This window comes from Streptomyces alboniger (assembly GCF_008704395.1).
Lineage (GTDB): Bacteria > Actinomycetota > Actinomycetes > Streptomycetales > Streptomycetaceae > Streptomyces > Streptomyces alboniger.
In genome coordinates, this window is sequence record NZ_CP023695.1 from 3,358,080 (window position 1) to 3,473,422 (window position 115,343).

Below are 115,343 nucleotides of genomic sequence, written 5' to 3' on the forward strand. Positions count from 1 at the left end.
CAGCTGCGCCGGCATGATCAGCCCGGCGTACGAGGAGCCGACCTCCAGCTGCGTCAGGAGCAGCATGCCGACGGCGGCGAGCAGGAAGCCCGGGCCCATCAGCAGACGCGGCGGGACGCGCGTCATGAGGCGGGCGCCGATCTGCGTGGAGCCCACGATCATGCCCGCGATCATCGGCAGGAAGGCGAAGCCGGTCTTGACCGGGGAGTAGCCCTCGACGATCTGGAGGTAGTAGGTGAGGAAGAGGAACAGGCCGAACATCGCGATGACGGCGAGGCCGAGCGAGAGGTAGACGCCACCGCGGTTGCGCTCGGTCAGGACGCGCAGCGGGAGCAGCGGCGACTTGACCTTGGCCTCGGTGAGGACGAACGCGGCGAGCAGCACGGCCGACGCGACGAACATGCCGATGGTCACGGAGTCCGACCAGCCGTCGGACTCGGCGCGGGTGAAGCCGTAGACGAGCGCGACCAGGCCGAGGGTGGACAGGACCACGCCGGGGATGTCGAGCGGCGAGCGGTTGCGGGTGCCGGCCGGCTCACGGATGACGAAGTAGGCGCCCAGGGCCGCGACCACCGCGAAGGGGATGTTGACGAAGAACGTCCAGCGCCAGTTCAGGTACTCGGTGAGGAAGCCGCCGAGGATCAGGCCGACGGCGCCGCCGCCACCGGCGATCGCGCCGTAGATGCCGAAGGCCTTGGCGCGCTCCTTGGCGTCGGTGAACATCACCGCGAGCAGGGAGAGCGCGGCGGGCGCGAGCAGCGCGCCGAAGACGCCCTGGAGGGCGCGGGCGCCGAGCATCATGGCCTCGCCGGTCGCGGCACCGCCGAGCGCGGAGGCCGCGGCGAAACCGATCAGGCCGGTCACGAAGGTGCGCTTACGGCCCCACAGGTCGGCGATGCGGCCGCCGAAGAGCAGCAGACCGCCGAAGGCGAGCGCGTAGGCCGTGATGACCCACTGGCGGTTGCCGTCGGATATGCCGAGGTCCTCCTGGGCGGAGGGCAGCGCGATGTTCACGATAGTCGCGTCGAGGACGACCATCAGCTGGGCGAGGGCGATGAAGACGAGGGCTTTCCAGCGCCTCGGATCCGTTTCTGACATGGAGAGAGCCACCTAGCGGTACGAAATGGTCAAATACAGCGAAAGAACAGGGATACAAACAGGGATAACGAAGCGAGGTCAGCGCTGCCGGAGGTCCTCCAGAGTCGCCGCCTCCCCCGGAAGTTCGGAGCGGGCGGGCGCCATCAGGCCGTCGAGGAACAGCTGGAGATGGCGGTGGACGAAGCGGTCCATGTTCGGGCAGGGGGTGCCGGGCAGGGGCCGCCCGAGCTGGGAGAGGGCGACCAGCAGGTCGCCGACGGCGATGTCGGTGCGCAGCTGCCCGGCCGCGCGGGCCCGCTCCACGAGGTCCTCGATGGAGCGCTCCAGACGCTCACGGGCGTCCAGCAGGTCGGGGTGGTCGGGGTCGAAGCCGGTCTGGAGCATCGGGCACAGGGCGCCGATGCGCTCGTCGGCCGCGGCGTGCACGAAGGTGCGCAGCGCCGCGAAGGAGGCGTCCTGGTCGGCGTCCGCCGTGGCCACGCCCTGTTCGGCGAGGGCCGCGACGCGGTCCGTCACGGAGAGGACGACCTGACGCACCAGCTCGCCGCGGTCGGCGAAGTGGCGGTAGACCGTGGCGTTGCCGACGCCCGCCCGGCGCGCGACCTCGTCGAGGGGCACGTCGGGCCCGTGCTCCACGAACATCTCGCGCGCGGCGGCGACGATCCGCTCCCGGTTGCGCAGGGCGTCGGCCCGCGGGCGGGGGGCCCGGCGCTGCGGGGCGGTGGCGGTGTCCACGGCTTCTCCTCTGGTCCTCTGCCGGTCTGCTGGGTGCTGGTCTGCCGACCGGGTCTGCTGGTTCGGTCCGCTGCCGGCTCGTCCCCGGTGATGCGGGGAGTCAGTCCCCGTTTCGCGCGAACACAGGTCTAAACGGGGAAGGACTCCCCGGATATTTCCGGTCCGCGCCCGCATTCCGTGTGACCTGCCTCACACCCGAATCGGCGAGAAACCCACGATCGGTCGCACCCAGCGAGCGTCCGCGCACCCCCCGGCACAGGGTGATCGGACAGGGTGCAGCCAGGTCCGGCGGCTGCCGCGGAGCGGAAGGGCCACGTATGCAGCAGCCGATCCGGCGGCGGATACGCCCCGCCCGCCGCGGTGTCGCCCTCGCCTCGGTCACGGTCCTCGCCCTCGCGGTCACCACCTCGGCGAGCACCGGACGCCTGATGGAGGACTCCCCCAGCGCGGCGGGCCCCGTGTCGATGGCGCGCGGCAGCGCGCTCGGGCCGTGCATGATCGGCGGCACGATGGGCGTGCAGATGTCGGAGGGCATGCCCACCCCGCCCGGCTACTCGCGCTCGACCGGCACCGTCCGTGCCCTGAACCTCATGGTCGACTTCTCGGACGCGCCCGGTCAGGGCAGCGCGATGGACCGGCTCGCGGAGTTCTTCCCGCAGACTTCGAAGTGGTTCCGCACCAGCTCCTACGGGCGCCTGGACTACCGGCCGGAATCCCCCGTGCCGGACTGGCTGCGGATGCCGAAGTCCTTCGCGGAGTACGGGATAGAGCGCGGCGCCCCCTTCGATCCGGGCTACCGCGAGCTGGTCGAGGACATCGTGGCCGCGGCCGATCCGGACGTGGACTTCCGCAGTTACGACCTCGTGAACGTCCTGGTGACCCCGAACGCAGGGCCCTCCGCGCTCGACACGGTCCTGTCGGTGACCTTCGCGGGCAACCACGAGGCGCCGGTCGCGGACGGCGTGCCCGTCTCCAACGCGTCCTTCGTCTACAGCCGTCAGGACGACGGCTCGGGCAGCTACCACGAGACGGGCTACCGCGTCCTGCCGCACGAGAACGGCCACGTCTTCGGCCTGCCCGACCTGTACACGCAGGAGGGCGGCGGCGCGGTCGGCCACTGGGACATCATGAGCGAGGACTGGGGCGCCAACAACGACCTGCTCGCCTGGCACAAGTGGAAGCTGGGCTGGCTCGACGACGACCAGATCGGCTGTGCGGCGAAGCCCGGCAGCAGCGAGCACGTCCTGTCGCCGCTGGCCCGCACCGGCGGTACGAAGCTCGCCTTCGTGCCGCTGAACGCGAAGACGGGGTACGCGATCGAGGTCCGCACCCCCGGCGGCAACGACGAGGCGGTCTGCAAACCGGGCGTCCTGGTCTACCGCGTGGACGCGGACGTCGACACGGGACACGGCCCTGTCACGGTCTCCGACTCGGCCGCCGACAGCGGCGGTTGCACCCGCCGGCCGAACGTCCACGCCGAACTCTCCGACGCGCCCTACGGCCCCGGCGAGACCTTCACCGACCGCGTGACGGGCGTACGGATGACGGTGGCGGAAGTGACGGACGACGGCGACTACCGCGTGCACGTCACGCGGCCGTAGAGCCGTCCGCCGCCGAGGACCCCGACCCGGCCCCGGGGACCGTCTGCTGCACCTGCCGCAGGAACGCGGCGTTCGTCGGGGTCTTCTTGATGCGGTCGAGCAACGTCTCCAGGGAGCCGGCGCCGTCCCTGCCCTGGAGGGCCCGACGCAGTCCGCGTACGGCGGTCAACTCGTCGCCTGTGATGAGCAGTTCCTCCCTGCGCGTGCCGGAGGGCGTGACGTCCACGGCCGGGAAGAGGCGCCGGTCGGCGAGGGTGCGGTCGAGCCGCAGCTCCATGTTCCCGGTGCTCTTCAGCTCCTCGAAGTAGTAGTCGTCGGCGCGTGATCCGGTCTCCACGAGGACGGTGGCGAGCATCGTGAGGGAGCCGCCCTCCTCGGCGAGGCGCGCGGCGCCGAAGAGCCGCTTCGGGCCCTGGATCGCGGCGGCGTCGACGCCGCCGCTGAGGGTCTTTCCGCCGCTGGCGGCCGCGTTGTTGTAGGCGCGGCACAGCCGGGTCAGCGAGTCGAAGAGCATGACGACGTCGCGCCCCTCCTCGACCAGGCGCTTGGCGCGCTCCACGGCGAGTTCGGCGAGCGCGATGTGCTGCTTGGCGGGCCGGTCGAAGGTCGAGGAGAGCACCTCGCCGTGGACCGAGCGCCGCATGTCGGTGACCTCCTCGGGCCGCTCGTCGAGGAGGACGACCATGAGGTGGCACTCGGGGTGGTTCGCCGCGATCGCCGCGGCGATCTGCTGGAGCAGTACGGTCTTGCCGGTCCTCGGCGGCGCGACGATCAGGCCGCGCTGCCCCTTGCCGACGGGCGCCACCAGGTCGACGAGGCGCCCCGCGACGGCGCCGCCCGCGGTCTCCAGGCGGAGCCTTTCGCGGGGGTGCAGGGGGGTCAGATCACCGAAGCGGGGCCGCGCCGCCAGCGCTTCGGGGACGCGTCCGTTGACGCGGTGCACGCCGGTGAGCGTCCGGGCCCGTCCCGCGCACTCGCCGTCGACGAAGTCGCCTGTGCGCAGGCCGAGTTGGCGGATGAGCGGCGCGGGAACCTGTACGTCGGCGGAGGCGGGCAGGCATCCCTCGCTCCGCAGGAATCCGCGCCCGTCGCGGGCGATGTCAAGAACTCCCTTGCAGCTCATGGGAGTTACCGGGCGAATGGTGTGGTCGGTACGTGTGGTCGGTTCGGTCGCGGTGGCGGTCATACGGGTGGTCCTTTCGCGGACATGCGAATGAGGGGCCCGGCGGGGCGGCGATGTTCACGCCCCGTACGACGGGCGAAAGGGAGACTGCGGTGATCGCAGTACAGGAGAAGGCCCGGTCGGCCTGACAGATCCCGGGGAACGGGTCCCGGGGAACGGATCCCGAAAAAGGGAAAAGGTTCAGTACGGGCGCCCCGAGATGAGCCGGGGCGTACACACGTACTGATGGCAAGGTAACACACGGCCTCCGCGGCGCACCGGCGCACGCGCACCGGGCAGGCGGCGGAATCAGGCCGTTTTCAGCCGCGGGCGGCGGCCCGGACCGCGGGAACCACCACCGGCGCGCCGTCGGCGGAGGCGCGCAGAATCTCCGCGTCGATCCCGTAGAGCGTCTTGACGAGCCCGGCGTCGACCACGTCCCGCGGCGCGCCCGTCGCGACGATCCGGCCGGCCAGCATGGCGACGACGACATCCGCGTACCGCGCCGCCGCGGCGAGGTCGTGGACGACCATCACGATCGTCCTGCCCTCCGCCGCGACCTCCCTGACCAGGTCGAGGACCTCCACGGCGTGGCCGATGTCGAGCGCACTCGTGGGCTCGTCGAGCAGGACGACGGGTGTCTCCTGGGCCAGCGCCATCGCGAGCCAGCACCGCTGCCGCTGCCCGCCGGAGAGCTGATCGAGGCGCCGCTCGGCCAGCTCCGCCGTACCGGTGGCCTCCAGCGCCCGCGTCACGGCGTGCTCGTCCTCGGCGGACCACTGGCGGAACAGGCCCTGGTGGGGGTGGCGCCCGTACCGCACGAGTCCCGCGACGGTCACCGCCTCGGGGGCCTGCGGGGACTGCGGGAGCAGGGCGACGCGGTGGGCCGTCTCGCGCTGCTTGAGCCGCCAGATGTCCGCGTCGCCCGCGAACACCCGCCCGGAGAGGGGCTGGTGGAGCCGCGCCATGCAGCGCAGGAGCGTGGACTTGCCGCAGCCGTTGGGGCCGACGATGGCCACGACCTGGCCGGATTCGACCGTGAGGTCGACCCCGTCGACGGCGGTGTGCGCGCCGCCGTATCCGGCGGTGAGCTGCTCGACGCGGAGTTTCACGGGATGCGCCTTTCCGGGTTCGAGGGGCTCACCCCTTGCCAGCTTGACCTAAGGTAAGGCTAACCTTAGCCAAAACCACGGTCGCTGACGACCACTTCTTCATGTCCCCTTGATCCCGGAGCTGTTGATGACCGTCCCCCGACGCCCCCTCTCCCCCGCCTCCCGACGCGCGACCCAGGCGGTCGCCGCACTCGGCGCGGCGGCGCTGCTCCTGACGGGCTGCGGCTCGGACGACGGCTCCGACAACGCCTCGTCCGACAAGGGCGGCTCGGCCTCCGCGGGCACCCGCACCATCAAGGACGCCACCGGCACGGCCGTGAAGGTCCCGGCCCACCCGAAGCGGATCGTGACGCTGACCCAGGAGGACCTGGACGCCGTCCTCGCGCTCGGCGTGAAGCCGGTCGGCATCACCAACGGCCAGGGCCTCGACAAGCCCCCGGCCTACCTCGCCGGCAAGGTAAAGGGCATCGACGTGGTCGGCAACCTCCTCCAGCCCGTCATGGACAAGGTCGTCGCGGCCAAGCCCGACCTGATCCTCGCCGGTGACATGCAGGACGAGCAGGTGCTCAAGCAGCTGCGCGAGATCACGCCCGCGACCGTCGTCACGATGGCGCCCACCGACGACTGGAAGCTGACCCTGCGGGGCATCGGCAACGCCGTGGGCGAACTCCCCAAGGCCAACAAGGTCATCAGCGACCACAAGCGCGCCGCGAAGGCCGCGGGCAAGAAGCTCGGCGCGAACAAGGGTGCCGAGGTGTCGATCGTGCGCTGGAACCCGGACGGCCCGAGCTGGATGGAGAACAAGCAGTTCGCCAGCGGTGTCGCCCTGGAGATGGGCCTGAAGCGGCCGAAGAACCAGAACAAGGACGGCAACGCGCACACCCCCTCGCTCAGCCTGGAGAAGATCAACGAGATCGACGGCGACTGGCTGTTCCTCTCCACCCTGACCTCGGACGGCGAGAAGGCCCTGAAGGACGTCCAGAAGAAGCCCGCCTACAAGGACCTCGGCGCGGTCAAGAAGAAGCACGTCGTGACCGTGAACGGCTCCGTCTGGTCGACCCGTGGCGGCCCGCTCGCCGCCGACGAGGTCATGAACGACATCAGCGAGGCACTCACGAAGAAGTAGCCGCCACGATCCGGGCGTTCGCGAAGTCGGCCGCCGTCCACGCCATGGCCAGCGCGCCGTCGAGCAGGGCGCGCTCGGCGGCCGGTGAGACGGCGGCCGCGGCGAACTCCGGTTCGTGCGGTCCGCAGGCGCCGCCGCTGATGTCCAGGACGGGGTGGATGGACGGTACGAGGTGCGAGACGTTGCCCATGTCCGTGCAGGCGAAGGGCTCGCGCTCGACGGGTTCGGGCCGGCCGAGCGCCCGGGCGTTCGCCGTCCACAGTTCGAGCAGTCCGGGGTCGCCTCGGAAGTCGAGGTAGTCGGGCTCGGGCCGCTCCAGGGTGACCTCGCAGCCCGTGGCCAGGGCCCCGGCGCGGAAGCAGTTCTCGACGCGCTCGCGCAGTTCGCGCAGGTCCTCGGCGGCCAGCGCGCGGATCTCGTACTCGGCCGTGGCGCGGTCCGGTATGGCGTTCGGGGCCGTGCCCGCGGCGGTCGTGATGCCGTGCACCCGCCACTGCGGCGGGAGTTGCTGGCGCAGCAGGCCGAGCGCGACCTGGGCGACGGTCAGGGCGTCGGCGGCGTTGCGGCCCTCGTGCGGGTTGAGGCTGGGGTGCGCGGCCTTTCCGGTGTACGTGACCGAGAGCGTGCCGAGCGCGAAGGAGCGGAAGTCGGCCATCTCGAACGGGCAGGGGTGGATCATCATCGCCGCGTCCACGCCGTCGAAGGCGCCCGCGTCGATGAGCAGCGCCTTGCCCGCGCCGCGCTCCTCGGCCGGTGTCCCGATCACCCGTACGGTCAGGCCGAGCGCATCGGCGTACGACTCCAGGGCGAGGGCCGCTCCCACACCGGCGGCGGCGATCAGGTTGTGGCCGCAGGCGTGGCCGAGGCCCGGCAGGGCGTCGTACTCGCAGACGATGGCGACCGTGACGGGGCCGCTGCCGACGGTGGCGCTCATCGCGGTGTCCAGGCCGTAGGCGGGCGCGGTCACGTCGAAGCCCTGGGCGGCGAGGAGTTCGGCGCACCAGGCGGCGGCGCGGTGTTCCTCGAACGCGGTCTCCGGGTGCGCGTGGATGCGGGCGCTGAGGGCGAGCAGGTCGTCTCGGTGTCCCTCGATCTCCTTGCGGAGGGCTGTCTTGAACACCATGGGGGTCGTCTTCTCCATAGCGGCCAAGATAGCTTAGGCTTACCTAAGTTAGTACTGGTGGGCCTGCGTGCGGGCCCCGTCCCCCAGGCCAGCAGGTCAGTTCAGGTCACGTCAGGTTCAGGTTCACGGGAGTCGTCACACACATGCATCAGCGCCCTGATCGCCTTCCCCTGCTCACCGCGCAGGCCGGCATCCTCTACGCGCAGCAGCTGGCCCCGGAGAGCACCGCGCTCAACACGGCGGACCGCGTGGAGATCCAAGGCCCCCTGGACTCCGCCCTGTTCGAGACCGCACTGACGCGCACCACGGCCGAGGCCGAGACCCTCGCGCTGCGGGCGGGGGAGGACGCGGACGGCACACCCTGGCAGGAGGTCGTCCCCGGCGGCGCACGGACGCGCCTGCACCATCTGGACCTGCGTGCCGAGGCCGATCCGGAGGAGGCCGCCGAGGCCTGGATGCGGGCCGACCTCGCGAGACCGGTGGACCTCACCCGCCCCGCCGACGACGCGGACGGCCTCGTCACCCAGGCCCTGATCCGCCTCGCCGACGACCGCCACTGGTGGTACCAGCGCGTGCACCACTTCGCCGTCGACGCGTACGCCCTCCAGCTCATCGGCAGCCGCGTCGCCGAGCTGTACACCGCCCTCGCCACCGGCCACCAAGGGCCTGCCGAGCGGCGGTTCGCCCCGCTGGCCGAACTGGCCGACGACGAGCGGCGCTACCTCGCGAGCGAGCAGTACGCCACCGACCGCGCCTTCTGGGCAGAGCGCACCGCCGGGCACACCACCCCCGCCACCCTCGCCGCCCGTGCCACTCCGTCCGATCTGCTGCACCGGCGCGCCACCGACCTGCCCGACGGCTCCTTCGAGCGGCTCAGCCGTGCCGCGCAGGCCGTGAAGGCCACCTGGGCCGAGCTGGTCATCGCCGCCACCGCCGGGCATCTGCACCGCGTCACGGGCGCCGAGGACATCGTGCTCGGCCTGCCGCTGACCAACCGGCGCGGCCCCGCCGCCCTGCGCACCCCGGCGATGACCGTCAACGTCCTGCCGCTGCGCATCGCCGTACGCCCCCGCGACACCGGCGCCGAACTCCTGCGCCGCGTCGTCCTGGAGATCCGCGCGGTCCGCCGCCACCAGCGCTACCCGCAGGCCGACCTCCGCCGCGACCTCGCGCTCGGCACGGCGGGCGAGCCGCTGACCGGGCCCATGGTCAACATCAAGCCGTTCGAGACCGACCTGGACTTCGCGGGCCTGCCCGGCACCGTCCGCAACCTCGCCGCCGGGCCCGTCGAGGACCTCGCGGTCGGCGCCGCCCCGCGCGCCGACGGCACCCTCCGCCTCACCCTGGACGCCAACGCCGGACGGTACGACGACGCCGAACTCGCCCGCCACGAACGTACGTTGGTCACCTATCTGAACGCCCTCGCCGACCTCCTCCTGTCCGACCCGCACCGCCCCATCGGCACCCTCGACCTCCTGGCCCCCGACGAGATCCGCGCGGCCACCACCGGACGCGCCGAACCGCCCGCCGAGCACACGCTGCCCGAGGTGTTCGCCGCGCAGGCCGCCCGCACCCCCGACGCCGTGGCCGTCCGCAGCGGCGGCGCCGCCCTGACCTTCGAGCATCTCGACGCGGCCGCGAACCGGCTCGCGCACCGGCTGGCCGCCGACGTGCCCCCCGGCACGGCCGTCGCCCTCGCCCTGCCCCGCAGCACCGACACGGTCGTGGCACTGCTCGCCGTACTGAAGGCGCGCGGCGTCTGCCAGCCGCTGGACCTCGGCCACCCGGCCGCGCGGACCCTGGACGTCCTGGCCGACGCACGCCCCGCCTACGTCATCGGCACCCGGGCGACCCTCGCCGCGCTCCCGGACCACGGGCTGCCCGTCCTCGCGCTCGACGACCCGGACACGGCGGCCGCGCTCGCCGCGCTCCCCGCGTCCGCCCCGGACATCGCGCCGCGGTTCGACGACCCCGCCTACGTCATTCACACCTCCGGTTCCACGGGACGCCCCAAGGGCGTCGTCGTCACCCACGCCTCGCTCGCCAACCTCCTCGCCGGGCACGGCACCGACCACATCGCGCCCGCCGTCGAGCGCGCGGGCCGGGACCGGCTGCGCGTCGCGCACAGCGCGTCGTTCGCCTTCGACGCCTCCTGGGACCCGGTGCTGTGGATGGTCCACGGCCACGAACTCCACCTGCTCGACGACGCCGCCTACCGCGACCCCGCGGCGCTCGCCGCGTACGTCGACAAGCACCGCGTCGACTACCTCGACGTCACCCCCTCCTACGCCGAGGCACTGGTCGCCGAAGGCCTGCTCGACGAGGGCAGGCACCGCCCCGCCGTCGTGGTCGTGGGCGGCGAGACCGTGCCAGGGCCGCTGTGGGACAGGCTCGCGGCGATCGAGGGTTCGCGGCCGATCAACCTGTACGGGCCGACCGAGACGACGGTCGACGCCTACTACTGGCTGCCGGGGCCCGGCGGCAGCACGACCGGCCACCCCGTGCGCGCCTCCCGCGTCTACGTCCTCGACTCCTCCCTCCGTCCGGCGCCCCCCGGCGTCACCGGTGAGCTGTACGTCGCCGGGGCCTGTCTGGCCCGCGGCTATCTCGGGCGCCCCGACCTGACCGCCGAGCGCTTCGTCGCCGACCCGTTCGGTGCCCTGCACGGCGACCCCGGCGGCCGCATGTACCGCACCGGGGACCTCGTGCGGCGCCGAGCGGACGGCACCCTTGAGTTCCTGGGGCGCGGCGACGACCAGGTGAAGATCCGGGGCTTCCGCGTCGAACTCGGCGAGATCCAGGAACGGCTGGCGGCCCACCCGGCGATCGCCCAGGCCGCGGTGATCGCCCGCGACACCGCACACGGCAAGCGGCTCCTCGCCTATGCCGTGGCCGTCTCCGAGGGAACCCTCATCCCCGACGACCTCCGCTCCCACCTCGCCGAGACCCTGCCCGAGCACATGGTCCCGGCCACGGTCACGCTCCTCGCCGAGCTGCCTCGCACCGCCAACGACAAGCTGGACCACCGGGCCCTGCCCGACCCGGAGCCGGCGCTCGCCCCCGGCGGTGCCGCCCGCGATGTGACCGACCCGCACACCAAGGCCTTCTGCGATCTCTTCGCCGACGTCCTCGGCCTGGAGTCCGGGTGGCCGTCACCCGACGCCACGTTCTTCGACCTCGGCGGTCACTCGCTGCTCGCGGGCCGCCTCGCCGCCCGTATTCGCGAGCGGTTCGCCACCGCGCTCGGGATCGCCGACATCTTCAAGGCGCCGACTCCCGCCGCGCTTGCCGCACTTGTGCCCGCCACGGCCGCCGCGGCCGCCCCCGCCGCCGAGACCGCCCCGCTCGTCCCCGTCCCCCGCACCGACACCCTCCCCCTCTCCCCCGCCCAGCAGCGCCTGTGGTTCCTGCACCGCCTCGAAGGCCCCAGCCCCACCTACAACATCCCGCTCGTCCTCACCCTGGACGGCCCCGTCGACCACGCCGCGCTCCAGCTCGCCCTGCACGATCTGGCCGCGCGCCACGAGACCCTCAGAACGCTGTATCCCACCACTGACAACGCCCCTGACGACCAGCCCCACCAGCGCGTCCTCGCCCCCGAACACCCATTGGCCCGCCCGGTCCTGCACCACGAACCGCTCGCCCCGGACGCCCCGGACGCCCCGGACCCCCTGGCCGACGCCGTCCGGCACTGCTTCGACCTCGCCGCCGAGCCCCCGCTCCGGGTCACCCTGTTCACCGACCCGCAAAGCCCCACCCGTCACACCCTCCTCCTGCTCCTCCACCACATCGCGGGCGACGGCGCCTCCACCACTCCCCTCGCCCGCGACCTCGCCTCCGCTTACGCCGCCCGCGCGGCCGGACGCGCGCCCGACTTCGCCCCGCTGCCCTTCCAGTACGCCGATCACGCCGCCCACCAGCAGAAACTCCTCGCCGACGGTCTGGCGGCCACCCATCTCGGATACTGGAAGGACGCCCTCGCGGGCCTGCCCGACCAGCTGGAGCTGCCCACCGACCGGCCGCGCCCGGCCGTCGCGTCGTCCCAGGGCGACACCGTTCCCTTCTCCCTCGGCCCCGCCGCGCACCGTGCCCTCAAACAGCTCGCCGCGGCCACCGGCACCACCGTCTTCATGACCGTCCAGGCCGGTCTCGCCGCGCTCCTCACCCGGCACGGCTGCGGCACCGACATCCCGCTCGGCACGCCCGTCGCCGGGCGCGACGACGACGCCACCGCCGACCTCGTCGGGTTCTTCACCAACACCGTCGTACTGCGCACGGACACCTCCGGTGACCCCGGCTTCCGCGCGCTCCTCGACCGAGTGCGGGGCGCGACGCTCGCCGCGTACGAGCACGACGCACTCCCCTTCGACCAGCTCGTCGAGGAGATCAACCCGCCCCGCTCGCTGGCCCGTCACCCGCTCTTCCAGGTGATGCTGGCCTGGCAGTCGATCCCCGACGGGCAGTTCGCACTCGGCCCGGACACCACGGCCCGGCTGGCCGCGGTCCCGTCCGGCACGGCCAAGTTCGACCTGACCCTCAACGCGGGCGAACTCGCCGACGAGCAGGGCATATCCGGCTTCCTCGAATTCCGCACCGACCTCTTCGACCGCGCCACCGCCAAGGCCCTGGCCGACCGCCTGGCCCGCCTCCTCACCGCGGCCGCGCACACGCCCGACCTCCCCCTCGGGCTCCTCCCCCTGCTCAGCCCCGAGGAGCACCACCACGCCCTGGTGACGGTCAATGCCCAGCCCGGCCGGACGGCTTCGGCACCCACCACCCTCGCCGACGTCTACGAGGCCGCCGCCGCCCGGCACCCGCACCGCACCGCCGTCTCCCACGACGGCCGGGCGCTCACGTACGCCGAACTGTCCGCCCGCGCCCACCGCCTGGCCCGCCTCCTCGCCGGCCGCGGCATCGGCCCCGGCTCCATCGTGGCGCTCGCCCTGCCCCGCTCCGCCGACCTCGTCACCGGCCTGCTCGCGGTCGCCCTCTCCGGTGCCGCCTACCTCCCCCTCGACCCGGACTACCCCGCCGACCGCCTCTCCTACATGCTCGGCGACGCCCGCCCGGCCGCGCTGCTCACCGACACCGCGACCGCGCCCCGGCTGCCCGCCGAGGCCCACGCGCTGCCGCTGATCGCCGTCGACGGCGACACCCCGGACGCGTACGAGGAGAGCCCCCTCACCCAGAGCGACCGCACCCGCCCGCTCACCCCCGACGACCCCGCCTACGTCATCTACACCTCGGGATCGACGGGCCGTCCCAAGGGCGTCGTCGTCACGCACCACAACGTGACGCGGCTGCTGACCGCGACCGACCACTGGTTCGGCTTCGACGAGCACGACGTGTGGACGCTCTTCCACTCGTACGCCTTCGACTTCTCCGTGTGGGAGCTGTGGGGCGCGCTGCTGTACGGCGGCAAGGTCGTCGTCGTACCGCATCTGACCAGCCGCGACCCGGGCGCCTTCCGCGCGCTGCTCGCCGACGAGCGGGTCACCGTCCTCAACCAGACCCCCTCGGCCTTCTACCAGCTCGCCGCCGCCGACCGCGAGGCCCGCGACGGCCGCGAACTCGCCCTTCGCTACGTCGTGTTCGGGGGCGAGGCCCTCGAACTGGCCCGGCTCGACGACTGGTACGAGCGGCACGCGGACGACAGCCCCACCCTCGTCAACATGTACGGCATCACCGAGACGACCGTGCACGTCTCCTACTTCGCGCTGGACCGCGCGACCGCCGCCGCCTCCACGTCGAGCACCATCGGCGTCAACATCCCCGACCTGCGCGTCTACGTCCTCGACGAGCGCCTCCAGCCGTGCCCGCCGGGCGTCACGGGCGAGATGTACGTCGCCGGTGAGGGGCTGGCCCGCGGCTATCTCGGCCGCCCGGACCTGACCGCGACCCGCTTCGTCGCCGACCCGTACGCGCACCTCTTCGGCGAGCGCGGCGCCCGCATGTACCGCTCCGGTGACCTCGCGCGCCGCCGCGCGGACGGCGCCCTGGAGTACTTCGGGCGCGCCGATCACCAGGTGAAGATCCGCGGCTTCCGCATCGAACTCGGCGAGATCGAGGCCGTCCTCGCCGCCCACCCCGCCGTGTCGGACGCGGCCGTCGTCGTCCGCGAGGACGTGCCCGGCGACAAGCGGCTCGTCGGCTACGCGGTGGCCGACGGCACGGCCACGACCGCCGCCGCTCTGCGCGAGCACGCGGCCGGTGAACTCCCCGTCCACATGGTCCCGTCCGCCGTCGTCCTCCTGGACCGGCTGCCGCTCACCAGCAACGGCAAGCTGGACCGCAAGGCCCTCCCCGCGCCGGAGCGGCCCGCCGCCTCCGCCGCGGGCCGCGCTCCGCGCACCCCCCGCGAGGAGCAGCTCTGCGCGATCTTCGCGGAGGTCCTCGCGCTGGAGGGAGCCGTGGGCATCGACGACAACTTCTTCGAGCTGGGCGGACATTCACTGCTCGCGGTGCGCCTCGCGGGCCGTGTGAAGTCCGCGTTCGGCGCGGACGTCTCCATCGGCACGGTCTTCCAGTCCCCGACACCCGCCGCTCTCGACGCGGTCCTCGACGCGGGAAGCGAGCAGGCCGACCCGCTGGACGTCCTGCTCCCGCTGCGCCCCGCCCGCGAGGGCGACCGCGCCCCCGTCCACTGCGTCCACCCGGCGGGCGGTCTGAGCTGGTGCTACGCGGGCCTGATCCGCCACCTCCCGGCCGACGTGCCGATCTACGGCCTCCAGGCCCAGGGCGTCGGGGCGGCCACCGCCGCCGACCCGCTCCCCCGAACCCTGGAGGAGCTGGCCGCCCACTACGTCTCCCGGCTGCGCGAGGTGCAGCCCACCGGCCCCTACCGCCTCCTCGGCTGGTCGACCGGCGGCATCATCGCGCACGCCATGGCCACGCACCTCCAGGAACTGGGCCACGAGGTGGAACTCCTCGCCATCCTCGACGCCTACCCCGCGGAGGGCTTCCGCGAGCTGCCCGAGTCCGACGAGGCCGAGGCCCTGGAGTCGCTGCTCACGATGGGCGGTTACGGCCCGGACAGCCTCGCGGGCGACGACCTGACCACCGAGAACGTCATCGGCGTCCTGCGCCGCGAGGGCAGCCCCCTTGCGGCCCTCCCCCCCGCCACCTTCGAGGCGCTGCGCGACATCTACCTCAACACCAACCATCTCGTGCGGGGTTACGACCACCGCCGCTTCGAGGGCGACGTGCTGTTCTTCCGGGCGACCGTCGACACCATCGACGCGACCCTCACGCCCGAGACCTGGACCCCGTACGTCGGCGGGCGCATCGCGAACACGAACGTCGCCTGCTCGCACAAGGACATGACCCTGCCCGAGCCGATCGCGCACATCGCCCGCGTGGTCGCCGACCGACTGACCGAGCTGGAGACCCCGCGATCATGAGTGACGCACCCGCCAACCCCTTCGACGCCGACGGGGAGTTCCTGGTCCTGGCCAACGACCGGGGCGAGCACTCGCTGTGGCCGCTGTTCGCCGCGATGCCCGACGGCTGGACGGCCGTGCACGGCCCGTGCCCGCGTCAGGACGCCCTGGCCTGGGTCTCCGGCCGGTGAGCGGCGGCCTGCTGGTCACGCCCCGGATACGGCCCAGGGTCGCCGTCGTCCTCGTCTACACCGCCGCGATGTGCATGAACGGCCTGGATTCGACGATCGTCAACCCGGCGCTCTTCACCATCGCGGGGGACTTCGGGCGTCCGGTGTCGGCGGCGAACACCGTCGAGACGGCGTTCCTCGTCGCCCTGGCCCTCGCCCTCCCGGTGGCGGGCTGGCTCGGTGACCGCCTCGGCACGAAGCGGGTCTTCCTCGGCTCGCTGGCCGTCTTCACGGCGGCCTCCGCCGTGTGCGGTCTCGCGCCGGACCTCACCACCCTGGTGGTGGCGAGGGCGGCCCAGGGCCTGGCGGGCGGGCTGCTCACGCCGGTCGGCATGACACTGCTCTTCCGCGCGTTCCCGCCCGAGGAGCGCGTGAAGCTGTCCAAGGTCCTGATCGTCCCGACCGCGCTGATGCCGGCGCTCGGCCCGCCGCTGGGCGGTTTCCTCACCGAACACCTCTCCTGGCGCTGGCTGTTCTTCGTGAACGTCCCCGTCGGCGCGGCGGCCGTCCTCCTCGGCGCGGTGGCGCTGCGCGAGCACGTGGAGGGGACGCGAGGGCCCTTCGACCGCGTCGGCTTCCTCCTCGCCACCCCGGCCCTCGGCCTCCTCACGTACGCGCTGGGCTTCGGCCCTTCGCAGGGCTGGTCGCGGCCGTCGGTGGCGGTCAGCGCGGTGCTGGGCGCGGCGCTGCTGGTGGCCACGGTGGTCCACCAACTCCGCGTCCAAGAACCCCTCCTGCGCCTGCGGCTGCTCGCCGACCGCGTGTACGGGGCCGCCTCGGCCCTCGCCCTGGTCAGCGCGGCGGGCCTGATGGGCGTCCTCTTCGTCTTCCCGCTGCTCTACCAGGCCGCGCTCGGGGCGTCCGCGCTGGACGCCGGGCTGAGCGTGTTCCCCGAGGCGCTGGGCCTGATGCTGGCGTCCCAGGCCGTGGACCGCCTCCTGCCCCGCCTCGGCCCGCGCCGCCTCGCGGCCCCGGCGCTGCTCCTCGCCGCGGGCGTCTTCGCCGCACTTGCCGCGCCCGGGGTCGCGGAGAACGCCTGGGCGGTGCGGGGGCTGATGTTCGCGGTCGGGCTCGTGCTCGGCACGGCGGTCCTGACGATCCAGATCGCCGGGTTCGAGGGCATCGCCCCCGCGGACATGGGGCAGGCGATGGGCCTCTTCCAGATCGTCCGGACGCTGGGCGGGGCGGTGGGTATCGCCGCCTGTGCGGCGCTGATCGGGGGGCATGGGGTGGGCTTCTCGGACGCGGGTCCGTACCGGGTTGCCGTGCTTCTCACGGCAGTGTTCGTGGGCGTGGGCGCGGGGCTGGCGGTGCGCCTGCCAAGGGTGATCGCCGGGCCGCCGGTCTGACTGCTCGGGAGCTGGGGGCGCCGTTCTGCGCAGTTCCCCGCGCCCCTTACGGGGCTCAGCCAGCTAGCAGGGACGTCAGGCCTGTTGCCAGGCCCCCCCGCCAGCATGCGTAGTCGTGGCCGCCGTTGAACTCCTCGTACGTCACCTCGTAGCCCCGTGCTCGCAGGACGTTGCGCAGGCGGCGGTTCTGGGGGAGGAGCATCCATTCCTGGGTGCCCACCTCCAGGTGGAGGCGGACCGGGCGGCGCGGGGTGCGGGCGTATTCGCGGGTGAGCCATTCCGGGCCCCGCCCGTCGGGGGCGTTCTCGTCCGGCCACCAGAACGAACCCGACTGGCTGAGCGCCGCGCCGAAGCGGTCCGGGCGCCGGTGTGCCGCGTACGCCGCCGTGAGGCCACCCGCGCTCTGACCCGCGATGACCGTGCGCTCGGCGGGGGCCGAGAGGTCGTACGCGTCCGCCGCCCACGGCAGCAGCACGTCCGCCAGCCAGTCCACGAAGGCACCGCTGCAACTCAGGTCCTCCATGCGCCGCCCCATCGTGTCGACGAGGAGCGCGGCCGTCGGCGGCACCGCTCCGTCGGCGTGCAGCGCGTCCAGCGTGGCGCCGATGCCGAGCACCGGGCCCCACATCTCGCCGTCCAGGAGGACGGCTGTCGCGCGCGGCCGCTCGGCCGCCGGCAGGTGGACGGTGACGCGTCTGCCGTCCACCTCGGCCTCGACGGACCTCCCCGGCGCCCCTGCGCGGCGGCCCACGTACGGCTGAGGCGGCGCCTCTGGCAGCGACATCACGGAGGCGGGGTTGCGGCCGTCGCGGGCGGGCAGCCGCGGATCGCCGTTGAGCGGGTCGGGGACGGCCTCGGCGAGGACGCGCAGCCACGCCTCACGGTCGGTGCGGAGGGTGTCCTGCCGGGTGCCGTGGGCGACGTAGAACTGGTACGAGGCCCGGTGGTCGGCCCGCAGGCGGTGGCTGAGCGCCCACACGTCCGTGCCGGGCAGGCGTTCCATCAGGTGCGGGGTGAGGTCGCCCGCGTGGCGGTCCTTGTCGGTGACGGTGTGCAGCAGCGCCAGGACGTCCGTGGCGGGGCGTGCGGGGTCGTCCCGCCGGAGGAACGTGACGAGTCGGTGGGCCGGGTCGCCCGAGGGGTCGGGCTCGACGAGGGGTGTGCCCGTCGTCTCGACGCGGTTCCAGAAGGCCCGTTCGGCGCCGGGCACCCGGGCTCGTACGGCGTGAAGGAGCGTCCGCAGCAGCGGGCTTCGCACAGGGGTGGCCTCTTTCGGGTTAGGTGGTGTCATACGCGTGTCGCCGCCGAGCGGCCCAGCAGCACCCACAGCAGGAACGGGCCGCCGAGGACCGTCGTGACGACGCCGACCGGCAGCTCGGACCCGTCGAAGGCGATGCGCCCGAGCGTGTCGGCCACGACCACGAGCGTCGCGCCGGTCAGCATCGAGCCGACCAGCGGCACCCGCAGCGGGCCCGCGAGGCGGGAGGCGATGACGGGCGAGGCGAGGGCGACGAAGCCGACGGGCCCGCAGATGCCGACCGCGAGACCGGCCAGCGCGACGGCGAGGAGCAGGCAGATCAGGCGGGTGCGCCCGGCGTTGGAGCCGAGCGAGGCGGCGGTGGAGTCGTCGAAGCGGAGGACGCCGAGGTGGCGGGCGACGGCGAGGGCGAGCGGCACCAGGACGGCCAGGCCGATGAGGACGGGCACGACGACGGAGTAGCCGCGGCCGTTGAGGCTCCCGGACGTCCACACGTACAGGGAGCTGGCCGAGTTGAGGGACCGGCGCGAGAGCACGACCTGGGTGGCGGCGGAGGCGAGCGCGGACATGGCGAGGCCGACGACGAGGACGCGGTAGCCGCGCTGTCCGAGCCCTCCGGAGACCAGCGTGACGACGACCACGGCGACGAGCGCGCCGATCGGCCCCGCCCACCAGGCGCCGAAGGACCCGGAGGCGCTGAAGGTGACGGAGACGAGGACCGCGGCCGTGGCTCCGTCGTTGACGCCGAGGAGTTCCGGGGTGGCGAGGCGGTTGCGGGCGAGGGTCTGGGTGAGGCACCCGGCGAGGCCGAGCGCCGCGCCCGCGGTGAGCCCGGCGACGATGCGGCCGAGGCGGAACTTCTGCACGAGGAGCACGTCGAAGTGGTCGCCGTATCCGAGGACGGCGCGGAAGGTGCGGCCGACGCTCATGTCGCTCTGTCCCGCGTACGCGGAGAGGACGACGGCGACGACGAGCAGCGCGGCGAGCAGCAGCGAGGCGAGGGTCGCGCGGCGGGCGACGAGGAAGGAGAGGGGGCCGCGGCGCAGGACGAAGGTGTCGGTGCCGACGGGGCGGACGCGCTTCGGGGTCCGCGCGCTCGCGCGCTTCGGCAGCCGCGGCCGGGGCAGGCGGCGCGGCCAGGGCACGCGGCGCGGCTTGGAGGGGGCGCTTTCCTCCGTCGCCGGCTCGGTCATGCCCATCGTGGTGAGGGACTTGGAGCGGACGATGAGGATCAGTACGGGCGCTCCGATCAGCGCCACGATGACGGACACCGGGGCCTCGTACGGGCGGGAGACCACGCGGGCCGCGACGTCCGAGACGGTCAGGACGCAGGCGCCGACGAGTCCCGCGAGGAGCAGCCTGGCCGGGAGCCGGGTGCCCGCGATGGCGCGGGCGAGGAAGCCCGCGAGGAGGCCGAGGAAGGAGATGGGGCCGGCGAGCGCGACGGCGGCGGCGGTGAGCAGGGTGACGCCGACGGCGACGACCGTACGGATCAGGGGCGGCCGGTGGCCGAGGCTGCGGGCGAGGTCGTCGCCGAGGGCGAGGGCGGACAGCGGCCGGGCGACCAGCAGCGCGACGAGGAAGCCGGCGGCGAGAACGGGTGCGAGGCGCCCCAGTTCGCCGTATCCCTCGACCCCGGCGAGCGAGCCGAGCACCCAGAAGCGGAACCTGTCGTAGGTCTCCGCGGAGTTGACGACGATGACGCTGGTGAGCCCGCCGAAGGTGGCGCCGAGCGCCGATCCGGCGAGGACGAGCCGCATGGGAGAGCCACCGCCCTTGCGCCCGGCGATGAGCAGCACAAGCCCGCTCGCGACCACGGCGCCGCCGAACGCGCAGCCCAGATAGGCGAAACCGGAATCGAACCCGAGCAGCGCGATGCCCGCGACGACCCCGAGCGAGGCACCGGCGTTGACGCCGAGCAGGCCGGTCTCGGCGAGCGGGTTGCGGGTGACCGCCTGGAGCAGGCAGCCGGCGACGCCGAGGGCGCCGCCGACGAGCAGAGCGGTGAGGGTGCGCGGGATGCGCAGGTCGCCGACGACGAGAGCGAGGCGTGAATCGTCGCGCGCCCCATGCCGGTTGAGCAGGTAGTCGAGGACCCCGCCGGGGCCGACCTCGCCCGCGCCGACGCTCAGGGAGAGGGCCACGAGCAGCAGCAGGGCGAGGGTGAATCCGGTGACGGCGAGACCGACCGTGCGGCGCGCGGCACGCTCGGGCGCCGGTCCGCGACCGTCCTTTTCAGCCAACTCCCTTGACAATTCGGGCGGTTGGGGTGCTGGGGGTGTGGTGCCCACGGTCGGCATGCGCATAAGGTGAGGCTAGCCTAACTATATCGGCAGGGTCGCGACCTCTGGGCAGAAGTTATACGTTAGGTTAGGCTTACCTAAAAAGTAGGGGGAGGTCGCTCACACATGCCTGACCACATACCGCCTGACCACCTAGCGGACGAGTCGCGCGCCGAGGGCGAGTTCGCCGGGCGTACGGCTCTGGTGACCGGCGCGGGCCAGGGCATCGGCGCCGCGGTGGCCACCGCGCTCGCGGCCCGGGGCGCGCACGTCGTCGCCACGGACCGCTCGGCGCACGGCATCGACGAACTGGCCGCCGCCGCACGGGACCTGGCCGGCACGGTCACCCCGCGCGTCATGGACGTCACGGACCCCGTCGCCGTCACCGCCGTCGTCGACGACGTCGTACGCGACCACGGCGCCCTCGACCTCCTCGTGAACGTCGCGGGCATCCTCCGTGCCGCGCCCGTCGCCGAACTGACCGACGCCGACTGGGCCGACACCTTCGCCGTGAACACCACCGGCGTCTTCCACACCTCGCGCGCCGCCGCCTCCCACATGACCGCGCGCGGCCGCGGCTGCATCGTCACCGTCGCCTCCAACGCGGCCGGGATCCCCCGCACCGGTATGGCCGCGTACGCCGCGTCGAAGGCGGCGGCCACGATGTTCACCAAGTGCCTCGGCCTTGAGGTCGCCCGCAGCGGCGTGCGCTGCAACGTCGTCGCGCCGGGTTCCACGGACACCGCGATGCAGCGGGCCCTGTGGCCCGACGGGCAGACGGAGGTGCCGCTCAGCGTCATCGACGGCGACCCGGCGACGTACCGCACCGGCATCCCCCTCGGCCGCATCGCCGCGCCCCGGGACATCGCCGACGCGGTGCTCTTCCTCGCCTCGGACCGGGCCCGGCACGTGACCTTGCAGGAGCTCTACGTCGACGGAGGCGCCACGCTGCGCTGAGCCTGGGTGGTTTCCTGGGCCGCCGCTTCGCGGCGGATGCTCTCCCACCCACCCACCCGTTTACCCCGAACCATCGCCCCCACGTAGGGGCCCCTGCCCCAAGAAACGGAGCCCCCCGTGTCGACGGCACCCGAAGTCGCCACGCACGTCACCACGGCCGAGCAGGCCCACCCCGCCGTAGGAGCGGCCACCGCCCTCCTCGACGCCTACAGACCCGGCGAACGCTTCCTCGCGACGCCGACCCGCACCCTGCTCACCGAAGGCGGCGTCCGCGCCCACGTCCCGCACGACGACAGACCCCTGCCGCTCCGCGTCGCCGCCACCCTGGCCGACGCCCGCCGTGCCGGGTCCGCCAAGCCCTACGTCGTCGGCGCCATCCCCTTCGACCACACCGCGCCCGCCGCGCTCGCCGTCCCCGAAGCGGTGCGCACCGCGCCGCCGCTGACCGCGGACCCGCTGATCGCGCTCCCCGCCGAGACACCGGACGCCACCGACTGGCGGATCCGCCCGGTACCGGCCCCCGAGGAGTACGGCGCCGGCGTGGCCGCCGCCGTGGAGCGCATGTGGCGCGGCGACTTCAGCAAGGTCGTCCTCGCCCGCACCCTCGAACTCACCGCGCCCGCCCCGCTGGACATCCCGCTGATGCTCCAGCGCCTGGCCCGCCGCGACCCCTCCGGCTACACCTTCGCGCTGCCCACGGCCCCCGGCCGCACCCTGATCGGCGCCAGCCCCGAACTGCTCGTCTCGCGCCGCGGCCACCAGGTCGTCGCCAACCCGCTCGCGGGCTCCACGCCCCGCAGCGACGACCTCGCCGAGGACGTGCGCCGCGCCGCCGCCCTCCTGGAGTCCGCCAAGGACCTGCACGAGCACGCGGTCGTGGTCGACGCCGTGCACCAGGCGCTCGCCTCCTTCTGCACGGACCTGACCGTCCCGGCCCGCCCCACCCTGATCCGCACGGCGACCATGTGGCACCTGTCCACCACGGTCACCGGCACCCTCGCCTCCCCCGACGCCTCCGCCCTCGAACTGGCCTGCGCCCTGCACCCCACCCCCGCGGTCTGCGGCACCCCCACGGCCACGGCCCGCGAGGTGATCCGCGAGACCGAGCCGTTCGACCGCGGCTTCTTCACCGGCATGATCGGCTGGGGCGACGCGAACGGCGACGGCGAGTGGGTCGTCACCATCCGCTGCGCCGAGGCCGAGGAACGCTCCCTGCGGCTGTACGCGGGCGCGGGCGTCGTCGCCGCCTCCGACCCGGCGGCGGAGACCGCGGAGACCGGCGCGAAGTTCCGTACGTTCCTGAACGCGGTGGGAGCCGAGCTGTGAGCGGCGTCGACGCACCCACGTGGCCCGAGGAGTTCGCCGCCCGCTACCGCGCCGCCGGCTACTGGCGCGGCGAGACCTTCGGCGGGCTCCTGCGCGACCGCGCCGCCGAGCACCCCGACCGGATCGCGATCGTCGACCCCGGCGGGGCGAGCGGGACGGCCGACGCCTCCGGGGTCCGCCGCTGGACGTACGGCCAGCTCGACCGCAGGGCCGACCGCCTGGCGGCGGGCTTCCTCGCCCGTGGCATCACCAAGGGCGACCGGGTCGTCGTCCAACTCCCCAACATCGCCGAGTTCTTCGAGACGATCTTCGCGCTCTTCCGTATCGGCGCGCTGCCGGTCTTCGCGCTGCCCGCGCACCGCGAGACGGAGATCCGCTACTTCTGCGAGTTCACCGAGGCCGCCGCGTACGTCATCCCCGCCGAGCACGGCGGCTTCGACTACCGCGACCTCGCGGCGAAGGTCCTCGCCGAAGTCCCCACCCTGCGCCACGTCTTCGTGGCCGACGGAGATCCCGGCGCCTTCGAGGCCCTGTCCGACGTACCCGCGGCCCCGGGGCCGATCCCGCACCCGCCCGCCCCCTCCGACCTGGCCTTCCTCCAGCTCTCCGGCGGCTCGACCGGCGTACCGAAGCTGATCCCCCGCACCCACGACGACTACATCTACTCGCTGCGCGGTTCGAACGAGCTGTGCGGGGTCGACGCGGACTCCGTCTACCTGGTCGCCCTCCCCGCGGCCCACAACTTCCCGCTGTCCTCGCCCGGTTCGCTCGGCGCGCTCCACGCGGGCGCCCGCGTCGTGCTCTGCCCGCAGCCGGGCCCCGAGGTCGCCTTCCCGCTCATCGAGTCCGAGGGCGTCACCATCACGGGCCTCGTACCGCCGCTCGCCCTGCTCTGGACGGAGGCGGCGCCTTCGTCGGCGTACGACCTGTCCAGTCTGGACGTCCTCCTGGTCGGCGGCGCGAAGTTCAGCGAGGAGGCGGCGCGCCGCGTCGGACCCGCCCTCGGCTGCACGCTCCAGCAGGTCTTCGGCATGGCGGAGGGCCTGGTCAACTACACGCGCCTGGACGACCCGGACGAGACGATCGTCACCACGCAGGGCCGCCCGATCTCCCCCGACGACGAGATCCGGATCGTCGACGACGAGGACGAGGAGCTGCCCGTGGGCGCGACCGGGCACCTCCTGACCCGCGGCCCGTACACGATCCGCGGCTACTGGCGGGCGCCCGAGCACAACGCCCGTTCCTTCACGGCGGACGGCTTCTACCGCACCGGCGACGTGGTCCGCCTCACCGAGACCGGCCATCTGGTCGTCGAGGGCCGGGCGAAGGACCAGATCAACCGGGGCGGCGAGAAGATCGCGGCCGAGGAGGTCGAGAACCACATCCTCGCCCACCCGTCAGTGCACGACGCGAACGTCGTCGCCGAGCCCGACCCCTATCTGGGCGAGCGCACGTGCGCGTACGTCATCCTGCGCGCGGGCGCCGAGCCGCTGAAGCCGGTCGCGGTCAAGAGGTTCGTACGGGAACGGGGGCTCGCGGCGTACAAGGTGCCCGACCGCGTGGAGTTCGTGGAGGCCTTCCCGCAGACGGGCGTGGGCAAGATCTCCAAGAAGGACCTGCGCGCGGCCGCGTCCGCCCGGCCGGACTCCCCGGGTCGGCCGGACTCCCCGGGTCGCCCCGTCTCCACCTCTGAGCCCGCGCAAGCGTGACCGCCGGAGTCCGCGTATGCCTGCCTGACCGCCCAGTCCGCGCATATCTGCCCGACCGCCTGCCGCCAGCCTGAAACGGAACCCTCCACCACCATGGCACTCCCCACCATCACCCCGTATCCCATGCCGTCGGCCGACGAGCTGCCCGCCAACCGCGTCGACTGGAAGGTCGACCCGTCCCGCGCGGTGCTCCTCGTCCACGACCTCCAGAACTACTTCCTGTCGGCGTACGACCGTGACGCCTCGCCCGTCCCGGAACTCCTCGCGCACGTCGCCGAGTTGAAGCAGGCGGCGGACCGGCTCGGTGTGCCGGTCCTGCACACCGCGCAGCCCGGCGGCCAGACCCTCGCGGAGCGGGGCCTCCAGCAGGACTTCTGGGGGCCGGGCCTCCCCGACGACGAGCAGGCCGCGGCGATCGCCCCGGAGATCGGCCCGGCGCCCGCCGAGACGGTCATCACGAAGTGGAAGTACAGCGGCTTCGTCCGCACCGACCTGCTCGAACGGCTCCGCGAACAGGGCCGCGACCAGCTGGTCGTCGTCGGCGTCTACGCCCACATCGGCGTCCTGATGACGGCTTGCGACGCGTGGATGCAGGACATCCAGGCGTTCGTGGTCGCCGACGCGGTGGCCGACTTCTCGGCCGACGACCACGCGATGGCGCTGCGCTGGGCGGCGGACAAGTGCGCGGTCGTCACGACGACGGAGGCAGTCTTCGGGGACGCCGGCCACGCCGAACCCACCGAAGCCGAACCCACCGAAGCCGTGCCCCTCGACCACCTGACCCGCGACGAGCTGACCCTCGACCAGCTGCGCGCGGACGTGGCGGATGTCCTCGGCGAGGACCCGGCGGACATCCCCGAGGACGAGAACCTCGTCGACTACGGCCTCGACTCCGTACGTCTCATGACCCTGCTGGGACGCTGGCGCCGCGACCACGGCGTGACAGCGTCCTTCGCGGACCTGGCGGAGGAGCCGGCGCTGGAGAAGTGGGTGCGGGTGCTGGCGCGGTAGCCCCGGCCGGCCTCAGAACGCGGAGTGGGCGAACCACCGGTCGAGCAGGCCGGTGTCCCCCGCGACCTCGAAAGCGCCGGAATCCCGACCGAGACGCCCGTAGAGGAGCAGCAGCAGATCAGCGGCGCTTCCGTGCACGGACGCGTCCACGGACTGCTGCTCGCGGTCGACGAGCCCGAAGCGGTCGGCCGACAGCCGAACCACCCAGTCCCGCCCCCGCCCCCGACCCTGCTCCTGCTGGTCGGTGGCGCGGAAGCGGATGGTCTCGCCCTGGCCGCGAAGTCGGGCGACTCCGGGCGCGAACGGCGTGGCGAAGGGCAGATTGACCAGGAACTCGTCCACGCCGTCGGCCGCGAGCGCCGGGTCGATCACGGGCCGCAGCCCGAGGGCGGCCTCCGCGTCGACGCGGTGCACGAGCGTCTCGTGGAGCATGCGCCGCACCCAGAAACGGGCGTGCGGGTCGGCGCCCCAGGTCCACATGGTCGCGTCGGGATCGACCTCGGCGAAGGTCCGGGCGGCGAGGTCGGCACCGGCGGCGAGCCAGGCGGCGTACGCGTACGAGTCCTCGCGCTCGGGCAGGTCGAGGTCGACGGCCCGCGTCGTGGGAGCCTCCTGGACGTTGGTCCGCAGCAGCACGGAGAACCACCGGTGCACGCTTCCGGTGTGCCGGACCAGATCGAGGAGCGTCCACCCCGGGCACCCGGGAACGGGAGTGGAGAGATCGGCCCCCTCCTCAAGGATCGCCACGAACCGACGGCTCTCGGCCGCGACGGCACCGGCGTGAGCCTCACCGAACGCAGTCACTGGCGCCACCCTCCACGTCGGCCCCGACTTCGGCCCCGTCGAGGGCGGCGGTCAGGGTGTTGAGCCGCGCGCGCAGCTCCCGCACCTCGTCCAGGGAGAGCCCGGTGGACGCGGCGATGGTGCGGGGCACGGCAAGAGCCTTCTCGCGCAGGGCGTTCCCCTGCCCGGTGAGCCGCACGGAGACGGACCGCTCGTCCTCGACACTGCGCCGCCGCTCCACGTGCCCGGCCGCCTCCAGCCGCTTGAGCAGCGGCGACAACGTGCCGGAGTCGAGCCGCAGCCGCTCCCCGATCTTCTTGACGGGCAGCTCGCCGTGCTCCCAGAGCACGAGCATCACCAGGTACTGCGGGTAGGTGAGCCCAAGATCCTTCAGGGCGGCCCGGTAGACGCCGTTGAAGGCACGGGCGGCGGCGTGCAACGAGAAGCAGATCTGGTGATCGAGCAGCAGAAAATCCTCGTCGCGCGAGAGTGCCGGGCCACCGGCGGGTACGCGTTTCTCCATACCCCCACCCTACAACGCACCCAACTAAGTTGCGCACAACTAAATAGGGTGCTCTACTGTCTCTCAAGGGTCCCAGGGGTGGCCGCCGAACCGCCGAGCCGCTGGGCACCCTCCCCCGCCGCGAACAGGAAGAGGAAGAGAAACTCATGGACGCGCTGTACACCGCCGTAGCCACCGCCAACGGCCGCGAGGGCCGCGCCGTCAGCTCCGACGGCCAGATCGACCTCCCCCTCGGCTTCCCCACCGCCCTTGGGGGCAACGGCAAGGGCACCAACCCGGAACAGCTCTTCGCCGCGGGCTACGCGGCCTGCTTCGCCAGTGCGATGGGCAACATCGCGCGCCAGGAGAAGATCGACGTCTCGGACGTCTCGGTGACCGCGGAGGTCAGCATCGGCAAGGACACGGACGGCGGCTTCGGCCTCTCCGTGATCATGCGAGCGGAACTCCCCGACCACCTCCAGGGCCCCGCGGGCGAGGACCTCCTGAAGAAAACCCACGCGTACTGCCCCTACTCGAAGGCGACCCGCGGCAACATCCCCGTGGAACTGGTCATCGAGTAACCCGGGAGCAACCCCCGGCCCCCGAACGACCACCCGCTACACTGAGCGGCGGTGACACGGTCCCTCCGGACCCGCGCCACCATGCCCCGCCTCCGTAGCTCAGGGGATAGAGCACAGCTCTCCTAAAGCTGGTGTCGCAGGTTCGAATCCTGCCGGGGGCACCAGGTCGGCACGGCAAAGGCCCAGGCCCCGGATGACAGATCCGGGACCTGGGCCTTCGTCTTGCGCAGGCCGGCTACGCCTCCGGACACTCTCGATACAGACTCACTACCGGATCCCGGCTCCTAAGTCGCTCCTAAACGATCTCTGCGTTTCCGCAGGTGAGCGGGTCTGCCAGGTCGAGCAGCTGCCGCAGGCATGGCCCGCACAGCACGAGAGCCGGGTCCGGTGCTGCGGGGCCGCTCATCAGCGGACCGTCCGCATGGCCATGCGCAAGGCCTTGCCGACGGAGCAGTTGAGGAAGTCGTCGGCACACTGCTCGCAACTCTGGGAGTGGTCGAGGAGCGCCGCGTGGAGGTGCTCGAAGCCGCAGGGGTTGCAGCAACGCGGGTACCAGCGGGCTCCGCAGCTGTGCGCATCCGCTTGGCGTGCGCCGAGGTCGAGCGCGGTCGTGTTGTGGAGAGCGGCCGCACACCAGACACAAGCCCTGCCGCACACCTGCTCCTCGGCCAGCTCAGCCGGATCCGGCAGCTCGGTCAGCAACGCCTGGAGGATTCCGCCACTGCTTCCCGCGACGGATGTTGGGACCGTGATCTCACCCATGTCGACTCCTCACCAGTCGGCCATACCCCGGGCCGCACGCGCGCGGTTGCCGGGGCTCTGTCCGTCTCATGGAAGCGACTCACTACAGAGCGTGACAGGGATGCAGCGTCCTACTTTTCCGATGCTATTCGCCGACCCCGAGGTATTCGGCCAACGGCCGCAGCCCCGGAGGGTGGTTGGGGAGCGCCCAAAGGTCACGCACGATGGCGACGGCCAACGTGTGGTGCTGCATCCACGTCGGTGCCACGCGACGCAGCGATTCAAGGGCTTTCACGGCCCCGACCGCGTCCCCGAGATCCGTGTGGGCGCGGGCTACGTCCAACAGCAGCCACGTCCGCCAGGAGGACGGCACGTCTTTGCTCAGCCGCATGCCCTTGGCCAGCCTCAGGGCGTCCTCGGGGTGACCGTACTGAACGGCCAGACGGACGCGTTCAATGCGTACTGACGATGGGCTGAAGACGCTCACCATGCGGCTGTCGCCGCCCTGCGGCAGCTTGTCCACCCGGGCCGCTTCCTTCTCGGCGTGCGCCATCAACGCAGCTGCCCGTTCGTACTCATTGCTGCGCGCGGCCGACGTGGCGGCGGACATGGTCAGCGCGCCCCACACCTTCAGGCCGTCAGCGGTGTCCGTGTGCCCGCTGTCCTTGGTGTCGTCTGCGGCGCGCAGGGCGATGTCGAGGGCGTCGCCGAGGCGTCCTTGCCGCTGGTAGGTCCACGCAACGGAATTGACGATCATGGGACGCAGTAGGGGGTCGGGGGACCGCCCCGCGGCGTCTATGGCGCGCTCCAAGCTGATGAGCGCGAGGTCTGTTTTCCCCATCCGGACGGCGACGTGCCCGGCGAGCTGGAGAGCCTTGCCCAACGCTGCGAAACCGGCGCCCCGGCCGTCGTCGTTGGTCGACGCCGTGGCCGTGTGCGCATCCGAGATCATGTCGGGCAGTGCCTTCATCACCGTGTCGAACTCGGCGGCGTGGTACTGCGTCCAGCCATCCGCGATCTGCTCGCGCAGGTGGTCCATGGAGAAGTCGGGGTCCGGTGACTTCGGCTCCGGTCCCCACAGCGCCGGCATGATGGCGCGACGCATGGCCACGAAGCGGGGCCCGTCGTTCTCTCCCGTGGATGAGACAGCAGGTGGGTCGCCCAGAAGCGTCGTCAGCTCCACGCCGAGACCATTGGCCAACGAGTGCAGCGTGGGTAGACGCGCCGAGTGTTTCCGCCGCTGTTCAAGCTGCCGGATCACGTCAACGGAAACCTGGGAGCGCTCAGCCAGCTCTTCTTGGGTGAGGGAAGCCAGGAGGCGCAACCGTCGAAGAGTTCGTCCCAGTTCGTCGTCTGCCACGCTGTCACGGTACGCCGACCCGACTGCGAGGGAGCATGGCAGTCGAGTTCTCGGTGTCAGGGCCTATGCGCAGTCGTCCAAGGGCAGGAAAACGCAGCGCGCCGGCGTAGACGTAGCCCCTAAGGTTCGGCCCATGGTGATCGCGACTGTCCGTGAGTGGCACGAGGAGGAGGGGTGGGGCGTGCTCGACTGCTCTGAGACTCCTGGCGGCTGCTTCGGCCACTTCTCCGACATACAGATGACCGGCTTCCGCAGCCTGACGCCAGGTCAGCACGTGGACCTCACCTGGGAAGCCCCCGGTTTCAAACAGGACGGGTACGACTATCGCGCGGTGAGCATCGTTCCTCGGTGATCGCTGCGGTACCTAGGAGGCACAGTCATGGCTACGCCGATCCCTGGGCCCCAGTGGCAGAGTGATGGTGGTGTCGGGGCCGTTGCCGCCGCCGGGGGGTTGCATCTCTATCAGTTGGCTCTGCATGAGCGGTACGGGCCCGTCGTGCGGTTTCAGTTGCCCGGGGCCGGGCGCGGGGGCGCCGTGTCCGTTGCCGATCCTGTGTTGTTGGAAGCCACCGCTCACGTCAACAAGCGGCCCGCCAAGCTCTTCGAGTTCCTGGCTCCGCTGTGCGAGGCGGGGAATTTGCAGGTGCTGGACGCCGAAGAGCACGGGCCGTGGCGGCGGTTGCTGCTCTCCGTGCTGGCGGGGCGGCCCTCGCACGAGCGGCATTTCGCGGGCTTCACGGCGCTCGTGACCGACCTCGCCGACCGCTGGGCCGAGCAGGCCGGTCGTGCGCACGTCTCGCTCCAGAAAGATCTCACCTCGCTCTCGCTGCGGATGATCTGCGAGTACGCCCTCGGGGACGCCGCCACCTCGGACATCGTGGACCCGGACCGGGTCACCGCCGCCTTCGAGAACGTCCTCGTCGAGCATCTCGGGCGGAGCGAGCCCTTGAGCGGGGGACAGGGCGGGGCCGACTCCCTCGCCTATCTGCGCGCCACCGTCGATCGCATCATCGCCGCGTACCGCCGCCCCGGCCGGCCCGTACGCGGCGACCGGAGCGATCTCATCGGGGCACTCCTCGCGGCCGGCGAGCGGCCCGCCAGAATCCGCGACACCGTCATGGTCACCATGCTGGCCGCCCACCACACCACCGGGGTCGCCGTCTCGTGGGCCCTGCATCTGCTGGGGCGCCACCCGGACGTGGCCGCACGCGTCGCCGACGAGCTGGACCGGGTGCTCGGTGAGCGTGCCGCCCCCGACTACGCCGACCTGCGGCGGCTCACGTATCTGGACATGGTCCTCAAGGAGTCGATGCGGCTCTACCCGCCCGGCCCTTACGGCGCCCGCGAGGCGACCGAGGACTTCGTCCTCGGAGGGGAGGGGGAGAGTGAGGGGGAGGGGGGTGGCAGCCAGTACGAGATTTCGGCCGGGACCACGATCTTCTATCCCTTCTGGGCCATCCACATGAACCCCGCCCACTGGCCCGACCCCGGCTCGTTCCGCCCCGAGCGGTTCACCCCGGAAGCGGTGGCCGCGCGGCCGAGGTTCGCGTACGTCCCCTTCGGGCTCGGGCCGCGCAGCTGCGAGGGGGCCGGATTGGCCATGGTGGAGGCCGAGTTGATGCTGGCCGTGCTGCTCAAGCGGTTCCGGTTCCGGCCCGTGCCGGGGCACGAGGTGACGCCCGTCGAACGTTTCGTACTCTGGGCAGCCGACGACATCCGTATGACCGTCACCCCACGCGGCCTCTCCCACGGTGCGACCTAGTCGGCCTCACCGCCCACGTGCCTGGGCAGGAAGCAGAACGCGGATGACAGCGATGACTTTTCGGCCCGCCCGTCGTCATACTCCCGACAGCGACGCACACCTGTGCGAGCAGAGGAACAGAGAGGCAGCAGTCCTATGAGCGACGCCGTGGTGAAGGGCCCCGCCAGCTACTTCCCCTCCATCGAGAAGAAGTACGGGCGGCCGGTCGAGGAGTGGAAGCAGTTGGTGCGGGACTCGCCGCTGACCCGGCACATGGAACTCGTCGCCTGGCTCAAGACCGAGCACGGGATCGGGCACGGGCACGCCAACGCGATCGTCGCCCACACGCTCGCCGAGCCCCGGGGCCGGTAACGAGGCCGGTGACGGAGCCGGCGGTGAGGCCAGTGGCGGCCCGGTGACGGGGTCCATGACGGGGGCGCCCGGATCGCACCCGTTCCGGATGGTTCGGCGGGGCGGCCCCGGGTACCCGGGGCGCCAAGCGCAGGAGGCGCCCGGGAGTTTCCTGCGTCAGGCTCTCCTCGTTGGAAACGCAGCGTGGAGAGCTGCCCCTACCCTACGACCCGCTACGCCGTCGGCCCCGAGCACTCGGAGGTCTCCTGCGCGCGGCCCAGGCTCGCGTCCAGCTCCCTGCGGACGTCCTCCGGCAGGTCGCCCGCGCAGCCCCAGGCGACTATCAGGTCGGCGACGCGGCTCAGTTTGATGTTGGTGTGCTGCGAGGTCTCCCGCAGCACGGTCCAGCCCTGGTCGGGGGTCAGCCTGCCCATCGCGACGACGATGCCGATCGCCTGGTCCACCGTGGCATGGGATTCGACAGCCCGTTCCAACTGGCTGACTTTGCGTTGCAGCTCGACGACCTTGTCACCCTGCTCGATCGAATCGGCCGGCTCGTCCGGTCGTCGTTGCGGATCCACGTCTGATGACGTCACATCGCCTCCGGGCGGGGTAGGGGCCAGCGCCAGAATGCCACGGTGCATTCGACGGGCACCACAATTCCTTCACGTCCGCTCCCCGCCGATGCCGGAGACTGGCCGTACGCGCGGGGGCATATGCCGCGTGCAAGCTACCAGGAGGACGGCGGCCTGCGGGCGGGCCGGACGGGCTTCCGGCCCGCCCCCCTCACGGGCCGCGCCACCGCCTTCCTCGCGGACCGCGCCACCGCCCTCAGCCCCCGCCCTCAACCCCGCGTACGTGACATCCATCGCATCGTGCGCCTTGAATACCCCTTGCGCGCAGGGGAGTTGATGCCACCGCGCTATCACCGAACGGCATCGGTCCAGCGCCGCCCGCACTCCCGATACTCGTCCCGACCGGAGGTCGCACCCGCAGGCCTCCATCCCGGAAGGGACACACCCCCATGAACAAGACCAGAACGGGCGTCCTCGCCGCCCTCGGCACCGCGGCGCTCGTGGCCACCCTGACCGCCCCCACGGCGTTCGCGGCCCCCGCCCCCGCGTCGGCCCCCGCCGACAAGAGCGCCGGCCAGTCCGCCCCCGCGTTCCGGACATCGGCGTACGCCTCGTCCTCGTACAACGGCGAGAGCCAGGCCGCCAACCGGCAGTTCTTCGAAGCCGTCATGAAGTCGGCGCTGAAGAAGCAGTCGGCGAAGCCCGGCATCCAGGCCGTCACCGTCACCTACAGCACGCGCAGGGCCCCGAGCTTCCGCAGTCAGATAGCCCAGAGCACCCAGATCTGGAACTCCTCGGTCAGCAACGTGAAGCTCCAGGAGGGCAGCTCCGGGACCGACTTCGAGTACCGCGAGGGCAATGACTCCAGGGGCTCCTACGCCTACACCGACGGGCGCGGGCACGGCTACATCTTCCTGGACTACCGGCAGAACCAGCAGTACAACTCCCTGCGCGTGACGTCCCACGAGACGGGCCACGTCCTCGGGCTGCCCGACCACTACTCGGGCCCGTGCAGCGAGCTGATGTCCGGCGGCGGGCCCGGCCCGTCGTGCACCAACGCGCGGCCCAACGCCCAGGAACGGCAGCGGGTCGACAGCATCTGGGCCCGCGGGGTCGCCGTCCTCAAGGACGAGGGCGAGCTGACGAAGATCCGCTGAGTCCGGTTCCGGTTCCACCGGGTCCGGCCGGGGGCCGTAGAGTCCGGCCCCCGGTCGCCCGTCTCGTACCGCGAGAAAAACGGAATCCGGACCAACCCGGCCGCGCGTGGCAGACTCTCCCACGACATGGGGACTCATGCTCAGGGGAAGCAGCCGGGCCGCCGCGGCCGGCGCCGCCGTGTGCGGACGGGCCTCCAGGGGCTCCTGAAGCGCCTGGAACTGCCGGTCTTTTCGGGGCTCCTGGAGCGGCTGCGGCACCTGAAGCGCCCCGGCGGTCAGGCCCGTCCGGTCCGCCCCGCCCGCCGGGCCCGCCGCCGCTTCCTGGACTACCCCCGCTCCGGCCGCGAGGGCATACGCCGCTGGCTGCCCTCCTGGCGGCAGCTGTTCGGCGCCACCGGCCTCCTCGTCCTCGTCACCACGGCGCTCTTCGTCACCGTGTACGTCAGCGTGGACATCCCCGACGAGAACGAGGCGGCCCGCCGCGAGGCCAACGTCTACTACTGGTCCGACGGCTCCCAGATGGTGAGCACCGGCGAGGTCAACCGGCAGATCGTGGAGCTGGACCAGATCGCCCCGTCCGCCGTGGACGCCGTGATTGCCGCCGAGAACGAGACGTTCTACGAGGACTCGGGGGTCTCCCCCACCGGCCTGCTGAGGGCGGCCGTCGCCATGGTCGGCGGGGGTGAGAAGCAGGGCGGCTCCACCATCACCCAGCAGTACGTGAAGAACACCTACCTCTCGCAGGACCAGACCGTCACGCGGAAGGTCAAGGAGTTCGTCATCGCGCTGAAGGTGGACCGCAAGAAGAGCAAGGACGAGATCCTCAAGGGGTACCTCAACACCAGCTGGTTCGGGCGCGGGGCCAACGGCATCGAGGCGGCGGCCCACGCCTACTACGGCATCCCCGCCAAGAAGCTGAACCCCAGCCAGGGAGCCATGCTCGCCGCACTGCTGAAGGGCGCCGAGCTGTACGACCCGGCGGGCGGACCGGGAAACGACCGGCGGGCGCGCGAGCGCTGGGCGTGGATCCTGGACCGGCAGGTCGAGGTGGGCCTGATGACGAAGAAGGAGCGGGCGAAGTACCGCACCTTCCCCGAGCCGCGCAGGCAGTCGCGCTCCACCAGCCTCGGCGGCCAGACCGGCTACCTCGTCGACATCGCCAACCGGTACGTCAAGCAGCACACCGGCCTCACCGACGAGGAGCTGGCCCGCGGCGGCCACAAGATCCACACCACCTTCGACCGGGGCAGGACCCGGGACCTGGAGCGCGCCGTGCGCGGCGTGCTGAAGCGCGACCTCGCGCCGACAACGCGCCCCGCCGACAAGCACGTACAGGTCGGCGCCGCGTCCGTACGCCCGTCCGACGGGGCGCTGGTGGCGCTGTACGGCGGCCCCGACGCCACCGAGCACTTCACCAACAACGCGGATACGTCCGGCGTCCCGGTCGGCTCGGCCTTCAAGCCGTTCGTGCTCGCCGCCGCGCTCCAGCACGGCGTATCCATAGGGGCAGACAGCCACTACGCCCCCGACGGCACCCTGCGCCGCTCCAAGGGAAAGCCGGACCCCGACCACCCCACGCTCGGCGCGGCCCTGCACACCGGCGGCAACGCCACCTACGTACGCCTCGGTGAGGACATCGGCCGGGAGCAGGTGCGCCGCACCGCCATCGACGCGGGGCTGCTGCCGGAGAGCATGGCCCCTCTGGAACCGACCTTCTCCGTCGGCACGTCGACGCCCAGCGCGATCCGGATGGCCACCGCCTACGGCACGTTCGCCAACGGCGGGCTGCGGCACGCCCCGTACTCGGTCACCAAGGTCGTCAAGGACGGCGCGAGCCTGCCCGGTCTTGAGCGGCCGGGGCCGGGGCGCGCGATGGACGAGGGTGTGGCCCGCGAGGTCACGGACGCCCTGCGCGCGGGCGCCGAGGACCTCGGCCCCGGGGTCGCGGCGGGCCGCACGGGCGACCAGGACCGGCTGCGGACGGCGTGGTGCGCGGGGTTCACGCGGGACCTCTCGACGGCGGTGACCGTATTCCGCGTGCGCCGGGGCCAGTCGGCGCTGCTGCCGATGTCGGGGGTCGGCGGGGACAAGTCGGGGCGCGGGAACGCGCTTCCGCCCAGGATCTGGAGCGCGTACGCGGAGGCCGGAGGCGGCCGTTGACCTTGCCCCTGGGGCAGAGCCCAGAGTCTGCGTCACCGGGCCGACCGGCCCGGTGACGGAGGATGGACCCGTGAACGCGCAACCGCATGACGAACTGCTCTCCATCGGCGTGTTCGCCGCCCGCGCCCGGCTCTCGCCGAAGGCGCTGCGGCTCTACGACCGGCTCGGGCTCCTGGAGCCCGCGTACGTCGACGAGGTCAGTGGCTACCGCTACTACCGCGTGGACCAGGTCGAGCGCGCCCGCACGGTCGCGCTGCTGCGCCGGCTCGACATGCCGCTCGCGGGCATCGCCGAGATGGTGCGGCTCGACGGGGAGCGGGCGGCGCTCTCGCTCGACGCCTACTGGGCGGGGATCGAGGAGCGCTTCGCCGAACAGCGGACGCTCGCGGCCTACCTCCGTGGACGACTTTCGGGAAGGAACGCCGAGTTGTACGCGACATTCGAAGTGAAGACCGTGGACGTGCCGGAGACGCACGTCCTCAGTGAGACCCGGCACGTGGTCGCCGGGGAGCTGGCCGCCTGGATCGGCCCCTCGGCCGAGCGTCTGGAGAAGGCCGCGAAGGAGTGCGGGGGCATCGCCGCCCCGCACTTCGTCGTCTACCACGCGGACGTGACCGAGGAGAGCGACGGGCCCGCCGAGTCGTGCGTGCCGGTCGTGGACGCCGAGGCGGCCCGGGCCTGGGCGGCCGCGCAGGGGCGCGCCTCGGACGCCAAGGTCCGCGTGGAGCCCGCACACCGCCTGGCCTACACCCGGATCACCAAGGCGCAGGTCGCCTATCCGCAGATCATCGCGGCCTACGACGCCGTGGAGGCCTGGGCCGCCGAGCGGGGGCTGACCATCACGGGACCGTGCCGCGAGGTGTACTTCGCGGACTGGGGGCGCAGCGGCCCGGAGGACGAGGTGTGTGACGTGGCGTTCCCGGTCTCGGCCGGATAGCGGCACCCGCCTCCCCACGCAACCCGGGCGTCATCGCCCTCCCCCGCGCCTATCCTGAGGAAGCATGGGGGACGGGGACGGTAAGCGCGGAGTAGCGGCCGGGGGCGTCAAGCCCTGTGCGGCTCAAGGGAGTTGGCGCGTCCGGCTGCGGCGGTGGGCCGCGTCGGGGAGCGGCGACGTGCTCGGCGCGGGGGTGCTGTTCGGCAGCGATCGCGTGCTGACCTGTGCCCATGTCGTACGCGACCCCGCGACGGGCCTGCGCCCCGATCGCGTACAGGTCGAGTTCCCGCTGCTCCAGGGCCTGACCCGCACCCCGCACCGCACCGCGACCGTGGCGGCCGGGCACTGGGTACCGCCCTTCGGCAAGGCGCAGGGCGACCTGGCGGTGCTCGTCCTGGACGAGCCCGCGCCGGTGCCGTCGCCGGTCAGGCTGCACCGCACGCTGGACTACCGGGGCGCCCCGGTGCTCATCGACGGCTTCCCCGAGTTCCAGTCGGGCGGCCAGTGGCTCACGGGCGCGTGCATGGGGCCCGGCGGCGAGGGCGACGAGCGGGTGCAGATCGACCTCACGGGGGCGGGCAGGCTGCGAGGCGGGTTCAGCGGCTCCGGGGTGCGCGAGGAGGGCGGCGACCGGCTGCTCGGCATCGTCGTGCAGGCCGACGAGAGCGGTGAGCACGGGTACATGATCCCGGCGGCCACGGTCGCCAAGTACTTCCGCCGGTTCGCCGAGCGGTACGTGACGGGGCCGCACGCCGTCCCCGGCCACCGTGTCGTCTCGGCCGAGGCGGCCCGCGCGGCCCGCCCGCACGGCCTCCAGCGCACGGTGGCCCGCTGGCTGAACGCCGACCAGGACGCCTGGGACACCGAGGTCCTCTTCATCGCCGAGGACGACGAGCGGGCCCGCCAGGCGCTGTACGTCGTCCTGAACATGGCCGACAGGGAACAGGCCCCGCAACTGGCGGCCGGTCCCCTGGACTTCGACGTGGGCGAGCCCAGTGCCACGCCGCTCCTGTCCCGCGCCGGGATCGCGCCGCGCGTCGGGAGCATCGGGCTCGTACTGGATCTGGAGGACGTCGCCCTCGACGAGCCCTCCCGGCCCGAACTGCGCGAGGCCATGGCCGTGTTGCGGCACGAGCTGCGGCACGCGGCGCGGCCGCGCACCAGTTCGCCCCGCCGCCCCGCCGTCGCCGTGCTGTACGCCGACCGGTCCCCCACCGAACCGGCGGCCGCCGTGCGGATCCTGCGCGAACTGGCCGACGGCGGAGCGCGGTTGCTGCTGGTCGTGCGCGACGCCACGCACGGCTTCCCGTACGCGGTGGCCGAGCATTTACTGCCCGCCGAGCGGGCCGCGCAGTGGTTGCAGCGGATCGGCGCCCGCGTCGACGTCCTCGCCGACGCCGAGCGGCGCGCGCGGCGCCTCTTCCACCGCGTGGAGCCGCACGTCGTGGACCCGCCGGCCGCCACCGCGTACGCGGCGCGGGCCGCGCTGTGGACGGTGCAGCTCAGCAACGAACTGCGGCCCCTCGCCGGGCGGGGCGGACCGCGCTTCCTGGAGAAGCTCTCGTACGCCGAACAGGCCGTGGACACCTACCTGTTGCGGGCCGAGGCCGCCGAGAGCGAGCTGCGGCAGGTACTGGACGAGCATCTGCGGCTGCGCGGGCTGCTCCGCGACCACCTGGCGCGCCTCGCCGGGCGCGGCCTGGCCGAGCACCCCGCCGCCGTCGGCCCCTACCGCGAGGCGCAGCAGCTCCTGATGGCCGGGCCGTGCCCGCTCGCCGACGCGGAGCGGGCGGTGGAGGCGTTCGCGCGGGTGGTGCGGCGGCTCGCCGAGGCGGAGGGCGGCGCGTGAGCCCGGTCAGGCCCTGCCCGCACCCCGGCTGCGCGGGCACCCTCACGCCCACCGGGTACTGCCTGGCCGGCGGGGAGCGCGTGGACCCTGCCACCGGGCGGCACTCCACGGAGCCGTACCCCGCGCACCCATCGAGTCCCGCGCACCCTTCGTATCCTTCCTCCTGCCAGGAGTCCTCCCAGCGCTGGATCGTCGAGCCGGGCCTCGCCGCCGCTCCCCCGCCCCGCCCCGCCCGCGTCACGCTCCCCGCGGAGAACCCCGACCCCACGGTCCTGCCCGAGATCACCCTGCGGGACCGCGCGGACAGCGAGGGCGCCGGTCTCGCGGCGCCGAGCGGGCTTCCGCTGCCGCCCGGCACGCTGCTCGGCGGCCAGTACCGCCTGGTGCGGGCCCTCGGCTACGGCGGGATGGGCGAGGTGTGCCTCGCCCGCGACACCAACGTCGATGACCGCGCCGTCGCCATCAAGATGCTCCACGCGGAGCTGGCCGAGGACTCGTACCGCCTCCTCAAGGGCGAGCGCAGAGAGCTGGTCGAGCTGAACCACGACGGTTTCATCCGGGTGTTCAACTACGGGCACCACCCGGGGGTGGGGGACTTCCTGGTCCTCCAGTACGTCGACGGGCTCAACCTCGAAGAGGTGCGGGCCCGCGCCCGCGAGCACCCGGAGGAGTTCGGCCACGAGCGGTTCCGGGAGTTCGCGCTCGCGTACGGCGTACGGATCCTGGCCGGGCTCGCGTATCTGCACGCCCCCGAGCGCGGCAAGGTCTACGGCGATCTGAAGCCCCCCAACGTCATGCACGACGGCTCCACCACCAAGCTCATCGACGTCGGAAGCGTGCGCCGCGCGGGCGCGCCCGGCCTCACCACCCCGCTCTACCGCGCCCCCAGCGTCGGTGCCCACGGCGAGTCGGAGTCGCAGGACGACCTGTTCAGCCTCGGCGAGACGCTGCGCACCCTGTGCGGCCTCGGCGCGACCCGCCACGACCTCGCGGACCTGGCCGCGCTCGGCCCGCTGGACGACGCGTCCGCCGGGCACCGCGGGCTCGGCCTGGTCTCCCTCGCCCGGGCCCTGCGCCGCGCCACCCGCACCCGGCGCGCCGACCGCTTCGCCAACGCCCGCGAGATGTCCGAGCAACTCCGCGGCGTCTTCCGGGAGTTGAGGTCGCTGCGGACGGGCGCGGAGACCTTCGAGCCGTCGCCGCTCTTCCTCCAGTCCGCGTACGCCCTCGACGGCGGGCTCGGCGCCGCCCCCGAGGTGTCCCGCTGGGCGGCCCCGCCCTCCGCGCCCCGCTACCCCCCTCCCGGCCCGCCCGAGGTCGCCCGGCGCCTGCCCGTGCCGCGCCCCGACCCGGACGACGACCACCACGGCGAACTGAGCAGGCTCAGCGACGACGACCCCGCGGCGCTGCTCCAGCACACCGGCGACTGGCGGGACTCCCCCGAGGTGCACCTGCTGCGCTGCCGTCTGCGGCTGCGGCTCGCGCCGGACACCGACCCCGACGCCCTGCCCGCCGCCGAGACCGCGCTGGCCCTGGCCGAGGACGCCATAGGCCCCGCGAAGGCCCCGTACGACTGGCGCCTCGACTGGCACCGCGGCCTGCTCGCGCTCGCCCGCTCCCGCGTCGCCGAGGCCCGCGACCGTTTCGACCGGGTGTACGGCGCGATCCCCGGGGAGTACGCGCCGAAGCTGGCCCTCGGGCACTGCGCCGAGCACCTGCGGCGGCCCCACGAGGCCCTGACCTTCTACGAAGCCGTACGGCTGCGCAATCCGTCGCTGGGCAGCGCGGCCTTCGGCGCCGCCCGCGCACGGCTCGCCCTCGGCGGCCCGGACGCCCTCGCCGACGCGATCGCCGCGCTGGACGCCGTGCCCCAGCACTCCCGGCACCGCACCGCCGCCCGTACCGCCGCCGTCCGCATCCACGCCGACCACGCCCGGGACGCCGACGGCCTCGGCACGGCGCTGCGGGGCCTCGCCGGCCTCTTCTCGGCGCACGGCCTCACCGACGAGCAGGCCCGCGTGCGGATGAAGGCGGAGGTGTGGGGCGTGGCGCACCGGCTGCTCGCCCCGCCCGACGGCGCCCCGCGGATGACCGGCGCCGAGCTGCGGGCGGTCGCCGCCAGGGCCGACCCGCTGCTCGAATTCCCGCCGGACGAGCGGCGGTTGCGCAAGGACCTGTCCCGCTTCTACCGGGGCCTGGCCCTCCAGGCCGCCCGCGACGCACCGCCGCGGGACACCGAGGTGCCGCTCGCCGAACTCCTCCTGGACCGCGCCTACGCGGTACGCCCCTTCGCCTTACGACACCACAGGGACACCCCATGGCCGGGCAAGAAGATCAGGAACTGGATCAGGAACAACGCTCCGACGCAACAAGGTGGTTGAGCCGCGAGATGAGGGGGCCGCGGGCCCGCGTCGGCCTGGAGGTGAGCCAGGTCGTCGAGCTGCCCCGCCCGCGCCCGCCGGGGACCGCGGAACCGGCGCGGATGTACGCGGTCCTCACGGTGACGGTCCGCAGACCCGGCGCCCACGCGCCGGACGGCCCGGCCCCGGACCGGCCCCGCCCCCGCCTCGCGGAGGTGCTGCTCATCGACCACTCGTCCTCGATGGTGATCCCGCCGAGCCGCCTCGCCGCCGCCCGCGCGGCCGCCGTCAGCGCGCTGGCGAAGATCCCCGACGGAGCGCTGTTCGCCCTGGTCGCCGGGGGAGACAGAACCGCCATGATCTATCCCAGGCGGCCCGGCCTCGCCGTCGCGCACGCCGAGTCGCGGGCCGCCGCCGAGGCCGCCCTGTACGACTGCACACCGGGCGGCGGCACCGCGATGGGCACCTGGCTGGAGCGGGCCAGGCTCCTCTTCCGCGATCTGCCCGCAGGCGGATCCGGCGCCTACGTACGGCACGCCCTGCTGCTCACCGACGGCAAGAACGAACCCGGCTACGAGTCTCGCGAGGACCTGAACGACCGCGTCCGGCGCTGCGCGGGGGTCTTCGACTGCGACGTGGTCGGCATCGGGGACGCCTGGGAGACGGAGGAACTGCTCTTGATCGCAGGCGCGTTGGGCGGGCGGACCCGGGCCGTGGAGGATCTGACGCGGCTGCCGGGCGAGCTGGCCGCGCTCACCGGCCGGGCCGCCGAACGCGACGTGACCGGCCTCCGGCTGCGCCTCTACCACCGGGCCGGGGCGCACCCCCACTCCCTCGAACAGGTCCACCCCACCCGGACCCCGCTCACCCCCGCCCGCACCGACCTGACCGGCGTCGAGACCGGCGCGGGCGGCCCCGTCGAGGAGTACGAGCTGGGCCCCTGCGGTGAGGAGACCCGTGCCTACCTGCTCTGCGTCGGCGCGCCCTACGACCCGGCGCAGCTCGGCAAGGAACTCCTCCTGACGGAGGTGGAGATCGACGCCGGTGAGCACGGCACGGAGCACCTCGAACTCCCCGCCCCCCAGCCCGTCCTCATGCGCTGGACCGACGACGCCGACCTCTACAGCCGCCTCGATCCGCAAGTGGCCCACTTCCAGCACGAGGAGGAGCTGCACCGCACCTTCGAGCGGGCCTGCGCGGAGCTGAAGCGCGGTGCCCGCGAGGAGGCCCGGACGCTGCTCGGCACGGCCTGGCGGCTCGCGGGAGAGACCGGCGACACGGCGATGCGGGACCATCTGCGCCGCCTCGTCCGCGTCCGCGACAGTGAGCGCGGCACGGTGGAACTCCTGGATCACATCGCCAGGTTCGACGTCGAGGCGGCCCGCATCCAGTCGAGCATGACGGTCCTGCCAGGCGGCCGCCCGCCCCGCGCCCGCACCCCCGGCGGCCCCCGGTGACGGCCTCCTGGCACACCGCCCGGCTCGTCGCCACCGACGCCCTGCGCCGGCTGCGCCGCTTCCTGTGGCCCGCCCCGCTCTCCCGGCGGCCGCGCAACCACGCCTACGTGCGGGAACGGATGATCGCCCTGCCGCTGCTCGCCGTCGTCACGTCCGTCGCGTTCGGCTGGGCGTACGCGGAGATCCGCGCGGACTCCGCGGCGCTGCGCGGCAGTTACACGCCCGCCCTCGGCGATCTGGCCGACGCGGAGATGTCCCTGCGCATCGCCGACCGCGAGGCGGAGAAGAGCCTCGCCGCCGGGGAGTCGGTGCGGCTCTCCGGCATCGGCAAGCGCTACCTCACGCGCACGACGCGGGCCACCCAGAGCCTGAACCAGGTGGCCCGCAGCGGCGCTCTGACCACCGCCGAGCGCCAGGAGCTCGACGTGGTCTCCGGGCTCGTCGCCGACTACGGCAACTGGATCGTCTTCGCGCAGAACCACGTCGGCGACCCTGCCCTGCGGGACGCCGGTCTCTCGTACGCCCGCAGCATGCTCTGCACACCACCCGTGCCCCCGCGCGAGACGGGCCCCGGCGGCTACCCGCCGTGCGAGCCGGGCACCGGTTCCGACGCGACCGCCGTGGTGGACCGCATCTCCGCGCTGGAGACAAGCCTGCGTGGCAGGCTGGCGGGCCGCGCCGCCCTCGGCGGCGGCGTGTGCGGCGCGGCCGTCGTCGCGGCGACCGCCCTCGCCCTGCTCGCCCTCGGCCTGTGGCGCACCCAGGTCTTCCTCCACCACCGCTTCCATCTGCGCGTCAGCGTCCCCCTGCTCGCGGCCGCGCTGCCGCTGCTCGCCGTGCCGTTCCTGACGGCCGACGCGGTGCTCGCCCACCGCGCGCAGCAGCGGGTCGTGGCCACGGCGGGCGCGCTGTCCCACGCGACCTCACCGGCGATCGAGTCCACCGCCGACGAGCGGCCCTTCGCCGACCCGGACCCCCGCCTCATCGCCTCGCTGGACGCCCGCGCCGACCGTGACCTCGCCGAGGGGCGCCTGTCCTCGCTCGACGGGGCCGCGCCGTGGGTGGCGCCCGTGGGACTGCTCACCGCGGGCCTGATCTACGCCACGCTGCACGCCTACCGCCGCGAGTACGTCCTCATCTCCCGCTCCGGAGCCGCCGTATGAGCCGGGCCCTCGCCGCCCTCCGCACCCTCCGTGCATTCCTCGCGGCCTGTCTGCTCGCCGTCACCGCCGGTGCGTGCGCGGGCGAGAGGGACGAGACGCTCGTCGTCCTCGGCCCCTGGACCGGCGACGAGGGCGAGGCGTTCGAGGCGATGCTGAACAGGCTCGACGACGGCACCGGACGGACGTACACCTACCAGGGGACCCGCTCCCTGCGCGAGACGCTCGTCGCACAGCTGGAGGCGGGCGACCCGCCGGACGTGGCGATCCTCAACAGCGTCGGCGAACTCACCGAGTACGCCCGCGCGGGCCGCCTGCGCCCGCTGCCCGCCGCGGCCGCCGCCCGCGCCTACCCGCCGTGGGCGCCGCCGCTCGCCGTCGACGGCACGCGCCGCACGTACTGGGTACCGCTCAAGGTCGACCTGAAGAGCCTGGTGTGGAGCAGGGAAGGACAGTCGGCCGCATCCCCCGAGTGGTGCGTGGGCCTCGCCTCGCAGGCCACGTCGGGCTGGCCGGGCACCGACTGGATCGAGGACATCCTGCTCCATCAGGCGGGCCCCGACGTCTACACCCGGTGGGCCACCGGCCGCCTCCGCTGGCGCGACCCGCGGGTCCGTGAGGCCTGGACGACCTGGGCCGACCTCCTCGGCGACCGCTCCAAGGCGTCCGTCGACCAGTCCCTCACCATGTCGTACGTGGGGACCCCCGACCCGGCGGACAAGGGCGGGGCGGACCCGCGCGGGCTGCTCGGCTCCGTGACCCCGCGCTGCACGCACGAGCACCAGAGCGCCTTCATCCGGTACGTGTACGCCGGCGACCCGGTGCGCGCCGATCCGTCGGCGGGCTTCCTGCGCGGCCGCTCCGCCCACGACGGCGCCTACGAGGTGGCGGGCGACATGGCCGCCGTGTTCAGCGACGACCCGGCGGCCCGCACCCTCGTCGAACGGCTGTCGGGCAAGACGGCCCGCACGCTGTGGCGCTCCGAGGCGAAGGAGGAGCTGCGGCCGTTCTTCCCGGACGCCACCGACCCCCAGCCCACCGATCCGACGGGCCGGCGCATCGCCGCGATCCTCACCGAGAAGGCGCGCACGCTCTGCTTCGACGCCTCGGACGCGATGCCGCCGGTCCTGCGCGACGCGTTCCACCGCGCCGTCCTCCAGTACTTCGGGAACCCGACGGGCGAGCGCCTCGACGAGCTCCTCGGACAGCTGGACGCGGTGCGCGAGGACGCGGCGCCGGACACGGGGCCCGGCCGCCTGCCCGCTTCCGGGGTCTGCGCGGCGCCCGGCGGCTGAGAGCCGGGCGGGCGCGGGCTCTCAGCGGCTCAGCTCCTCCGGGCAGGGCGTGCCGCGCGGCAGCTGGTAGGGGGAGCCGAGCCGGTAGGTGCCGGCCTTCGGGGCGAGCAGTTCGATCCACTCGTCGCCGTTGTGGTCCTCCTTGGCCTCCACCAGGCAGCCGTGGACGTTGGCGTACTCCTTGGGGCGCCGGTCGTTGAGCGCGCGGCGCTGCTTCGAGGCCTCGGTCTCCTGGGGCCGCGCCACGCCCTTGCCCTCGGCGTCGACGACGCTCAGCCACGGGGAGTACGGGATGCGGATCAGGACGCGTCCGGGCCGCTCCACCCGCAGCTTCATCTCGCCCTGCTCGGCACGCTCCACGACGGCGTGCGGCTCGGCGAGCGGCGTCGGGTCGAGGACCTCGTACAGCCGCCAGTCGGAGTCGACCCACACCTGCTTCAGATACGGCAGGCCGTCCTTGATGAGCTGCGCCTCGCGCTTGCCGCCGTCGCCGTCGGGCTCGCCCTCGGGCAGCACCACGTAGTGCACGGCCCAGCGCTGGAGCCATTCGCGGTAGTTCGCGGAGTTGAGGGTGTCGTCGTAGAAGAGCGGGTTGCGCTCCATGTCCGCCTGCCTGTTCCAGCCGCGGGCGAGCTGGACGTGCGGGGCGAACGCGGACGCCTCGCGGTGGCTGCGGGCGGGCACGATCTCGACGCGGCCCTTGGCGGCGCCCACCTCCCGCAACTCGTCGATCAGGGGCGACACCTCACGCGTCCAGGACGCGACGGGCCTCGTGTGCACGATGTCGTCGCCGGTCTTGTACCCGATCCACCCGGTGAACCCGGCGAGGGCCAGCACGATCGCGTACCACTTGCGGGACTTCTTCACGGTGTACGGCAGCGCGGCGAGCAGCACGACGCCGGTGAAGCACATCGCGAGGCGGGTGATGTTGGAGCCGATCTGGGAGTTGATCACCCAGACGCCGAGCACGAACACGGCGTACACGGCCGTCGTGATCCGCACGGTCTTCCACTGCTTCGGTACGCAGAAGTAGACGCAGACCGCGCAGATCAGCGGCGGGGACGCCGAGCCGATCGACATCGGCTGGGTGCCGGAGAACGGGAAGAGCCACGCGGACAGGCCCACGACGACGGCGGGCGCGACCCCCAGCGCGTACGCGCCCGGGTAGCGCTTGCTGAGGAAGAGCGCGACGGCGACGAGCCCGACGAAGAGGCCGGCCACCGGGCTGCCCATCGTGGCGAGGGCGGCGAACGGCGCGGCGACCAGCGCCTTGGCCCACCGCTTGTAGCGCCAGCGGTACGGCCAGCAGAAGACGGCGGCGACCGCCATGAGCGCGAACATCTGGCCGAGGCCGTAGGTCACACGGCCCGACACGGCGTTGCAGAACAGTGCGAAGACACCGGCGAGGGCGGGCCACATGGGCTGCTTCACGGCCCGGCTGCGGACCAGGATCATCGTGAGGAAGGTGGCGGAGAGCGTCCCGGCGATCATCATCGTCGTCCGCACGCCGAGGACCGACATCAGATACGGCGAGACGACGCTGTACGACACCGGGTGCATGCCGCCGTACCAGGCGAGGTTGTACGCCGAGTCGGGGTGCCGCCCGACGAACTCGGCCCAGGCGTCCTGCGCCGCGAGGTCGCCGCCGCTGTTGGCGAACGCGAAGAACCAGATGATGTGCAGCACGGCGGCGAGCGCCGTCGCGAGGGTCACCGGGTGGCGCAGGAGGCGCGGCAGCCGCTGGTCGTCGGCGGAGTCGGATTCCCGGGAGGGCGGCGTTGGTATTCGCGGGCCCGTGCCCGGGCTCTCGCCCTCGCTGCTGTCCGGCTGTGCGTCGTTTTCGGCGCGCGTCGGCTCTGTTGTGGCCACTGAAGGCTCTCCCCGTGTCGTCCTGTCCCCGGGGTCGAGGCCTGCGAGGAGTCCGTCCCGGAACACCCCGTCCTCGGCTCCGGCGTACTGCCCCCCGAGCTTGTGACGCTAGCACGCGCGCGCGGGGGGAGGCCCGGGGTGGGGCTTCCCCCCGCGGGGGTGCGGCTGGTTCCCGCCCCGGCTCAGCCGACGCGGCGCAGCTTGGCGCCGAGGCCCGGTTCCGCGAGGTCCTTCTGGAGGGCCACGGGCACCTCGACGGCGTCACCCTTGCCGTCGCCGACGCTCAGCACGCCGACCTTGGTTCCGGCCTTCGCCGTGTGCGGTACGGGCTTGCCCTTGTTCTCCTCCAGCATCAGCTTCACGGTGAGGCCGGACCAGCCCGCCGCGGAGACGTCCTTGGTGGCGACGACCGGAGTCGTGCCGCCCAGGCCGTCGTCGACCTGGCCCACCACGTCGCCCTTCTTCACGATCTTCTTGGCGGTGAGCGCGTCCTGACCGGCCTCGATGAGCTTGCGGGTCACGCCGGTGACCTCGTCGATGTTGGCGACGCCGTTCTTCCCGTACTGGCCGAGGGCGGCGCCGATGATCGTCTGGGTCTCGCCGCCGACCTTCTTCTCCGCGGCGAAGAGGATGTTGCCGCCCGCTGCCGTGGTGGTGCCGGTCTTGATGCCGATGGCGACGGTCGGGACGAGGCCGAAGTAGTTGTTCTGCTGGTCGCCGTTGAGGTCCTTGTAGCTGGGCTGGCGGGAGATCTCGTTGAAGACCGGGTTCTCCATCGCGGCGCGGCCGAGCTTCACGAGGTCCTCGGCGGTGGAGACGGTCGTCTTGTCGAGGCCGCTGGGGTCCGTGTAGTGGGTGTTCTTCATCCCCAGCTCCTTGGCGGTCTTGTTCATCTTCGCGACGAACGCGTCCTCGGAGCCGCTCTTACTGTCCCAGCGGGCGAGCAGCTTGGCGACGTTGTTGGCGGACGGCAGCATCACCGCTTGCAGCGCCTCGTACTGGGTGATCTTCTGGCCCTCGGTGACCTTGACGACGGACTCGTTCTCCGGCTTGCCGGTCTCGTAGTGCTTCTGCGCGGCGGCGTCGACGGGGATCTTCGGGCCGTCCTTGCCCTTCTCCAGCGGGTGGTCGCGCAGGATCACGTAGACCGTCATGACCTTGGCGATGCTGGCGATCGGTACGGGCTTCTGCTCACCGGACGTGCCGAACGAACCGAGGCCGTTGACGTCCATCGCGGCCTGCCCCTGGGACGGCCACGGCACGGACGGCTTGTCGCCCTCGAAGGACACGGACTTCTGCGCGGTGAGGGTCAGGGTGGGCGCGGGCAGCGGCCGTACGGCCTGTACGACCGCAAAGACGACCACCAGGAGCAGCACCAGCGGCGTCCAGATCTTGACCCGGCGCACGGCGGTGCGGACGGGGGTCTCGGGCGGCGGCGGGGTGTTGGTCAGCTCGGCGAGCAGGTCGATGGGGGGCTTGGGGGGCAGCGGCTGCTGCGTGGTCCGTTCCACTGGGGGCGGCGGCTGGGGGGCGCCGGCCTTGGGTCCGCCCGCGGCCGGGGCCGCGGGGCCGGCCTTGGGTCCGGCTTTCGGCTCGGCCTTCGCCCCGCCCTTCGGCTCGGTCTTCGGCTCCCCGGCCTTGGGCGCGGCCTTGCCGGCGGGCTCGTCGAGGGGCTTCAGAGCGACGAACTTACTGGTCCGCTCGGCGTCCCGCTCAACTTCCCGCCCAGCGTTTGCAGCGCCCTTTGCGGGACCCTTGCCTGCACCCGTGCCGGCACCCTTGGCGGGGGCCTCGCCGCCCAGCTTGAGCATGGTGGTCGGCTGATCCACCGCAGGCTTCAGGGAGGGAGCCTTGAACACGGCGGTAGCTTGATCAACCCCGGCGAACTTGTCGTCGGGGGTGGGGGGCTTGGTGCCGGTGGGGGCCTTGGGGCCCTCTTCAGCGGGGGCGTCGCTCTTGGCGGCGGGGGTTTCCGCGGCCGGGGCATCGTCCTCGGCGGCCGGGGCTCCCTTGGCCGGGGCACCGCCCTCAGCGGCCGGGGCTTCCTTGGCTGGGGCATCGATCTTGGCAGCCGGGGCTCCCTTGGCCGGGGTGCCACCCTCGGCAGCCGGGGCTCCCTTGCCCGGGTTGCCACCCTCGGCAGCGGGGGCACCCTTGGCCGGGGCATCGTCCTCGGCAGCCGGGATTCCCTCGGCCGGGGTGGCACCCTCGGCAGACGTGGCTCCCTTGCCCGGGGCGTCGCCCTCGGCAGCGGAGGTCTCCTCGCGGGAGGCAGCGGAAACCTCTGCCTCGGCAGAAGCGCCCTCCACCTGGTCGGCGCCCTCGCCGGGAAGCTCGGCCCCCTCGGCAGAAGCGTCCACCCCGGCGCCCTCGCCAGAAACCGCGCCCTCGCCAGACACAGGCTTCACCGAAGAGTCACCCTCACCGGAACCAGCACCCTCACGGGACGCACTGCCCTCGGCAGAAGCACCCCCCTCCGCACCGGCGCCCTCGCCAGAAGCCGCGCCCTCGCCAGAAGGCTCGTCCGACGTGGCGACCCACGCCGCCACCGCGTCCCGCAGCCGCGCGTCACCCTTCACCTCGCCACCGGAGGACTCCGGGGCACCCGAGTCACCCGATTCACTCGGGGCACCCGAAGTACCCGGAGTACCCGAGTCACCCCCGGCCTCCGACGCCTCGGAGGGCTCAGGAGCCTCGTCCTCCCCGCCCGCACCGGCGCCCCGCGCCGCCGGGATCTCGCGGGCCACCGCGAGGCGCGGGTCCCGTTCCCCCTGTGCCGGCGCGGAGGGATCCGCCGCAGTCGGGTTCCCCGACGACTTCCGCTGCTTCGACCTGTCGGGGGTCTCGCCCGCCACCGATGCCTCCTCGTACGCCATGCCGTATGCCGATGCTGATGCTTGCCGTGTGCTGGCCGTGCGCCAAATCCGGTCCGGACCCACTGTCCGAACCGTGTACCAGTGTCCTGTGTGAGGGCTTAACCCCCGTGGTAGACGAGAACGACATACCTACTGGTTCCCGTACATCCCGCCCACGCGCTCTCGACAGATGAATGTGAGAGGGGTCACCCTGTCATTCATCCACGCGGGGAGGCATGGATGGGCAGGAGCCGCAGAACAATTCCGGAGGAGCTTCTGCTGCTCGCTTTGGACCCGGCCACGGGTACCACAGCGCAGCCGCAGTCGCTCGACCTCGGTCTGGCCGGAGCACAGCTAGTGGAGCTGGCACTGGCCGGACGGATAGCCCCAGACGGGGATCGTATCGCCGTGGTGATGCCACGGCCGACCGGAGATCCGACTCTGGACTCCGCACTGGAACTGCTGCGCAGGCGCGGCAGCCCGGTCCGGGCGGTCCACTGGATCGGCGGGCCCCGGCTGGGGCTGCGCCAGATTTACCTCTCGCATCTGGAGCGGTGCGGCATGGTGCATGCCGTGGCGGGCCAGATGTGCGGAGTGCTGCCGACGACTCGCTATCAGGCGACGGACACGGCGATCAGCCGGGACATCAGGGCCCGGCTGGATTCGGCGATCCGCACCGGCGTACCGCCGGACCCGCGGACCGCGGCGCTCGCCGCGCTGGCCCACGCGGTCGGTCTCGGCAAGCATCTGTACCCCGGGAACGAAGGGCGTTCATCGCGCTCCCGCCTCCGGGACCTGATCAGGCACGACCCCATGGGCGGTCTCGTGGCGCACGCCGTGATGGACGTCCAGAACGGCGTGGCCGCTCAGCCGCGCCGCAGCGCCGCACCGGCAGCCCCCACGGGTGCCGGCGGCCGGCAGCCGGCCAGGGCGGCGGCGGACCCGGACCGGATCCCGATGCAGCCGCGCCGCGGATCCATGGCACGCGCCGTGGCCCACTGAGCACGGCACCACCAGCACGTTCACCGCTCGGCATCACCAGTGCATTCACCGCTCGGCACCACCGCACATTCACCGCTCGGCACCATGAGCGCGTAACCGCTCGGCACCACCCGCACGTAACCGCTCAGCACAAGGCACCTACGCACCAGCGCGCACGCACCACCACACCAGCGCCGCACCGCAGTCCCCCAGACCCGGTTCGGGAGCCGCTGGGCCGCGCGGGGAGTGGGACCGGACCGTCCGGACGACGACACCCCGGCACCACCACCCGCGCGGCCGCACACCCTCCGGCGCCGCCAGGGACGGCCCGCACCCCACACAACCGCCCGCACGTTCGCACATCCGCTGTTTCCCAGCGGTGCCCCACACGTTGGTGGCACTCTGCTGAGCAGTAGATACGCAAAATCGTGGCAGGCAAGCCGGAGGTGCACGTCCCGTGGCGTCCAATGTCAATCCCACCGTCAGGCGACGTCGCCTGGGCCAGGAGCTGCGCCGGCTCCGTGAGCTGAAGGGCATGACGGCCGAAGAGGTCGCCGAGCGTCTGCTCGTCTCGCAGTCGAAGATCAGCCGCCTCGAGAACGGCCGCCGCTCGATCAGCCAGCGCGACGTCCGCGACCTGTGCGGTGTCTACGAGGTCGAGGACCACCGCATCGTCGACTCCCTGATGCAAATGGCCAAGGATTCGCGGCAGCAAGGCTGGTGGCACTCCTTCGGCGACATCCCGTACAGCGTGTACATCGGCCTGGAGACGGACGCCGCTTCCTTGCGCGTGTACGACCCGCAGGTCGTCCCCGGCCTGCTCCAGACCCGCGCCTACGCCGAGGCGCTGATCACCGGCGCGCTCCCGGAGACCACGACGAGCGACATCGAGAAGCGTGTCCAGGTGCGCATGAGACGCCAGGACCGCATCGCGGCGCCGACGAATCCGCTGCGTCTGTGGACCGTCCTCGACGAGTCCGCGCTGCGCCGCGTCGTCGGCTCCGAGCAGCTGATGCGCGAGCAACTGGAACACCTTGTGGAGCAGTCGCAGCTGCCGCATGTGACGGTCCAGGTGATCCCCTTCGAGCTGGGCGCGCACCCGGGCCTCAACGGCCAGTACGCGATTCTGGAATTCCCCGACGCCGCCGATTCCAGCGTCGTCTACATCGAGGGCGTCACCAGCGACCTGTATCTGGAGAAGGCGAACGACGTCCAGCAGTACAGCGTGATGTACGAGCACCTGCGGGCCCAGGCGCTGAACGTGGAGCAGTCACGCAGGCTCATCACGGAAATCTCGCAGGGCTACGCCCGCTGACCGAGGGGCTGCGGCACCGCCCCCGCGCGGAAAAACCGGCACGGTACACCCTTGCCGCGTCGGGGCGGAAGACCCCCCTGGTATATGCCATCCGGTCGAGTGAATAGCCCCTTCACGCGCCGAAGTTGGCGAGTAGCGTCATTCACGCCATCGAGCAACAGCGTTGGCGCACACCGCGATGCGCGGTGAAAGCAACTCATCAACTGGTCGAACCGGAGTGAACATGGCAATCCAGCAGGGTGTTTCGCATACGTGGGTCAAGTCCTCGTACTCCACCGGGAACGGCGCGTGCGTGGAGGTCAAGTCCCCGCAGCCGACCGGCATTTCGGTGCGCGACTCCAAGGTCGCGGCGGGACCGGTCCTCGCCTTCCCCGCCGACTCGTGGAACGCGTTCGTCAGCGAGGTGAGCCGGGGGGCTGCCGATCTCGCGTGACGCCGACACACAACCGCATAAGCAGCACCGAATGAGCCCTCTCGACTGGCCCGCCGTCCCGGCCGAGGGGGCTCGGCCCTGCGCCGGGCCCCCTCGCCCTCGCCTCCCGTCAGCGCAACTGGTCGACATACAGGTCCGTGCCCGGGACGGTCGGGATGAAAGGCGCCACCAACTCCACCTGGCCGAGGCCGGATTCGGCCACCGACGTGTCCCGACCGGCGAAGTGCGCCTCCCAGCACGCGCGCGGGTCCTCCTGGAGGAACCACAGCAGCGTCAGCCGGGTGTCCACGCCCTCGACCTGCTTCACGTACGTCATCCGGTCACCCGGCAGCGGGGTCGGCCGGAAGACCGTGACCATCGCGGCCGGCGAACCGGCGAGCACACTCGGCAGGTGCCGGCTGCGCAGCCACTCCAGCAACTCGGCTCTGCGCACGGCGCTTCCGGCGTCCACGACCTCAAGGACGAGGCCCTGGTAAGGGTGGTCGAGCGCATGGAAGTCGCGCGGGCCCGCCGCGCCGTCCCGGTAGACGGTCGCCTCGTGGTCCTGGAACGCGGTGAAGACGTGGGTGCGCTCCTGATGGACGCGGCCGTCGCGGTTGAGGCGCTTGTTGATCCCCACGGTCCACTTCATGTGGTCGTCGTAGCGGCCCTCCGTGATCCAGTACGTCGAGAGGTAGCAGCCCGCGGTGACCGGCTCGGCGACCGCGGACTCGGCCGGGTAGCGCAGGAGTCGCAGCTCGCGTGTGGCGACCCAGCGGCGCCCCGCGTACATCCACGGCATGGCCATCGCCCCGGCGTAGTAGTGGTCGTCCTCGTACCAGCGGTTGTACGCGTACTCGTGCCCCGGGTGCGGCTCGACCAAGGTGATCAGAGCGTGTCCCGGGCGCACTCCGTAGGGCCCGACGGCAGCCAGTTCGGCGTATGTGTCGCTGCGGGTCTCGTGCGTCATGCCGCTGCCCTACCCTTCTCTTCCTTCGCCCGGTGGACGCCCATACTCTGACGCTCCGTCAGTAAAACTGCCAGAGCCTGGAGGCGCCCATGTCGTCGTCGCTGCTCACCGGAAAGACCGTCATCGTCTCGGGCGTCGGCGCCGGGCTCGGCCACCAGGTCGCGGCGGCCGTCGTGCGCGACGGGGGCAACGCCGTGCTCGGGGCGCGCACCGGGGCGCGTCTCGCCGCGTCGGCCGCCGGGATCGACCCCGGGGGCGCGCGTACCGCGTACCGGGCGACCGACATCACCGACGAGCGCCAGTGCGAGGCCCTCGCCGGGCTGGCGTGCGACCGGTTCGGGGGGATCGACGCCGTCGTCCATGTCGCCGCGTGGGACAGCCACTTCGGCGGCCTGGAGGACGCGGACTTCGATACGTGGAAGGGGGTTGTCGACGTCAATCTGCTCGGCACCCTGCGAATGACCCGAGCCTGTCTGCCCGCGCTCAAGGAGCGGCGGGGCGGTTCGGTGGTCTTCATCGGCACGCAGTCGGCGGTGGCGGCGCCCTCGCAGGTGCGGCAGGCCGCGTACGCGGCGTCCAAGGGGGCGCTGACCTCCGCCATGTACTCCCTGGCCCGGGAGCTGGGGCCGCACCGCATCCGGGTCAACACCGTGCTGCCGGGGTGGATGTGGGGGCCTCCGGTGGAGGCCTACGTCCAGTTCACGGCGGAGTCCGAGGGGGTTTCGGCGGCGGAGGTGCGGGAGCGCCTCGCCGCGCGGATGGCTCTTCCCGATCTGGCGACGGACGGGGATGTGGCCGACGCGGTGGTCTTCTTGGCGTCGGAGCGGGCGCGGGCGATTACGGGGCAGTCCCTGCTGGTCAACGCCGGGGAGCTGATGCGGTAGTTCGTCGTCTCAGGCGCGCGGGTAGCGGGCGAGCCAGCCCGGCGAGGAGACGGCGGGCCCGTGCAGGGCGGGGCCCTGGGTCATCTCCATGGCGAAGTCGTCCGCCAGCTCCAGCATCGTGGGGCGGCCCTCCAGCTCCGTGAGCCAGCCCGGCGGGAGCGCGGTCTCCCCGTGCAGCGCACCGAGCAGCGCCCCGCACAGCGCGCCCACGGCTGCCGACGCCCCGCCGTGGTTGACGGCGAGCCGCACGCCGTGGCGGATGTCCTCACCGACCAGGGCGCAGTACACGGCGGCGGCGAGCGCCCCCTCGGCCGTGCCCTCCGCGAGCAGCTCCTCGACGCGCGCGGGCGTGGGCATCCCCTGGCGCACGGTGCCCAGCGCGTGCCGGAGCGCGTCCGCGACGGGCGGGTGGCCGGGGTGGGCGGCGAGCAGGGCGAGGGCCCGCTGGACCGCCCCGTCCAGGGACTCGCCGCGGGCGAGGCCGTGCACGATGACGGCGTGGGCGCCGGCGGAGAGGTAGGCGGTGGGGTGGCCGTGGGTCTGGACGGCGCACTCGACGGCCAGTTGCAGGACGAGCTGCGGCTCCCAGCCGACGAGAAGGCCGAAGGGCGCCGATCTGACGGCGGCCTCGGGGCCGCGCTCGTCGGGGTTCTTGGGGGTGGCCACGGTGCCCATGACGATGTTGCCGAGCCCGAGGAGGCAGGCGCGGGGCGGGTTGCGGCGCGCGTAAAGCCACTCCTCGCGGGCCAGCCAGCCGTCCTCCTCGCGCCGCTCGTCCGGGCCCCAGTCGCTCTGGGTGGCGGCCCAGCGGCGGTAGGCGCGGTGCAGGTCGGTCGGCGGGTGCCAGGCGCCGGTGTCGCGGCGCACCTGGGCGCGTATGAGGCCGTCGACAGTGAAGAGGGTGAGCTGGGTCGCGGCCGTCACGGCGCCGCGTCTGCCGTAAGCGGAGGCGGGCTGGGTGAGGCCCGCGTCGCCGTGGGCCTTTCGTATCTCGTCGAGGGAGAGCCCGTCGACGGGCGCCCCGAAGGCGTCGCCCACGGCGGCTCCGAGGAGCGTGCCGCGCACGCGGCTGCGGAAGTCCTGCTGCTCGGCGCGGCCCCAGACACCGGTGGCTGCTGCTGTGGCCACAGGACCTCCCTCAGTGCCTCGATGTGCCTCGCCCGGTTGCGGCTGCGCAGCACTGTAATCGAACGGGAACGATCGATCCTGACGGCAAGGGGAATGCGAGGAGTCGCCCTCGGGGTCGCTTGTGAACGACGTTCACCGGACCTTCGCAGTCGCTGCGAATCCTACGGAATTTCTCGTTCCGAATCGCCCAGGATCCGCTCCCTCTGCTCCCGCGCCCATGCGTACCCGGGATCGACCCGCAGCGCCTCCTCCAGGGACGCCACCGCCTCGTCCAGGCGACCAAGCGCCTCCAGGGACAGGGCCCTGCTGCCCCCCGCCCACGCGTAGGCGGGGTCGAGGTCCAGCGCCGACTCGTACTCCGCGACAGCCTCCTCGTGACGGCCCGCCGCGCGCAGGACGTCGCCCCGCTCGCCCCGGATGCCCGGCATGTCCGGGGCGAGGCTCTGGGCGCGGTCGAGGTCGGCGAGGGCGCCCGGCCCGTCGCCGAGCTGGTGCCGGACACGGGCCCTTCGGGTCAGCGCCCAGACGTAGTCCGGCCACAGGGCGATCGCGCGGTCCAGGTCGGCGAGGGCCTCTTGGGGGCGGCCGAGGACGAACTTGGACTGGCCGAGGCTGCCCAGGGTCAGCGGGTCCTCCGGGTCGAGGCCGTGCGCCCGGTCCAGCCAGGGCAGCGCTTCCTCCGGGCGGCCCATGCGCCGGTAGGTCTCGCCGCGCTGGCGCGCCACCCACGCCGCGTCGGGCGCAAGATCGGCGGCCTCGGCGAGGTGGCGCAACGCGCTCTCGTACTCGCCGAGCGCCCGGTAGGTCACCGCGAGGTCGTGGTGGCCCCAGGGGTCGGCCGGGGCCAGCGCGATGGCGCGCTCGTGGTCGCCGAGCGCCTCCCGCAAACGGCCGAGGAGGAAGAGTCGCAGGCCGTGGGCGTTGTGCGCGGCGGCCCTGCCCGCGTCGTCGAGACCGCCGCGGGCCAGCAGCAGCTCCAGGACGCGCAGCGGCCCGGACACCTCGTCGGCGAGCGCCGCCCGGCAGTCGTCGGACCAGGACCGCAGGTGCCCCGCGTCCGTGTCGTCGGCCGCGTCCGCGACGGCCCGCGCCCACTCGCGTGCCACGGCCGTGTCCACGCGGCACGCGTCGACCCCGTCCCGCAGCACCGCCGGCAGCGCGGCACGGGGCCGGGCGCACAGCCGGTGGTACAGCTCCTCCACCCGCACGGCCCGCCACGCGGGACGCGTCCAGGGGTGCCCCGGCCCGCGCCGGTCCTCCTCCTCCAGCGCGCCGCGCCGCCGCCCGTACAGCTCCGCGAGCCCGGTGTGTCCCGCGCTCCACCGCTCGGGGGCCGAGCTGCGGCGCAGGCGCAGCATCGGGGCGCGTACGACACTGTGGTAGCGGGCCGCGCCCCCGCGGTCGGTCCCTACGAACGGCATCGCGCGCAGCCAGGCGTACAGCTCCGCCGGGCTCTCGCCGCCCTCGCCGCCCTCGCCGGTGGCGGCGCGGACGACCTCCTCGTCGAGGCGGCGGGGCAGCGCGCACGCCAGCGCGGCCGCGCGGCGCGCCGGGTCCTGCTCCCCCTTCAGGAAGCGCTCGACGGCCGTGGCGCTCGGGTCGCCCACGTCGCCCGGGTCCGCCGGGCCGCTCTCGGCGAGGGTGGAGACGAGTACGGGCAGCCGGCCCGAGAGGCGCAGCACCTCCGTGACCACCGGCTCGTCGGTGACGCCCTTGGCGGCGAGCAGGACGCGCGCCTCGGCGTCCGTGAAGGGCCGCAGCGGCAGATCGGCGGCGAAGTCCGCGGCGCCCTCCCAGCGGGTGGGGTCGAGGGGGCGCTGGCCCGCGGTCACCAGGACGACGTTGGCGGGGAGTTCGCCGTAGCGGTCGGTCGTCATCATGTCGTGCAGCCAGCGGTCGAGGAACGGTGCCGTCCGCTCGTACGTGTCGAAGAACAGGGCCAGCCAGGGCGCGGTGTCGGCGGCCTCGGCCAGTTCGTCCAGGAGCACGGGGGTGAGCACGCGCTCCGGTTCCAGGACGAGGCGGGCGTCCTCCTGGGTGCGGAAGCGGGACCGCAGCCGGTCGGCGCCCCGCGCGAGGCGGTCCGCGTCGACGACCCCGGCGAGGGCGCCCACCACCGGCACCATGCCGAGGCCGACGACCCCGGCGCGGGCCGCCACGGCGCTGCCCGTGGACGGCGCGTCCGGATCGGGCTCGCGCACGGCCGCCGCGACGGCCTCGTGGCTGCGCTGCCGGTAGGTGGCGAGGGCCCGCTCCAGCCGCTTCACGCCCCGCCCCTGCTGGGCGAATTGGGCGGACAGCTCGGCGACTGCCTCGGGGATGGAGGCCGCTCCCTCGTCGATGTGGGCGACGAGCGCGCCGCGGTCCCTCGCCAGCTGCGCCAGCTCCCGCACCAGGGAGGTCTTGCCGACGCCCGCGGGGCCGTGCACGTGGAAGAGGAACCGGTGGCGGTCGTCGTCCGGCGGCAGCTCGAAGTTCTCGCGGAACATCCGCAGTTCCTCGCGCCGCCCCACGAAGCCCGCCCGCCGTCTGCGCCGGATCAGCTCCTGCATCGACACCCTCGCCCGCGCCATCCCGCCCCTCCCGTGTCCTCCGGCGTACGGCCAGTCTCACGCACGCCTACTTGGCGCGGGGTGAACGGCGGCCGTCGGCCGTCGAACGTCCGGATCACGTAACGGAGTTCCTGCGGTGTACAACCTTCACTTTCGGCCACCTGTCTCCTGTTGTGTCACAGACGTACCTCACAGGAGGCTCAGTGCCCCGCCGCACACTCATCACCGCCATCGCCGTCGCCGCCCTCACGGCCCCGCTCGCGATCTCCGCCACCGCCGGTACCGCGACGGCCGCGCCCCAGCCGCCCCGCACCCCGGTGACCGACTTCAACCACGACGGGTACGCCGACCTCGCGGTCGCCGCGCCCTTCGGCACGGTAGACGGCGTCGAGAAAGCGGGCTACATATCCGTCGTGTACGGCACCGCGTCCGGGCCCGGCACGGCACGCCACCAGGTCATCGACCGCTCCACGCCGGGTGTCCCCGGTGCGCCCGCGGGCACGTACGCCTTCGGTTACCAGATGTCCCCCGGCGACCTGGACGGTGACTCGTACACCGACCTGCTCGTGTCCGGCGGTGACGACGACGGCAACAAGGCCACCGTGCTCTGGGGCTCCAAGGACGGCCTGACCGGCCAGGACACCGTCCTGCCGTACCGGTACGCCGATTTCGCCCTGGGCGACTTCAACGGCGACGGCAAGCGCGACCTCGTCGTGAACTCCGACCCGAGCGACGACCCGAACTACTCCGGGATGACGATCCAGTACGGGCCCTTCACCCGGGACGGCAAGACGCGCACCCGCGACAGCATCACCACGGACGACAGCGGCAACTCGGGCCTGCGCTCCTTCATCACCGGCGACATGACGGGCGACGGCGTCGACGACATCGTCACCACGCACGGCTTCGAGGAGATGCAGCACGAGGCCCGCTTCTGGAAGGGTTCGAGGACCGGCGTCAGCCACACCTCGAAGTACCTCGACACGGCGTACAGCGGCACCGTCGGCGACGTCGACGGCGACGGGTACGGCGACCTGATCACCCGCGACATCGGCGGGGTGAGCGAGGAGATCGACTCCGCCCCCGGCAGCATCACCATCCAGTACGGCACCTCCACCGGCCCCACCAACGCCCGCAAGAAGGTCATCACGCAGGCCACCGCGGGCGTCCCCGGGGCGAGCGAGCAGGGCGACGCCTTCGGCGCGTCCCTCAGCGCCGGTGACGTGAACGGCGACGGCAAGGCGGAGGTCGCCGTCGGCGTCCCCGGCGAGAGCCTCGACGCGGCCACCGGCACCGGCGGGGTGATCCTGCTGAAGGGCGCGTCCAAGGCCGCGGGCGGCATGACGGGCAAGGGCGCCGTCGCCTACAACCAGACGACCGCCGGGGTCCCCGGGGTCTCCGAGGCGGGCGACGACTTCGGCCGCCAGGTCTCCCTCACCGACCTGAACAAGGACGGCAAGGCCGACCTGACCGCCACGGCCCCCGGCGAGGACGGCACGTACGCCGACTCGGGGGCCCTGTGGAACCTCTTCGGCTCCGCGACCGGCCTGACCACGACGGGCGCCACCACGCTCAGCCCGGTGAAGCTCGGCGCGCCGGAGAAGGACGCCAAGTTCGGCCACACGCTCGTCGGCTGACCACCCCCGCCCCGAACCCCTCCCCCTCTCTCTGGAGAACCAGTTGCGACGCTCCCTCACGGCCGCCCTCGCGGTCACCACGCTCCTCACGCCGCTCGCCCTCGTCGCCACGGCGGGCTCCGCGTCGGCCGCCCCGGTGCCGCCGCGCACCCCGCTCGTCGACTTCAACCACGACGGGTACGCCGACGTCGCGATCTCCTCGGTCGGCGGCTGGCAAGGCACGACGCCCGGCACGGTCACGGTCATCTACGGCTCGGCCTCGGGCCCCGACACCGCCCATGCGACCTTCGGCCGCGCCACCCCGGGCGTCCCCGGCGACCCGCAGGACGGCGGACGCTTCGGCTCGCAGACGGCTGCCGCCGATCTCGACGACGACCAGTACACGGACCTCGTCATCAGCGGCGACGGCAACGCCGTCGTCCTGTGGGGTTCGGCGTTGGGCCTGCACGGCGAGAAGAGCACCGAGCTGCCCTGGCGCGGCAGCGACGTCACCGCCGGCGACTTCAACGGCGACGGCAAGCGCGACCTGGTCACGGGCGACATCGAGGGCGAGCCCGACCCCGGCGACGACCTCTTCGGGATGTCGGTGTCGTACGGACCGTTCACCCGCGACGGCAAGGCCGCGAGCAAGCAGCAGGTGCCCACCCAGCGGGAGTTCGGCGAATCCGCCTTCGTGGTCGGCGACGTCACGGGTGACGGCGCCGACGACATCGTCTCCAGCCACGGCTTCGAGGAGCGGGCGTACGGCAGCCAGTTCTGGAAGGGCGGCAAGAACGGTGTGAGCACCACGTCCACACCGCTCGCCGCCACCTACAGCGGGGCGATCGCCGACGTCGACAAGGACGGCTACGGCGACCTGATCGTCCGCGACATCGGCAACAACTACGAGGACATGCCCTACCAGAAGGGCACGGTCCTCGTCAGGTACGGAACGCCGGACGGGCCCTCCGCGACCCGCACCGCGAAGATCACCCAGGACACGGCGGGCGTCCCCGGCGTCGGTGAGGTGGGTGACGAGTTCGGCTCCTCGATCAGCGCGGGCGATGTCAACGGCGACGGTTACGCGGACGTGGCCGTCGGTATCCCGGGCGAGGACATCGACGCCGTCACGGACGCGGGCAGCACCGTGCTCCTGAAGGGCTCCCGCACCGGCCTGACCGGCACGGGCGCGCAGGCCTTCCAGCAGTCCACGACCGGGGTGCCCGGCGTCTCGGAGAAGAACGACAAGTTCGGCGCCCAGGTCCTGCTCTCCGACACCAACAAGGACGGCAAGGCCGACCTGACGGCGACCGCGCCCACGGAGGACGGCACCTACGCCGACTCCGGTGCCGCCTGGTACCTGCGCGGCGCCGCGCGCGGCCTCACCGTCACCGGCATCGCGTCCTACAGCCCGAGGTCGCTCGGACTTCCGGAGGACCGCGTGGAGTTCGGCGGCGCGCTGACCCGCTAGGGCCTGTCCGGTCAGCGCCCGCCCTGCTGCCGCTGAGGGACGTCAGTCCACCAGCGGCAGCAGCTCCGGCAGCTGTCCGTCCGAGGCCTTCGCCGCCCGCTGCCGCTCCTCGGGCACCTCTCCGTAGAGCGTCGTACGCGGCTTCGCGGGCCGCCCAGCAGTCTCCGCGATGGCGATCAGGTCCTCGATGGAGCGGTAGGAGCCGTAACTGGAGCCCGCCATGCGGGAGATGGTCTCCTCCATCAGCGTGCCGCCGAGGTCGTTCGCGCCGGACCTGAGCATCTCGGCGGCGCCCTCCTGGCCGAGCTTCACCCAGCTGGTCTGGATGTTGGGGATGTGCGGGTGCAGCAGGATCCGCGCCATCGCCGTCACCGCGCGGTTGTCGCGGGTGGTCGGCCCCGGCCGGGCGATGCCCGCGAGATAGACCGGCGCGTTCGTGTGGATGAAGGGCAGCGTCACGAACTCCGTGAAGCCGCCCGTCTCCTGCTGGATCGCGGCCAGCGTGCGCAGGTGGCCGAGCCAGTGGCGCGGCTGGTCCACGTGGCCGTACATCATCGTGGACGAGGAGCGGATGCCCAGCTCGTGCGCGGTCTTGATGACCTCGATCCAGGTGGCCGTCGGCAGCTTGCCCTTGGTGAGGATCCAGCGCACCTCGTCGTCGAGGATCTCGGCGGCCGTCCCCGGGATCGAGTCGAGCCCCGCCTCCTTGGCGGCGGTCAGCCACTCCCGTATCGAGAGCCCGGTCCTGGTCGCGCCGTTGACGACCTCCATCGGCGAGAAGGCGTGCACGTGCATGCCCGGCACCCGCTCCTTCACCGCCCGCGCGATGTCGAAGTAGGCGGTGCCCGGCAGGTCGGGGTGGATGCCGCCCTGCATGCACACCTCGACGGCGCCGACGTCCCAGGCCTGCGCGGCCCGGTCGGCGACCTGGTCGAGGGAGAGGGTGTACGCGTCGGCGTCCGTCCTGCGCTGCGCGAAGGCGCAGAAGCGGCAGCCGGTGTAACAGACGTTGGTGAAGTTGATGTTGCGGGTGACGATGTACGTGACGTCGTCGCCGTTGACCGTCTTGCGGATGTCGTCCGCGACGGCGCAGAGCGCGTCGAGCGCGGGCCCGTCGGCGTGCAGCAGCGCGAGCGCCTCGTCGTCGGTCAGCTTCGTCGGGTCGTCGGCGGCCGTGGCGAGGGCCGCGCGGACGTCGCCGTCGATGCGGGAGGGGACCATGCCGGGCGCGGCCTGCTCGCGCAGCGCCTCCCAGTCGCCGTACACCTCGTCGAAGTCGTCGCGCCGGTCGGCGGTGCGGCCCTCCGTGTCGATGGTGCGGTGCAGGTCGGTGCGGCCGGAGGAGGCGACGTACCCCTCGTCGGGCTCCTGCCAGGGGTGGCCCTCGACGACCGCGTCGGGGAGGGCGAGGCCGGTCTCCGGGTCGGCGAGCGCGCGCAAGTGCGGGAGCAGGCGCGGGTCGAGCCAGGGTTCGCCGCGCTGGACGAACTCCGGGTAGACGCAGAGCCGTTCGGCGAGCGTGAAGCCCGCCGCCGCCGACCGCTCGGCCAGCTCGTCCAGCCGCGGCCACGGCTTCTCGGGGTTGACGTGGTCGATCGTCACCGGGGACACGCCGCCCCAGTCGTCGATGCCGGCGCCGATGAGCCGCTCGTACTCGCCCGCGATGAGATTCGGCGGGGCCTGGAGGTTGCCCGCCGGGCCCATGATGTGCCGGGCGACGGCGATCGTGGCGACCAGGTCGTCGATCTCGGCGTCGGGCATGCCGCGCATCGCCGTGTCCGGCTTGGCGCGGAAGTTCTGGATGATCAGTTCCTGGATGCCGTGGTAGGAGCGGGCCACGCGGCGCAGCGCGAACAGTGACTCCGCGCGCTCCTCGTACGTCTCGCCGATGCCGATGAGCAGCCCGCTGGTGAACGGCACCGAGGAACGTCCGGCGTCCTCCAACACCCGAAGCCGCACCGCCGGTTCCTTGTCGGGCGAGCCGTAGTGCGGCTGGCCCGGCTCGCTCCACAGCCGCTCCGACGTCGTCTCCAGCATCATGCCCATGCTGGGCGCGACCGGCTTGAGTCGCTGGAAGTCCGTCCACGACATCACTCCGGGGTTGAGGTGCGGCAGCAGCCCCGTCTCCTCCAGGATGCGGATCGAGATGGCACGGACGTACGCGATGGTGTCGTCGTACCCCTCGGCCTCCAGCCACTCGCGGGCCTCGGGCCAGCGGTCCTCCGGCTTGTCGCCGAGCGTGATCAGGGCTTCCTTGCAGCCCATCGCGGCGCCGCGCCGCGCGATGTCCAGGACCTCGTCCGGGGACATGAACATGCCGTGCCCGTCGCGGCGCAGCTTGCCGGGGACGGTCGCGAAGGTGCAGTAGTGGCACTTGTCGCGGCAGAGCCGGGTGAGCGGAATGAACACGCTCTTCGAGTACGTGATGACGCCCGGCCGGCCCGCCGCCTCCAGGCCCGCGTCACGCACCCGGGCCGCGGACGCCGTGAGGTCGTCGAGGTCCGCGCCGCGCGCCTGGAGCAGGACGGCGGCCTCCGTCACGTCGAGCGCGACGCCGTCCCTGGCCCGCCTGAGCGCGCGTCGCATGGCGTTCGCGGTGGGTCGTCCGGCCTTGTCGGGCTGCGCGCTGTTGGTCATGTCTCCGAGCATACGAGCGACAACACCTGACCTGTACAGATACTTCCGACCACTCCGCCGGGGGCGTCCCTGGCTACGGATTCACGTGCCGCTGTGCCGCGTCGAGCGCCCCGCACACCTCCGCGTCCCCGCCCGCGGGCAGCTGCACGATGACCTCGTCGACGCCCAGCTCCGCGTAGTGCGCGAGCTTGCCCGCGTCGGGGACGACGCCGGTCAGCGCCACGTACAAGTCGTCCGGCTCGCGTCCGGCGTCCACCCACGCCGTGCGCAGCGCGGGCAGCGCCTCGCGCAGGCCGCTGCCGCCGATGGGCATCCAGCCGTCGGCGTACTCCGCGATGTGTGCGAAGAGCCCGGGGCCCGCGGCCCCGCCGATGAGCGTGCGCGGACCGTACAGCGGCCCTCTCGCGAGCCGCTTGCGGGGCGCGCGCCGCGGCTTCGGATGGGCCTCGCTCGGCCGCACCGACCCGAACTCGCCCTCGTACTCCGTGGGCTGGTCCGCCCACAGCGCCCGCATGAGCGCCATCCGGTCCCGCACGACGGCCCGCCGCCGGGGCCACGGGACGCCGTGGTCCTCGGCCTCCTCGCGGTTCCAGCCGTAGCCGATGCCGAGGGTGACGCGGCCGCCCGAGAGGTGGTCGAGGGTCGCGATCTGCTTGGCGAGATCGATGGGGTCGTGCTGGGCGACCAGGGCGATGTTGGTGCCGAGGGCGATCCGCTCCGTGACGGCGGCGGCCTGGGCGAGGGCGAGGAAGGGGCTGAGCATCCGCGTGCACTCGGGCGGCAGCTCGCCGCCGGGGTAGGGGGTTTCCGGGGGCACGGGGATGTGGGTGTGCTCCGGGACGTAGAGGCCGTCGAACCCACGCCCCTCCAGCTCCCGGGCCAGCCGCACGGGGCCGATCGTGGCGTCGGTCAGGTACAGGGTCGCGGAGATGCGCACGGGTGCCTCCGGAGGTGTCGGTGCTTCCTCGGTGCTTCCTCGGCACTTCCTATCCCCGCAAGGCCGGTTGGTCCAGGGCCGCGCGCATGTGACTAGGCTCCGGGGATGACCGACGACAGCTCGCCCGTCACGTTCATCAACGTCTTCGAGATCGCCGCGGACGAACTCGACGCGTTCGTCGAGAAGTGGGAGCAGCGGGCCCGCCTCATGCGGGACAAGCCCGGGTTCATCGACTCCCGGATGCATCGCGCCCGGTCGTCGGACTCCCGCTTCCAGCTCGTCAACGTCTCTCACTGGGAGAGCCAGGAGGCGTGGGAGGCGGCCACCGCCGATCCCGATTTCGCGTCCCGTACGCAAGCCGCGCGCGAGCAGACCCGGCAGCCGGTCACGCCCAACCCGGCGGTGTACGACGTCGTCGTGGAGCTGACCGCCCCCTAGGGCGGGATGTTTCGCGGCCACCGGGTGGAAATCCGTCAATCGTCTTCCCTTGCCGCACAGTTCACGGCTCAATACCAGGGTTGCCCGCACCACCCACGTCACCATCGACACCCTGGGGAGCCGCACATGTGCGAGGACGCCGTACGCCCGGCACGCGAGGGACTGAACCGGCGCGGACTGTTCGTGACGGGAGCCGCCGCCGCGCTTACGTTGAACAGCGTGAGCTTCGCGAGCGGCGCCGAGCGGCGCGGCCCGGCGCGGACGCCGGGGAGCAAGGAGACCAGAACGGTCCGCGGCACGCTGCCCGTCGGATCACCGGACTTCGTGTACCTGCCGGTGGAGGTCCCCGACGGGGTCGCCGAGCTGCGCGTCGCGTACACCTACCAGAAGCCGCCCGTCCCCGCCGGCACCCAGGGCAACGCCCTGGACATCGGCGTCTTCGACGAGCGCGGCACCGAGCTGGGCGGCAAGGGCTTCCGGGGCTGGTCCGGCGGCGCCCGCACCGAGTTCTTCATCCGCTCCGACGACGCGACGCCCGGCTACATCCCCGGCCGGATCCGCGCGGGCACCTGGAACATCGCGCTCGGCCCGTACACGGTGGCCCCCGACGGGCTCCCCTACGAGGTGACGATCACCCTCACCTACGGGGCGCCCGGCAGGACCCCGAGGCCCGTCTACCCTCCCGAGCGCGCGAAGGGCCGTGGACGCGCCTGGTACCGCGGCGACTGCCACCTGCACTCCGTGTACTCGGACGGCAGGCGCACCCTCGCGGAGATCGCCGCGCTCGCCCGCGCCGCCGGTCTCGACTTCATCAACAGCTCGGAGCACAACACCCACTCCGCGCATGCCCATTGGGCCGAGCACGCGGGCGACGACCTTCTGATCATGCTCGGCGAGGAGGTGACGACCCGCAACGGCCACGTACTGTCCCTCGGCGCGGACCCGGGCACGTTCATCGACTGGCGTTACCGCGCCCGTGACAACCGCTTCGGCAGGTACGCGCGGAAGATCCGTGACGCGGGCGGCCTCGTCGTGCCCGCCCACCCGCACGCCACCTGCGTCGGCTGCAACTGGAAGTTCGGCTTCGGCGAGGCGGACGTGGTGGAGGTGTGGAACGGCGCGTACACGCCGGACGACGAGGTGTCCCTGGCCGACTGGGACAGCATGCTCGTCACCTCCGTACGCGGCGGGCGGCCGTGGATCCCGGCGATGGGCAACAGCGACGCGCACCGCGACCCGGACCGCGTCGGCGGCCCGCAGACGGTGGTCCTCGCGGACGACCTGACGCGCGAGGCCATCCAGGAGGGCCTGCGGCGCGGCCGCTCCTACATCGCCGAGTCCAGCTCCGTCGAGCTGACCTTCTCCGCGGCGGGCGGCCGGGGCAGGCACGCGGGCATCGGCGAACGCCTCGCCGTGGACCGCGACACCCCGGTCACGGTCCGCCTGGACGTCGAGGGCGCTCCCGGCCGCACGGTCCGGATCGTCACGGACCAGGGCGTCCTGCACACCAGTGCCGCCCTCCCGGAATCCGGCGCGGGCACGGTGGAGTGGCGCACGACGGCGTCGTACGCGGCCTACGTCCGGGCGGAGGTCCGCCACGCCCCGACGACCCCGGGCCTGCCCGGTCCCCTGTGCGCGTTCACGAACCCGATCTTCCTGGGCCGCTGACCGACCGGCCCACCGGGACCACCGCCGAGCGGTAGTGATCTAGCGTCTTCCCATGCGTGCCGATCGGCTGGTCTCCCTGGTCCTGCTGCTGCGCCAGCGCGGCCGGCTCTCCGCGGTCGCGCTCGCCCGCGAGCTGGAGGTGTCCACCCGCACGGTGCTGCGCGACATCGAGGCGCTGTCCACGGCCGGCGTCCCGGTCTACGCCGAGCGGGGCAGGCACGGCGGCTTCGCGTTGCAGCCCGGTTTCCGGACGCGAGAGGAGATCGGTCTCCGGGTCGATGAGCAGCCGCTCCGCCACGTGGGCCGCGGTGTCCCGGTGGCTCTCGGGAAGCGCGTCGACCACCTTGAGCATGGGCGGCAGGCCCCCGAGGAGGTGCCGGACGCCATCGGGGGCGAGGTCAGGCGCGCGGTGTTCGCCGGACACAGGCTGCGGATCCGCTACGCGGCGGTGGGCCGGGCCCCGGCATGGCGCACGGTGGACCCGGTCGGCCTGGTCACCGTGCGCGACCGGGGCTACTTGATGGCCGTACGGTCCGGCGCCGACCGCACCTACCGGCTGTCCCGGATCCTGGCCGCGGAGGAACTCGCCGAGCCCGCGTGCCGGCCGGACCGGGTCGACCTGGACCGGGCCTGGCAGGAACGCGGCAGGCGGTTCCGGTCCGGCGGCGACCACGTCACCGCGCTGGTGAGCGTGGCTCCGACGCGGCGGGAGGACCTGGTGGGCACCGCCGTCGCCGTCCTCACCGAGGAGACCGAGGGGGACGGCAGACTGCGGATCGAGGTGGCCTTCCAGGACGCGCGGCACGCCGAGTGGGCGCTGTGGCAGCTCGCCACGGATGCCGAGGCCCTCGCCCCGCAGTGGCTGCGCACCGCCCTGCGCGACCGCGCCGCCGCGCTCGCCACGCGCTACGGGTAAGCCTCCGCGTGACCTCCCTCAGCCCCCGCGTGGACTTCCTCAGCCCGGCCAGACGATCGCCTGCGACTCGCTGTACGCGTGCAGGGCGTACGAGCCGACGTCGCGGCCCACTCCGCTCTTCTTGAAGCCGCCGAACGGGGCCTCCATGTTGCGGCCGACCGTGTTGACGCCGACGCCGCCCGACCGCAGGCGGCCCGCGACGCGGAAGGCACGGGCCACGTCGCCCGACCACACGTAGTCGATCAGGCCGTAGTCGCTGTCGTCCGCGAGGGCGATCGCCGTCTCCTCGGCGGCCTCCGGGGTGGAGCCGTCGAAGGGGACGACCACCACGACCGGGCCGAAGATCTCCTCCCGGACGACCCGCATGTCCGGGGCGCAGTCGGCGAGCAGGGTCGGAGTGACGTAGAAGCCCTTGGCGAACCCCGGCCCGGCGGGACGCCCGCCGCCCGTGACGATACGGGCGCCCTCCTTGCGGCCAAGTTCCACATACGACTCGACGCGGTCGCGGTGCGCGGCGGAGATGACGGGCCCGACGACCGTGTCCCGCGCACGCGGATCGCCGACCCTCAGGTGGCCGGCATAGGCGGCAAGGCCCTCCACCAGGCGTTCGTACACTCCGCGTTGGGCGATGACGCGCGTCGGTGCGGTGCAGATCTGGCCGCTGTAGAAGGAGAAGGTGGTGCCGATCCCGGCGACCGCCGCCTTCAGGTCCGCGTCGTCGAAGACGATCGCCGCGCCCTTGCCGCCCAGCTCCATCAGCTGCCGCTTCATGCCGCGCCCGCAGACCTCGCCGATGCGCTGCCCGACGGCGGTCGACCCCGTGAAACTCACCATGTCGACCTGCGGGGAGTCGACGGCGGCCTCGCCCACTCCCGCGTCCGTGCCGGAGACGACGTTCACGACACCGGGCGGCACCCCGGCCTCCTCCAGCGCGGCCGCCATCGCGTAGACGGAGAGGGGGTCCTGCGGGGCCGGTTTGACCACGACCGTGTTGCCCATGGCGAGCGCGGGCGCGACCTTGCCCGCCGCGTTCGCCCAGGGGTTGTTGTACGAGGTGATGCAGGTGACGACACCGACGGGCCTGCGCACGGCCACCGCACCCATCACCCCGGCCCGCCCCATGGGCCCCGCCTCGTTGATCTGCGGCGGCAGGGCGGTCTCCACCGGTTCGAGGGCCCCTTTCGCGTACCGCTCGAAACGGGCCACGGCCACCGCGACCTGCATGCCGCGCGCCGTGGCGGTCGTCGCGCCGGTCTCGGCGCACGCCAGTTCGGCGTACGAGGCGCTGTCGCGCCGGATGACCGAGGCCGCGCGGGAGAGGACCGCGGCCCGCTCCTCGGGGGGCGTACGTGACCAGCTCGCGAAGGCGTCCCGGGCCGCCGACGCCGCCGCGTGGACCTGCTCGCGGCTCGCCTCGGGCGCGAGGCCGACGACCTCCTCCGTCGCCGGGTCGATCACTTCGTAGTGCCCGCCGTCGGGCCCGACCCACTCACCACCGATGAACAGTCGCCGCTCGCGCGTCACTTCGTGCTCACCGTCCTGGTGTCCCGCCCGGAGCGCAGGATCTTCCCCGGCACCGCGCCCGTGATGACGTCGTCACGAATGACCTCGACGCCGTTCACCCAGACCGCGTCGACGCCGATCGCCTTGGAGTCCAGGCGCGGGCTGTCGCCGGGCAGGTCGTGGACGAGCGTGGCCTTCCCCGCGTCGATCCGTTCCGGGTCGAAGAGGACGAGGTCGGCGTGGTAGCCCTCGGTGATCCGCCCGCGCTCACGCAGCCCGAAGAGCCGCGCCGGGTCGTCGGTGAGCATCCTCACGGCCTGTTCGAGGCCGACGAGCTTGCGTCCGCGCAGGCAGTCCCCGAGGAAGCGGGTCGTGTACGGGGCTCCGCACATGCGGTCCAGGTGCGCGCCGGCGTCGGAGCCGCCCAGCAGGACGTCCTCGTGCTGCCAGGTCTCGGCGCGCAGGGCCCAGGAGTCGGGGTCGTTGTCGGCGGGCATGGGCCAAAGGACCGTACGCAGTTGGTCATGGGCACATATCTCGACGATGCACTCGAAGGGCTCCTGGCCGCGTTCGGCGGCGATGTCGGCCACGACCCGCCCGGTAAGACCTGCGTTCGCCTCGGAGTAGGTGTCGCCGATGACGTACCGGTCGAAGCGGGCCAGGCGCCGGAAGACGCCCGCTTCCTCGCTGTCCGCGTGCCGCAGCATCCCGGCGCGCACCTCGGGGTCGCGCAGCTTCGCGATCCGCTCGGGCACGGGCAGCCCGAGGACGTCGCCCCAGCCCGGGACGAGGTTGAGGGCGCAGAACGTGCCGAGCGACATGTTCATCGGGGTGAGGATCGGCATGGTGAGGGCGACGACGCGGCCCCCGGCCTTCCGGGCGCGCTCGCTGGGCACGAGCTGGCGGGGTACGCGCTCGGGGACGGCGGCGTCGATGGTGAGGACGTTCCAGTTGAGCGGACGCCCGGCGGCGGCGCTCATCTCCACGAGCATGTCGATCTCCTCGTCGCCGAACCGGTCGAGGCATCCCGCGACGATCGCTTCGAGCTGCGTGCCCTCGTGCTCGCCGACGGCGCGGGACAGGGCCAGCAGCTCCTCGGGCCTCGCGTGCCGGGAGGCCACCGGCTGCCCGTCGGCGTCGGAGTGGGTCGAGGACTGCGTGGTGGAGAGCCCCCACGCGCCGGCGTCCATCGCGTCGTGAAGCAGCCGGACCATCTCGTCCAGCTGCCCGGCCGTCGGCTGCCCCCCGACGGCGTCCGCGCCCATCACGTACCTCCGCAGGGCGCAATGCCCCACCATGAAACCGGCGTTGACCGCGACGCGCCCCTCCAGGGCGTCCAGATACTCCCCGAACGAACTCCACGTCCAGGGGGCGCCCTCCTCCAGCGCCGCCAGCGACATGCCCTCGACCTTCGCCATCATCCGCCGTGTGTAGTCGGCGTCCTCGGGCCGCCCCGGGTGCAGCGGGGCGAGCGTGAACCCGCAGTTGCCGCCCGCGACGGTCGTCACGCCGTGGTTGAGGGAGGGCGTGGCGTACGGATCCCAGAACAACTGGGCGTCGTAGTGCGTATGCGGATCGACGAACCCGGGCGCGAGCACCCGCCCCCTGGCGTCCTCGCCGGTCGTGGCGGGCTCGGTGAGGGTGCCGGGTTCGGCGATGACGGCGATGTGCCCGTCGCGTATGCCCACATCCGCGACGAAGGCGGGGGCGCCGGTCCCGTCGACGACGGTCGCGCCCTGGATGAGGTGGTCGAGCATGGCGGAGGTCCCCTTTCAAAGTCGATGATCACCGGCTCGTCCGGGACCGGCGGAAATCAGCCCGCCCGGCAACGACTCGGCCCGTCCGGCGTTTGAGGACGAGCCCGAAGGGCGATGGGGGGTCCGGGGCGCGGCCCCGCGTCGGCAACAAGAGCCCCCCGCCCAAGCCCCGCAGGGCCCCGGCCTCCGTCCGGGAGGGGAAGCCGGGGCAGCTGAAGGGCGGCCCTCAGGAAGAAGAGGCCGCCGCCCGGAACCGGGAGGTCCGATGCACGGGGTCCGTATCGATCTTCGGGATCACATGCTCACCGATCAGCTTGATCGTGTTCTTCGTGTCCTCGGGCGAGATCCCGATCGGCAGCCCGAAGCTGAGCTGGTCGGCCCCGGCCTGCTCCCACCGCTTGCACTGCCGGAAGACCTCGTCCGGGTCGCCGCAGATCATCAGCTCCTCGGCGATGAGCAGCTCGATGATCTCCTCGCTGTAGGCGGGGAGGAGTTCGGGCCACTCGGGGATGCCCTCGGGCCGGGGGAAGGTGTCGTGGTAGCGGAAGAGCAGCGACTGGAGGTAGTTGAGCCCGCCGCCGACGGCGATCTCGACGGCCTCGGCGTGCGTGGGCGCGCAGATGGCCGTGGACGTCACCATGACGTTGTCGTTGACGAAGTCCCCGATGGCCTCCGCCTCCTTGACGGCGTTCTTGTAGGACTCGACGACCCACTCCATGTCGGAGACCTTCTGCACACTGAAACCGAGGACGCCGAGGCCCTTCTTGCCGGCCATGGCGTACGAGGACGGGGACCCGGCGGCGTACCACATGGCGGGGTGCGACGCCCCGTACGGCTTGGGCAGGATCTTGCGCGGCGGCAGGGACCAGTGCTTGCCCTGGAAGCCGGTGTACTCGTCCTGGAGCCACATCTTGGGGAACTCGGAGATGGTCTCCTCCCATATCTCCTTGGTGTGGTTCATGTCGGTGATGCCCGGCATGAAGCCGAGGATCTCGTGCGAACCGGCGCCGCGTCCGGTCCCGAACTCGAAGCGGCCCTCGGAGAGGTGGTCGAGCATGGCGGCCTTCTCGGCGACCTTCACGGGGTGGTTGACGGGCGCGAGCGGGTTGAAGATGCCCGATCCCAGGTGGATGCGGTCGGTGGCGTGGGCGAGGTATCCGAGGTAGACGTCGTTGGCGGAGAGGTGCGAGTACTCCTCCAGGAAGTGGTGTTCGGACGCCCAGGCGTACTTGAAGCCGGACTTGTCCGCCTGGATGACGTACTCGGTCTCCTCGATGAGCGCCTTGTGCTCCGCTTCGGGGTCGACCTCGGCCCGCGCGGCGGGCACGTATCCCTGTACAAAGAGACCGAATTCCAAGGAGGTTCACCGTCCTCGTGAGGGTCCGACCGGCTTTCTGACGGCCCGTCAGATCTTGATGCGTCGACTGTTCCACCGGCCCACCGGACCGTCAATAGCTGATGCGCCGTCAGCTAGGTGGGGGCGCTGCCGGCTCAGATGACACTGACCCCGGCCAGCCATCCGCCGTCGATGACGAAGGGCTGACCCGTGATGTACGCCGAGTCGTCGCCGGTGAGGAAGAGGGCGAGGGCCGCGATCTCCCGGGGCGTGCCGATCCGCCCCATCGGCACCAGCTTCTTGTACAGCTCCGCGACCGCCTCCTTCGCCGCCTCGGGGTCGGCGGCCGGATCGAGCTGCGCGGGATCGGTCATGGGGGTGTCGACCGCTCCCGGGCACACGGCGTTGACGCGGATGTTCTTGGCCGCCAGCTCCAGCGCGGCGACCCGGGTCAGACCGAGGATGGCGTGCTTGGTGGCGGCGTACGCGCCGACGTACGCCATGCCCGTGAGCGCCGTGTAGGAGGCGGTGTTCACGATGGTGCCGCCGCCCGCGGCCTCGATCTCGGGGGCGACGGTGCGGATGCCCAGGAAGCAGCCGACCTGGTTGACCTGGATGACCTGCTGGAACTCTTCGAGGGGCGTGTGGACGAGTTCGTTGAAGCGGAGGATCCCCGCGTTGTTGACGAGCCCGTCGATCTTCCCGAAGGCGTCCTTGGCGGCGGCCACCGCGGCCTGCCAGTCGGCCTCCCTGCCCACGTCGAGGTGGACGTACTCGGCCGCGCCCTCCCCCAGCTCCTCGCGGATCTCCTTGGCGAGTGCCTCCCCCTGGGCGTCGAGCACGTCCGCGACGACGACCTTGGCCCCCTCGGCGGCGAACAGCCGCGCCTCCTGCTCGCCCTGGCCGCGTGCGGCGCCGGTCACGATGACGACGCGGCCGTTCAGTTTGCCGGTGCCCATGCCCATGGGGTGCTCCTAGGTCGTCAGGTGAGGTGGGGTGCCACGTCGGCGGCGAACGCCCGCATCTGATCCGTGAGTTCGGTACGTGTGCGACTGCGGAAGCGGACCTGGATCTGGTCGACGCCCATCGCCGCGTACGCGCGCAGCGACTCCGCGAGGGCGTCCGGCTTGCCGTGCAGGGTCCGGCGCCCGACGGGCCAGCTCGGCTCGCCGACGTACAGGACCTCGGTGATCGCGCCGACGGTGATCGGCTCCTCGTTCCCCGCCTCCTCCCGCAGCCGCCTGAGCCTCGCGATCCGGGCGGGCAGCTTGTCGCGGGGGTCGCCCTGCGGAAGCCAGCCGTCGGCACGGGTCGCAGCGCGGCGGACGGCGGCGGGCGAGGACCCGCCGACCCAGACGGGCACACGCGGCTGAGCGGGCCGGGGCCGCTGCCCGAGGCCACCGAAGTCGAAGAAGGCACCGTGGTGTTCGGGATACTCCTCCGCCCCGAGCGCCGCCTTCAACGCGTCGATGCTCTCGTCGAGCAGGGCCCCGCGCCGCTCGAAGTCGACACCGAGCACCTCGAACTCCTCCTGCACGTGCCCCGCCCCGACCCCGAGGATCAGCCGGCCGCCGCTGAGGTGGTCCAGGGTCGCGTACTGCTTGGCGGTGACGAGGGGGTGGCGCAGGCCGACGACGGCGACGTGGCTCATCAGCCGGACGTTCTCGGTGACGGCGGCGAGGTGGGCGAGGGTGGCGACGGGGTCGTACCAGGTGGTGCCCATGCCGTCGGCGAGGCGGCGGGGGATGGCGACGTGGTCGCAGCTCGCGAGGTAGGCGAAGCCGGTTTCGTCCGCGGTGCGGGCGATCTCTCTCAGGTCGAGGGGGGTGGCGGTGGCCTCCCAGGGTTCGGCGTAGAGACGGCTCTGGGACTGGATGGGCAACTGCATCCCGTACGGGAGGGACGAATGCCTCTGCGCCTGCGGGGCCATGGGCGACCACCTGCCTCTCTGCAGGGCTGGACTTGACGCAGCGTCATGTATGTGTCGGCGGCCAGCTTGATAGCTGACGGCACGTCAGGCAAGGGGCGGGGTGTCACAGGGGCCCCACCCCGCCTTCGCAGCGCGGGGCAAACGGGTGGGTGGGTGGGAAAGCATCCGCCGCGGAGCGGCGGGACAGGGGCGGCCACGACGGCGAGGACAGGACGAAATCCACCCCCAGCCCCGCCAGGGTCAGGCCCCCGCCCAGAGCCCCTCCCCCGTAAGACCGAGAAGGCCAATCGCGTTGCCCCGCACGATCCGCTCCACGACGTCCCCCGCCAGGTGCCCCATCTGCGCCTCCCCCACTTCCCGGGACTTCGGCCACGTCGAGTCCGAGTGCGGGTAGTCCGTCTCGTAGAGCACGTTCCCGACCCCGATCGACTCCAGGTTCCGCAGCCCGAAGGCGTCGTCGAAGAAGCACCCGTACACGTGCTCGGCGAACAGTTCGGACGGCGGGCGGCGGACCTTGTCGGCGACCCCGCCCCAGCCGCGGTTCTCCTCCCACACCACGTCCGCCCGCTCCAGGATGTACGGGATCCAGCCGATCTGACCCTCCGCGTACATGACCTTCAGACTGGGGAAGCGTTCGAACTTGCCGCTCATCAGCCAGTCCACCATCGAGAAGCAGCAGTTGGCGAAGGTGATGGTGGAGCCGACCGCGGGCGGCGCGTCCGCCGAGGTCGACGGCATCCTGCTGGACGAGCCGATGTGCATGGCCACGACCGTGCCCGTCTCGTCGCACGCGGCGAGGAAGGGGTCCCACGCGTCGGTGTGGATGGAGGGCAGGCCGAGGTGCGGCGGGATCTCGGAGAAGGCGACCGCCCGCACCCCGCGAGCCGCGTTGCGCCGCACCTCGGCGGCGGCCAGCTCGGCGTCCCAGAGCGGAATGAGGGTCAGCGGTATGAGGCGGCCCCGGGCCTCGGGGCCGCACCACTCCTCCACCATCCAGTCGTTGTACGCGCGTACGCCGAGGAGGCCCAGCTCACGGTCCCCGGCCTCCGTGAACGTCTGCCCGCAAAAGCGCGGGAAGGTGGGGAAGCAGAGGGCGGACTGGACGTGGTTGACGTCCATGTCGGCGAGGCGGTCGGGCACGCTGTAGGACCCCGGGCGCATCTGCTCGTAGGTGATGACCTCCAGTCTGATCTCGTCCCTGGCGCAGCCGACAGCCGTGTCGAGGCGGGTGAGCGGCCGGTGCAGATCCTCGTATATCCACCAGTCCCCTATGGGCCCTTCGTCGCCCTGCCGCCCTATCACCGGCGCGAACTTCCCGCCCAGGAAGGACATTTCCTTCAGCGGGGCGCGGACGATGCGGGGGCCGCGGTCCCGGTACTTCGACGGGAGCCGGTCCCGCCACACGTGCGGGGGTTCGACGGTGTGGTCGTCCACCGAGATGATCTTCGGGAAGGCCCCCACGCCACCCGCGCCCACCGCGCCACCCACACTTTCCGCACTCTTCGTGGTCTCCATACGGCCCACGGTAGCGCCGATCTGACGGGCCGTCAGCTATGCGTACGCCGCCCCATGACGCACACCGGAACACCGCGCCACGCGGGACGCCATGCGGAACGCCGTGCGGAACCCCGTGCGAGGACCCTGTGAGAGCCGTCTCCCACGGCTGACGCATCCGCCATGGACAAGGCAAACTGGCGGGGTGCACGAACCGAGGCACGGCCCGCGCCGCCCGAAGCGGCCGCGGCCCCGCCGCGGCATGACCGAATACGGCAAGACGCGGGCAGGGCAGGCCCGCGACCGGCAGGACTTGGGAACGGCAGGGCGGCAGGGGGAGCGATGGTCGATGTACCGCGAGTACCGGAGCAGTGGCGTCCGGCCTCGGGGAACACCCCCGGGGCACGGGCCGAGGGGCACCCCGAGGCCCGGACGTCACGCTTCAGCGTGCTCGGACCGGTGCGCGCGTGGCACGGCACGGAACAGCTCCCGACGGGCTCGCCACAGCAGCGGGCCCTGCTGGCGGCCCTGCTGCTGCGGGATGGCCGTACGGCCACGGCCTCGGAGCTGATCGACGCCCTCTGGGGCGAGGAACCGCCCTCGCAGGCCCTGGCGGCGGTACGTACGTACGCGTCGCGGCTGCGGAAGGTGCTGCCTCCGGGAGTTCTCGTCAGCGAATCCGGCGGGTACGCCCTCCAGGTCGCGGACGGCGCCCTCGACCTGGCCGTTGCGGAAGATCTCTGGGCGACCGCCGAGAAGGCCCGCGGCATCGGTGACCTCGGCCAGGCCCGCGCACTGGTGAACAAGTCCCTCGGCCTGTGGGACGGCGAGCCCCTGGCCGGCGTCCCCGGCCCCTACGCGGACACCCAGCGCACCCGCCTCGACGAGTGGCGACTGCAACTGATCGAGTCGCGCCTCGACATGGACCTCGAAGCCGGCTGCCACGCGGAGGCGGTGTCCGAGCTGACCGCCCTGACGGCCGCCCACCCCCTGCGCGAGCGCCTGCGCGAACTGCTGATGCTGGCCCTCTACCGCAGCGGCCGCCAGGCCGAGGCCCTCGCGGTCTACGCGGACACGCGCCGCCTGCTCGCCGACGAGCTGGGCGTGGACCCGCGCCCCGGCCTCAAGGAACTCCAGCAGCGCATCCTCCAGGCCGACCCGGCCCTCGCGGAACCCTCGGCCGCCGGCCCGGAACCGGCCACGACCGCCGTCCGGCCCGCCCAACTCCCCGCGACCGTCCCGGACTTCACCGGCCGGGCCTCCTTCGTCGGCGAGCTGAGCGACATCCTCTCCTCGGCCGAGGGGCGGGTGATGGCGGTCTCGGCCCTCGCGGGCATCGGGGGCGTCGGCAAGACGACCCTCGCCGTCCACGTCGCGCACGTGGCCCGCGCCCACTTCCCCGACGGCCAGCTCTACGTCGACCTCCAGGGCGCGGGCGCGCGGGCGGCGGAGCCGGAGACGGTCCTCGGCGCGTTCCTGCGCGCCCTCGGCACGCCCGACTCCGCGATCCCGGACTCCCTGGCGGAACGGGCGGCCCTGTACCGCTCGGTCCTCGACGGCCGCCGCGTCCTCGTCCTCCTGGACAACGCCCGCGACGCCGCGCAGGTCCGCCCCCTGCTCCCCGGCATGGAGGGCTGCGCGGCGCTCGTCACGAGCCGCGTCCGGATGGTCGACCTGGCGGGCGCGCACCTGGTCGACCTGGACGTGATGTCCCCCGAGGAGGCCCTGCTCCTGTTCACCCGCATCGTCGGCGAGGAACGGGTCACCTCGGAACGGAAAGCGGCCCTGGACGTCGTCGCGGCCTGCGGCTTCCTGCCCCTCGCCATCCGCATCGCGGCGTCCCGCCTCGCGGCCCGCCGCACCTGGACGGTCTCGACGCTCGCGGCGAAGCTGGCGGACGAGCGGCGGCGCCTCGACGAACTCCAGGCGGGCGACCTCGCGGTCAAGGCCACCTTCGAACTCGGCTACGGCCAGCTGGAGCCGAGTCAGGCCCGCGCCTTCCGCCTCCTCGGCCTCGCGGACGGCCCCGACCTCTCCCTCGCCGCGGCGGCGGCGATCCTCGACCGCCCCGTAGAGGAGACGGAGGACCTCCTGGAGGCGCTGGTCGACACCTCGCTCATCGAGTCCGCGGCACCGGGCCGCTACCGCTACCACGACCTCGTACGCCTCTACGCGCGCGCGTGCGCCGACCGCGACGAACAGCCGCCGAGCGAGCGGGACGCGGCGATGTCGCGCCTGCTGGACTTCTATCTGGCGACGGCGGCGCGGGTCTACGCCATCGAGCGGCCCGGCGACCGCACGGTGGACCACCTCGAACCCACCGGACACCTGGGCCAGGACTTCAGCGACGACGCGAAGGCCCTGGACTGGCTCCACTCGGAGGCGGCCTGCATCCTGGCCTGCGTCCAGCAGTCCCTGGGCCCGCACACCCTGCGCCGCGCCGTGGACCTCCTCCTGGCGTCCAAGGACCTGGCGGAGTCGGGCGCAAGCTCGCTGCGCTACGAACTGGCCGCGTCGGCGGCGAGGGACGCGGCATCGGCCCTCGGCGACGCGCACGCGGAGGGGCGGGCGCGGGTGACGCTGGCACAGGTCCACAACAACGCGGGCCGCTTCGAGGCCGCGCGGCTGGAGGCGGAGCACGCCACCGGCCTCGGTGAGACCACCGACGACCCGTGGACCGGCAGCAACGCACCCAATGAGCTGGGCATCGCCGCGAACTGCCTGAACCGGCCCGCGGCCAGCGAGCGCTATCTGCTCCGGGCGATCGACGCCTTCCGCGCGGACGGCAACCGCCCGGGTGAGGCCAGCGCCCTGTGCAACCTCTCCCGTGTCCTCGTCGCCCTGGGGCGCACCTCCACGGCGATCGACCTCGTGCGGCAGGGCATCGCGATCTACGACGACCTCGGTCTCACCTTCCGGCTCGCCAACGCCCGGTACGCCCTCGGCATCGTCCTCAGCCACGCGGGCCGCCACCCCGAGGCGATGGACCAGCTGACCGAGGCCTTGCAGGTCTTCGTGGAGAACCGGCAGCGGCTGTGGGAAGGCACGACGCACTACCGCATCGCGCAGGTCCACCTCAGGTCCGGCCGCACCACCCTGGCGGCGCAGCACGCCGAGCAGGCGCTCACCACGGGGTTCATCGGCGGCGACTGGATGCGGGCCAACGTACTCACGCTCCTGGGCAAGGCCCTCGACAGCCTGGGCCAGCTCGACCGCGCACGGGCGTGCTGGCGCGAGGCCCTGGCCATCCACGAGCGGACAGGGGCTCCCGAGACCGGTGAGGTGCGCGGGCTCCTCCACCCCGTCGCGGCGGCCTGACGAGGCCGTTCACCGCGTTCATCGAACGTTTATGAGCAGCTGTCACTCTCAATGCATCGACCCGTCGCGTCGGGGGGCAGACGGGTCGCACCGGGCCCCACAGATAGGGTGAGCGGCCCTGGAACGCCCGTTCGGCGACCCTCGGGGGAGTTGCCGAGCGGGTGTTCGCCCCAGCGAACCGTCAAAACCACGGGGGAGATCCATCATGAGCGACACCACGAAGAGCCCGGACATCACGACCATGGGCGACAGCCACATGCCCGCCCCGCCGAAGGACGGCAAGGCCGCCACGCAAGGTGACAGCCACATGCCGACTCCGCCGAAGGACGGCACGCTCACCACGCAGGGCGACAGCCACATGCCCGCCCCGCCGCCCAAGGGCGCCTGAGGACTTCATTCCCGACGGGGGTCGGCCGCGGCGGCGCGGAGGGGGAGCCGCCGCGGCCGACGCATGACTCACCACTGGTTCAATCGCGCACAACGCACCGCTCGCACAGATCGCACCGATTGCATAGATCGCACCAACCGCACAGAACGCACACAGGAGTTGACATGACTCGCACCAAAAAGGCTTTCGTCGCGCTGGCCCTCTCGGCGGCGGTCGCCGGCGGCGCGGCGACCCCGGCGTTCGCCGGCCACCAGGCGCCCGTCACCCCGAAGGGAGCCGGCACCGGCCCCCTCTCCCCCCTGGGTGACAGTCACATCCCGGTCACGCCGCAGGGCGACTCCCACATCCCTGTCACGCCGCAGGACTGATCGCGGCCGCCGGTTGGGCACGGAGGCCGGCCTTCACGGCCGCCACGAACGCGTCCCGCGTCTCCTCGTCCAGCAGGTCGAGGGACAGATACGGGTTCAGGTCCTCCAGCTCGACCAGGAGCAGGCCGCCGGACGGGGTGCGGCACGCGTCCACCCGCTGGATTCCGTGGTCGATCGTGTTCCAGTCGACGAAGCGTTGCGCGAAGGCCAGGTCCTCAGGGGTGGGGGCGTAACGCTCCAGGTGCCAGCGGCGCTCCGGGTCGGGGGCGTAGAGGGCGTACTGGAAAGCGCGGTCGACGAAGTAGAACGACACCTCGTACGTGAAGTCGATGCGCGGCTGGATCAGGATCCCGGAGGCCGCGGCGGGCGTCAGGGCCGCCAACGCCTCCCTCGGCAGGAACTCAAGGCCGATCGAGTCCGCGCCCTGCTTCGGCTTGACCGCGTACGTGGCCGCTTCCGGGAGCCGGTCGGCCTGCCGGGGGTCGTCGACCGTCGGGATCACGGGATACCCCGCGGCCGTCAGGTCCAGCAGGTACTGCTTGCCCAGCATGTCCGCCCTGCCGGTGAGCTGGTTGTAGACCCGCGCCCCGCACCTCGCCGCGCGCGCCCTGAAGTCGTCCCAGTCGGCCTGGTAGTTCAGGACCGGGCCGCTGTTGCGGACCATCACCGCGTCGAAGGCGGACGTCTCCATGAGGGACGCCGCGTCCAGCGGGTGGCACAGGGCCACGTCGAAGTCCTCGCGGAGGCGGGCGGTGAGGTAGATGTCCTCGTCGCAGTAGCGGCGGCCCTTGGCCTCGTAGGCGAGGTCCGTGACGAAGAGGATGCGGGAGCGGGGCGGTGCGGCGTTCATCGCGCAATCGTCGCAGAGTCGAACTCCAGAGCGGAGTGGCGAGGTCGCCTCTGCGTGGCAGAGTCATGCACATGGTCACCTCGCCTACGCATCGAAGACGCCTCCGGGCCGCCGCCCTCCTGCTGGCGGCCGCCGCGCCGCTGACCGCCTGCGGGAGCGAGACACGGGCCGGGTCCGCCTCGGACGCGCCCCGCGACGACACCTCCCCACAGGCCTCCCGCAGCCCGTCGGCCCCCAGTCCGTCGGCCCCCAGCCCGTCGGCTCCCGGCGCCTCCCCCTACGTGGAACCCGGAGTCGTCGACGGCGCTCCCCACAACGGTGAGAACAACGCCTACCGTCGCCCCGGTGAGATGTCCTCCGCCGACAAGAAGGCGGCGCTGGCGGAAGCCGCCCGTATCAAGCCCGTGCTGAAGCGGCTCTGGCAGCAGAAGGAGTGGGACCCGGACCAGGTGCGCGCCGCGCTCACCGGCGAGCTGGGGTACGAGGTCCGCGAGACGACCAGCGGGGGCGAGCTGCTCGGCGGGGAGCTGGACGTGCGGGAGATGTACGAGCGTTACGAGGAAGGTGGCAACGTCACGCCCGAGGGCGCGATGATCGGTCTCTACGTAGGGGACGACGCCTGCGTGACCGCCTTCGTCCAGAAGACCAACTACGAGGTCAGGGCCACCGGACGCTTCATGGAGACCGGTTGCATAGAGCCGCCGACCGGCCACTGAACAGCCCCCGGCCGCTCGGGCCGCCCGGCCCCGCCCCACGCCCCCGGGGACGGCCCGCCCCGAAATCCCGTGGACAGCCCGGCCCCCGGCCCGGATAGTGCCGCCCATGACCTCCCTTGTGCGCCACCTCACATTCGACTGCCACGACGCCCACCGCCAGGCCACCTTCTGGGCCGGGGTCCTCGGCGGATCGCTCGCCGACGACGACTTCCCCGGAGATCCCGAAGCCCTCGTCACGGCGGAGGGCATCACCCTCCTCTTCGTCACCGTGCCCGAAGCCAAGACCGTCAAGAACCGGCTGCACGTCGACCTCCAGCCGCAGGACCGCACCCGCGACGAGGAGGTCGAGCGGCTCGTCGCGCTCGGCGCGAAGCTGGTCGACGACCACCGCAAGCCCACCGGCCGCGGCTGGGCCCTCCTCGCCGACCCCGAGGGGAACGAATTCTGCGTGGAGTGCGGCGAGGCGGAGCGCGCGGCCCTCATCGCGGCCGAAGCCGCAGAGGCCCCCGCACGCACCCCGCGGCCCTGACCACCGCCGGGCCGGCTACCTCACCCCCCTCCGCAACTCCCCCTTCACCACCTTCCCACTCGCGTTCCTCGGCAGCTCCGCCACGAACTCCACCCCCCGCGGCACCTTGTAGTTCGCCATCTCCCGCCGCGACCACGCGATCAGGTCGTCCGCCGTCACCACGGAACCCGGCCGCCGCACCACGTACGCCCTGCCGACCTCGCCCAGCCTCGGGTCGGGCACCCCGATCACCGCGACGTCCGCCACATCCGGGTGGGCGCCGAGGAGTTGCTCTATCTCGGCGGGATAGGCGTTGAAGCCGCCGACGATGAACATGTCCTTGATGCGGTCCGTGATGCGGAGGTACCCCTCCGCATCCAGGACGCCGACGTCGCCGGTCCGCAGCCAGCCGTCCGCCGAGATCGCGCGGGCCGTCTCCGCGGGGTCCTCGAAGTAGCCCCGCATGACGTGGTGGCCGCGGACCAGGACCTCGCCGGGGTGGCCCGGTGACAGCGTCTCCCCGTTGGGGGACACCACCCGGATCTCCGTGTCGGGGATCGCCCGCCCCGACGTCGACGCGATCAGCTCGGCCGGGTCGCCGCGCCGGCACATGGTGACGATGCCGCTCGCCTCCGAGAGGCCGTACGCGGTGAGGACCGTGCCCACGCGCAGTTCGCCGCGCAGCCGCTCCACCAGTCGGAGCGGCACGACCGCCGCGCCCGTCACCACGAGCCGCAGCGCCGACAGGTCGTACTGGCGGCGGGAGGGGTGGTCGAGGAGGGACTGGTGCAGGGTGGGCGGGCCGGGCAGGACGGAGACGCGTTCCGCGGCGATGTTCGCGAGGACCGTGTCGACGTCGAAGACCGGCTGCGGGATCATCGTGGCGCCCCGCATCAGGCAGGCGATGATCCCGGCCTTGTAGCCGAAGGTGTGGAAGAAGGGGTTCACGATCAGATAGCGGTCGCCCTCGCGCAGCCCCGCGAGATCGCTCCACACGTCGTAGCAGCGCAGTGTCTGGGCGTGGGTGATCACGGCGCCCTTGGGCCGGCCCGTCGTACCGGACGTGAAGATGATGTCCGAGGGCGCCGAGCCGTCCACCGACGCCGCCCGCGCGCGCACGGCGGCCGCGTCCACGGCCTCGCCGCCCGCCAGGAAGTCCTTCCAGGTACGGAAGTCCTCCGGTGCGTCGTCGGAGAGGACGACCACCTGCTCCAGGTGCGGGATGCCGGGCAGCGGCCCGTCCCCCGGGCCGTCGGCCGCCGCGCGGCGCAGGGAGGCCACGTACGACGTGCCGAGGAAGGTGCCGGTGACGAAGAGGAGCCTCGCCCAGGTGCGGGCCAGGACGTAGGCGGCCTCCGCGCCCTTGAAGCGGGTGTTCAGGGGGACGAGGACGGCGCCCGCCGAGACCGCGCCCAGTGCGGAGACGATCCAGTCGAGCGTGTTGGGGGCCCAGACGGCGACACGGTCGCCCGGCTCGACACCGCTCGCCATGCAGGCGGCCGCGGCACGCTCCACGCGCCCGCCCAGTTCCTCGTACGAGATACGGGTGCGGCCCTCGACGACCGCCTCCCGCTCGCCGTACCGCTCGGCGGCCGCCCCGACCAGCCCCGGGATGGACCCCCACCGCAGGTCGCCGCGCATCGCAAGCCCCTCCCACCGCAGTAGCTGACTGCCCGTCAGATTAGCGGTAGCCTGACGCCCTGTCAGCAGTCGAGACGGCGACCGAGTCGCCTCTCCCGCGGAGGTGCCGCCGCCCATGCCCGCACTCAAGGACGCTACAGCGATAGCCGGGATAGGCCAGACCCCCTTTGCCAGACAACTCCCCCAGAGTGAGAAGGAGTTGGCGTGCCGGGCCATCGTCGCGGCGCTCGACGACGCGGGCATCGCGCCCTCGGAGGTGGACGCCTTCGCCTCGTACACGATGGAGGAGACCGACGAGGTGGAGGTGGCCAAGGCCATCGGCGCGGGTGACGTCACCTTCTTCAGCAAGGTCGGCTACGGCGGCGGCGGTTCCTGCGCCACCGTCGCGCACCTCGCCTCCGCGATCGCCACCGGCCAGGCGGGCGTCGGCGTCGCGTGGCGCTCCCGCAAGCGCGGCAGCGGCCCCCGCCCCTGGCGGAACACCGCCGTCCAACTCCCCACGCCCGCCCAGTGGACCCGCCCCTTCGGCCTCCTCCGCCCGGCCGACGAGATCGCGATGCTCGCACGCCGCCACATGCACGAGTACGGCACCACCCGCGACCACCTCTTCAACGTCGCCCTCGCCTGCCGCAACCGCGCCAACCAGAATCCGGCCGCGATGATGTACGAACGTCCGCTGACCCGCGACATGTATATGACCTCGCGCTGGATCAGCGAGCCGCTCTGCCTCTTCGACAACTGCCTGGAGACGGACGGGGCGTTGGCGTGCGTCGTGGTGTCGGCCGAGCGGGCCCGGGACTGTCGTACCACACCCGTGTACGTCCACTCCGTCGCCCAGGGGCTCCCCTCCCAGCACCACGGCATGGTCAACTACTGGAACGACGCCCCGCTCTCCGGGCCCGCCTGGACGGCGGCCCGGCACCTGTGGAAGCAGGCCGACTTCGGACCGCAGGACGTGGACGTCGCCCAGATCTACGACGCGTTCACCCCGCTCATCCCGCTCTCCCTGGAGGGCTACGGCTTCTGCGGACGCGGTGAGGGTGGCGCGTTCACCGAGGGCGGCGCCCTGGAGAGCGGCGGCAGGCTCCCCATCAACACCGGCGGCGGCGGCCTCAGCGAGGCCTACGTCCACGGCTTCAACCTCATCAACGAAGGCGTGAAGCAACTGCGGGGAACCTCCACCGCACAGGTCCCGGACGCGTCGACGTGCCTGGTGACGGCGGGCGAGGGAGTCCCGACCTCGGCCCTGCTCCTGCGAGCTTGACGGGGACGGCGCGAAGGGCGCCCCGTCAGGGGCGCGGGGAACTGCGCGAGCAACCACAACAAACCCGCACCCGCAAAGGAACCCCACATGGCAGACGCGGAAACGACCGGACTCGAGCCCCTGCTCACGCCCGCCATGGACGATGACGGCACCCCCTTCTGGACCTACGCCGCCCGAGGCGAACTCCGCGTACAGACCTGCGCCGAACCCGCCTGCGGCGCGCCCCGCTTCCCGCCCCGCCCCTGCTGCCCCCACTGCCAGTCCTTCGACAGCACGTGGCGCAGGATGAGCGGCCGGGGCCGCATCTGGTCCTACGTCGTCCCCCACCCGCCCCTCCTCCCGGCCTACGCCGCCCGGATGCCGTACAACGCGATCGTCGTCGAACTGGCCGACGCCCCCCGCATCCGCCTGGTCGGCAACCTCGTCGCGGCCCCCGACGCCCCCCTGAACTCCGTCGACCCGGAGCGCCTGCGCATCGGCGCGAGGGTGCACGTGGTCTTCGCGGATCTGGACGGCATCACGGTCCCGCGCTGGGTCCTGGAGCGCCCGTGACCGCGCGGGAGGCGGCGGCGGGCGCCCTGCGCACGACCGCCGACAAGGACACCGGCGTGGCGGTCCTCACCCTGGACCGCCCGGCGCGGCACAACGCCATCGACCTGGAGACGGCAGCCGCACTCGGCGCGGCCTGGCGGGAGTTCCGGTACGACGACTCCGTACGCGCGATCGTCGTGACCGGCGCGGGCGAGAAGGCCTTCTGCACGGGCATCGACCGCTCCGTGAAGGTGCCGCAGCCGGACTCCCCCTACACGATCGACGACCCGCTCCTCACGATCGGCCCGAAGGCCAACGACCTCTGGAAGCCGGTGATCGCCGCCGTCAACGGCATGGCGTGCGGAGGCGCCTTCTATCTGCTGGGCGAGGCGGAGTTCCTCGTCGCGGACGAGAACGCCACGTTCTTCGACCCGCATACGACGTACGGCATGGTCAGCGCGTACGAGTCGGTCCACATGGCGCAGCGCATGCCGTTCGGCGAAGTCGCGAGGATGTCCCTGATGGGCACGGCCGAACGCGTATCCGCGCGACGGGCGTACGAGACGGGCCTGGTCTCCGAGCTGACCCCGCCGGGTGGGGCGCTGCCGGCGGCCGTGCGGGCCGCCGCGACCATCGCCTCCTACCCCACGGAGGCGGTCCAGGGCACGGTCCGTTCGCTCTGGTCGGCGAGGGAGGCGTCCCGTGCCCACGCGATGGCCCACGCGCCGCACCTGATCGCGCTGGGCAACCTGCCGCCGGAACGCCAGGCGGAGCTGTTCGAGAGCAGGCGGGGCGGCGGCTTCCGGATCCGGTGACCGTCCGCGTGGCAGGCGGCACGCACCCGGCGTAGCGTCCATCTTGAGAGACGCGTACGGGTGCGCGCGGCGCTTCACGTGGTCACGCGGGGCGCGGCGCGTGGTGACGTACGAGGAGGCCCGTCATGGTCCGCAACGTCCTCGGGACGGTCCTCGCTCTCATCGGAGCGACGGCCGCCGTATGGAGCCCCTTCCGAGCCTGGTACGACGGCCGTCACGGGCGCCACTTCCGCCTCGACGAACTCTTCTCCGGGACCGGGGTCACCGGCGCCGACGCGGAACTCTTCGGCTCGCTCTTCCTCCCCTTCGCCTTCGCGGCGCTGCTGACACTGGCCGGGCTGCTGCTGCGGTCCCGGCTGCTCGTGACGGCGGCGGGCGTGGTCGTGCTCGGCTTCGCGGTGCTGTGGATGGTGCGGCAGGGGCAGGCGGCGGGCAGCCTCTCGGTGTCCGGCGACGGCTCGGGTCTCGGCCTGGGCGTGCTCGGCGCACTCGGCGGCGGAGTCCTCCTGCTGTTGTCGGCAGCGCTGCTGTCCGGCCGCCACCGGACCGCTCCACGACGATTCGCCCACCGCCGGCCCGGCCGGGAGCGCGAGAACGGGCCCTACGCCCCCGAGCACGGGAACGGACCCCGCGACCCCGCGTACGGGTACGGGTACGGGTCCCGCACCCCCGAGTACGGGAACGGACCCCGCACTCCGGAGTACGAGGACGACCCCCACGCCCGCGACACGGCCGCCATCCCCCACACCTGGCAGAACGGCACCTACGCCCGAGGCACCGACCCCGTCGCCGCCCATGAGCCGCCACCGCCACCGCCACCGCACCCGCAGGCCCCGCCCGCCGACCCGGACGACCCGGCCGGGTGGCGGCAGCCGCCGGAGCGGTGAGCCGGCGGACCGGCGGCTACGGCCGGGGTGACGTCCCCGTCCCCCGCTCCGCGTCCAGCGCGTACACGCACCGGTCCTTGCTGCACGCGTACACCACGCCGTCCCGCACCACGGGCGCCCCCGTGATCTCGCCGCCGGTGGCCAGCTTCCAGCGGAGGCGGCCGTCGTCGGCCTTCAGCGTGTACAGCAGGTGGTCCGTCGAGCCGAAGTGGATGCGGCGGTCCGCGACGACGGGCGCGCCGACGACCTCGCCGCCCGCCTGGAAGCGCCACTTGGGGGTGCCGGTGACGGCGTCGAGGGTGTAGAGGCCCTTGCCGCTGCCCACGTGGACGTGGCCGTCCGCGACGAGGACGGGCTCGATGGAGGAGCGGGACTCCGTGGCGATGCGCCAGCGGTCGCGGCCGTCCGTGGCGTCGAGGGCGTACACCGTGCCGAGGTAGTCGGCGAGGTACACGCCGCCGCCCGTCACGGCGGGCCCGGACGCGAAGGCCGGCGGGCAGAGGAAGGCGGCGGGCGCCTCGAAGTGCCAGCGGACGTGCCCGGCGGCGACGTCGATGGCGAGGACGCGGCTGCCGGCCGAGACGTACACGTAGCCGTCCTGCGCCTGGGTGAGCCGGACCGGCACGCCTCCGCAGGAGGCCGCGTCGCCGACGGGGTAGGACCAGCGCTCCTCACCCGTACGGGCCTCCAGGGCCCGCAGCCTCGCGTCCTTCCAGACGTACACCGTCCCGTCGAAGACGGCGGGCCCCGCCTCCGGCGTCTCGAAGTCGGTCTGGGCGCCGGTGATCTCCCAGAGCTTCTCGCCGTTGGCGGCCTCCCAGGCCTGGACGCCGCCGCCGCGTGTGCCGGTCACGACCGTGCCGCGGGCGGCCTGGAGGGAGTACACCCAGGCGTCGGTCGGCAGCCGCCACAGGTCGGAGCCGTCCGCGCCGTCGAGGGCGTAGAGCGTGGGGCCGTCTGAGGCGTGGACGCGTCCGTCGGCCACCGCCATGGACCAGGCGACGTCCCGCGTCTTGAAGCTGCGGCGGCCCGTGCCGACGTCCAGGGCGTGGACCTCGAAGGAGGTGACGTAGACCAGGTCACCGGCCACGACAGGGGTGCCCCACACGTCGTTGGACATCCGGAACCGCCACGGCCGCCAGGCCTTGGCCGCCTCGGGACCCGGGTCCGGCGCCGCCGAGGGCGCGGGCACGGCGGGCGCCGCCGGGGCGACGCCGTTGGCCGCGGCCTTGGGCGAGGCGGACCGCGACCAGGACGCGGCGAGCCCGGAGTCGCCGGGCACGGAGCAGGCGCGGGAGTCGGCCACCCGCGGCCCGGGTCCGATCGGCACCTTGGCCCCGGCGAGCCGCACGGGCCCGGAGTCGGGCGTGGCCGCGAACGGCGGCCGGGACGGCGGCGCGGGCGGCGGCTGCTGCGGGGGCGGCGGGGCGGTGGCGGGCACCGCCGCGGGGACGGCGGCACCCCGGCCGCCGCTGCGACCCGCCGTGGCCGGTACCCGGGCCGGGGGACGGCCGCCCCTGCGGGCCTCGATGAGCGCGACGGCCCGCTCGGGCAGCCACGCGGAGGCCGTGCCGCTGTCGTCGTTGTCGGCGCTCTCGGAGGCGAAGAGGTGCGGGGCGAGCTGCGCCTGGAGGTCGGCGGGGCTGGGCCGCAGCGCCGCCTCCATCTGCATGCAGGACTCGATGAGGGGGCGCAGCTCGTCGGGCAGCCCTTCGAGGTCGGGGCCCTCCCTGAGCAGCATGAAGACGGTCTCGACGGGGTTGGCGCCGTGGAAGGGGGCGTGGCCGGTGGCGGCGAAGACGAGCGTGGAGCCGAGCGAGAAGACGTCGCTCGCGCCGGTCACGCTGCGGGAGTCCTTGGCCTGCTCGGGTGACATGTACGCGGGCGTGCCGACGGCGACGTTCGTCATGGTCAGCCGCGTGTTGGAGACGCCGGACGCGATGCCGAAGTCGATGACGCGCGGCCCGTCCTCGACGACGAGGACGTTCGACGGCTTGAGGTCGCGGTGGACCAGGCCCGCGCCGTGGATGGACTCCAGGGCCTCGGCCACGCCGGCCGCGAGCCAGCGCACGGCCTGGGTGGGCAGCGGCCCGTGTTCATTCACTATTTCTTCGAGCGAGGGCGCGGGGACGTACGCGGTGGCGAGCCAGGGCACGGCGGCCCGCGGGTCGGCGTCCACCACGGCGGCCGTGTAGAAGCCGGACACGGCGCGCGCGGCCTCGACCTCGCGCGTGAAGCGGACGCGGAACAGCTGGTCCTCGGCGAGTTCGGTCCGCACCGTCTTGATCGCCACGCGCCGCCCCGACGCGGAGCGCGCGAGATAGACCAGGCCCATGCCACCGGCGCCCAGCCTGCCGAGCACCTCGAACGGTCCGATCCGCCTCGGATCGTGCTGCGTCAGCTGATCCACCACTTGCCCTGCCACCTCCCCGTACGCGGCCGCCGAAGAAGACAGCCCCGTGCAGCGTCTCACCACCCGAGCCGCTACGGCGGCACGCACCCTGATTCTTCCTGTCCGAGGCGGCCGTGGCGAACCCGGGGCGGGATCGGGGTGTCTCGGGGTTTCTCGGAGTCTCTCGGGGTTTTGCGGGACAAAAACCCACGCTTTCAGTCCTGGAGGACCGCGAAAACCGCCCCCTGGTTGTCCCTGAGCACGGCGACGCGTCCGTACGGGATGTCATGGGGCGCCAGCTGCACCCGCCCCCCGAGCCGGGTGACCGCCGCGGCCGTCGCGTCCGCGTCCGTGACATTGAAGTAGACGAGGAAGTGCGGGGGCGTCTCGGGCCTGCTGTAACCGTCGGTGGCGGGGGACATCACGCTGCGCCCGCCGACCGCCGTCCCGGGCCCGGCGGCGGCCCCGGCGGGCGACCAGGTGCGGAAGTCGATGCCGTCGAGGTCCAGGTCGTGGACGCCGTAGCCGAAGAGGGTCTCGTAGAAGGGGTCGACGAGGGCCTTGTCCCGCGAGTACACCTCGGTCCAGCAGAACGACCCCGGCCGCATGCTCCTGCCGAACCCCTGGTGGGTGCCGCCCTGCCAGAGCCCGAAGACGGCGCCCTCGGGGTCGGCGGCGAGCCCCGTCGTCCCGAAGGGGCCGACGGGCAGGACCTCCCTGACCATGGAGCCGCCCGCCCGCTTGACACGCCGGGCGAGCGCGGCGGCGTCCGGGGTGGCGAGGTAGACCGTCCATACGGTGGGCATGCGGCCGTCGGCCTTGGGCGCGAGCGCGGCGACGGGCCGCCCCTCGTCGTACGCCTGGGTGTAGTACCCGTACTCCGCGCCCGCGCCGTCGTCGAAGGTCCACCCGAACAGCTCGCCGTAGAACCTCTTGCCGCCCTCGACGTCGGGGAGCATCGCGTCGACCCAGCAGGGCACGCCCTCCGCGTAGCCGCCCGCTGTGTCCTGCTCTGCGTAGTCCATGCCAGTCAAGCTAGCGGCCGTTTCCGGCCTCCGCAGAACCCGAGATCGAACGTTTGGCCGATTCTCATGGAGTAGCCCCTCGGCCGCTCTCACACGCCCCAACCCCATTTGCACTCGGCCGAATCGCGCTCCGATCACCCCTCGGTAAGCTGACGGCATGACAGGACAGGTACGTACCGTCGACGGCCGTGTGGCCGGTCGGCGTGGTCAGGCGACGCGTCAGAAGCTGCTCGACTGCCTCAGCGAGATGCTCAGCTCCTCGCCCTACCGGGACGTCAAAGTCATCGACGTCGCCCGGAAGGCGGGGACTTCACCCGCGACCTTCTACCAGTACTTTCCGGACGTCGAGGGCGCCGTCCTGGAGATCGCGGAGCAAATGGCCGCGGAGGGTGCCGAGTTGACCCAGGTGCTCGACGGCCGCTCGTGGGTCGGCAAGGCGGGCTGGCAGACCTCCCAGGATCTGGTCGAGGGCTTCCTGGACTTCTGGCGCAAGAACGACGCGATCCTCCGGGTCGTCGACCTCGGTGCCGCCGAGGGAGACAAACGCTTCTACAAGATCCGGATGAAGATCCTCAATTCGGTCAACAACTCCCTTACGGACACCGTCAAGGAACTCCAGTCCAAGGGAAAGGTCGACAAGGACGTCAGCCCGGCGGCCATGGCGGGCTCCCTGGTCGCGATGCTCGCCGCGGTCGCCTCGCACCAGCGCGGCTTCCAGACGTGGGGCGTCAAACAGACCGAACTCAAGCCGAATCTCGCGATGTTGGTGCATTTGGGCGTCACCGGAAAGAAGCCGACGAAGTAGCCCTTTCGGGCTTCCGCTCTCCCTAAGTCCTGTCAGCCTGGCGGCGGATCACTGTTGTGGTCCGCCGTTGTGGTCTCCGGGGGCAGAGGGTGTCCATCTTTCCTGCGGGTGGGTTGTGGCTGGCCGCGCAGTTCCCCGCGCCCCTTACGGGGCCGTGAACAGGCCCGCTTGTTCCGCCGCCCGGGACCTCAGCCGGTGTGCGGGGCCGAAGAGGAGTTCGTCGCCCGAGGCTCGCTTGAAGTACAGGTGGGCGTCGTGCTCCCAGGTGAATCCGATGCCCCCGTGCAGTTGTACGGCCTCGGACGCGGCGGCCCGCAACGCGTCGAGCCCCTGCGCGAGCGCGAGACCACCCGCCGCTTCGGCCCCCGCGGCCCCAGAGGCCCCTGCGGCCCACGCCGCGTAGTAGACGGCCGAACGTGCGGCCTCGATCTGCACATACACCTCGGCCAGGCGGTGCTTCACGGCCTGGAAGGACCCGATGGCCCGCCCGAACTGCTCACGCTGCCGCACATGGTCGAGGGTGCGTTCGAGCGCCCGGTCCGCGGCGCCGACGGCCTCGGCGGCCACGACAGTGGCGGCGACATCCCCGATGGCGGCGAGCGCGCCCGGCACATCGACTTCGTCGCCCCCCAGCAACTCCGCTTCGACATCCCGCAGTTCGACACGCCCCTGGGCACGGGTCTCATCGAGCGAGGTCTGCCGCGCCCGCGCCATGCCGCGCGCTCCCTCACGTACGAGGAAGAGGAGCGTACGGGAGCGGGCGAAGCCTCCCGCGTGCGCGGCGACGACGAGCAACCCCGCGCTGTGCCCGTCGAGCACCTGCTCGGCCTGCCCGTACAGCCGCCAGACCCCGTCGCGGACCCTGGCCTGCACGCCGCCCGCACGCCCGCCGCCCGCCCAGTCCCCGGCGTTGTCGCCGACGAGGCCGAGCGCGGTGGCGAGCCCGGTGCCGGGCACGGCGAGGGCGGCGGTCAGCTCCCCGGCGGCGATCCGGGGCAGCTGGGCGGCGCGCTGCTCCTCGGTGCCGAGGGCGAGGATCACCGGGGCGGCGAGGACGGCGGTGGCGAGGTGCGGAGAGGGAGCGAGGCATCGGCCCAACTCCTCGCAGGCCAGCGCGAGTTCCGCCGCCGTACAGCCGACGCCCCCGTACGCCTCGGGCAGGGCGAGGCCGGGCAGGCCGAGCCGTTCGGCGAGGGCGGCCCACAGGGCGGGGTCGTGGCCGGAGGGGGTGCGCACGGCTGCCTTGACCTCGTCGGGCCCGCAGCGCTTGGTGATGAGTTCGCGAAGAGTGCGGCGGATCTCGTCCTGCTCCGCGCTGAAGGCGGCGTCCATCGGCAGGCTCCTCCCCCGGGGGCGGCCCGGCGGCCGAACCCGTTGCTGACGGGCCGTCATATTAAGGCGGCGCCAGGGAGATGCCCAGAGCCGGGCGCGAGGGAACCGGTCGCGCCGCCGCCCGTGCCTCGGACCGGGTCCGGCCTCAGCGGACCCGGCCCGAGAAGGGCGTCAGCGGCGCTCGGGCAGGTCGGCCTCCGCCGGCAGCGCGGTGAGAGCGCGCGGCGCCTTGGCCGACGGTGCCGAGGGCACCGGCTTCTTCCCGCAGAAGGCCGCCTCCAGCGTGCCGCCGAGCGCCGTGTTCGCCGCGCCCCGGTTCGAGGTGTTCGCCATGGCGGAGAGCGCGCGGCGGCCGTCACGGGTGGCGAAGGTGTACGTGTAGTAGCCCTGCACCGTGCCGGTGTGGCCGTACACCTGGGTGCCGCAGGACAGGTCGTAACGGCGCAGTCCGAGCCCGTAGAAGCGGGTCTGGGTGGTGTCCGTCGGGGTGACCGTGGTCATGGCGTCCAGCATCCGGGGCGAGAGCAGCTTGCCCCGCATCAGCGCGGTCGTGAAGGTGTTCAGGTCGACCGGGTCGGAGATGACCGCGCCGGCGCTCTGGGCCCAGGAAACGGTCTGCTCCGTGGAGTCGACGAGCGGCGCTCCCTCCTCGTCGGGGTGGAGGTAGCCGCGTACGTGCGTCCCCTCGATCCGGGTCTCCGGGTGGACGTAGGAGGTGTGGCGCAGCTTCAGCGGCTTGATGATGCGCCGCTCGTACTGCTCGGCGACCGGGGTCCCCGCGGCCTTCTCGATGAGCATGCCGACTACGACGAAGTTGGTGTTGGAGTACTTGTAGGACACTCCGGGCTCGGTGGTGCGGGGTGCGGCCAGCGAGAGGTCGACCAGCTCCTGGTAGGTGAAGACGCGGTTGCGCACGGCCTCGAAGCCGGGCACGGTCTTGGCGAACATGGCATCCGTGTAATCGGCGAGGCCGCTGCGGTGGGTGAGCAGGTGGCGGACCGTGATGCGGTCGTCGGGCAGCAGCCCGGGGAGGTAACGGTTGACCGGCGCGTCGAGTTCCAGCCGTCCCTCGTCGACCAGTTGGAGCAGTACGACGCTGGAGAAGGTCTTGCTGACGCTGCCGATGCGGAAGCGGGCCCGGGTGTCCATGGCCTTGCCGGAGACGCGGTCACGGACACCCTCGGTGCGCGTGCGGACGCCGTCGGGACCGGTGAAGCGGGCCATCGCGCCCGGAGCGCCGTTGGCCATGGCGGCCTTCAGGGCGGCGGTCACGCCGTCCATGTCGGGGGCGGGGGCGGAGGGGGCCACGGGGCCGGCGGGGGCTGTGGGTGCTGCCGGTGCGGCGGGGGCCGCCGGTGCCGCGGAGGCCGCGGTGGCGGGGGCGAGAACGCCGGCGAGCGCGGCGATCAGGGTGGTGCTCATGGCCAGGCGTCTGGGTGTCGACAGGGGCACGTGACTTCCTCGTTCTCGGCTCAGCGGGGGCCGGCACGCGCGTGCGGCGTGCCGTGGGGGCCGGGGAGGGGCGACCACTGCGCTGCCCCGGATCCTCATGGAGCATGAGTGCCAACGCGCCATGCCGGTTCCTGTCACGGGCCGCCGATATCCGACGGTGAAACCCCCTCCGAACGCTCCACCCGAAATACAGACGACCTACTCCACGGACCATGACCTGATGTACCGTCAGATCCATGCCTCCGGCCATCCCTTCCCGTTCCCGCAAGGTCGCCGCAGTCGGTATCGCCCTCTCGGACTGCGGCCGGGTGGATGGGGTCACGCCCTTTGCCCTGCACGCCCAGGCGGCCCGCCGCGCACTCGCCGACTGCGGCCTGGACCGCGGAGTCATCGACGGCGTCGCGTCGGCGGGCCTCGGCACGCTGGCGCCCGTGGAGGTCGCCGAGTACCTCGGTCTGGCGCCCCGCTGGGTGGACTCCACCTCGGTCGGCGGCGCCACCTGGGAGGTCATGGCGGCGCACGCGGCGGAGGCGATAGCGGCGGGGCGGGCGAACGCCGTACTCCTCGTCTACGGCTCGACGGCCCGCGCCGACATCAAGGCGGGGCGCCGCACGTCCAACCTCTCCTTCGGCGCGCGCGGCCCCCTCCAGTTCGAGGCACCCTACGGACACTCCCTGATCGCCAAGTACGCGATGGCCGCGCGCCGCCACATGCACGAGTACGGCACGACGCTGGAGCAGCTCGCCTCGGTGGCCGTGCAGGCGCGGGCCAACGCGGCGACGAACCCGGACGCGATGTTCCGCGCCCCGATCACGGTGGACGAGGTACTGGCAGGACCGATGATCGCGGACCCGTTCACCAAGCTGCACTGCTGCATCCGCTCCGACGGCGGTTGCGCGGTGCTGCTGGCGGCGGAGGAGTACGTGGCGGACTGCGCGTCGGAGCCGGTGTGGGTGCTCGGCGCGGGCGAGCACGTCTCGCACACGACGATGTCGGAGTGGGAGGACTTCACGGTCTCCCCGGCGGCGGTGAGCGGCCGCCTCGCCTTCGAACGGGCGGGGGTCCGTCCACAGGATGTGGACGTGGCGCAGATCTACGACGCGTTCACCTATATGACGCTGGTGACGCTGGAGGACCTGGGCTTCTGCGGAAAGGGCGAGGGCGGCGCGTTCGTGGAAGAGGGCCGCCTGCTGCGCACGGGCGCCCTCCCGACGAACACGGACGGCGGCGGCCTCTCCGCCCAGCACCCGGGAATGCGGGGCCTGTTCCTGCTGGTGGAGGCGGTACGCCAGCTGCGGGGCGAGGCGGGCCCCGGCCAGGTGAGACGCCCGGACGGCACACTGCCGGAACTGGCGGTGGCCTCGGGGACGGGAGGCTGGTTCTGCTCTTCGGGGACGGTGGTGTTGGGGAGGGAGCGGGGGTGAGGGGGCGGGGATAAGAGGCCCCGGAGGTGAAGGCTGACGTTCACCGACGTACGTACGGCGCCACAATCGACGTATGACGACTTCCGGCTCACCACGGCCCGCCGACCCGCAGGGTCACTCCGCGCACCCCGCGTCCGAGTTCCAGAAGCTGCTGAGGGCGCAGCGCGTCTGGGACGTCGAGTTGCCCGGCTTCGATCCGGCGGCGGCGCCCGCGGCGCCGCTGCCCCTCTTCCGCACGTGGTTCGCGGAGGCGGTGGGCGCGGGGCAGGCCGAGCCCCACACGATGGGGCTGGCGACGGTCGCCGAGGACGGCGGGCCCGACGTACGGACCGTGATGCTGCACGACGCGGACGAGCGCGGCTGGCACTTCGCCTCGCACGCGAGCAGCAGGAAGGGCCGCCAGCTCGCCGCCCGCCCGGAGGCCGCCCTGCACTTCTACTGGGCCTCGCAGGGCCGGCAGATCCGGATCCGGGGCCGGATCACCACGGCGCCGCACGCCGAGAGCCTCGCCGGCCTGCACGCCCGGTCGACGGGCGCGCTCGCCGCGGCGCTGGTGGGACGGCAGAGCGAAGTTCTGGACTCCTACGAGGAGTTGGAGCGCTCTTCGTCCGCCGCGTGGGACCGGGCCCAGGCCGAGCCGGACGCGGACGCCCCGACCTGGACGCTGTACGTGCTGGAGCCCCTGGAGGCGGAGTTCTTCCAGGGTGACGCGCGGCGTCGGCACGTCCGGCTGCGGTACCGGAGGGCGCGGGCCGACCAGGCCTGGACCCGGGAGCTGCTCTGGCCCTGAGCCCGGCTCGCCTGGTCAAAGGTCCGGGGTTCATACGCTGAAGTCGTACTGGGTGAAGTCCCGTACGGGTCGGTAGCCGATCCGCTGGTAGAGGCCGTTGCTGGTGGGGTTGGCGAGGTCCGTGAAGAGCAGCACCTCGGCGGCGCCCGCGTCGAGCGCGGCGCGGGTGACGGCTACGGTGGCGGCACCGCCGTAGCCGCGGCCGCGGAGAGCGGCCGGGGTGTACACGGGGGCGACGCGGACCTGCCCGGCGATGAGGCGGGTGGCCCCGGCCATCGCGGCGGGCGTGCCGTCCGGGGTCTCCCAGAGGGTGATGCCTCCATAGGCGAGACGGGCGTTCACCCACGCCCCGGGTTCCCTGGCGGGCGGCTCGCCGACGGCCTCCGCGAACTCCCCGTGCCAGCGCGTCAGCAGCTCCCGGTCACCCTCGTCGGCGAGGCGGGCGCGGCCCGGCGGGGCGGGCTCGGGCGGGGTGAGGGTGCCGAGCCGGTAGAGCCGCTGCCGGTAGCCGGGCGTGGCGGTGGCCCCGGTGTGCTTCTCCCAGGCCCGGGCGAAGGTCCCCGCGGTCTCCTCGTCGGCGCCGACGCCCGGCAGATCCGGCGTGACGTCGGCGAGCTGCCGGGCGAGGGCCTCGACGGCCTCCGGGGCGAGGGGGCTGAGGGCCGGCCGATACGGCGGGGTGCGCAGAAAAGCCCCCTGGACGATGCCCCCCTCATCGACGTACGTACCGAAGTGGGGCGCCTCCTCCCCGTACGCGTGGAGCCCCGACACGCGCAGGGTGTCGGTGACGCTGAGGAGAGCGGTGTGCAGGGCGGGCTCGGACCGCAGAAACGCATCGGCGCGGGCACGGAAGAGGTCGAGGTCGCGGGTCAACTGCCAGCGGGGATAAGGGTCATTGGCCATAAACGATGATCGCGCGCTCCGCGCACCGGCCTCAAGGTATTTCACGGCGGTGGACGGCGTACCTATGGGGCGCGGTGACGGGTGAGAACCCGCGCGGCCCGGCGATCACCGCCTGGTACGCCATCGGGCACTTGACTGATCCTGTGGGCGTCCGGGGCGCCAGAGCACTCCGTGCCCCACCCCGCGCACCGGCAGCGTGACAGATGCCGGGCACGTGGGGCGTGGTCGGCCGCCGCCGAACCAGCGCAACGGGCAGCCGATCTGGCGTCCTGCCGGGGGATCCTCGACGAGATGAAGACGAAGAACGAGAAGCAGAACGAGCGCATCGACCAGCTGGGCAGCCTCGTGCTCGCCTACCTCTGGACCGTCGACCGGCTGATCCACCGCATGTGGGACGCTGGCGTCACCTCCGATCCGCGCGACATACACGACCAGACCCGCGAGCACATGCGCGCCAGATGATCCGGCCCCCTTTCACCTTCGGGCGGGAGGGGGCCTTTCGCTATGTATCAGCGTGGTCGACGGCGTTGAGGGCCTGCGCGATTAGAGAGCGCGCCTCCGCACCGTAGACGGCCATACGCCGTAGCCGCTCGAACGTTTCCAAGTACTGCGCGACTTCACCGGGCTGCGTCACATTCACCTCAGCCGAGACCAGCTCAACCGAGACGAGCCGGTCGTCGTAGACGTGGAACGTCTCCTCTGGCCAGTGGGAACGCCGAGCACTCATAGGGATGACACCGAGAGAGACGGCAGGCATCGCGCCCACGGTGAGCAGGTATCCGAGCTGGGCTGCCATCGCATCCGGGCCGACGATCTGGCAGTACAGTACCGACTCCTCCACCACCACGACGAACCGATGCCCCTGTTCGTGGATGATGCGCGAGCGCTCAAGCCGGACGCGCGCGGCCTCCGCGCTGTCGTCCACAGGTAGGTGGTGAATCTCAGCGGCCAGTCCCAGCACGGCGAGCGCGTATCCCTCGGTCTGTAGCAGGCCGGGAACGAGGCTCGAGGAGTACATCCGAAAGTTGCCCGTCTCGCGGAAGAACCGCGAGCGGCTCTCCTGGATGTACCGCAGACCGCTGCGAACTTGGTCCCTCCACTGCCGGTACATCGACTCGGCGTTGATCGACTGCACAACGAGATCATGCGCCTGGCTCTCGGCGTGGACGGCAGCACACCAGCGGCGGATGTCAGTGGCCGATGGTCCCGTAAGGGCGTTCTCAATGCGGGACGTCTTGGAGTAGTGCCACCCGCATTCGGCAGCCAACTGAACGACCGTGAGGCCCGCCTCCTTGCGAAGCTCACGCAGACGCCACGCAACGGCTTCGCGTGCGGCTTGGGCAGAGGATGAGGGTGAGGTGGGCATGGATTGGCGGCCGAGGCTTCCTGGTCAGCGAATCTGATAGGCATCGTGCGGGATGGCCCGATCCCAGACGGCGTCAAAAGCTTCGGCGCACAGCTTGGCCACGCGCGGGTCCTCGCAGGTCTCGTGACCGACCATGGCACCGTCCCCGGAGAAGAAGCCCCAGCGGATCACCTGGTCATCGAACAGCCAGAAGTCATTGCCGGGGAGCGCGATGTCAGAGGCACGCCTTCGTGGGAGCCAGCGCACCAGTTCGCCGGCGGCTACGTTCACGGAGGTGGAGGCGTGTTCGTAGCGGATGTACTGAGTCACCGGCTCGGACACGATGCGGGCGCGCCGCACGGTGACGCCACGCCCAACCGCGTGCGAGACGAGGCTGACCCAAGGCGCCCAGTCCGGCGATCCTGGGTCGGTGTCGAGGCGGCCGGTCTCGAGCCACGTCTGGAAGTCCTCCGCTTCCTCAGCGGCGCCGTACAGATCCCGCATCTCGAGGTGCACGGCGGAACGTGTGCAGTCGCCGAACAGTTCAGCGATCGTGGGTGCTGTCGATGACATCGCACGCCTCCCTGATCATGTGCACCATCCTGGCGGGGACGCGGACAATCGCCTCATCCTCCGGGATTCCAACGGCATGCCCTGGCACCTCGAACGCCTGGCACTCTTCCTCAAGTGCAGAGCCCGGCTTCCACCCCTGGAAGACAAGTTCCTGCCTCTCCTCATCGACCCAGACGGTGGGAGAGTCTGCTGTCTTCGTGTCGGGGTCGATCCCGATGAACCGTAGCGACATGGCTGTCTCCGTCCACGTGGTGTGCAGTTCTTTGCGCCACGGTCAGGGCATGCGGGGGAGCGGGTCAAGAGGGCGAGGAGGGTAAGCGCTCTGGGCAAGGCCCTCCCTGCACAGATCTGCACATCGCTGTCAGCGGTGCACATCACGCCTTTAGCGTTGCTTGCCACAGCGAAAACCCTGGCGACCGTGTGCGTGCGGCCCCAGGGCGTGGCCGACTGAGTAAGAGCCGACATGGGCGAGGTTACGGTCCCAGCATCCGGTGCGGGAAGTAGAGACGGAACTCTCCTGACGGTGCCGGTCGACCTGCCCGATCCCTCCGGGCTCGCCGAGGATCAGGTGTGCGGCCGGCGCTGCGTCTGGTGTGTGACCAGCCTCAGCACCGACGCCGCCGTCGACTTCGGGGAGCGTCGTGAAGTGAGCCCACACGGCGGCGTCAGCAGCTGGCACCCCCGCTGCTGCCGCCCGTGCGGCTTCGAGCACGTCTATCGGGCGCTCCTCGACCACACCCAGTCCTGCGAGCAGTGCGCCGACGACCTCACTCGCTGCGCCGTCGGAAAGGCGCTGCGCATGGCCATGAGGCAGGTGCGCGCGTGAGCGAGGGCGTGCGGTACTGCGGGCACTGCGACGAGCCGATCACCCCGGAGAATCCCGGCACGGTTACCGTGAAGATCTCCATCTCGGCCGGCGGCGCCGTCATCCGGCGGCACGACAAGTGCCCGCAGCTGCCCGCGTACGTGCGGCGCACGCCCCGCTAACCCCCCGACCGCAGCCCTGGGAACGGCTGTGGCCGGGGCCGGGCGGCCCGCCCGACGGCACTCGAGGAGCGGGCCGCCCAACACCCCGGCAGAGCAGGGAAGGAAAGCCATGCCGAAATCCGACCCCGCGGTACCGCCCCCGGCTCTCGTCCCGTGCGGGCCGTGCCTACGCCAGCTCCTCACCGCGGATCCGGCCGCCCCTCACGTATGCGCTCAGGGCACGTCCCTCGGTATCGAAGGCGGTCAGTTCTACCTCGTACCGGAGGAAGCGTGCCCGTGCCCATGCCAACAGCAGGAGGAGAGTGACGCGCTGACGGCGGCCAGAGCGGCAGCCCGCACGGCGACGAGCGCTGAGTGATCCACGTCGATACACGATGTCGCGGAGCGGCACCCCGATGACGTCGGCGATACGGATGAGGCTGTCGAGCGTAGGGGCCTGCTGGCCGGTCTCGATGCGGGCGATCGGCGGCGGGCACGGGCAGCCGAGCACGAGCGGCGGCACGAACGGCGGACGCGAGGGCCGAGCGCGGGCGGCGGACGCGGGGGGGGGGTGAGCGCGGGCGGCGGACGCAGGGGGGCGAGCGCGGGCGGCAGGCCCGGGCGGCCGACGCGAACGGCGGACGCGGGTAGCCGAACCCGGGCGCCGAGCCACGCGCCCCCACGCCCGACGCCCCCCACCCATCAGGCCACCCCAGCCCTAATCACCCGCCCCCACCCCAGCCTCCGCCCCCGCCCTAACCCTCACCCTGAACACCGGCACCACGAACCCCCCGCCCTCCCGGAACGTCACCTCCAGCGCCATCCCGATCCGCAGCTCCCCCGGCCTACTGTCCACCACCTCCGTCATCATCCGCGGGCCCTCCTCCAGGTCGACGACCGCGGCCACGTAGGGGACCCGCTTACCGAACGGCGGCAGGTCGTTTCTGTGCACCACCGACCAGGTGTAGAGCGTGGCCCGGCCGCTCGCCCGCTCCCAGGTGACGTCCTCGCTCCAGCACCGTGGGCAGAACTCGCGCGGATAGTGGTGCGCCGCGCCGCACGCCCCGCAGCGGCGGATCAGCAGCCGCCGCTCGGCCGCCGCGTCCCAGTAGGGGCGGGTGAAGGCGTCGGGCTCCGGAAGGTCGAAGCGGGCGGTGGCGGAGGAGGAGGGGGAGGGGGAGGAGGGGGAAGAGGGGGAAGGGGAAGGGGAAGGGGAGGAGGACGGGTTCTTGCTCATTGGCAGCCCTTCTTGTTCGACGACCCCACCTGACGGAACGTCAGTTCAGCGCACCGGCCCCGCCGGGCACAAGAGCACCCACCCCCCGCGCCCGGCGCACGCCGACAACCCCCCGTGATCAATTCGCAACCGGTTCCGGACTTGACCGATACCCATCAAGTAAGCGCGCGGTTACTCTCCAGTTATGGCCGACTCGAAAGTCCCGCCGTCGCCCCAGCAGGACCGCCCCGTCTACGTCATCGGCGCAGGCCCCGGCGGCCTCGCCACCGCGGCGGCCCTGCGCGCACGCGGCGTCCGCGCGGTCGTCCTGGAGAAGTCCGAGCGCGTCGGCGCCTCCTGGCGCGGCCACTACGACCGCCTCCACTTGCATACGACGCGCCGCCTCTCCGCCCTCCCGGGGCTCGCGATCCCGCGGCAGTTCGGCCGGTGGGTGTCGCGTGACAACGTCATCCGCTACCTGGACAAGTACGCCGAACACCACCGCCTCGACATCGTCACCGGAGTCGAGGTCACCGGCCTCGAACGCACCGCCGACGGTACCGGCTGGCTCCTGCGCGCCACCGGAGGGCGGGAGCTGACCGGCAGCGCGGTGGTGATCGCCACCGGCTACAACCACACGCCCCACGTCCCCGACTGGCCCGGCCTCGCCACCTACACCGGCGAACTCCTCCACGCCGCCGACTACCGCAACCCCCGCCCCTTCACCGGCAAGGACGTCCTGGTCGTCGGCGTCGGCAACACCGGCGCGGAGATCGCCGTCGACCTGATCGAGGGCGGCGCCGGCCGGGTCCGCCTGGCGGTGCGCACCGCCCCGCACATCGTGCGCCGCTCCACGGCGGGGTGGCCCGCGCAGCTCTCGGGCATCCTGTGCCGCAGGCTGCCCGTCGCCCTGGTCGACCTGCTCGCGGCGCCGCTCGCCAAGGTCAGCGTCCCCGACCTCTCCTCGAAGGGGTTGCCGCGCCCCGACACCGGCCTGTACTCGCGGGCCAGGCAGGGCGCGATCCCGGTCCAGGACGTCGGCCTGGTCGACGCCGTACGCAAGGGCCGGGTCGAACCGGTCGCCGCCGTCGAATCCTTCGAGGACGGCAAGGTGGTCCTCGCGGACGGCAGCCGGATCGGCCCGGATACGGTGATCGCCGCGACCGGCTACCGCCGCGCCCTGGAGGGCCTGGTCGGCGACCTCGGCATCCTCGACGCCCGCGGCAACCCGACCGCCCACGGCCCCCGCCCCCCGAAGCGGGCCCCGGGCCTGTACTTCACCGGCTTCACCAATCCGATCAGCGGCATGCTCCGCGAACTGGCCAAGGACGCCCAGAAAATAGCCAAGGCAATCGCCCCCTAGCCCTCCAAATCCTTCCGCGATGACGCCCCGCCGGGGGGGCGGGGAACTGCGTGACCAGCCCCCACAACCCCACCCCCGGAAAACCGCAGAATCCGCCACCCCGGCCGGATAGGGGCTTGGCACCAAGACGATCCCCCGCTTCCCTGGTCGAGGGCACACCGAACCCCCGCAACGCGCCCCCGCGAGCCCAGCCTTTGCCTGCACAGCCATTCCTGACACCGCGTCAGTTCAGTAATCTGACTATGCGTCAGTTAGTTGCTGTCACACAGGAGCGGGCGGACCGATGCTTGGATCGACTCACGGCACCTTCACCACCGACCCCCGCCGCGCGCATGTCGTGGCCTGCGGCGAACTCCCTCCCTCCGCCGTGCACGGAAAGGCCGGCCGCCCCCTCACCGCGGACGACCTGGACGTGAGCGGCCGGCCGCTGCACGCCGACGTACCCGATCTGGACCGCTTCTTCCGCCCCGAGTCCGTCGCCGTCATCGGCGCTTCGGATGCCGAGGGGCGGCCGGGGGCCGGCATCACCCGCCAGCTCATCGCCTGGGCCGAGCGGGTCGGCGCGCGGCTGCACCCCGTGCACCCCACCCGGCAGGCGGTTTTCGGCATCCCCTGCTCCCCTTCCGTCGCCGAGCTGCCCGAACAGGTCGATCTGGCCGTGCTGTTGGTCGCCGACCCACTGCCGGTGATCGAGCAGCTCGCCGAGGAGAAGGTGCGGTTCGCCGTCGCCTTCGCCTCCGGGTTCGCCGAGACCGGCGAGAAGGGCGCGGCCGCCCAGGCCCGCCTCGCCGCCGCCGTGCGGAGTTCGGGCCTCAGGCTGCTCGGGCCCAACACCAATCTCAACGCCTTCGAGAAGTTCCGCGACGATCTCGAAGGCCCCGCCATCGCGCTGATCACCCAGTCCGGCCACCAGGGCCGCCCCCTCTTCTCCCTCCAGGAACTCGGCATCCGCCTCTCCCACTGGGCGCCCACAGGCAACGAGGCCGACCTGGAGACCGCCGACTTCATCTCCTACTTCGCCGAACGCCCCGAGGTCGGCGCCATCGCCTGTTACGTCGAGGGCCTGAAGGACGGCCGCGCCTTCCTGCTCGCCGCCGACCGCGCGGCGAGGCAGGGCGTGCCCGTCGTCGCCGTCAAGGTCGGCCGCACCGAGGCCGGCGCCCGCACGGCCGCCTCACACACCGGCAAACTGACCGGCGCCGACGCGGTGGTCGACGCGGCGATGCGGCAGTTCGGCGTGATCCGCGTCGACGGGCTCGACGAACTCCAGGACACCTCCGCCCTGCTGGCGCGGGCCCGCGCGCCGCTGGCCGACGGCGTCGCCGTCTATTCGATCTCGGGCGGCACGGGCGCGCACTTCGCGGACCTGGCGACCGAGGCGGGCCTCACCCTGCCCACGCTCCACGACGCCAAGCAGGCGGAGCTGCACCAGTGGATACCCGAGTACCTGAACGTCGCCAACCCCGTCGACAACGGCGGCCACCCGGTGGGCGACTGGCGCGGCCGGAGAATCATCGACGCGATCCTCGACGATCCGCAGGTGGGGGTGCTCATCTGCCCCATCACCGGACCCTTCCCGCCGATGAGCGACAAGCTCGCACAGGACCTCGTGGACGCGGCGGAGGAGACGGAGAAGCTGGTGTGCGTGGTGTGGGGCTCGCCGGTCGGGACCGAGGACGCCTACCGCCGTACGCTCCTCGGCTCCTCGCGCGTGGCCACCTTCCGTACCTTCGCCAACTGCATCACGGCGGTGCGCGCCCATCTGGACCACCACCGCTTCACCACCGGCTACCGCTCGCCCTTCGACGAGGCGCCGCGCACCCCCTCCCCGTCCTTCCGCAAGGCGCGGGCCCTGATGCGGCCCGGCCAGCAGCTGAGCGAGCACGCGGCGAAACAGCTGCTGCGCGCGTACGGGATTCGCGTACCGCGTGAGCAGTTGGTGACCAGCGCGGCCGCGGCCGTCCGCGCGGCCGGGCTCGTCGGCTATCCGGTCGTCATGAAGGCGTCGGGCCCCCAGCTCGCGCACAAGACCGAACTGGGCCTGGTGAAGGTCGGGCTGACCTCCGCCAGCCAGGTCCGGGACGCCTATCGGGAGCTGACGGACATCGCCCGGTACGAGGACGCGCCGCTGGACGGTGTGCTGGTCTGCCAGATGGTCGAGCGGGGTGTGGAGATGGTCGTCGGCGTCACCCAGGACCCGCTCTTCGGGCCGACCGTGACGGTCGGGCTCGGCGGCGTACTCGTCGAGGTCCTTCAGGACGCGGCCGTGCGGGTGCCGCCCTTCGGGGAGGACCAGGCGAAGGCGATGCTCCGCGAGCTGCGGGGGCGGGCCCTGCTGGACGGAGTCCGGGGGGCGGCGCCCTGCGATGTCGACGCGCTCGTCGAAGTCGTACTCCGTGTGCAGCGGATGGCGCTCGAGCTGGGCGGTGAGCTTGCGGAGCTGGACATCAACCCGCTGATGGTGCTGCCCCGGGGGCAGGGGGCGGTGGCCTTGGACGCGCTCGCCGTCTGCCGGTGAACGGGTCCTCGACGCGCCGCCCCGCGGCAAGGCTCGCCCACGCACCCACCCGTCCGCCCCGCGCCGGATCAGCGCCGAGCACGACCTCGCGTGCCTCGCCACCCGCCGCCTCGCCCAACGGAGCCACCCCATGACAACCTCCCCCGGTTCCTCCCCCGATCCCCTCGACTCATTGATACTTCACGCCACCGACAACGGCGTCTCGTGGATCACGCTCAACCGGCCCGACGCCATGAACGCCGTCACCCGGGACCAGCGCGAACGCGTCATCTCGCTGCTCGGCGAGGCCTCCGACGACCCCGCCGTGCGAGCCGTCGTGATCACCGCGACCGGCAAGGGCTTCTGCGCGGGCGCCGATCTGCGCGGCGCGCCCCCCGGCCCCGCACCCAGCCCCACCCACGCCTCCGCACCAACGCCCGCTCCCGCCGAGCGCGTGGCCGGTGACGTGGCCCGCACCATCAGACGGGGTGCCCAGCGGCTGATCTCCGCCGTCCTCGACTGCGAGAAGCCGGTGATCGCCGCCGTGAACGGCACCGCGGCCGGCATCGGCGCGCATCTCGCGTTCGCCTGCGACCTGGTGATCGCCGCCGAACCGGCCAGGTTCATCGAGGTGTTCGTCCGCCGCGGGCTCGTTCCGGACGGTGGCGGCGCCTATCTGCTGCCCCGTCTCGTCGGGCCGCAGCGAGCCAAGGAGCTGATGTTCTTCGGGGACTCCGTGTCCGCCGCCGACGCCGAACGGCTCGGCCTCGTCAACCGCGTCGTACCGGCGGAGGAGTTGGAGAAGACGGCCCGGGAGTGGGCCGAACGCCTGGCCTCGGGACCGACCCGCGCCCTCGCCCTGACCAAGCAGCTGGTCAACGCCTCCCTGGAGTCGGACCGAGCGACCGCCTTCGCGGCCGAGGCGAACGCCCAGGAGATCAATATGACCACGGCCGACGCGAACGAAGGCGTCGCCAGTTTCGTAGAGCGCCGCACCCCCTCCTACGGAGGTCACTGACCCCACCCCGCCCGCCCTACGGAGGCCCCCGTCAGCCGCCCTCCCGCACCAGCTTCTCGATGTCCTGCGAGTCCGGGTCACCGAACAGCACGAACAGTTCGGGACGCGACTCCGTGCCGCCGACGGTCCACGTCTGTTCGTGACCGCCGCAGCCCTCCGCCTCCAGGACGACGGCCGGGCGTCCGCCGTAGGGGGCGTTGCCCACCGTCCAGGTGCCGGTGCCGTCACAGCGGGGCCGCCGCTCCCGGGCGCCGGACGAGTCGTACGAGCTTCCGGTCCCGCCCTCGTACGGAATGCTGTCCAGCTCCGCGCCCCCGCCCTCCCGCAGCCGCAGCACGGCCCCCTCGTCCCGCTCGCCCCGCCACACGCCGGACAGCTGCTCGACGGACAGCTGTGGGGGCTCGTACTCCTTGATGAGGCCCGTCGCCGTGCCCACGAGGGCCGCACCGATGACCGTCACGCTCAGGCCGAGCGAGGCGAGCCCCGACAGGAGCCACACCTTCCGCAGAGGCCTGCCGAGGCGTTCCTCGCGCCGTCGGCAGTACGCGGTGTTCAGGACGGGCAGCACGCCGCTCGCCGCGATCCACAGCGCGGGCCCGGCGAAGGAGGTGCCCAGCGCGGCGAGACAGGCAGCCCACGCGGCGCCGGCCGGCAACAGGCAGACAAGCGACCAGGCCCACTCCCGGTTGACGGCGGGAGCGCGGCCGAGGCGAGCGGCGATCGTGCGCCCCAGCCAGGACGCCGGGAGCGTGAGGGCCGCGGAGTGCAGCAGGCCGACGACCGGCAGCAGGAGCGGACCGAAGAGGAGGAAACAGGCCAGACCGAGAGCGGGGCCGCCCGCCCCGTAGCTGTCGTCGTCGATCGACAGCGTGAACGCCACCGCGCCCGCCACCGGCAACTGCGCCGCGCTCGCCGCCGCGGCGGCCCGCAACCGGCTGCCGCCCCAGGCGCCCCAGTCACTCCCCCCGCCGCCCCGCGGTGCGTTCCCCTTGGCGTACCCCTTGACGCTCCCTCTCGCGTTCCCCCAGCTCATGAGGCCGAAGATACGCGTGGGGCGGGAGGGCCCGGCCCCCGCCCTTCCCATCTGACGATCCGTCAGCTTCAATGGTCCTTGTGATGGGACACGCGGGAATGGCGGCCGCCGCCGTTCGATACCTCAGGTCGGTCGGGGCGCCCACCACGGGCCCCCTGGAAGCTCTGCCCCGCCCGGAGCTGCGGGCCGTCCGCGACGACGAGCGGGCGCCGCTCGACCCGGTCGAGTTCCGGCGGGTACTGGGGAACTTCGCGACCGGTGTCACCGTGATCACGGCGCCGCCCTCCGAGGACGGCGGCGCACCCGCCGGCTTCGCCTGCCAGTCGTTCTCGTCGCTCTCCCTCGACCCGCCCCTGGTCTCCTTCATGGTGGCGCGTACGTCGACGACGTGGCCCCGCATCGCGCGCGCGGGCGTCTTCTGCGTCAACGTCCTCGGCGCCGACCAGGGCGACCTCTGCCGCGGCTTCGCGGTGAGCGGCGCCGACAAGTTCGCCGGGGTGCCCTACGACGCGGCGCCAGCGACCGGCTCCCCGCGCCTGGCCGGTGCCCCCGCCTGGATCGACTGCACCCTCCACGCCGTGCACACCGGCGGCGACCACCTCATCGTCGTGGGCAGGGTGGACGCGCTCGGCACCACCGACGGCGACACCGAGCCGCTGCTCTTCCACAAGGGCACCTTCGGCCGCTTCACGCGCTGACCGTCTCGCGCCGCCGGATCACCAGCGCCATCAGCGCCGCAGCCGCGCACAGCGCCCCGGAGGCGTACCAGATCACGTCGTACGACCCGAAGACGTCCCGCGCGACACCCCCGGCGAACGCCACGACCGCCGCGCCCACCTGGTGCGAGGCCAGGACCCAGCCGAAGACGATCGCGCTGTCGTCGCCGTAGTGCTCGCGGCACAGGGCGAGGGTCGGCGGGACGGTCGCGACCCAGTCCAGGCCGTAGAAGACGATGAAGAAAATCATCGGCGGGTGCACGTTCGGGGCGAGCAGGATCGGCAGGAAGAGCAGCGAGACGCCGCGCAGCGCGTAGTAGACGGCGAGCAGGCGCCGCGCGTCGAAGCGGTCCGTGAACCAGCCCGACGCGATCGTGCCCACGATGTCGAAGACACCGATGACGGCGAGCAGTGAGGCGGCGGCCGTGATGGGCATGCCGTGGTCGTGCGCGGCGGGCACGAAATGGGTCTGGATCAGGCCGTTCGTCGAGGCCCCGCAGATCGCGAAGCTGCCCGCGAGCAGCCAGAACGGGCCGGTGCGGGCCGCCTTGAAGAGCACGGTCATCGTGCGCCTGGCGGCCCCCGTGACGGGCGGCGGCTTCGCGACGAACTCCTTGGCGCCGTAAGGCTTGAGGCCCACGTCCGCCGGGTGGTCGCGCAGCAGCAGCCATACGAAGGGGACGACGACCAGGGCCGCGAGCGCGACCGTCACGGCGGCCGGCCGCCACTTGTAGTTGTCGACGATCCAGGCGAGCAGCGGCAGGAAGACCAGCTGGCCGGAGGCGGAGGCGGCCGTGAGGATGCCGGTGACCAGGCCGCGCCGCTCGGTGAACCACCGGTTGGTGACGGTGGCGGCGAAGGCGAGCGCCATCGAACCGGAGCCGAGCCCGACGAGCAGCCCCCAGCACAGCAGCAGCTGCCACGCGGAGTTCATCCACACGGTGAGGCCGGACCCGAGGGCGATCACGATCAGGGCGACGGCGACGACCCTGCGGATGCCGAAGCGGTCCATCAGCGCGGCGGCGAACGGCGCGGTGAGCCCGTACAGCGCGAGGTTGACGGAGACCGCGAGCCCGATGGTCCCGCGCGACCAGCCGAAATCGTCGTGCAGCGGGTCGATGAGCAGACTCGGCAGGGAGCGGAAGGCGGCGGCGCCGATGATCGTCACAAAGGTGACGGCGGCGACGAACCACGCGCGGTGGATACGGGGAGTACGGCGACGGGGGGCCGGGGCGGTCCCCACGGGCGGCTCGGTTGTCTGGATCACGTCGACCAGGATCCGCTCGGAGATGACCCGGAACGAGTGGCCCGAGGGACACGGTTCGCTAGGATCGGGCCATGGCCGATTCCGAGGGATCGCACGCCCGCCCCTCCCCACTTCCGCAGCCGCCCCTGCCACCCCAGCCGCGCCCGCACCGCGTCGCCGTCCTCGCCATGGACGGCGTGATCCCCTTCGAACTGGGCATCCCGCAGCGGATCTTCGGCCTGGCGCGCGATGCCGAGGGACGCCCGCTGTACGAGGTCGTGACCTGCTCGGTCCGGCCGCCTGGCCCGGTCCGCTCGGACGCCGACTTCGCGATCCTGGTCGAACACGGCCCCGAGGCGCTGGCCACCGCGGACACGGTCGTCGTCCCCGCGTCGTACGAACTGGGCCCGGTCTACGAGGAGGGGCGTCTCACCGACGAGCTGGCCGCCGCGTTCGCCCGCATCAGGCCGGGCACCCGCCTGGTCTCGATCTGCACGGGCGGATACGTCCTGGCCGCCGCCGGTCTCCTCGACGGCCGCCCGGCGACCACGCACTGGGCCTCGGCCACCCACTTCCAGGAGCTGTTCCCGCGGATCAGGGTCGACGCGGACGTGCTGTTCATCGACGACGGCGACATCCTCACGTCGGCGGGTGTCGCCGCGGGCGTCGACCTCTGCATCCATCTCGTACGCCGTGACCAGGGCGCCGCGGTCGCCAACGACGTGGCCCGCCGGACCGTCGTGCCGCCCCACCGCGACGGCGGCCAGGCCCAGTACATCCAGCGCCCCGTCCCCGAACCGCAGTTGGCGACCACGCGGTCGGCCAGGGCGTGGGCGCTCGACCGCCTCGACGAGCCGCTGCGCCTGCACGACATGGCCGCGCAGGAGGCCATGTCCGTACGCACGTTCACGCGACGCTTCCGTGAGGAGGTCGGCGTCAGCCCCGGCCAGTGGCTGACGCAGCAACGCGTCGACCGGGCGCGGCACTTGCTGGAGTCCAGCGACCTCTCCGTCGACCGGATCGCGCGTGAGGCGGGCTTCGGCACGGCCCAGTCGATGCGCCAGCACCTCCAGGCGGTGCTCGGCGTCACCCCCACCACCTACCGGCGTACGTTCCGCGCGGTCGCCGCCACCGGGTGAGGCGGCGCCCTCGCCCGCCGGCGCCGGCGGCACACCGGGGCGTCAGTACCTCAGAACGTCAGCACCGCCCTTGCCACCCGCCCCGCCCCCGCGTCCGCCATCGCCTTCCCGAAGTCCTCCAGCGCGTACGTGTCCGTCACCAGCTCGTCCAGCATCAACCGCCCGGCCCGGTACATCTCCGCGTACAGCGCGAAATCCCGCTGCGGCCGCGAACTCCCGTACCGGCACCCCAGGACCGCCTTGTCCAGGAACAGGGAGGCCACCACGAACGACGCCTCCGCCGTCGCCCCCGGCATCCCGAGCAGCACCGCCTGCCCGTGCCGGCCCAGGAGGTCGATCGCCTCCCGCACCAGCGAGGTCCGCCCCACGCACTCAAACGCGTGGTCGACGCCCTGGGGCAGGACCTCCCTGACCCCTTCCGTGGCCGGGAAGAAGTGTGTGGCGCCGAACCGCCGGGCCATCGCCTCCTTCTCGGGGTTCGCGTCGACGGCGACGACGGTCCCGGCCCCCGCGATCCGCGCCCCCTGCAACACGTTGAGCCCGATGCCCCCCGTCCCGATGACGGCCACCGAGTCCCCGGGGCCGACCTCGGCCCGGTTGAGGACCGCCCCCACCCCCGTGACCACCGCACACCCGATCAGCGCGGCGGACGTCAACGGAATGTCGTCCGGGATCCTCACGGCCTGCACGGCCTTGACGAGGGTGCGTTCGGCGAAGGCGGAGTTGGCCGCGAACTGGTACACCGGCTCGCCGCGCCGCGAGAACGGCTGGTCGGGCATGCCGATCGCCTTGCGGCACATGGTCGGCCACCCCCGCGCGCACTCGGCGCAGGACCCGCAGTTCGCGATGGTGGACAGCGCCACGTGATCCCCGGGAGCCACATGCGTCACCCCGGCCCCCACCGCCTCCACGACGCCCGCGCCCTCGTGCCCCAGCACCACCGGCAGCGGGAACGGAATGGTCCCGTCGATCACGGACAGATCGCTGTGGCACAGCCCGGCGGCGGCGACGCCGACCAGCACCTCCCCGGGCCCCGGGGCACGGATGTCCAGATCGTCCACGACCTCGACCCGCTGCCCGTCAAATACGACGCCCCTCATGACGCACGCACCCCTCACCGAGGCCCCCTGGCCTCTCTCGGCAGGCCGAGTACTCGCTCGGCGATGATGTTGCGCTGAACCTCGTCCGCGCCGCCGTAGATGGTGTCGGCGCGGGTGAACAGGGCGAGCCGCTGCGTCGGATCCAGCTCGTACGGGGCGTCCGGCCGCCAGTCCGAGGGCCCGACGGCGCCCGCGGCCCCCCGCACCTCCAGGGCCAGCTCACCGAGCCGCTGATGCCACCGCCCCCACAGCAGCTTCGCCACGCTCGGCGCGCCCGGCAGCACACCGGCCCCCGAACCCCCCAGCGTCCGCAGCGCGTTCCACCGCATGATCCGCAGGTCGGCCCACTGCCGCACAAGCCGCTCGCGCACCACGGCGTCCCGCACCGCCCCGAAGTCGACCGCCTCACGCACGACCTGCGCCAACTCCTCGGCGAAACCGATCTGCTGGGCGAGTGTCGAGACCCCGCGCTCGAACCCGAGCAGGCCCATGGCGACCCGCCAGCCCTCCCCGAGGCCGCCCACCACATGCGCGGCACGCGCGCGTGCACCGTCGAAGAAGACCTCGTTGAACTCGCTGGTGCCGGTCATCTGGCGGATGGGCCGCACCTCGACGCGTCCGGGCTGGTCCATGGGCACCAGCAGCAGTGAGAGCCCGCGATGCCCCCGGGAGCCCTCCTCCGTCCGCGCCAGCACGAAGCACCAGTCGGCTTCGCGCGCCAAGGAGGTCCAGATCTTCTGCCCGGTGACGAGCAGGGACTCCCCGTCCCGCACGGCCCGCGTCCGCACCCCCGCCAGGTCCGACCCCGCCCCCGGCTCGCTGTACCCCTGACACCACAGCGCCTCGCCCCGCGCGATCGGCGGCAGGAACTCGTCCCGCTGCTCCTGACTGCCGTACGCCAGGAGCGTCGGCGCGAGCAGGTTCTCGCCGATGTGGCCGCAGCGGCCGGGCGCACGCGCGCGGGCGTACTCCTCGGCCCAGACGACCTGCTGGGTGAGCGTGGCCCGCCGGTTGCCGTACGCGTCGCTGCTCCAGCCGAGACCGATCCATCCGCCGCGCCCCAACACGCGCTCCCAGGCGCGACGCTGGGCCGTCCCCCCGTGGCGGCCACAGTGCTCGCCGCCAAGGCCGCCACGCCCACGCGCGCGGGCGTGGTCCCCGGTGAGGTGCTCGGCGAGCCAGCCGCGCGCCTCGGCGCGGAACGCCTCGTCCTCGGGCCCGAAAGCGAAGTCCACCGCCCGCCCCTTCCCGTCTACGCGTTCGGACGCGTCTGGTCGGCCGCCGCCTTGGCCATGGCCTCCAGCTGGGCCAGCAGCGGCATGGGGTCGGTGCCGACCGTCCCCGGCAGGAAGTCCGCGATCTTCTCCGGGGTCCAGGCCCCGTCCGCGTATCCGGCGCGCAGCTCACGCGGCTGCGCCCATACGGCGATCTTGGGCCCGGCGACCGTGTAGACCTGCCCGGTGATGCTCTCGGCACGGGCCCGGTCGCTGAGCAGGTACGTGACGAGCGCGGCGACGTCCTCCGGCTCCCCGTTCTCCTTCAGCTCCATCGGTACGTTCGCCGACATCCGCGTGCGGGCGACCGGGGCCACGGCGTTGGCCGTCACCCCGTACTTGTGCAGGCCGAGCGCGGCACTGCGCACGAGCGAGATGATCCCGCCCTTCGCCGCGCTGTAGTTGGCCTGCGCGACGGATCCCTGGTGGTTGCCGCTGGTGAACCCTATGAGGGTGCCCGAACCCTGCTTGCGCATCACCGCGGAGGCGGCCCGGAACACGGTGAACGTGCCCTTCAGATGCGTGGCGAGGACCGGGTCCCACTCCTCCTCGGACATGTTGAACAGCATCCGCTCGCGCAGGATCCCCGCGACGCACACCACCCCGTCGACGCGCCCGTACTCGGCGAGCGCGACGTCGACGACCCGCTGTCCGCCCGCCATGGTGGAGATGTCGTCCGCGACGGCGACGGCCTCCCCGCCCGCGGCCCGGATCTCCTTGACGACGGCGTCCGCCACCTCACTGGCCGGCTCGCCGCCCGCCACGGAGACGCCGTAGTCGTTGACGACGACCTTCGCCCCCTCGGCCGCCGCGGCGAGCGCGACGGCCCTGCCGATGCCGCGCCCGGCGCCGGTGACGGCCACCGCCTTGCCTGCCAAGAAGTTCCCCACGCCGGCCCCTTCCCGTGGTTTCTGACGCCCCGTTAGATTCTATGGCCCGTCGGACACGTCAAGACAAGCCCCGCGGAGGACTCATGTCACTGCCGGCCGAGTTCCACGACATCGCCAACCGCGTGAACAACTGGGGCCGCTGGGGCGCCGAGGACGAGAGAGGCACGCTGAACCTCATCACCGACGACGTCGTACGGGCGGCCGCCGCCGAGGTCCGCTCCGGGCACCGCGTCCCGCTCGCGCTGCCCCTCAAGGAGGACGGCGTGCAGACGGGCCTGATCCCGGGCCGCGTGAACCCCCTGCACACGATGGTGCAGATCAACCACGAGCTGTTCGGCCCCGGTACGGTCGCCACCAGCGACGACGCGGTGACGATGGGCCTCCAGACCGCCACCCACTGGGACGCCCTCACGCACGCCTCGCACTCCGGGAGGATCTACAACGGCCGCCCCGCAGACAGCATCACGGCCCACGCGGGAGCGCGGTTCAGCGGCATCGACAAGGCGCGGCACGTCGTCTCGCGCGGGGTCCTGCTGGACGTCGCGCGCGCCAAGGGCCTCGAACGCCTTCCGGGAGATCGCGCGGTGACACCCGAAGACCTTGACGAGGCCGCGGAGTTCGGGGGTGTCGCGGTCCGCTCGGGAGACATCGTCCTCGTGCGCACGGGGCAGATCCAGGTCTATCTGGCGGGCGACAAACACGCGTACGGCCATCCGTCGCCCGGCCTGTCGCTGCGTACGCCCGAGTGGTTCCACGCCCGGGACGTGGCCGCGGTCGCCAACGACACGCTGACCTTCGAGATCTTCCCCCCGGAGACCGAGAACCTGTGGCTGCCCGTGCACGCGCTGGATCTGGTCGAGATGGGGATGCTGCAAGGCCAGAACTGGGATCTCGAAAAGTTGTCCACAGCCTGTGCAGAAGTTTCCCGCTACGCCTTCCTGCTCTCCGCCATGCCCGAGCCGTTCGTCGGCGGAACGGGGACGCCCGTGGCACCGGTCGCCGTGCTGTGAGCCCTGGGACCCCTGCCCCCCGGACGGCGGCGCGTCAGCTTCCGCCCCGAGCGCGATGCCACGCGCCGCCATCCGGCTCGGCGCTCGACAGTGCCCCTCGTGACCCCGAGGGGACCGACGCCGAAATCGCGACCCACATCTCGTCAAGGACCTCCGTCACCGAGCGCCCTCGACGTCCCCTCGCGGCGAATCGCTGCACACAAGCGTGATCAATCGGACACGCCACGTCAACACCCTGCCGGGGATTAGTGGCCAATGCCCCTTTTGTCCAACCCGCGCACGGGTGCGCGCATCGTGGCACACGACGGCGCATCCGGGCTCAGAGCCCGACGCGGGCTGCCGGGGAGGGGCACTTCCGTACGCCGGTCAGACGGCTTCGTACGCCACGTCGGCATCGGCGTCGCTGTCGCCGTAGGACACCCCGTCGAAGGTCACCGCGGCGACGCCGGGATCGCACCGGTCGACCTCGCACCAGATGCTCTTGCCGCCGCCCTCGGGCTGCCAGCCCCAGCGGTCGGCGAGGCCGTCGACCAGCTCCAGGCCGCGGCCGTTGGTGTCATCACCCTCGGCGTGCCGCTGCTTGGGCGGGCGGGCGCTGCGGTCGGCCACCTCGACCCGGACCGTGCCCGGGGTGTGGTCGGGGACGCCGGGGAGGAGCATGCGCAGGACGGCCGGACAGCCCGTGTGCACAACGGCGTTGGTGACCAGCTCGGAGATCAGCAGGATCAGCGTCTCGGCCACCGGCTCGTCGACCTCTATGCCCGAGCCCGCCAGACGCGAACGGGCCCACCGCCTGGCCCGCCCCACCTCCGCGGGGTCGGCCCCGACCTCCAGCTGAACTTGAAGCACCTGCACCGCTCACACCATCCGAACCGGCGGACACATCGCCTCGCGCCTCCACGGGGTCACGGAACGTGATCCCCTTGGGAGACAGCATGATTGACGTTCAGTCACCCCAACAAGCGCTTCGGGCATATTCCAGCGCGAAGGAGTACGCGTGCTGCATACTGTGCGACGCGTGCCGCGGGGGGTCGAACAGGCGGGCCCGAGACCCGGTCCTGCGTCGCGAGCGGCGCGCATTGCCGGGCCCGGAGGCGCCTCAGGGGCGACACCGGGATGGCTCAGCCTCAGAACCACTCGCATCTGACACAAGGTACCCGAGGCGGGCGCCGACTCCGCGCCGTGACGAGTCACACGTAGGACACAACCCGATATCAACGCTCCGTAGTCTCACGGTCGCGCGGTTACAGAGCGGAGGCGAGCGCCTCCTCCGCCTCGTCGGCCACCTGTCCGAGCCGCGCCCGCACCCAGGCCCGTTTGAGGTGCAGATGCACATCGGCCTCCCAGGTGAACCCCATGCCGCCGTGCACTTGCAGACAGTCGCGCGCGTTGCGTACGGCGGCGTCGTCGGC

Annotated in this window: 95 protein-coding genes, 1 tRNA gene and 1 pseudogene (2 of these 97 cut by a window edge); 53 read left to right on the plus strand and 44 right to left on the minus strand. The window is 72.5% G+C overall.

The features are described 5' to 3' along the window. Positions 1-1,098, minus strand: the 5' portion of a protein-coding gene (locus CP975_RS14730; protein WP_055527947.1) for an MFS transporter. Its footprint begins 396 nt before the window's first position; only the first 1,098 of its 1,494 coding nucleotides appear in the window; it begins with the start codon at positions 1,096-1,098; the stop codon falls past the left edge of the window. Between the two features lie 78 nt (positions 1,099-1,176). Next, positions 1,177-1,833, minus strand: coding sequence for a TetR/AcrR family transcriptional regulator (locus CP975_RS14735; protein WP_055527949.1), 657 nt, complete (start codon positions 1,831-1,833; stop codon positions 1,177-1,179). Between the two features lie 317 nt (positions 1,834-2,150). On the opposite strand from CP975_RS14735, the gene CP975_RS14740 reads away from it, so the two are divergent. After that, positions 2,151-3,434: a M6 family metalloprotease domain-containing protein gene (locus CP975_RS14740; protein WP_055527951.1), complete on the plus strand. Its 1,284-nt coding sequence runs from the start codon at positions 2,151-2,153 to the stop codon at positions 3,432-3,434. Here the strand turns inward: CP975_RS14740 and rho are convergent. Both rho and CP975_RS14750 read right to left on the minus strand, forming a co-directional pair. Continuing rightward, positions 3,421-4,620 carry a transcription termination factor Rho gene (gene rho / locus CP975_RS14745; protein ID WP_055527953.1) on the minus strand — a complete coding sequence of 400 codons (1,200 nt, stop codon included), beginning with the start codon at positions 4,618-4,620 and terminating at the stop codon, positions 3,421-3,423. The two genes, CP975_RS14740 and rho, sit on opposite strands and share 14 nt — an antisense overlap. Before the next feature lie 296 nt (positions 4,621-4,916). After that, complete coding sequence (locus tag CP975_RS14750) at positions 4,917-5,708, minus strand: ABC transporter ATP-binding protein (protein ID WP_055527955.1); 792 nt, start codon at positions 5,706-5,708, stop codon at positions 4,917-4,919. Positions 5,709-5,835: 127 nt separating this feature from the next. Between CP975_RS14750 and CP975_RS14755 the strand changes: the two genes are divergently transcribed. Continuing rightward, positions 5,836-6,834, plus strand: a complete 999-nt coding sequence (locus CP975_RS14755; RefSeq protein ID WP_055527957.1) for an ABC transporter substrate-binding protein — start codon at positions 5,836-5,838, stop codon at positions 6,832-6,834. Here the strand turns inward: CP975_RS14755 and CP975_RS14760 are convergent. Next, positions 6,821-7,957, minus strand: coding sequence for a M20 family metallopeptidase (locus CP975_RS14760; protein WP_246201774.1), 1,137 nt, complete (start codon positions 7,955-7,957; stop codon positions 6,821-6,823). The genes CP975_RS14755 and CP975_RS14760 overlap by 14 nt on opposite strands. A gap of 143 nt (positions 7,958-8,100) precedes the next feature. On the opposite strand from CP975_RS14760, the gene CP975_RS14765 reads away from it, so the two are divergent. From CP975_RS14765 to CP975_RS14775, 3 genes are read left to right on the plus strand one after another with little or no spacing between them, the layout of a single operon-like run. Continuing rightward, positions 8,101-15,357: an amino acid adenylation domain-containing protein gene (locus tag CP975_RS14765; RefSeq protein ID WP_150476968.1), complete on the plus strand. Its 7,257-nt coding sequence runs from the start codon at positions 8,101-8,103 to the stop codon at positions 15,355-15,357. Next, a complete protein-coding gene (locus tag CP975_RS14770; RefSeq protein ID WP_055536088.1) occupies positions 15,354-15,527 on the plus strand; it encodes an MbtH family protein in 174 nt (57 codons plus the stop codon). The genes CP975_RS14765 and CP975_RS14770 overlap by 4 nt, the downstream gene beginning before the upstream one ends. Further along, positions 15,524-16,915 (plus strand): DHA2 family efflux MFS transporter permease subunit, encoded by a 1,392-nt coding sequence (locus tag CP975_RS14775; RefSeq protein ID WP_055536087.1) that lies wholly within the window; start codon positions 15,524-15,526, stop codon positions 16,913-16,915. Before CP975_RS14770 ends, CP975_RS14775 begins: the two co-directional genes overlap by 4 nt. Positions 16,916-16,970: 55 nt before the next feature. Here the strand turns inward: CP975_RS14775 and fes are convergent, their stop codons facing one another. Both fes and fhuB read right to left on the minus strand, forming a co-directional pair. Then, positions 16,971-18,206, minus strand: a complete 1,236-nt coding sequence (fes, locus tag CP975_RS14780; protein ID WP_055536086.1) for an enterochelin esterase — start codon at positions 18,204-18,206, stop codon at positions 16,971-16,973. Next, the gene (gene fhuB, locus CP975_RS14785; protein ID WP_150476969.1) at positions 18,203-20,479 is read right to left on the minus strand and encodes a Fe(3+)-hydroxamate ABC transporter permease FhuB; all 2,277 of its coding nucleotides are present in this window, start codon (positions 20,477-20,479) and stop codon (positions 18,203-18,205) included. Before fhuB ends, fes begins: the two co-directional genes overlap by 4 nt. A gap of 102 nt (positions 20,480-20,581) precedes the next feature. On the opposite strand from fhuB, the gene CP975_RS14790 reads away from it, so the two are divergent. From CP975_RS14790 to CP975_RS35765, 5 genes and pseudogenes are all read left to right on the plus strand, one after another. Next, a complete protein-coding gene (locus CP975_RS14790; protein WP_150476970.1) occupies positions 20,582-21,412 on the plus strand; it encodes a 2,3-dihydro-2,3-dihydroxybenzoate dehydrogenase in 831 nt (276 codons plus the stop codon). A 117-nt stretch (positions 21,413-21,529) separates the two neighbouring features. Beyond that, positions 21,530-22,738, plus strand: a complete 1,209-nt coding sequence (gene dhbC / locus CP975_RS14795) for an isochorismate synthase DhbC (protein WP_150476971.1) — start codon at positions 21,530-21,532, stop codon at positions 22,736-22,738. Then, the gene (locus tag CP975_RS14800) at positions 22,735-24,447 is read left to right on the plus strand and encodes a (2,3-dihydroxybenzoyl)adenylate synthase (RefSeq protein WP_150476972.1); all 1,713 of its coding nucleotides are present in this window, start codon (positions 22,735-22,737) and stop codon (positions 24,445-24,447) included. The genes dhbC and CP975_RS14800 overlap by 4 nt, the downstream gene beginning before the upstream one ends. Positions 24,448-24,540: 93 nt before the next feature. Then, positions 24,541-25,161: pseudogene (locus CP975_RS14805) on the plus strand (isochorismatase family protein); the annotation flags it as partial. Positions 25,162-25,209: 48 nt separating this feature from the next. After that, complete coding sequence (locus CP975_RS35765; RefSeq protein WP_249924340.1) at positions 25,210-25,458, plus strand: phosphopantetheine-binding protein; 249 nt, start codon at positions 25,210-25,212, stop codon at positions 25,456-25,458. Between the two features lie 12 nt (positions 25,459-25,470). Here CP975_RS35765 and CP975_RS14810 read toward each other — a convergent pair whose 3' ends face one another. Next, positions 25,471-26,262, minus strand: a complete 792-nt coding sequence (locus tag CP975_RS14810; protein ID WP_055535098.1) for a maleylpyruvate isomerase family mycothiol-dependent enzyme — start codon at positions 26,260-26,262, stop codon at positions 25,471-25,473. Continuing rightward, positions 26,246-26,764, minus strand: a complete 519-nt coding sequence (locus CP975_RS14815; protein ID WP_055535096.1) for a MarR family winged helix-turn-helix transcriptional regulator — start codon at positions 26,762-26,764, stop codon at positions 26,246-26,248. The genes CP975_RS14810 and CP975_RS14815 overlap by 17 nt, the downstream gene beginning before the upstream one ends. Before the next feature lie 146 nt (positions 26,765-26,910). Between CP975_RS14815 and CP975_RS14820 the strand changes: the two genes are divergently transcribed. Next, positions 26,911-27,324 (plus strand): organic hydroperoxide resistance protein, encoded by a 414-nt coding sequence (locus CP975_RS14820; protein ID WP_030786277.1) that lies wholly within the window; start codon positions 26,911-26,913, stop codon positions 27,322-27,324. 88 nt (positions 27,325-27,412) lie between these two features. Next, a tRNA-Arg gene (locus CP975_RS14825) sits at positions 27,413-27,488 on the plus strand. A gap of 241 nt (positions 27,489-27,729) precedes the next feature. Here the strand turns inward: CP975_RS14825 and CP975_RS14830 are convergent. After that, complete coding sequence (locus CP975_RS14830) at positions 27,730-28,086, minus strand: hypothetical protein (RefSeq protein WP_055535094.1); 357 nt, start codon at positions 28,084-28,086, stop codon at positions 27,730-27,732. A 124-nt stretch (positions 28,087-28,210) separates the two neighbouring features. Then, positions 28,211-29,425, minus strand: a complete 1,215-nt coding sequence (locus tag CP975_RS14835; protein ID WP_055535092.1) for a helix-turn-helix domain-containing protein — start codon at positions 29,423-29,425, stop codon at positions 28,211-28,213. Between the two features lie 133 nt (positions 29,426-29,558). On the opposite strand from CP975_RS14835, the gene CP975_RS14840 reads away from it, so the two are divergent. The 3 genes from CP975_RS14840 (at position 29,559) to CP975_RS14850 (ending at position 31,538) form a co-directional block, all read left to right on the plus strand. Beyond that, complete coding sequence (locus CP975_RS14840; protein ID WP_055535090.1) at positions 29,559-29,777, plus strand: cold-shock protein; 219 nt, start codon at positions 29,559-29,561, stop codon at positions 29,775-29,777. A gap of 27 nt (positions 29,778-29,804) precedes the next feature. Continuing rightward, positions 29,805-31,187 carry a cytochrome P450 gene (locus CP975_RS14845; protein ID WP_150476973.1) on the plus strand — a complete coding sequence of 461 codons (1,383 nt, stop codon included), beginning with the start codon at positions 29,805-29,807 and terminating at the stop codon, positions 31,185-31,187. Between the two features lie 135 nt (positions 31,188-31,322). Beyond that, positions 31,323-31,538, plus strand: a complete 216-nt coding sequence (locus tag CP975_RS14850) for a DUF4287 domain-containing protein (RefSeq protein ID WP_055529117.1) — start codon at positions 31,323-31,325, stop codon at positions 31,536-31,538. Between the two features lie 212 nt (positions 31,539-31,750). Here the strand turns inward: CP975_RS14850 and CP975_RS14855 are convergent, their stop codons facing one another. Next, on the minus strand, positions 31,751-32,113 hold the full coding sequence (locus CP975_RS14855) for an ANTAR domain-containing protein (protein ID WP_246201515.1): 363 nt from the start codon (positions 32,111-32,113) through the stop codon (positions 31,751-31,753). 428 nt (positions 32,114-32,541) lie between these two features. Here CP975_RS14855 and snpA point away from each other — a divergent pair, with 428 nt between their 5' ends. The 8 genes from snpA to CP975_RS14895 all read left to right on the plus strand — a co-directional run bounded on the left by snpA (position 32,542) and on the right by CP975_RS14895 (position 44,467). Continuing rightward, positions 32,542-33,249, plus strand: coding sequence for a snapalysin (gene snpA / locus CP975_RS14860; protein ID WP_150476975.1), 708 nt, complete (start codon positions 32,542-32,544; stop codon positions 33,247-33,249). Between the two features lie 126 nt (positions 33,250-33,375). After that, positions 33,376-35,409: a transglycosylase domain-containing protein gene (locus CP975_RS14865; RefSeq protein ID WP_150476976.1), complete on the plus strand. Its 2,034-nt coding sequence runs from the start codon at positions 33,376-33,378 to the stop codon at positions 35,407-35,409. 70 nt (positions 35,410-35,479) lie between these two features. Then, positions 35,480-36,346, plus strand: coding sequence for a MerR family transcriptional regulator (locus tag CP975_RS14870; RefSeq protein ID WP_246201517.1), 867 nt, complete (start codon positions 35,480-35,482; stop codon positions 36,344-36,346). 64 nt (positions 36,347-36,410) lie between these two features. Next, positions 36,411-38,195 carry a S1 family peptidase gene (locus CP975_RS14875; protein ID WP_150476977.1) on the plus strand — a complete coding sequence of 595 codons (1,785 nt, stop codon included), beginning with the start codon at positions 36,411-36,413 and terminating at the stop codon, positions 38,193-38,195. Beyond that, positions 38,192-40,576, plus strand: coding sequence for a tetratricopeptide repeat protein (locus CP975_RS14880; RefSeq protein WP_246201519.1), 2,385 nt, complete (start codon positions 38,192-38,194; stop codon positions 40,574-40,576). Before CP975_RS14875 ends, CP975_RS14880 begins: the two co-directional genes overlap by 4 nt. An 8-nt stretch (positions 40,577-40,584) precedes the next feature. After that, positions 40,585-42,012: a vWA domain-containing protein gene (locus CP975_RS14885; protein ID WP_167532697.1), complete on the plus strand. Its 1,428-nt coding sequence runs from the start codon at positions 40,585-40,587 to the stop codon at positions 42,010-42,012. Then, positions 42,009-43,175: a hypothetical protein gene (locus CP975_RS14890; protein ID WP_167532698.1), complete on the plus strand. Its 1,167-nt coding sequence runs from the start codon at positions 42,009-42,011 to the stop codon at positions 43,173-43,175. Before CP975_RS14885 ends, CP975_RS14890 begins: the two co-directional genes overlap by 4 nt. After that, on the plus strand, positions 43,172-44,467 hold the full coding sequence (locus tag CP975_RS14895) for an extracellular solute-binding protein (RefSeq protein ID WP_055533747.1): 1,296 nt from the start codon (positions 43,172-43,174) through the stop codon (positions 44,465-44,467). Before CP975_RS14890 ends, CP975_RS14895 begins: the two co-directional genes overlap by 4 nt. A 21-nt stretch (positions 44,468-44,488) precedes the next feature. On the opposite strand, the gene CP975_RS14900 is transcribed toward CP975_RS14895, so the two are convergent. After that, complete coding sequence (locus tag CP975_RS14900) at positions 44,489-46,336, minus strand: glycosyltransferase family 87 protein (protein WP_055533745.1); 1,848 nt, start codon at positions 46,334-46,336, stop codon at positions 44,489-44,491. A 182-nt stretch (positions 46,337-46,518) separates the two neighbouring features. Next, positions 46,519-48,744 carry a D-alanyl-D-alanine carboxypeptidase gene (locus CP975_RS14905; RefSeq protein ID WP_342787952.1) on the minus strand — a complete coding sequence of 742 codons (2,226 nt, stop codon included), beginning with the start codon at positions 48,742-48,744 and terminating at the stop codon, positions 46,519-46,521. Positions 48,745-49,431: 687 nt separating this feature from the next. Here CP975_RS14905 and CP975_RS14910 point away from each other — a divergent pair. The 3 genes from CP975_RS14910 (at position 49,432) to CP975_RS14920 (ending at position 51,920) form a co-directional block, all read left to right on the plus strand. Next, a complete protein-coding gene (locus tag CP975_RS14910; protein ID WP_030786217.1) occupies positions 49,432-50,193 on the plus strand; it encodes a GOLPH3/VPS74 family protein in 762 nt (253 codons plus the stop codon). A 436-nt stretch (positions 50,194-50,629) separates the two neighbouring features. Next, the gene (locus CP975_RS14915) at positions 50,630-51,487 is read left to right on the plus strand and encodes a helix-turn-helix domain-containing protein (protein ID WP_055530172.1); all 858 of its coding nucleotides are present in this window, start codon (positions 50,630-50,632) and stop codon (positions 51,485-51,487) included. Positions 51,488-51,710: 223 nt separating this feature from the next. Further along, positions 51,711-51,920 (plus strand): DUF397 domain-containing protein, encoded by a 210-nt coding sequence (locus CP975_RS14920; protein WP_055530170.1) that lies wholly within the window; start codon positions 51,711-51,713, stop codon positions 51,918-51,920. A gap of 109 nt (positions 51,921-52,029) precedes the next feature. Here the strand turns inward: CP975_RS14920 and CP975_RS14925 are convergent, their stop codons facing one another. After that, positions 52,030-52,869 carry a hypothetical protein gene (locus CP975_RS14925; protein ID WP_055530168.1) on the minus strand — a complete coding sequence of 280 codons (840 nt, stop codon included), beginning with the start codon at positions 52,867-52,869 and terminating at the stop codon, positions 52,030-52,032. 89 nt (positions 52,870-52,958) lie between these two features. Between CP975_RS14925 and CP975_RS14930 the strand changes: the two genes are divergently transcribed. Beyond that, a complete protein-coding gene (locus CP975_RS14930) occupies positions 52,959-53,753 on the plus strand; it encodes an SDR family oxidoreductase (RefSeq protein ID WP_055530166.1) in 795 nt (264 codons plus the stop codon). A gap of 9 nt (positions 53,754-53,762) precedes the next feature. Here CP975_RS14930 and CP975_RS14935 read toward each other — a convergent pair whose 3' ends face one another. Continuing rightward, on the minus strand, positions 53,763-54,881 hold the full coding sequence (locus CP975_RS14935; protein ID WP_055530164.1) for an ADP-ribosylglycohydrolase family protein: 1,119 nt from the start codon (positions 54,879-54,881) through the stop codon (positions 53,763-53,765). 161 nt (positions 54,882-55,042) lie between these two features. Next, positions 55,043-57,454 (minus strand): tetratricopeptide repeat protein, encoded by a 2,412-nt coding sequence (locus CP975_RS14940; protein ID WP_055530162.1) that lies wholly within the window; start codon positions 57,452-57,454, stop codon positions 55,043-55,045. Between the two features lie 182 nt (positions 57,455-57,636). Here CP975_RS14940 and CP975_RS14945 point away from each other — a divergent pair, with 182 nt between their 5' ends. Next, positions 57,637-59,070: an FG-GAP-like repeat-containing protein gene (locus CP975_RS14945; RefSeq protein WP_246201522.1), complete on the plus strand. Its 1,434-nt coding sequence runs from the start codon at positions 57,637-57,639 to the stop codon at positions 59,068-59,070. A 43-nt stretch (positions 59,071-59,113) separates the two neighbouring features. Beyond that, on the plus strand, positions 59,114-60,520 hold the full coding sequence (locus CP975_RS14950) for an FG-GAP and VCBS repeat-containing protein (RefSeq protein ID WP_150476980.1): 1,407 nt from the start codon (positions 59,114-59,116) through the stop codon (positions 60,518-60,520). 42 nt (positions 60,521-60,562) lie between these two features. Here CP975_RS14950 and CP975_RS14955 read toward each other — a convergent pair whose 3' ends face one another. Continuing rightward, positions 60,563-63,157, minus strand: coding sequence for a bifunctional FO biosynthesis protein CofGH (locus tag CP975_RS14955; RefSeq protein ID WP_055530177.1), 2,595 nt, complete (start codon positions 63,155-63,157; stop codon positions 60,563-60,565). A gap of 73 nt (positions 63,158-63,230) precedes the next feature. Next, complete coding sequence (locus tag CP975_RS14960) at positions 63,231-64,094, minus strand: LLM class F420-dependent oxidoreductase (RefSeq protein WP_055530160.1); 864 nt, start codon at positions 64,092-64,094, stop codon at positions 63,231-63,233. Between the two features lie 105 nt (positions 64,095-64,199). Between CP975_RS14960 and CP975_RS14965 the strand changes: the two genes are divergently transcribed. From CP975_RS14965 to CP975_RS14975, 3 genes are all read left to right on the plus strand, one after another. After that, entirely contained in the window at positions 64,200-64,532 is a 333-nt protein-coding gene (locus tag CP975_RS14965) for an antibiotic biosynthesis monooxygenase family protein (protein WP_055530158.1), read from the plus strand. A 126-nt stretch (positions 64,533-64,658) separates the two neighbouring features. Next, entirely contained in the window at positions 64,659-66,200 is a 1,542-nt protein-coding gene (locus tag CP975_RS14970; RefSeq protein WP_055530156.1) for a CehA/McbA family metallohydrolase, read from the plus strand. A gap of 52 nt (positions 66,201-66,252) precedes the next feature. After that, positions 66,253-67,116, plus strand: coding sequence for a helix-turn-helix transcriptional regulator (locus tag CP975_RS14975; protein WP_055530154.1), 864 nt, complete (start codon positions 66,253-66,255; stop codon positions 67,114-67,116). A gap of 39 nt (positions 67,117-67,155) precedes the next feature. Here CP975_RS14975 and CP975_RS14980 read toward each other — a convergent pair whose 3' ends face one another. From CP975_RS14980 to CP975_RS15005, 6 genes are all read right to left on the minus strand, one after another. Then, complete coding sequence (locus CP975_RS14980; protein WP_055530152.1) at positions 67,156-68,640, minus strand: aldehyde dehydrogenase family protein; 1,485 nt, start codon at positions 68,638-68,640, stop codon at positions 67,156-67,158. Beyond that, positions 68,637-70,376: an N-acyl-D-amino-acid deacylase family protein gene (locus tag CP975_RS14985; protein WP_055530151.1), complete on the minus strand. Its 1,740-nt coding sequence runs from the start codon at positions 70,374-70,376 to the stop codon at positions 68,637-68,639. Before CP975_RS14985 ends, CP975_RS14980 begins: the two co-directional genes overlap by 4 nt. A gap of 226 nt (positions 70,377-70,602) precedes the next feature. Next, positions 70,603-71,733 (minus strand): LLM class flavin-dependent oxidoreductase, encoded by a 1,131-nt coding sequence (locus CP975_RS14990; RefSeq protein ID WP_055530150.1) that lies wholly within the window; start codon positions 71,731-71,733, stop codon positions 70,603-70,605. Between the two features lie 134 nt (positions 71,734-71,867). Beyond that, positions 71,868-72,677: an SDR family NAD(P)-dependent oxidoreductase gene (locus CP975_RS14995; protein ID WP_246201523.1), complete on the minus strand. Its 810-nt coding sequence runs from the start codon at positions 72,675-72,677 to the stop codon at positions 71,868-71,870. A gap of 17 nt (positions 72,678-72,694) precedes the next feature. Continuing rightward, on the minus strand, positions 72,695-73,642 hold the full coding sequence (locus CP975_RS15000) for a TIGR03619 family F420-dependent LLM class oxidoreductase (protein WP_055530149.1): 948 nt from the start codon (positions 73,640-73,642) through the stop codon (positions 72,695-72,697). 240 nt (positions 73,643-73,882) lie between these two features. Then, positions 73,883-75,103 carry an amidohydrolase family protein gene (locus CP975_RS15005; RefSeq protein ID WP_150477896.1) on the minus strand — a complete coding sequence of 407 codons (1,221 nt, stop codon included), beginning with the start codon at positions 75,101-75,103 and terminating at the stop codon, positions 73,883-73,885. 375 nt (positions 75,104-75,478) lie between these two features. Here CP975_RS15005 and afsR point away from each other — a divergent pair, with 375 nt between their 5' ends. From afsR to CP975_RS15020, 3 genes are all read left to right on the plus strand, one after another. Continuing rightward, entirely contained in the window at positions 75,479-78,454 is a 2,976-nt protein-coding gene (gene afsR, locus CP975_RS15010; protein ID WP_055535540.1) for an SARP-family global regulator AfsR, read from the plus strand. A 205-nt stretch (positions 78,455-78,659) separates the two neighbouring features. Continuing rightward, positions 78,660-78,842, plus strand: a complete 183-nt coding sequence (locus tag CP975_RS15015) for a hypothetical protein (RefSeq protein ID WP_055535538.1) — start codon at positions 78,660-78,662, stop codon at positions 78,840-78,842. A 164-nt stretch (positions 78,843-79,006) separates the two neighbouring features. Next, complete coding sequence (locus tag CP975_RS15020; RefSeq protein ID WP_055535537.1) at positions 79,007-79,210, plus strand: hypothetical protein; 204 nt, start codon at positions 79,007-79,009, stop codon at positions 79,208-79,210. Here CP975_RS15020 and CP975_RS15025 read toward each other — a convergent pair. After that, positions 79,194-80,060, minus strand: a complete 867-nt coding sequence (locus CP975_RS15025; RefSeq protein WP_055535535.1) for a hypothetical protein — start codon at positions 80,058-80,060, stop codon at positions 79,194-79,196. The two genes, CP975_RS15020 and CP975_RS15025, sit on opposite strands and share 17 nt — an antisense overlap. A 71-nt stretch (positions 80,061-80,131) precedes the next feature. Here CP975_RS15025 and CP975_RS15030 point away from each other — a divergent pair, with 71 nt between their 5' ends. Both CP975_RS15030 and CP975_RS15035 read left to right on the plus strand, forming a co-directional pair. Then, the gene (locus tag CP975_RS15030) at positions 80,132-80,776 is read left to right on the plus strand and encodes a hypothetical protein (RefSeq protein ID WP_055535542.1); all 645 of its coding nucleotides are present in this window, start codon (positions 80,132-80,134) and stop codon (positions 80,774-80,776) included. A 106-nt stretch (positions 80,777-80,882) separates the two neighbouring features. Further along, on the plus strand, positions 80,883-81,305 hold the full coding sequence (locus CP975_RS15035) for a VOC family protein (RefSeq protein WP_055530792.1): 423 nt from the start codon (positions 80,883-80,885) through the stop codon (positions 81,303-81,305). 15 nt (positions 81,306-81,320) lie between these two features. On the opposite strand, the gene CP975_RS15040 is transcribed toward CP975_RS15035, so the two are convergent. Continuing rightward, positions 81,321-82,925, minus strand: coding sequence for a FadD3 family acyl-CoA ligase (locus CP975_RS15040; protein ID WP_150476981.1), 1,605 nt, complete (start codon positions 82,923-82,925; stop codon positions 81,321-81,323). A gap of 115 nt (positions 82,926-83,040) precedes the next feature. On the opposite strand from CP975_RS15040, the gene CP975_RS15045 reads away from it, so the two are divergent. From CP975_RS15045 to CP975_RS35770, 4 genes are all read left to right on the plus strand, one after another. Continuing rightward, complete coding sequence (locus CP975_RS15045; RefSeq protein ID WP_150476982.1) at positions 83,041-84,189, plus strand: lipid-transfer protein; 1,149 nt, start codon at positions 83,041-83,043, stop codon at positions 84,187-84,189. Between the two features lie 87 nt (positions 84,190-84,276). Then, complete coding sequence (locus CP975_RS15050; RefSeq protein WP_150476983.1) at positions 84,277-84,741, plus strand: Zn-ribbon domain-containing OB-fold protein; 465 nt, start codon at positions 84,277-84,279, stop codon at positions 84,739-84,741. Beyond that, complete coding sequence (locus tag CP975_RS15055; RefSeq protein WP_246201525.1) at positions 84,738-85,535, plus strand: enoyl-CoA hydratase/isomerase family protein; 798 nt, start codon at positions 84,738-84,740, stop codon at positions 85,533-85,535. The genes CP975_RS15050 and CP975_RS15055 overlap by 4 nt, the downstream gene beginning before the upstream one ends. 125 nt (positions 85,536-85,660) lie before the next feature. Then, entirely contained in the window at positions 85,661-86,422 is a 762-nt protein-coding gene (locus tag CP975_RS35770) for a hypothetical protein (RefSeq protein WP_246201526.1), read from the plus strand. 16 nt (positions 86,423-86,438) lie between these two features. On the opposite strand, the gene afsK is transcribed toward CP975_RS35770, so the two are convergent. Continuing rightward, the gene (afsK, locus tag CP975_RS15065; protein WP_150476984.1) at positions 86,439-88,835 is read right to left on the minus strand and encodes a protein serine/threonine kinase AfsK; all 2,397 of its coding nucleotides are present in this window, start codon (positions 88,833-88,835) and stop codon (positions 86,439-86,441) included. Between the two features lie 194 nt (positions 88,836-89,029). Next, the gene (gene kbpA, locus CP975_RS15070) at positions 89,030-89,839 is read right to left on the minus strand and encodes an AfsK-binding protein KbpA (RefSeq protein ID WP_055536244.1); all 810 of its coding nucleotides are present in this window, start codon (positions 89,837-89,839) and stop codon (positions 89,030-89,032) included. Between the two features lie 157 nt (positions 89,840-89,996). Here kbpA and CP975_RS15075 point away from each other — a divergent pair, with 157 nt between their 5' ends. After that, positions 89,997-90,644 carry a TetR/AcrR family transcriptional regulator gene (locus CP975_RS15075; protein WP_055536243.1) on the plus strand — a complete coding sequence of 216 codons (648 nt, stop codon included), beginning with the start codon at positions 89,997-89,999 and terminating at the stop codon, positions 90,642-90,644. Between the two features lie 144 nt (positions 90,645-90,788). Here CP975_RS15075 and CP975_RS15080 read toward each other — a convergent pair whose 3' ends face one another. Next, positions 90,789-91,976: an acyl-CoA dehydrogenase family protein gene (locus CP975_RS15080; protein WP_055536242.1), complete on the minus strand. Its 1,188-nt coding sequence runs from the start codon at positions 91,974-91,976 to the stop codon at positions 90,789-90,791. A 171-nt stretch (positions 91,977-92,147) separates the two neighbouring features. After that, positions 92,148-93,398, minus strand: coding sequence for a serine hydrolase domain-containing protein (locus CP975_RS15085; protein WP_150476985.1), 1,251 nt, complete (start codon positions 93,396-93,398; stop codon positions 92,148-92,150). Positions 93,399-93,664: 266 nt separating this feature from the next. Here CP975_RS15085 and CP975_RS15090 point away from each other — a divergent pair, with 266 nt between their 5' ends. After that, positions 93,665-94,852 (plus strand): thiolase C-terminal domain-containing protein, encoded by a 1,188-nt coding sequence (locus CP975_RS15090; RefSeq protein WP_150476986.1) that lies wholly within the window; start codon positions 93,665-93,667, stop codon positions 94,850-94,852. A gap of 73 nt (positions 94,853-94,925) precedes the next feature. After that, positions 94,926-95,642: a pyridoxine/pyridoxamine 5'-phosphate oxidase gene (locus CP975_RS15095; RefSeq protein WP_150476987.1), complete on the plus strand. Its 717-nt coding sequence runs from the start codon at positions 94,926-94,928 to the stop codon at positions 95,640-95,642. 30 nt (positions 95,643-95,672) lie between these two features. Here the strand turns inward: CP975_RS15095 and CP975_RS15100 are convergent, their stop codons facing one another. Further along, on the minus strand, positions 95,673-96,545 hold the full coding sequence (locus CP975_RS15100; RefSeq protein ID WP_150476988.1) for a GNAT family N-acetyltransferase: 873 nt from the start codon (positions 96,543-96,545) through the stop codon (positions 95,673-95,675). A gap of 291 nt (positions 96,546-96,836) precedes the next feature. On the opposite strand from CP975_RS15100, the gene CP975_RS35045 reads away from it, so the two are divergent. Continuing rightward, a complete protein-coding gene (locus tag CP975_RS35045; RefSeq protein ID WP_167532699.1) occupies positions 96,837-97,007 on the plus strand; it encodes a hypothetical protein in 171 nt (56 codons plus the stop codon). Between the two features lie 40 nt (positions 97,008-97,047). Here CP975_RS35045 and CP975_RS15105 read toward each other — a convergent pair whose 3' ends face one another. Genes CP975_RS15105 through CP975_RS15115 form a run of 3 tightly spaced genes read right to left on the minus strand, consistent with a single transcriptional unit; the run spans position 97,048 to position 98,695 of the window. Then, positions 97,048-97,911, minus strand: a complete 864-nt coding sequence (locus CP975_RS15105; protein ID WP_055533071.1) for a helix-turn-helix domain-containing protein — start codon at positions 97,909-97,911, stop codon at positions 97,048-97,050. Between the two features lie 24 nt (positions 97,912-97,935). Beyond that, on the minus strand, positions 97,936-98,463 hold the full coding sequence (locus CP975_RS15110) for a DUF6879 family protein (protein WP_055533069.1): 528 nt from the start codon (positions 98,461-98,463) through the stop codon (positions 97,936-97,938). Next, positions 98,435-98,695, minus strand: coding sequence for a hypothetical protein (locus CP975_RS15115; RefSeq protein ID WP_055533067.1), 261 nt, complete (start codon positions 98,693-98,695; stop codon positions 98,435-98,437). The genes CP975_RS15110 and CP975_RS15115 overlap by 29 nt, the downstream gene beginning before the upstream one ends. A 291-nt stretch (positions 98,696-98,986) precedes the next feature. On the opposite strand from CP975_RS15115, the gene CP975_RS15120 reads away from it, so the two are divergent. After that, positions 98,987-99,289, plus strand: coding sequence for a hypothetical protein (locus CP975_RS15120; protein WP_150476989.1), 303 nt, complete (start codon positions 98,987-98,989; stop codon positions 99,287-99,289). After that, a complete protein-coding gene (locus tag CP975_RS35050; RefSeq protein WP_167532700.1) occupies positions 99,286-99,450 on the plus strand; it encodes a hypothetical protein in 165 nt (54 codons plus the stop codon). Before CP975_RS15120 ends, CP975_RS35050 begins: the two co-directional genes overlap by 4 nt. 166 nt (positions 99,451-99,616) lie before the next feature. Here the strand turns inward: CP975_RS35050 and CP975_RS36610 are convergent, their stop codons facing one another. After that, positions 99,617-100,132, minus strand: coding sequence for a helix-turn-helix domain-containing protein (locus CP975_RS36610; protein ID WP_150476990.1), 516 nt, complete (start codon positions 100,130-100,132; stop codon positions 99,617-99,619). 15 nt (positions 100,133-100,147) lie between these two features. Next, positions 100,148-100,666, minus strand: coding sequence for a Zn-ribbon domain-containing OB-fold protein (locus tag CP975_RS15130; RefSeq protein WP_150476991.1), 519 nt, complete (start codon positions 100,664-100,666; stop codon positions 100,148-100,150). A gap of 184 nt (positions 100,667-100,850) precedes the next feature. On the opposite strand from CP975_RS15130, the gene CP975_RS15135 reads away from it, so the two are divergent. The 3 genes from CP975_RS15135 (at position 100,851) to CP975_RS15145 (ending at position 105,523) form a co-directional block, all read left to right on the plus strand. Continuing rightward, positions 100,851-102,008, plus strand: coding sequence for a flavin-containing monooxygenase (locus CP975_RS15135; protein ID WP_150476992.1), 1,158 nt, complete (start codon positions 100,851-100,853; stop codon positions 102,006-102,008). Positions 102,009-102,291: 283 nt separating this feature from the next. After that, positions 102,292-104,526, plus strand: coding sequence for an acetate--CoA ligase family protein (locus CP975_RS15140; RefSeq protein ID WP_055536452.1), 2,235 nt, complete (start codon positions 102,292-102,294; stop codon positions 104,524-104,526). A 130-nt stretch (positions 104,527-104,656) separates the two neighbouring features. Next, positions 104,657-105,523 (plus strand): enoyl-CoA hydratase/isomerase family protein, encoded by an 867-nt coding sequence (locus CP975_RS15145; RefSeq protein ID WP_150476993.1) that lies wholly within the window; start codon positions 104,657-104,659, stop codon positions 105,521-105,523. 31 nt (positions 105,524-105,554) lie between these two features. On the opposite strand, the gene CP975_RS15150 is transcribed toward CP975_RS15145, so the two are convergent. Continuing rightward, positions 105,555-106,556: a hypothetical protein gene (locus CP975_RS15150; protein ID WP_150476994.1), complete on the minus strand. Its 1,002-nt coding sequence runs from the start codon at positions 106,554-106,556 to the stop codon at positions 105,555-105,557. Between the two features lie 83 nt (positions 106,557-106,639). Here CP975_RS15150 and CP975_RS15155 point away from each other — a divergent pair, with 83 nt between their 5' ends. Further along, positions 106,640-107,254: a flavin reductase family protein gene (locus CP975_RS15155; RefSeq protein ID WP_150476995.1), complete on the plus strand. Its 615-nt coding sequence runs from the start codon at positions 106,640-106,642 to the stop codon at positions 107,252-107,254. Here the strand turns inward: CP975_RS15155 and CP975_RS15160 are convergent. Then, the gene (locus CP975_RS15160) at positions 107,244-108,539 is read right to left on the minus strand and encodes an MFS transporter (RefSeq protein WP_055536520.1); all 1,296 of its coding nucleotides are present in this window, start codon (positions 108,537-108,539) and stop codon (positions 107,244-107,246) included. The two genes, CP975_RS15155 and CP975_RS15160, sit on opposite strands and share 11 nt — an antisense overlap. Positions 108,540-108,706: 167 nt before the next feature. Here CP975_RS15160 and CP975_RS15165 point away from each other — a divergent pair, with 167 nt between their 5' ends. Further along, the gene (locus CP975_RS15165) at positions 108,707-109,657 is read left to right on the plus strand and encodes a GlxA family transcriptional regulator (protein WP_246201777.1); all 951 of its coding nucleotides are present in this window, start codon (positions 108,707-108,709) and stop codon (positions 109,655-109,657) included. Positions 109,658-109,707: 50 nt separating this feature from the next. Here the strand turns inward: CP975_RS15165 and CP975_RS15170 are convergent, their stop codons facing one another. The 3 genes from CP975_RS15170 to CP975_RS15180 are packed head-to-tail and all read right to left on the minus strand — an operon-like array spanning position 109,708 to position 112,921. Further along, positions 109,708-110,757: a Zn-dependent alcohol dehydrogenase gene (locus tag CP975_RS15170; protein WP_055536471.1), complete on the minus strand. Its 1,050-nt coding sequence runs from the start codon at positions 110,755-110,757 to the stop codon at positions 109,708-109,710. 14 nt (positions 110,758-110,771) lie between these two features. Then, complete coding sequence (locus CP975_RS15175; protein ID WP_150476997.1) at positions 110,772-111,992, minus strand: acyl-CoA dehydrogenase family protein; 1,221 nt, start codon at positions 111,990-111,992, stop codon at positions 110,772-110,774. Positions 111,993-112,009: 17 nt separating this feature from the next. Then, positions 112,010-112,921 carry an SDR family oxidoreductase gene (locus tag CP975_RS15180; protein WP_055535992.1) on the minus strand — a complete coding sequence of 304 codons (912 nt, stop codon included), beginning with the start codon at positions 112,919-112,921 and terminating at the stop codon, positions 112,010-112,012. Positions 112,922-113,004: 83 nt separating this feature from the next. Between CP975_RS15180 and CP975_RS15185 the strand changes: the two genes are divergently transcribed. After that, a complete protein-coding gene (locus tag CP975_RS15185) occupies positions 113,005-113,931 on the plus strand; it encodes a cyclase family protein (protein WP_055535993.1) in 927 nt (308 codons plus the stop codon). A 366-nt stretch (positions 113,932-114,297) separates the two neighbouring features. Here CP975_RS15185 and CP975_RS15190 read toward each other — a convergent pair whose 3' ends face one another. Continuing rightward, positions 114,298-114,786 (minus strand): ATP-binding protein, encoded by a 489-nt coding sequence (locus tag CP975_RS15190; RefSeq protein ID WP_055535994.1) that lies wholly within the window; start codon positions 114,784-114,786, stop codon positions 114,298-114,300. A gap of 389 nt (positions 114,787-115,175) precedes the next feature. Further along, positions 115,176-115,343, minus strand: the end of a protein-coding gene (locus tag CP975_RS15195) for an acyl-CoA dehydrogenase family protein (RefSeq protein ID WP_055535995.1). Its footprint extends 684 nt past the window's final position; the window shows 168 of its 852 coding nt (coding positions 685-852); the start codon falls outside the window, past its right edge; it ends in the stop codon at positions 115,176-115,178.

Coding starts and splice junctions, on each gene's coding strand:
- CP975_RS15155 (WP_150476995.1), top strand. CDS start 106,640: ATGGGACACGCGGGAATGGCGGCCGCCGCCGTTCGATACCTCAGGTCG.
- CP975_RS14985 (WP_055530151.1), bottom strand. CDS start 70,376: ATGCTCGACCACCTCATCCAGGGCGCGACCGTCGTCGACGGGACCGGC.
- CP975_RS15075 (WP_055536243.1), top strand. CDS start 89,997: ATGACAGGACAGGTACGTACCGTCGACGGCCGTGTGGCCGGTCGGCGT.
- CP975_RS15145 (WP_150476993.1), top strand. CDS start 104,657: ATGACAACCTCCCCCGGTTCCTCCCCCGATCCCCTCGACTCATTGATA.
- CP975_RS15095 (WP_150476987.1), top strand. CDS start 94,926: ATGACGACTTCCGGCTCACCACGGCCCGCCGACCCGCAGGGTCACTCC.
- CP975_RS14865 (WP_150476976.1), top strand. CDS start 33,376: ATGGGGACTCATGCTCAGGGGAAGCAGCCGGGCCGCCGCGGCCGGCGC.
- CP975_RS15030 (WP_055535542.1), top strand. CDS start 80,132: ATGGTCACCTCGCCTACGCATCGAAGACGCCTCCGGGCCGCCGCCCTC.
- CP975_RS14790 (WP_150476970.1), top strand. CDS start 20,582: ATGCCTGACCACATACCGCCTGACCACCTAGCGGACGAGTCGCGCGCC.
- CP975_RS15040 (WP_150476981.1), bottom strand. CDS start 82,925: ATGCGCGGCGACCTGCGGTGGGGGTCCATCCCGGGGCTGGTCGGGGCG.
- CP975_RS15080 (WP_055536242.1), bottom strand. CDS start 91,976: ATGGACGCCGCCTTCAGCGCGGAGCAGGACGAGATCCGCCGCACTCTT.
- CP975_RS15045 (WP_150476982.1), top strand. CDS start 83,041: ATGCCCGCACTCAAGGACGCTACAGCGATAGCCGGGATAGGCCAGACC.
- CP975_RS15105 (WP_055533071.1), bottom strand. CDS start 97,911: ATGCCCACCTCACCCTCATCCTCTGCCCAAGCCGCACGCGAAGCCGTT.
- CP975_RS14895 (WP_055533747.1), top strand. CDS start 43,172: ATGAGCCGGGCCCTCGCCGCCCTCCGCACCCTCCGTGCATTCCTCGCG.
- kbpA (WP_055536244.1), bottom strand. CDS start 89,839: ATGGACTACGCAGAGCAGGACACAGCGGGCGGCTACGCGGAGGGCGTG.
- CP975_RS15130 (WP_150476991.1), bottom strand. CDS start 100,666: ATGAGCAAGAACCCGTCCTCCTCCCCTTCCCCTTCCCCTTCCCCCTCT.
- CP975_RS14815 (WP_055535096.1), bottom strand. CDS start 26,764: ATGGAGAAACGCGTACCCGCCGGTGGCCCGGCACTCTCGCGCGACGAG.
- CP975_RS14830 (WP_055535094.1), bottom strand. CDS start 28,086: ATGGGTGAGATCACGGTCCCAACATCCGTCGCGGGAAGCAGTGGCGGA.
- CP975_RS35045 (WP_167532699.1), top strand. CDS start 96,837: ATGAAGACGAAGAACGAGAAGCAGAACGAGCGCATCGACCAGCTGGGC.
- CP975_RS14920 (WP_055530170.1), top strand. CDS start 51,711: ATGGCAATCCAGCAGGGTGTTTCGCATACGTGGGTCAAGTCCTCGTAC.
- CP975_RS14850 (WP_055529117.1), top strand. CDS start 31,323: ATGAGCGACGCCGTGGTGAAGGGCCCCGCCAGCTACTTCCCCTCCATC.
- afsR (WP_055535540.1), top strand. CDS start 75,479: ATGGTCGATGTACCGCGAGTACCGGAGCAGTGGCGTCCGGCCTCGGGG.
- rho (WP_055527953.1), bottom strand. CDS start 4,620: ATGACCGCCACCGCGACCGAACCGACCACACGTACCGACCACACCATT.
- CP975_RS15035 (WP_055530792.1), top strand. CDS start 80,883: ATGACCTCCCTTGTGCGCCACCTCACATTCGACTGCCACGACGCCCAC.
- CP975_RS15165 (WP_246201777.1), top strand. CDS start 108,707: ATGGACGGCGTGATCCCCTTCGAACTGGGCATCCCGCAGCGGATCTTC.
- CP975_RS35770 (WP_246201526.1), top strand. CDS start 85,661: ATGGTCCGCAACGTCCTCGGGACGGTCCTCGCTCTCATCGGAGCGACG.
- CP975_RS15140 (WP_055536452.1), top strand. CDS start 102,292: ATGCTTGGATCGACTCACGGCACCTTCACCACCGACCCCCGCCGCGCG.
- CP975_RS15015 (WP_055535538.1), top strand. CDS start 78,660: ATGAGCGACACCACGAAGAGCCCGGACATCACGACCATGGGCGACAGC.
- snpA (WP_150476975.1), top strand. CDS start 32,542: ATGAACAAGACCAGAACGGGCGTCCTCGCCGCCCTCGGCACCGCGGCG.
- fes (WP_055536086.1), bottom strand. CDS start 18,206: ATGACACCACCTAACCCGAAAGAGGCCACCCCTGTGCGAAGCCCGCTG.
- CP975_RS14740 (WP_055527951.1), top strand. CDS start 2,151: ATGCAGCAGCCGATCCGGCGGCGGATACGCCCCGCCCGCCGCGGTGTC.
- CP975_RS14820 (WP_030786277.1), top strand. CDS start 26,911: ATGGACGCGCTGTACACCGCCGTAGCCACCGCCAACGGCCGCGAGGGC.
- CP975_RS14925 (WP_055530168.1), bottom strand. CDS start 52,869: ATGACGCACGAGACCCGCAGCGACACATACGCCGAACTGGCTGCCGTC.
- CP975_RS14970 (WP_055530156.1), top strand. CDS start 64,659: ATGTGCGAGGACGCCGTACGCCCGGCACGCGAGGGACTGAACCGGCGC.
- CP975_RS14930 (WP_055530166.1), top strand. CDS start 52,959: ATGTCGTCGTCGCTGCTCACCGGAAAGACCGTCATCGTCTCGGGCGTC.
- CP975_RS14760 (WP_246201774.1), bottom strand. CDS start 7,957: ATGGTGTTCAAGACAGCCCTCCGCAAGGAGATCGAGGGACACCGAGAC.
- CP975_RS15000 (WP_055530149.1), bottom strand. CDS start 73,642: ATGGCCCCGCAGGCGCAGAGGCATTCGTCCCTCCCGTACGGGATGCAG.
- CP975_RS14845 (WP_150476973.1), top strand. CDS start 29,805: ATGGCTACGCCGATCCCTGGGCCCCAGTGGCAGAGTGATGGTGGTGTC.
- fhuB (WP_150476969.1), bottom strand. CDS start 20,479: ATGCGCATGCCGACCGTGGGCACCACACCCCCAGCACCCCAACCGCCC.
- CP975_RS15115 (WP_055533067.1), bottom strand. CDS start 98,695: ATGTCGCTACGGTTCATCGGGATCGACCCCGACACGAAGACAGCAGAC.
- CP975_RS14940 (WP_055530162.1), bottom strand. CDS start 57,454: ATGGCGCGGGCGAGGGTGTCGATGCAGGAGCTGATCCGGCGCAGACGG.
- CP975_RS14885 (WP_167532697.1), top strand. CDS start 40,585: ATGAGGGGGCCGCGGGCCCGCGTCGGCCTGGAGGTGAGCCAGGTCGTC.
- CP975_RS14965 (WP_055530158.1), top strand. CDS start 64,200: ATGACCGACGACAGCTCGCCCGTCACGTTCATCAACGTCTTCGAGATC.
- CP975_RS15185 (WP_055535993.1), top strand. CDS start 113,005: ATGTCACTGCCGGCCGAGTTCCACGACATCGCCAACCGCGTGAACAAC.
- CP975_RS15050 (WP_150476983.1), top strand. CDS start 84,277: ATGGCAGACGCGGAAACGACCGGACTCGAGCCCCTGCTCACGCCCGCC.
- CP975_RS14755 (WP_055527957.1), top strand. CDS start 5,836: ATGACCGTCCCCCGACGCCCCCTCTCCCCCGCCTCCCGACGCGCGACC.
- CP975_RS15135 (WP_150476992.1), top strand. CDS start 100,851: ATGGCCGACTCGAAAGTCCCGCCGTCGCCCCAGCAGGACCGCCCCGTC.
- CP975_RS15110 (WP_055533069.1), bottom strand. CDS start 98,463: ATGTCATCGACAGCACCCACGATCGCTGAACTGTTCGGCGACTGCACA.
- CP975_RS14995 (WP_246201523.1), bottom strand. CDS start 72,677: ATGGGCATGGGCACCGGCAAACTGAACGGCCGCGTCGTCATCGTGACC.
- CP975_RS14910 (WP_030786217.1), top strand. CDS start 49,432: ATGGGCAGGAGCCGCAGAACAATTCCGGAGGAGCTTCTGCTGCTCGCT.
- CP975_RS14770 (WP_055536088.1), top strand. CDS start 15,354: ATGAGTGACGCACCCGCCAACCCCTTCGACGCCGACGGGGAGTTCCTG.
- CP975_RS14765 (WP_150476968.1), top strand. CDS start 8,101: ATGCATCAGCGCCCTGATCGCCTTCCCCTGCTCACCGCGCAGGCCGGC.
- CP975_RS15020 (WP_055535537.1), top strand. CDS start 79,007: ATGACTCGCACCAAAAAGGCTTTCGTCGCGCTGGCCCTCTCGGCGGCG.
- CP975_RS14955 (WP_055530177.1), bottom strand. CDS start 63,157: ATGACCAACAGCGCGCAGCCCGACAAGGCCGGACGACCCACCGCGAAC.
- CP975_RS36610 (WP_150476990.1), bottom strand. CDS start 100,132: ATGGGTGGGGGGCGTCGGGCGTGGGGGCGCGTGGCTCGGCGCCCGGGT.
- CP975_RS15090 (WP_150476986.1), top strand. CDS start 93,665: ATGCCTCCGGCCATCCCTTCCCGTTCCCGCAAGGTCGCCGCAGTCGGT.
- CP975_RS15150 (WP_150476994.1), bottom strand. CDS start 106,556: ATGAGCTGGGGGAACGCGAGAGGGAGCGTCAAGGGGTACGCCAAGGGG.
- CP975_RS14975 (WP_055530154.1), top strand. CDS start 66,253: ATGCGTGCCGATCGGCTGGTCTCCCTGGTCCTGCTGCTGCGCCAGCGC.
- CP975_RS15170 (WP_055536471.1), bottom strand. CDS start 110,757: ATGAGGGGCGTCGTATTTGACGGGCAGCGGGTCGAGGTCGTGGACGAT.
- CP975_RS15100 (WP_150476988.1), bottom strand. CDS start 96,545: ATGGCCAATGACCCTTATCCCCGCTGGCAGTTGACCCGCGACCTCGAC.
- CP975_RS15085 (WP_150476985.1), bottom strand. CDS start 93,398: ATGAGCACCACCCTGATCGCCGCGCTCGCCGGCGTTCTCGCCCCCGCC.
- CP975_RS14875 (WP_150476977.1), top strand. CDS start 36,411: ATGGGGGACGGGGACGGTAAGCGCGGAGTAGCGGCCGGGGGCGTCAAG.
- CP975_RS14840 (WP_055535090.1), top strand. CDS start 29,559: ATGGTGATCGCGACTGTCCGTGAGTGGCACGAGGAGGAGGGGTGGGGC.
- CP975_RS15025 (WP_055535535.1), bottom strand. CDS start 80,060: ATGAACGCCGCACCGCCCCGCTCCCGCATCCTCTTCGTCACGGACCTC.